We start from the raw sequence: 111,722 nt of genomic DNA on the forward strand, positions 1-111,722 counted from the left end.
CCTACGAGCCGGGCAGCGCCTCGCGCGTCCTCGAGTACGCCGCCCGCCTGCAGCCCCTCGCCGACAAGGCGGGTGTCTCCCTCGGTGAGGCCATCCACGACGACGACTCGTTCGACGCCAAGATCGAGGTGGTTCTCGCCGAGCGGCCGGCCGTCGTGTCCTTCGCCTTCGCGTGGCCGCCCGCCGACGTCGTGGACCGGCTCCGGGCCGCCGGCATCGAGGTCTGGGCCACCCTCAACGACGCGAGCGAGACCGCGTGGGCCGACGAGCTCGGCGTCGACGCCGTCGTGGCCCAGGGGTGGGAGGCCGGCGGGCACCGCGGCGGACCCGTCGACACCGGACACCCCCAGGCGCCGACCCGCGCGCTGCTGCAGGGCATCCGGCGGCTCACCTCGCTGCCGGTCATCGCCGCCGGCGGTGTGGGCGACGGCGCGCACGTCGCCTCGCTGCTCGAGGCCGGCGCCCACGCCGTCGCTGTCGGCACGTCGTTCCTCCGGGCCGACGAGGCCGGCACCGCCGAGGTGCACCGTCACGAGCTCACCCACCGCACCGAGACCGTCGTGACCCGCGCCTTCACCGGCCGCAGCGCCCGGGCCCTCGTGACGTCGTGGACCGAGGTGTTCAGCGAGGTCGCCCCCGCGGCGTACCCCCAGGTGCACCACCTCACGGCGCCGTTGCGGCGTCACGGCAGGGCAACCGGTCAGCCCGACCTCGTGCACCTCTGGGCCGGCACCGGCCACCGCAGCGCCCGCTCGGCGCCGGCCGCCGACATCGTCACCGACCTGCTGTCGCGCACCTGAGCCGAGGCCGACCGGCTCGCCGCTGGCCGGGTGCTGCTCGCGGAGGGGTTCAGGCCTCGGCGGTGCCCTGGTGGAACAGCTGCTGCCAGTGGCCCTTGTCGCGCACCCACAGCGAGGAGCGCAGGGTCGAGCCGGTGTCGGTCACCGAGCGCCAGGTGAGCAGCAGGGCGTCCTGGGTGGCCGGGATGCACGCGATGACGTCGAGCCCGACCTCCTCGGGGAGCGGGCCGATCTCGTCGAGCATCTCCTCGCGCGACCACAGCCGACCGGACCGGCCCACCTCGGACCACTGCGGGTGGAGCAGGGCGGCGACGGCGGCGGGGTCGCTGCGCACCTCGTCGGTGAGCAGCGAGCGCTCGAGGGCGATGACCGTCTCGGCGTCCGAGGCGGGGGAGTCCTCGGCGAGCTCCGAGAAGAGGTCGGGCTCGGGTGACGTCGTGACCGGGGCCGCTGGTGCGGGCAGGCCGGGGGCGTCGCTGCCGCGGCCCTCCCACCCGGGACCCGGGTCGGGTGCACCGCCCTTCTGGTATGCCGTGGCCGCACCGTTCGCGAGCCGGTCCGCCTCCTCGTTGAGCGCGTGTCCGGAGTGGCCCTTGACCCACTCGAAGCGGACGCGTCGGCCGGTCATCGCGGCATCGAGCGCCTTCATGATCTCGACGTTGAGGACCGGCTTGCCGTCACCCTTCCTCCACCCCTTGCGCTTCCAGCCGGGCATCCACTGGGTCACGGAGTTGATGACGTACTTGCTGTCGCAGTAGACGACGAGGTCGTCGTCGGTGCCCGCCGTCTGCTGGAGGAGGTCGAGGACCGCGGTGAGCTCGCCCTGGTTGTTGGTGCCGTGGGGCCAGCCGCCGGCCGCCCAGTGGTCCGCGTCGACGTACCAGGCCCACCCAGCGGGTCCGGGGTTGCCGAGGGCCGAGCCGTCCGCTGCCGCAATGATCGTCACGGCGCAGGAGTCTGCCAGTTCCCTAGAGTGGCTCCGTGGACCAGCCGGACGACGACCTTCGCGCCCAGCGCTTCGCCGATCTCGATCCCCTTGTCGCATACCGGTTGTGGGCCCTGCGCTCGCGGGTGTTCGTCATCGAGCAGAAGGCGCTCTACCTCGACCTCGACGGCCGCGACACCGAGCCGGGGACGTGGCACCTGTGGTGCGCCGACGGCGACGGCGCTCCCGTCGCGACGCTGCGCGTCCTCGACGACGGGGCCGTGTGGCGCGTCGGTCGGGTCGCCACGGATGCCGCCCACCGAGGCCGTGGGCTCGCCGGTCGCCTCATGCGTGGGGTGCTGGAACGGTGGGGGAGCGGGCCGGTCGTCCTCGACGCCCAGGTCTACCTGCGGGACTGGTATGCCGGGTTCGGCTTCGTCGAGTCCGGTCCGGTCTTCGAGGACGAGGACGGCATCCCGCACGTCCCGATGCGACGCGAGGGCGCTGCCCGCTGAGTCGTCGCGGCGACACGCGGCGTGTCGCCCTTGCGGTCCCGGCGTCGAACACGTGTTCGTCTACTGTTGTCCACAGGTCGCCGGACCCGCAGCACCTGTCCACAGCCTCCACGGCAGCTGCAGACGGCTGTCGGTGCGGCGACCTAGCGTCTGACCCGAGATCGCGACGAGACCGACCGCGGACACGGGTCGCCGGCGGGCGCGCACATCGAACGACACAGGAAGAGCAGGTGCGACATGGCTGCAGCAGCCGTCACCAACGACCGCACGAAGTCCCTGGGGCTGGTCCTCGGGCAGATCGAGAAGCAGCACGGCAAGGGCGCGATCATGCGTCTGGGCGACGACGTGCGTCCCCCCATCGAGGTCATCCCCACGGGGTCGATCGCCCTCGACATCGCGCTCGGCATCGGAGGCCTGCCCCGCGGTCGTGTCGTCGAGATCTACGGCCCCGAGAGCTCGGGCAAGACGACGGTCGCCCTGCACGCCGTCGCCAGTGCGCAGCGGGCCGGTGGCATCGCCGCGTTCATCGACGCGGAGCACGCCCTCGACCCGGAGTACGCCGCCAAGCTCGGCGTCGACACCGACAACCTCCTCGTGTCCCAGCCCGACACCGGTGAGCAGGCGCTCGAGATCGCCGACATGCTCATCCGCTCCGGTGCGCTCGACATCATCGTCATCGACTCCGTCGCCGCCCTCGTGCCGCGCGCCGAGATCGAGGGCGAGATGGGTGACAGCCACGTCGGCCTCCAGGCCCGCCTCATGAGCCAGGCGCTCCGCAAGATCACCGGTGCCCTCAACAACACCGGGACGACCGCGATCTTCATCAACCAGCTCCGCGAGAAGATCGGCGTCATGTTCGGCTCGCCCGAGACCACCACCGGTGGCAAGGCACTGAAGTTCTACGCCTCGGTCCGCCTCGACGTGCGCCGCATCGAGACGCTCAAGGACGGCACCGACCCGGTCGGCAACCGCACCCGCGTCAAGGTCGTCAAGAACAAGGTCTCCCCGCCGTTCAAGCAGGCCGAGTTCGACATCCTCTACGGCCAGGGCATCTCCCGCGAGGGCGGCCTCATCGACATGGGTGTCGAGCAGGGCTTCGTCCGCAAGGCCGGTGCCTGGTACACGTACGAAGGCGACCAGCTCGGTCAGGGCAAGGAGAACGCCCGCAACTTCCTCAAGGACAACCCGGACCTCGCCGACGAGATCGAGCGCAAGATCAAGCAGAAGCTCAACATCGGTCCGCAGGCCGACAAGCCTCTCGAGGTCGTGCCCGAGGTCCCGGTCGACTTCTGAGCAGGCGGCGACCTCGATGCCGTTTGCCGACTCGGACGCACCTCCGCCCTCGTGGGTGGAGGTGCGTCCTCCGTCCAGCCCGCCGCCGCCCGACGCCGCCGTCGAGGGCGTCGAGCCCGACGCCCATGACGTCGCGCGCCAGATCGTCCTGCGTCAGCTGACCAACGCCCCCAAGTCGCGCGCGCAGCTCGAGCAGGCGCTGGCCCGCAAGGGGTGCGATCCCGACGTCGCCGCGACCGTCCTCGACCGCATGGAGGAGGTCGGCCTCGTCGACGACGAGGCCTATGCCGGGATGCTCGTCCGGTCGCAGCAGGCCGGCCGTGGACTCGCCCGACGCGCCCTGGCGCAGACGCTGCGCCAGAAGGGCGTGAGCGACGAGGTCGCCGAATCCGTGCTCGACGAGGTCGACCCGGCCGACGAGGAGGAGCGGGCCCGCGAGCTCGTCGCCAAGAGGATGCGCCGGCTCCACGGTCTCGACGCCACGGTCCAGACCCGCCGGCTCGCGGGGCTGCTCGCGCGCAAGGGATACCCGTCCGAGGTGTCGATGCGGCTCATCCGCGAGGCGATCGCCGAGGCCGACGAGCACCGCCGCGACTGAACCGTCCCGACGAGCGAGGGGCCGGTGTCGCCGGAGCGGCGCCGCCCATGGTGGGCGAGGGCATGACGAAGGGCGAGGACCGCGTGGTCCTCGCCCCTCGGGTGTCCGGGAATGGTCAGGCGACAGCCGGGACCTGGGCGATCGCGGAGATGTCGAACTCGAGCTTGACCTTCTCGCTCACGAGGACGCCACCGGTCTCGAGGGCGGCGTTGAAGCTGAGGCCCCAGTCGCCACGGTCGATCGTCGTCGCACCCTCGAAGCCGATGCGGGTGTTGCCGTAGGGGTCCTTGGCCGAGCCGGTCTCCTCGAAGTCGATGGTGACGGGCTTGGTGACACCGTTGATGGTGAGGTCGCCGGTGATGGCCCAGTCGGCGACCTGACGCGCGACGGAGGTCGACGTGAAGGTGATCGTCGGGTAGTTCTCGATGTCGAAGAAGTCGGGGGTCTTGAGGTGACCGTCGCGCTGCTCGTTGCCGGTGGTGACCGAGGCGGCCGAGATCGTGACGTCGACCTTGGAGGCGGCCGGGTTGGCGGTGTCGACGTGGGCGGTGCCCTCGAACTCCTCGAAGCTGCCGCGGACCTTGGTGACCATCGCGTGGCGGGCCGAGAAGCCGAGACGCGAGTGGCTCGGGTCGAGGACGTAGTCGCCGGTGATGTCGGAGACGAAGCTGCTGGCCGGCTCGGTGGCGACGGGGGCCGCCTGGGCGGCGGGGGTGGAGGTCTTGGTGGAGCGGTTGAACAGGCCCATGAGGAGTTCCTTCGGTGTGGAGTAGTTGTACCTTCAACCAAGAGCATGTCGCACATTGGTTGTCTTGTCAAGTATTGGTCGATCCCGGTTCGACGGGCCCTTGGGTCTGCCCATGCGAGCCATCACGGAGGGGGACTCCGCCACCCCGGAGCACCACTGCCGCTGACGTCACCGGGGTCTGGTGGCCGGTGTGCACCGCGGGCACTCTTGACCCCGACGGCGCAGCGGCGGTGTGGACGGACGGGAGACCCCAGGGCCGATGAACGATGGCGATGCGGTGACTCCTGCCACGTGGGAGCCCGGAGCCGGTCCTCGGTGGGTCACCGACGGGGGTCTCGAGACGGACGTGATCTTCAACCACGGGGTCGTCTTGCCCCACTTCGCGGCGTACCCGCTGCTCGACAGCCTCGAGGGGCGGGCGCTGCTCACCGACTACTACGCCGGGTACGCCGCCGTGGCGAACCAAGCGGGCGCGAGCCTGCTGCTCGAGACCCCGACGTGGCGCGCGAGCCCGGACTGGGTCGCGACCGTCGGCGGCCCGGCGACCGACGTGCACCGGGTCGCCCTCGAGAGCGTCGTCTTCCTCGCCGCCCTGGGTGAGTCGCTCCTCGCCTCCGGTGCGCTCCCCGCCGGTCGGCACGACTACGGCAGCTTCCGGGTGAGCGGGACGATCGGCCCGCGCGGCGACGGCTACGTGGCGGGGGAGCCGGCGCCGTCGGACGAGTTCGCGGCCTACCACTCGCACCAGGTGGCGGCGTTCGCCGAGAGCGGGGCCGGCAGGGTCGCGGCATACACGCTCACGACCGTCTCGGAGGCGGTCGGGGTGGTCCGGGCGGCGCGGGGCCACCGGCTCGACGTCGCCGTGTCCTTCACGGTCGAGACCGACGGGCGCCTGCCCGACGGCACCACGCTGGCCGAGGCGGTGGACAACCTCTGGGGGCAGGCGGCGCCCGACGAGCTGCTCGTCAACTGCGCGCACCCCAGCCATGTCGCCATGGCCCTCGCCGACGACGACACCTGGGCGTCGCGCGTCACGGGCCTGCGGGTCAACGCCTCGCGACAGTCGCACGCCGAGCTCGACGCCGCCGAGGTGCTCGACGCCGGCGACATCGACGACCTCGTGCGCGAGCACGACTCCCTCGCGGCGCGTCTGCCGAACCTCGACGTCGTCGGCGGCTGCTGCGGCACCGACGTCCGCCACGTCGCCGCCCTGTGGGGCGTGGACGCCTGATCGAGCACGTACCCTTGACGGTGCCATGAATGACCTCAAGACGTACGACGTGCGCACGCACGGCTGCCAGATGAACGTCCACGACTCGGAGCGCCTCGCGGGGCTCCTCGAGACGGCGGGCTACGTCGACCTCGCCAGCGTGCCCGCTCAGGAGCGACCGGCCACCGCCGACGTCGTCGTGTTCAACACGTGCGCCGTGCGCGAGAACGCCGACAACAAGCTCTACGGCAACCTCGGGCAGCTGCGTCCCGCCAAGACGGCCAACCCCGACATGCAGATCGCCGTCGGCGGCTGCATGGCCCAGAAGGACCGCGCCAGCATCGTCCAGCGCGCGCCGTGGGTCGACGTCGTCTTCGGCACCCACAACATCGGCAGCCTCCCCGCTCTGCTCGACCGGGCCCGCCACAACAAGCGCGCCGAGGTCGAGATCCTCGAGTCGCTCGAGACCTTCCCGTCGACCCTCCCGACCCGACGTGACTCCGCGTACGCCGCGTGGGTCTCGATCTCGGTCGGCTGCAACAACACCTGCACGTTCTGCATCGTGCCGAGCCTGCGCGGCAAGGAGACCGACCGCCGGCCGGGCGAGATCCTCGCCGAGATCCAGGCGCTCGTCGACCAGGGCGTCGTCGAGATCACCCTGCTTGGCCAGAACGTCAACACCTACGGCGTCGAGTTCGGCGACCGCCTCGCGTTCGGCAAGCTGCTGCGGGCCTGTGGCGAGATCGAGGGCCTCGAGCGCGTGCGCTTCACCAGCCCCCACCCGGCTGCGTTCACCGACGACGTCATCACCGCGATGGCGGAGACGCCCAACGTCATGCCCAGCCTGCACATGCCGCTCCAGTCCGGCTCCGACAAGGTCCTCAAGGACATGCGGCGGTCCTACCGGAGCGCGAAGTTCCTCGGCATCATCGACCGCGTCCGCGAGCAGATCCCCGACGCCGCGATCACCACCGACATCATCGTGGGCTTCCCCGGCGAGACCGAGGAGGACTTCGCCGAGACGCTGCGCGTCGTCGAGCAGTCGCGCTTCTCCAGCGCCTTCACCTTCCAGTACTCCATCCGCCCCGGGACCCCGGCCGCGACGATGGAGGACCAGGTCCCCAAGGCCGTCGTCCAGGAGCGCTTCGAGCGTCTCGTCGCCCTCCAGGACGAGCTGTCGTGGGCCGAGAACCGCGCGATCGAGGGCCGCACCGTCGAGGTGCTCGTCGCGCCGTTCGAGGGCCGCAAGGACACCGAGACCTCCCGGATGAGCGGTCGCGCCAAGGACAACCGCCTCGTGCACTTCTCGGTCCCCGAGGATGGGGACCGGCCGCGCCCGGGCGACGTGGTGAGCGTCGACGTCACCTATGGCGCGCCGCACCACCTCGTCGCCGACGGTGCTCTGCACGGCGGGACGTATGCCGTGCGTCGCACCTCCGGTGGTGACGCGTGGGAGTCGCTCCAGGACGCGCCCGTCCCCGGCAAGCCCTCGGTGAGCCTCGGGATGCCCTCGATCGGCAAGCCCGCAGCCGCGCCGGTGAGCGCCCCCGCCTGCGACATCTGACCGGGATACCGGATCCAGGGGGCACCGCCGACCGCTCCTGACACGCGAAGGCCCCACCACGCTCACGTGGTGGGGCCGTTGCGCTGCGGGTCAGGCCGGGGGAGGCGGCGTCGCGTCGCCCCGCTCGCCGATCCTGTCGTCGAGGGCGTCGCGTCCCTGCTCCACCCGGTCGGCGTCGACGCCCCTGCTCTCGGCGAAGTCGCCCGCCCGGTCGAGACCCTGGTCGCTGTACTCCTCGACCTTGTCGGCGTGCTCCTCCGCCAGCTCACCGACCTTGTCGCTGTGATCGGCGATGAAGTCCTTCGCCTTGTCGAACATGCTCATGGTCGCTCCTCACCTCGTCGGACACGGACGGTTCCACTGTGCCGCACCCGTCGCGTCCCGTGGACCCGGAGGCGCGGGCCATCTCCGGTGATCTGAGAGAATCGGAGCATGACGATCCGCCCCATCACCATCACCGGCGAGCCGGTGCTCCACCGACGTGCCGAGCCGGTCGAGGTCATCGACGACGGCATCCGCGAGCTCGTGGCCGACATGTACGAGACGATGGACGCCGCCCGCGGTGTCGGTCTCGCGGCGCCGCAGGTCGGGGTGGGGCTGCGGATCTTCACGTGGCAGATGGACAACCACGATGGCATCCCGGCGCGGGGCGTCGTCATCAACCCGTTCGTCTCCGCGAGCAAGCCGGCCGTGGGTGACCCCGACCCGCACGAGGAGTCCGAGGGTTGCCTGTCGGTGCCGGGTGAGTCCTTCCCGCTGCGGCGTGGCGAGAGCGCGACGCTCACCGGTCTGGACCTCGACGGCAACGAGATCTCCTACACCGCGACCGGGTGGTTCGCCCGCATGTTCCAGCACGAGTACGACCACCTCAACGGCTTCCTCTACGTCGACCGCCTCCAGGGCAAGTGGGCCCGCAAGGCCAAGAAGGCCGTGAAGTCCCACGAGTGGGGCAAGCCGGGCCTCACGTGGATGCCGGGCCAGGACCGCGACCCGTTCGGCCACGACGACGTCGACGAGGACGAGTTCGAGGCAGAGGGCGGGCACGCCGAGGACCACACCCGGTCCGAGGACGAGCTTGCCCGCTGACGCCCCGGGCGGGAGCCCGCTCGTCGTCGCGGTCGTCGGGCCCACTGCGAGCGGCAAGTCCGAGCTCGCCCTGCGGGTCGCGGAGAGGGTCGGTGGCGAGGTCGTCAGCGCCGACGCCATGCAGCTCTACCGCGGCATGGACATCGGCACCGCGAAGCTCCCGGTCGCCGAGCGCAGGGGAGTGCCGCACCACCTCATCGACGTCCTCGACGTCACCGACGAGGCGACGATCGCCCGCTACCAGGTCGACGCCCGCGCCTGCATCGACGACATCCGTGCCCGCGGTCTGCACCCCGTCGTCGCGGGCGGGTCCGGTCTCTATGTCCGGGCCGCACTCGACCACCTCGACATCCCGCCCACGGACCCCGACGTGCGCGCGCGCCTCGAGGCGGCCGCGCAGGAGCGTGGTGGTGACGCCATGTATGCCGTCCTCACCGAGCGCGATCCCGTTGCGGCACAGGCGATCGAGCCCCGCAACGTCCGTCGTGTCATCCGTGCCCTCGAGGTCGTCGAGATCACCGGACGGCCGTTCAGTGCCTCCATGCCCGAGCGGCGCCACCTGCACCCGACGGTCACCGTGGGGCTGCGCCCGCCGCGCGACGTCCTCGACGAGCGCATCGACCGCCGCGTCGAGCAGATGTGGCGCGACGGTCTCGTGGACGAGGTCCGCGCACTCGTGCCCCACGGCATACGGGAGGGGCGGACGGCCTCGCGCGCGCTCGGCTACGCGCAGGCGCTGGCCGAGATCGACGGCACGATGGGCGCTGCCGAGGCGCAGGCCGAGACGGCGCAGCTGACCCGTCGCTACGCGCGCCGGCAGGAGTCCTGGTTCCGCCCGGACCCGCGCACGTGGTGGGTCGACCCCACGGCCGAGGGTGCCCTCGACGAGGCGCTCACCCATGTCGAGAACGCCATCGCGGACAATGGCTGACATGTCAGAGCTGCGGTTCACCAAGGGGCACGGCACCGAGAACGACTTCGTCGTCGTGCCCGACGTCGACGCGCGCCTCGACCTCGACGCCGACCTCACGCGACGTCTTGCCGACCGGCACGCCGGGGTGGGTGGCGACGGGGTCATCCGCGTCGTGCCCACCGCCGCGGCCATCGACGAGTCCGTGCGTGCGATGGCCGACCGGGCGCCGTGGTTCATGGACTACCGCAACGCCGACGGCTCGGTCGCCGAGATGTGCGGCAACGGCACCCGGGTCTTCGCGGCCTACCTGCGTCGCGAGGGTCTCGAGACGGCAGACGAGTTCGAGATCGCGACGCGCGCGGGCATCAAGGGCATCCGGTTCGAGGGCGACGTCGTCGCGACCAACATGGGCCGGTGGCACCTGCCCGAGGAGGAGAGGGCGCGGGCCGACGGCTTCGACGCCCTCGTCCACGTCGTCGGGCACGGCGACCCGTGGTCGGCGCTCTCGGTCGACATGGGCAACCCCCACACCGTCGTCGCGCTGCCCGAGGGCGTCGACCTCGACGGGCTCGACCTCCTGCACGTCCCCGAGGTCCGACCAGTGCCGCCGCACGGCACCAACGTCGAGTTCGTCCGGATCGTCGGGCCGGCCCACATCGCGATGCGCGTGCACGAGCGCGGCGTGGGCGAGACGCGGTCGTGCGGCACGGGTGTCTGCGCCGCCGCGCTGGCGACGAGCTTCTGGGCCGGTGAGGCCGAGCCGACCCAGGACTGGACCGTCGACGTCCCGGGTGGTCGACTGCGCGTCCGTGCCCTGCCGCACCACGAGGTCGAGCTCGCCGGGCCGGCCGCGCTCGTGGCCGACGGCATGATCGACCTGTCGAGCCTCTGACCCGACGGCGCACGGCCCACGCCCGCCGGCGTCAGGCGGGACGGACCTCGAGGACGCGGAAGCCCTTGCTCGACGCGAGCCGGGCACACGGCATACGCAGCTCTGCCTCGATCCACCGCTGGAGGCTGTCGGAGCCGAGGTTCTTCTGCACGACGAGGTAGGCCCTTCCGCCCGGTGCCAGCCGAGGCAGCCAGAGCCGGAGCAGATCGTGCAGCGCGGCCTTGCCGATGCGGATCGGGGGGTTGGACCAGATGAGGTCGTATGCCGTCCCGTCCGCGACCGCCTCCGGCGTCACCGCGCGGACGTGGCTCAGACCCAGGGCCTCGGCGTTGCGGTTGGTGAGGTCCACGCTGCGCTCGTTGACGTCGACCGCGACGACGTCGGCGTGGGTCGACAGCATCCCGAGCGTGAGCGCGATCGGGCCCCATCCGCAGCCGAGGTCGAGGAACCGTCCCGAGGGTGGGGGAGCGGGGACCTCCTCGAAGAGGACCGCCGTGCCCTTGTCGAGTCCTCCGGGGCTGAAGATGCCCGGGGCGACCTCGACGGTCACGCGCCGGCCGGCCAGGGTGACGTCGAGTGGGCGGCGCTCGTCCGGGGTGGCCGGGTTGGCGGTGAAGTAGTGCTCGCGCGAATCCGTTCGCCCCGAGTCGGTCATAGGTGAGACCCTAGACGGAACATGACTGCACGACACGACTACCTTTCCGGCCAGGCCGAGGCCCTCTCCGACGACGCCTTCGACGACGACGGCTTCCTGACCGAGGCCGACGGCGACGAGGCGAAGCCCTCCGCCCTCTACGACGGTGACCAGCTCGAACGCGAGGAGCGCGCTGCGCTGCGCCGTGTCGCCGGTCTCTCCACCGAGCTCGAGGACGTCACCGAGGTCGAGTACCGCCAGCTCCGTCTCGAGCGGGTCGTCCTCGCGAGCGTGTGGTCCGAGGGGACCCTCGTCGACGCCGAGAACTCGCTGCGCGAGCTCGCCGCGCTCGCCGAGACCGCTGGCGCCGAGGTCCTCGAGGGCCTCATCCAGCGCCGCCAGAAGCCCGACACCGCGACCTACCTCGGCAAGGGCAAGGCGCAGGAGCTGCGCGACATCGTCGTGAGCGAGGGCGCCGACACCGTCATCTGCGACACCGAGCTCGCACCCTCCCAGCGGCGTGCGCTCGAGGACGTCGTCAAGGTCAAGGTCATCGACCGCACCGCCCTCATCCTCGACATCTTCGCCCAGCACGCCAAGAGCCGTGAGGGCAAGGCGCAGGTCGAGCTGGCCCAGCTCCAGTACCTCCTGCCGCGCCTGCGCGGCTGGGGTGAGTCGATGTCGCGCCAGGCCGGTGGCCAGGCGGCCGGCGGCCAGGGCATGGGCTCGCGCGGTCCGGGTGAGACCAAGATCGAGCTCGACCGCCGACGGATCAACACCCGTGTCGCCAAGCTCAAGCGCGACATCGCGGGGATGAAGACGCACCGCGACACCAAGCGTGGCAGCCGTCGCGCCAACGGCATCCCGAGCGTCGCGATCGCGGGCTACACCAACGCCGGCAAGTCCTCGATCCTCAACCGGCTCACCGGTGCCGGCGTCCTCGTGCAGAACCAGCTCTTCGCCACGCTCGACCCCACGGTGCGGCGCAGCGAGACCCCGGACGGGCGCGAGTTCACCTTCGCCGACACCGTCGGGTTCGTCCGCCAGCTGCCCCACCAGCTCGTCGAGGCGTTCCGCTCGACCCTCGAGGAGGTGGCCGACTCCGACCTCCTGCTCCACGTCGTCGACGGCGCCCACCCCGACCCCGAGGGCCAGATCTCGGCCGTGCGCTCGGTGCTCGCCGACGTCGACGCGACCGACGTCAAGGAGATCATCGTCGTCAACAAGGCCGACATTGCCGACCCTGAGGTCGTCGACCGGCTGCTGCGCCACGAGAAGCACGCGGTGGCCGTCTCGGCGCGCACCGGTGCCGGTCTCGACGAGCTCCGGGCGCTCATCGCCGACGAGCTCCCGAGCCCCGACATCGACATCGAGGTGCTCCTGCCCTACGGCCGTGGCGACCTCGTGAGCCGGATCCACGACGAGGGCGAGATCCTCGCGAGCGAGCACGTCGGCGAGGGCACGCGCGTCACCGCGCGGGTCAACGCCGACCTCGCCGCCGAGCTCACGGCATACCGTTCCTGAGTGATGGCCGACGTCGGGGTGGAAAAGATGTCCCTGCGCGCCCCGACGCTGCTCACCCGTCGGCTGCGCCTGCGTCCCGTCGTCGCGGGTGACGCCGACGCGCTCTTCGACCTGCTGAGTGACGCCCACGTCCTGCGCTACTGGGACGAGCCGCCGTGGACCGACCGCGCGTCGGCGTCACGGTTCGTCGAACGCAGTGACGCGCTGGCCCGGTCGGGCAGCGGTGTCCGCCTCGTCGTCGAGCGGCTCCAGGACGGGGAGTTCCTCGGGTGGCTCAGCCTGACGGGGTGGAACCCCGACTTCCGCAGCGCCTCCCTGGGCTTCGCCTACACCGAGGCGAGCTGGGGTCACGGGCACGCGACCGAGGCTGCGAAGGCGCTGCTGGAGTGGGGCTTCGCGACGTGGGACCTCAACCGGGTGCAGGCCGAGGCCGACACCCGCAATGTCCCGTGCGGGAGGGTCCTCGAGAAGCTCGGCTTCGTGCGGGAGGGGACGCTGCGCGAGGACTGCATCGTCGACGGGGTCGTCTCCGACTCGTGGGTCTACGGGCTGCTGCGTCGCGACGTGGAGGCCGCCCTCAGTCTTGCGAAAGGTTCGCAATAAGGTGTCCGTATGCCGTCCCCGAACGTCGTCGAGACCACCCGCCTGATCCTCCGGCCACCGACCGAGGCGGACCGCGACGCCTGGGTGCAGCTGCACCGCGACCCCCGGACCTACTGGCACGCCCCGCACGCGATGTCGCAGACCGACGACGACGCGGCGGCCTTCCTCGAGCGGACGCTGGCGCACTGGGACGAGCACGGCTTCGGTCTCTGGCTGGCGCTGGACAAGGTCACCCGCGAGGTCGTCGGCGTGTGCGGGCTCAAGGACGTCGAGGGTGCCTTCCTCAACCTCTACTACCGGCTCGTCTTCGTGGGGCTCGGGCACGGTCTGGGGCGCGAGATGTCGCGCGCCTCGGCCGCACACGCGCTCGAGTTCCTGCCCGCCCTCCCGGTGCGCGCGCTCGTCAAGGAGGTCAACATCCCGTCGGTGCGGACCGCTCTCGGCACCGGCTTCGAGCGGGTCGGCACCAGGGTGCTGCACGACGACCTGCCGGACGAGCCGCCGTCGACCGTGTTCGAGTCGCCCCGGGTCGAGGCGGTGACGACGTTCGACGCCGCCGCCCGCGAGCAGGTCCTCGACCTCTGGGTGCGTACCAATGACGCCGGCGGCTCGGTCGGCTTCCTCCCCGGCGCACCCCGCGACTCTGTCGACGCGGCGCTGCGGGCGCACGAGGACTCGATGGCGGCAGGCTCGACCGTCGCCGTCCTGCTCCGCTCCGCCGTCGACGCCCGGGTCCTCGGGACGTCCTTCCTCGAGCGGGGGTCGAACCCGCTGCTCGACCACACCCGCACCGTCTACCGGGTCATGACCGATCCCGACCGGCGCGGCCAGAACCTCGGCCGGCTCCTCATGGCCGCCACCCACCGCGTCGCCCGCGAAGCCGGAGTCGAGATCCTCAGCCTGGGGGTGCGCAGCGGCAGCGGGCTGTCGAGGTTCTACGGCTCGTGCGGCTACGTGGAGGCGGGGCGTGTGCTCGGTGCCATCCGCGTCGCGCCCGGTGAGGAGCGCGACGACATCACGCTGACCCGCCGGCTCGACGACCGCACCCTCATCCCCGACCTGCGCGGCTGAGGGCGCCTCCGTCGCTTTTCGTCGCGATGGGGTGCAAGGGGTCGGAATCGAGTCAGGATCAGCTGGGTGGCGGCCGCTCGGCGTCGTCCGTCAGGTTGGCGATGCCGGTTGCGGTCACCAGGCACAGCCGCTGGACGTCGATGCTCGTGACGTAGTCCTCGACACGGTCGAGGAAGTATCGGGTCGTGGGCTGCGACTCGTGCTCGGCGAGGGCGTCTTCGCTGCTGTAGAGCTCGTAGAAGATGCGGACGTCGGGCTCGCCGTCGAGCGTGTGCACCGCGTAGGCCAACGTGCGGGGCTCGTTGTCGGCGATACCCGCCACGGTGTCGCGCATCAGTGCGTCGAAGGCCTCGGCCCGGCCGGGCCTGAGCGCGAACCGGACCACCAAGCCGAACTGGGACATGCGCACCTCCTCGGTAAAAGCTGACTCTCCCACGCCGTGGCACTGCGAACATGCTGAAGAGGGAGACCGCCAAGCCGGGAGCAGAGATCAGCGCTACGAGCACCCGCGCGATCCGCGGCATGAGCAGTCCTTAGCTGAAGAGGCGCCTCAGACGAGTATCTGTGTGTGCCACGAGCTCAGGGGTCACTGTGCCTACTCCGCCCGACGCCAACCAGTCAGCCCAAACCTCGTCCAAGGCTTCTTGAGCGGTCGCGTACGTTGGCGGTGGACGAAGCAGCCAGATTCGGCCAGCAGGGCGCGGAGGGAGACCCACATCGTGCAGTAGAGCGTTGATGTCGGCTTCCAGCTCGGCGTACTCAGCCGTGGTCCACGGCAGACGCTCGGTGCGCCCGTCGCTCCAGGCCCTCGTCATGTGTCTGACCCGAACATCGCGGACCCAACTTCGCTCCCGCGCGGGCCAGATCGCTGGGATGAAGCACCACAACGGCGCCTCATGCGCCGGCCGGAAGCCCGAGGAACGTGCGGCTTGGACCTCCAGAACGTCCTCAACCGAATCCGAATAGACAGGCTCCCACGGCAGGCCGCTCGACCCGAAGGACCCCTCAGGATCGTCCACGCCCCAGTCAGGTTCCACCATGGCGAGATCTTTCCACGCGCAGAGGTTGCGACAGGCCCATGGGAAGGATGCTGACGCTTCGTTGCACCGGAATGCGGCAGAAGCGGATGTTCGGGCTGCTCACAGCGGATGTCGCTTGCGGCCCAGCGCCGCACAAGTCATGGATGATGCACACGTGAGTTCGGGATATGTGGTCACTGAGGACGTCGCCGGTCGAGTCGACTTCGACGTCCGAGCCGAATGGTCCCCCGTCTTGCGAGATGCCTTCATGGGAAGCGGTGCAGACGGGCTGATCGCCAACTACGCTCGCGGCTTCTCCGGAAGAGATATCAACTTCGTCCGCGATCTGCCCCTCCGCCGACTCAACATCTTGGATCGCGGGATCTCCGATCTGACGCCCATTCACGACCTCGGCGGCAGCCTTGAAGAGTTACGCGTTCAGTCAGCACCCGGCTCCCACATCGATCTCGCACTGCTCCCTGGTTTGAAGGTCCTGTCCTGCGCGTGGGCGCAAGTATCGAGTTCGATCGACCGGGCTGAACATCTCGAGGAGCTTTTCCTCAGCCCCTACGCCGAAGCGGACCTCTTACCCCTCAAGCATCTGACCTCATTGCGAACGCTTGGGATGAAGCAAAGACCACGTGTGCGCTCGCTGGACGGCGTCGAGGCCATGCCGTGGCTAGCCCGTCTCGGAATCTATGGCGCACCTCTAGAAGACATCTCAGCCCTGCGCCGCCTAAGTTCACCCGTCCTCAGCCGACTCGACCTTGCCTCGTGCCCTCGCTTAGCCTCACTAACGGACCTCAGCGCACTCATAGGCCTGCGAGAGCTTGACGTGAGCGAGAGCGGCAGTCTCGACAGCCTCCTCCCGATTGGCGGGCTGGCACGCCTCGAGCGGCTCTACCTGTACGGCTCGACCACCATCGCCGATGGAGATCTAACGCCTCTTCTGTCCATGACTCACATGCGTGACCTACGCATGATGAACCGCCGCCACTACCGCCCGACGGTCGACGGCGTACGCATGCGACTTGGTCTGAGCGAATAGCAACACCTCCTCCTCGACGGCAGTGCAACGCCCCCAAAGGCAGTTCAGGCCATCCGAGACACCGCCGATGCATTTACCGGAACTCGGCAGATCCGGACGTTCGCTGCCAGATGGCGCCTCTCCAGCGGCTGGCGTAGCGGACCATGCGCTGCTTTACGGCGTGGGGCGCTCGGAGCCACATATGGACCCGAGCACCCGCACCTTCGCGCAGAGGTCTCCGTGCATCCGGGTTGGTCAGAGCCGCCGAACAGCAGTGGCGGCGATGACGAGCTCGCCCGAGGCGTCGCTGGCGTCGAGGTCGACGACGGCCTCGATGCCCCAGTCGCGGTCGTCCGCCGGGTCGGCGAGGACCTGGCGGACGCGCCAGATGCGGTGCTCGCTCTCGTCGTCGAGGCCCGGGACGACGTCGGTGGCGGGCTCCACCTGGAGCAGCTCAGGACCGCGGGCGTCGGCATCGGTGCCGATGGTGCCGTGCTCGTCCCAGTAGGCGCCGAGTGCGACGTCCCAGGCGTCGAGGTCCATGACGCGGGTGCGACCGTCCTCGGGGACGGCGGCCGAGTCGGCCTCGAGCCGGGCGAGCGCCTCGATGTCGTCACGCTCGGCGAGCTCGACCCGTCGCCACATGGCCTGGCGCACCATCGCGCGAAAAGCCCTGTCGTTGGCCGTGATCGGGCGCGGCGGGGGTGGGGCATCGCCGTGGGCAGCGGCCGCGTTGCGCACCGACTCGGGATCGGTGAGGGCGGCCCACTCGTCGATGAGGGAGGAGTCGGTCTGGCGGATCGTCTCGCCCAGCCACTCGATGATGGTGTCGAGCTCCTCGCCGCGGTGCACCTCGGGCACGGTCTGGCGCAGCGTCCGGTAGGCGTCGGAGAGGTAGCGCAGCACGACACCCTCGGAGCGGGTGAGCCCGTAGCGGCGGATGAGGTCGCCGAAGCTCATCGCCTGCTCCCACATCTCGCGCACGATGCTCTTGGGGTCCAGGGCCTCGTCCGGCAGCCACGGGTGCGTCTGCCGGTAGGTCTCGTAGGCCGGCTCGAGCATGTCGAGGAGCGGCCGGGGCCAGGTGATCTCTTCGACGATGGCGGTGCGCTCGTCGTACTCAACACCCTCGGCCTTGAGCTCGGCGATCCGCTCGCCCCGTGCCGCCCACTGCTGGGCCCGCAGCACCGGGCGCGGCGAGTCGAGGACGGCCTCGACCACGGAGACGACGTCGAGGGCGTGGGTGGGGGAGTCGGGGTCGAGGAGGTCGAGCGCCGCGAGGGCGAAGTGTGCCAGCGGCTGGTTGAGCGCGAAGTCGGCCGGCAGGTCCACCGTGAGCTCGACGGTGCGCCCGTCGGCGGCAGGCTCGGGCAGGCGCACGACCACCCCGGAGTCGAGAAGCGACCGCCCCAGCCGGATCGCCCGTCGGGCCAGCTTGGCCTGACCGACCAGGGACTCGTGGTTGTCGCGGACGAGGCGGCTCACGGCGGCCACGGGGTCACCGGGTCGGGCGATGAGGTTGAGGATCATCGCGTTGTCGATGCGCATCTTCGACGTCAGCGGCTCGGGCTCACTCGCGACGAGCTTGTCGAAGGTCTGCTCGGTCCAGACGATCGACCCCTCGGGCGGCTTGCGGCGCTGGACCTTGCGGAGCTTCTTGGGGTCGTCGCCGGCCTTGGCGATGTTGCGCTCGTTCTCGATGACGTGCGGCGGCGCCTGGACGATGACCGAGCCACTCGTGTCGAACCCCGCGCGGCCGGCGCGGCCGGCGATCTGGTGGAACTCGCGCGACCGGAACACCCGGTCCCGCTGCCCGTCGAACTTCGCGAGCCCGGTGAACAGCACCGTCCGGATGGGGACGTTGATGCCCACGCCGAGGGTGTCCGTGCCGGCGATGACCTTGAGCAGTCCGGCCTGCGCGAGCTGCTCGACGATCCGCCGGTAGCGGGGGAGCAGCCCGGCGTGGTGCACGCCGATGCCCCGGCGCAGCAGCCCGGACAGCGTCTTGCCGAAGCCGGCGGCGAACCGCACCGGAGCCAGCCGTTCGGCGATTGCGGACTTCTCCTCCGGCGTGAGCAGCTTGAGGGTGATGAGCGAGGCGGCGTGCTCGGCAGCGAGCTGCTGGGTGGGGTGCACGACGTAGACCGGCGCCTGGTGGGTCGTGACGATCTCCTCGACCATCTCGGCGAGCGGCGTGAGCGACCACGTGAACGACAGCGGCACGGGGCGCTCGGCGGTGGTCACGAGGGCGACGTCGCGGCCCGTGCGGCGCTCGAGGTCCTCGCTGATCGTGCTCATGTCGCCGAGCGTGGCCGACATGAGCAGGAACTGTGCCTGCGGCAGCTCGAGCAGCGGCACCTGCCAGGCCCAGCCGCGCTGGCCGTCGGCGTAGTAGTGGAACTCGTCCATGACGACGAGCCCGACGTCGGCCGACGAGCCCTCCCGCAGGGCGATGTTTGCGAGCACCTCGGCGGTGCAGCAGATGATGGGGGCGTCGGCGTTGACGGCGGCGTCGCCCGTGAGGAGGCCGACGTTCTCGGCGCCGAAGACGTCGCAGAGCGCGAAGAACTTCTCGTTGACGAGGGCCTTGATCGGCGCGGTGTAGAAGCTGACGCGGTCACCGGCGAGGGCGGCGAAGTGGGCGGCGACCCCGACGAGCGACTTGCCGGACCCGGTCGGGGTGGCCAGCACGACGTTGCGTCCCGACACCACCTCGATGACGGCCTCGTCCTGGTGGGGGTACAACGCGATCCCGGACTCCTCCGCCCAGGCCGCGAAGACGGCATACAGGGTGTCGGGATCGGTCGTGACGGACGTCAGGGCGCGCTCGGCCAGCGGGTGCGAGGTCATTGCCGTGCATCCTCCCACCTCCTCGGACCGGACCTGCGTGCCACAGTGTGGGCATGACGTCGGTCGAGCCCGAGCAACGACCACAGACCGAGGAGCACCGGCGGCTCGAGCACTCACCGGACGACGGGGACCCGTGGCGCGCCTGGGGTCCGTACGTCTCGGGCCGGCAGTGGGGGACCGTGCGCGAGGACTACTCGGCCGACGGTGACGCGTGGTCGTTCTTCCCGTTCGACCACGCCCACGCCCGCGCCTACCGCTGGGGCGAGGACGGCATCGCCGGCCTCTGCGACCGCTACGGCTTCCTCAACCTCGCGGTCGCGATGTGGAACGGCCGCGACGACCGGCTCAAGGAGCGCTGCTTCGGGCTCACCAACGGCGAGGGCAACCACGGCGAGGACGCCAAGGAGTACTGGTGGCACCTCGACGCCACCCCCACGCACAGCTGGGCCCAGCACCTCTACCGCTACCCGCAGGCAGCCTTCCCGTATGCCGTGCTCCGGGAGACGAACGCGGCCCGCGGTCACGAGGATCCCGAGTTCCAGCTCGTCGACACCGGGGCCCTGGCCGAGGACCGGTTCTTCGACGTCGTCACGACCCACGCCAAGGCGGCACCCGGTGACGTCCTCGTCACGGTCGAGGCCACGAACCACGGACCCGACCCGGCGCCGCTCGACCTCGTGCCGCAGCTGTGGTTCCGCAACACCTGGGCCTGGGGCCGGGACGACCGCACACCGGTCATCGAGGTCGTCGAGGGCACGCCTCCCGGCGGTGTCGTGCTGCGGGCGACCCACGCCCACCTCGGGGTCGTCGAGCTCCACGCCGAGGGAGCGCCCGAGGTCCTCGTCTGCGACAACGAGACGAATGTCGAGGCGGTGTTCGGGGAGGGCGAGAGCCGCAGCCCGCACCCCAAGGACGCCGTCGACCGCGCGGTCGTCCACGGTGACCGGAGCCTGCTCGCCACCGACGGACGCGGCACCAAGGTGGCCCTGCGCTACTCCTTCGCCGAGGTCGCGCCGGGGGAGACCGTCCGGGTCCGGCTGCGGCTGCTCGACGACGCCTGGGCCGACGGCGCCCGCCCGGAGGCGCCGGCGCCCGGGCCCCCAGCGGGCGGTGGTGTGTTCGGTGGCGGCTTCGACGACGTGCTCGCGACGCGTCGACGTGAGGCCGACGCGTTCTATGCCACGGTCATCCCCGACGGCGTCGGGGATCAGGAGCGGCTCGTGGCCCGACGCGCCTTCGCCGGGCTCAACTGGGGCAAGCAGCTCTACCGCTACGACGTGCGCGAGTGGCTCGCGGGCGACCCGGCCGGACCGCCACCACCGGACTCCCGCCGGGCCCGAGAGCCGCAGGGCCGCAACACCTCGTGGACCCACCTCGCCCTCGCCGACGTCATCTCGATGCCCGACGAGTGGGAGTACCCGTGGTTCGCCGCGTGGGACCTCGCCTTCCACACCGTCGCCATCGCCCACATGGACCCGCAGTTCGCCAAGAACCAGCTGCTGCTCATGTGCCGCGAGTGGAGCCAGAACCCCAACGGCCAGCTCCCGGCATACGAATGGCAGTTCAGCGACGTCAACCCGCCGGTCCACGCCTGGGCGGCCTGGCACGTCTACGTGCTCGACGGCGCGCGGGACCACGGCTTCCTCGTGCGGGTCTTCACCAAGCTGCTCTTCAACTTCTCGTGGTGGCTCAACCGCAAGGACTCCGACGGGTCCAACCTCTTCGAGGGCGGCTTCCTCGGGATGGACAACATCAGCGTCTTCGACCGGTCGCGCGAGGTGCCGCAGGGGTGGCGGCTCGAGCAGTCCGACGCGACGAGCTGGATGGCGTTCACCTGCCTTCAGATGCTCCGGATCGCGCTCGAGCTGAGCCGGGTCGACCGGTCGTGGGACGGGCTGGCGACGACCTTCCTCGAGCACTTCTTCTCGATCGCCGAGGCGATGGAGACCTTCGGCACCGAGGGCGTCTCGCTCTGGGACGACGAGGACGAGTTCTTCTACGACGTGCTCGTCGACGCCGACGACCAGGGGTCACCGGTGCGGGTGCGCTCGCTCGTCGGCCTGCTGCCCCTCATCGCCGTCGCCAACGTCCCGGCGTGGGCGTTCGACGAGCTCGGCGACTTCACGTCGCGCCTGCAGTGGCTCCAGGACCGCCGGCCCGACCTCACCGACTCGCTGCTCCACAGCCAGGACGGTGAGGTCGTCCACAACAGCCTCACCCCGGTCGTGCGCCCCCGGCTCGAGGCGATCCTGCGACGCCTCTTCGACGAGGGGGAGTTCCTCTCACCCCACGGGATCCGGTCGCTCTCGGCGGCCTACCGCGGCGGGGCCGACATCGACGCCGGTGGCACCGCCGTGCACATCGAGTACGACCCCGGCGAGTCGACCACCGGCATGTTCGGCGGCAACTCGAACTGGCGCGGACCCGTGTGGTTCCCGACCAACGTGCTCATCCTCGACGCGCTGCTCGTCATCGCCGAGGGCGCCGACAGCGACGTCCGCGTCGAGTTCCCCACCGGGTCCGGGCGCGAGGTCGCGCTCGAGGAGGCGGCCATCGGTCTGCGCGACCGCCTCATCGCCCTCTTCCTGCCGGGCGAGGACGGCAGGCGCCCCGGCACCCCACGCGAGTATCCCGGCGGCGACCTGTGGGACGTCCACCCGACGTTCAGCGAGCACTTCAACGGCGACAACGGCGTCGGCCTCGGGGCCTCGCACCAGACCGGCTGGACCGCCCTGGTCGCCCACCTCATCTGCACCCCACCCGACGCCCTGCGCGAGGAGATCGACACATGAGCACCGCCGTCCCACACCACCGCCCGCTCGAGGGCAAGGTCGTCATCGTCACCGGCGGCAACAGCGGTATCGGGGAGGGCATCGTCCGCGAGGCCGCGGCCCAGGGCGCCAAGGTCGTCATCGACTACGTGTCCGAGCCCGAGGCGGCGCAGGCGATCGTCGACGACATCGTCGGAGCCGGGGGAGCGGCCGTGGGCTGCGAGGCCGACGTCTCGAAGGTCGCCGACCTCCAGCGGCTCGTCGACACCGCCGTGAGCGAGTTCGGCCGGCTCGACGTCATGGTCAACAACGCCGGTGTCGAGCTCGGTGAGACGCTCGCGACCCTCACCGAGGAGAAGTACGACCTCCTCATGGGCGTCAACCTCAAGGGCGCGGTCTTCGGGTCGAAGCTCGCCGCCGAGCAGATGCGTCGGCAGGGTGACGGTGGCGTCATCGTCAACATCACCTCGACCCACGAGGACTGGCCGATGCCGAGCGACCTCGCCTACTGCGTCTCCAAGGGCGGCATGCGGATGCTCACCCGCACGTCGGGGGTGGAGCTGGGCCCGGACCGCATCCGCGTCGTCGGGGTCGGGCCGGGGGCCATCGACACGCCCATCAACGACGACGACACCCCCGCGGAGACCAAGGCGCTCGAGGCCGCCGTGCCGCTGGGTTACATCGGTACGCCGCAGGAGATGGGACGCGTCGTGTGCTGGGCGGCGAGCGACGCCGCGTCGTACGTCACGGCCACGACGGTCATGGCCGACGGCGGTCTCATGCAGAAGCCCGGCGCCGTCTGAGCGGCGGCCCGACCTACCGGGGTGGTTCGTCACGGCCCTGTGGAGGGCCGCACCGTGGCGTCGGCGGGACGGCATAGGCTGCTGCGGTGCCGACCCTCGACGACCTCCTTGCAGCCGCTGTCAGCGGGGTCAAGGGCAGCGAGCGGCCCGGCCAGGTGTCGATGGCCAAGGCGGTCGCGCACGCGATCGACAACGACGAGCACCTCCTCGTCCAGGCCGGCACCGGCACCGGCAAGTCCCTCGCCTACCTCGTCCCCGCGGTCCAGCACGCCATCGACGCGGGCAAGCCCGCCGTCGTCGCCACCGCGACCCTGGCCCTCCAGGCGCAGATCGTCGACCGTGACATGCCCCGCGTCGCCGACGCGCTGACGCCCCTGCTCGGCCGCCGCCCGACCTACGCGATCGTCAAGGGGCGGCGCAACTACCTGTGCGCCCACAAGCTCGAAGGTGGTTTCCCCGACGACGAGGAGGGCCTGTTCGGCGTCGGCGACGTCGACAAGCAGGCCGGACGCCTCGGCCAGGAGGTCGTCCGACTGCGCGAGTGGGCCGACGAGACCGAGTCGGGCGACCGCGACGAGCTCGTCCCCGGTGTCTCCGAGCGCGCCTGGCGCCAGGTCTCGGTGAGCGCCCACGAGTGCCTCGGCAGCAAGTGCCCGATGGTCGCCGAGTGCTTCGTCGAGCGCTCGCGCGAGGCCGCCAAGAGCGTCGACGTCATCGTCACCAACCACTCGTTCATGGCCATCGACGCCTTCGAGGGCAGGCAGATGCTGCCCGAGCACGACGTGCTCGTCGTCGACGAGGCCCACGAGCTCGTCGACCGCGTCACCGCGACGATCACCGACGAGGTGACGCCCGGCATGGCGCGGCTCGCGGCCAAGCGCGCCGGCCGGCAGGCCGACTCGAGCGAGACCGTCGACGACGCCGGCACCTTCCTCGAGTCCGTCCTCGACGAGATCCCCGAGGGCCGGCTCACCGGCATCCCCGACAACCTCGCGCTCGCCCTCGCCCGGCTGCGCGACACGACCCGCCAGGTGCAGACCGAGCTCAAGCCCGCACAGGGCCAGGAGGTCGACGGCTCGCGCCAGGTGGCGCGCGCGGCCATCGACGAGCTCCACGAGAACGCCTCCCGCGTCCTCGAGGAGCGCGAGCTCGACGTCGTCTGGGTGAGCAAGGACCCGCGGCGGGGCAGCGTCCTGCGGGTCGCCCCGATGAGCGTCGCGATGCTCGTGCGCGACAAGATCTTCGAGGAGCGCACCGTCGTCCTCACCTCGGCCACGCTCGAGCTCGGCGGCACCTTCGACGCCGTCGCCGGCACGATCGGTCTGCGCGGCGAGGGTGCGCCGAAATGGACCGGCCTCGACGTCGGCAGCCCGTTCGACTACCCCCAGCAGGGCATCGCCTACGTCGCCAAGCACCTCCCGCCGCCGGGCCGCGACGGTGCCTCGCCCGAGACCATGGACGAGATCGAGACGCTGGTCCGCGCCGCCGGGGGGCGCACGCTCGGGCTTTTCTCGTCGATGCGTGCCGCCCGCGCCGCCACCGACGAGATGCGCGATCGCCTCAAGGACCTCGACGGCGAGGTCGCCGTGCTCTGCCAGGGCGAGGACCAGATCTCGACCCTCGTGCGGCAGTTCGCGCGCGACCCGCGCACCTGTCTCTTCGGCACCCTCAGCCTCTGGCAGGGCGTCGACGTCCCGGGCTCGAGCTGCCAGCTCGTCATCATCGACCGCATCCCGTTCCCCCGGCCCGACGACCCGCTGGCGTCCGCGCGCTCGCAGGCCATCGCCCGCATGGGTGGCAACGGCTTCATGGCCGTGTCCGCGACCCACGCGGCGCTGCGCCTCGCGCAGGGCGCCGGCCGCCTCATCCGCCGCGGTGACGACCGTGGCGTGGTCGCCTTCCTCGACTCCCGCATGATGAGTGCCCGGTATGCCGGGTTCCTCCAGCGCTCGCTCCCGCCCTTCTGGCCGACGTCGGACCGCACCCTCGTCCTCAACGCCCTCAAGCGGCTCGACGCCACCGCGCCCCCGCCGCTCGAGGTCGCCGACCCGGCCCTGCGCGGACTCACCGGCGCCGTCAAGGGCACGTCGATGGGCGACGCCGGGGTCAAGGGCCAGGTCGACGCGACCGACACCCGACCCGTGGCGACCGCACCACCCGTGGCCCCGTCCGCCCGCACGGCGGTGACCCAGGGACATGCGTGGACCGACGAGGAGGACGAGGAGCTGCGGGACGGGGTCGACCTCGGTCTCGACGTCGAGGAGCTGAGCGAGTCCCTCGAGCTGCCGGCCGACGTCATCGCGGCCCGGCTCGACGGCCTGGGTCTCGAGGCCGGCGCGGGCTCCACCCTGAGCTTCGACTGAGACCGAGGCTCTCGCAACGTCTGTGGGGAGGGCTCTGCCAGCGACCTTCGACGCTGACGTCGCGGGTGACGGGGCAGGGCGACGTCGGAGCCGCGTGGCAGAGTGACCGCCGTGAGTGATCTCGTCGAGGTGCAGCGCCGGGTGCCCCCGCTCGTCCTCATCGCCGGGCCCGAGCAGGTCCTCGCCGAGCGCGGTCTGGGCGAGGTCCTCGAGTCGGTGCGCGAGCGGACCCCGGACGTGGAGGTGATCCGGCTCCACGCCGCCACCTACGAGCCCGGCGAGCTCACCGTGCACGCCAGCCCGTCGCTCTTCGGCGGCGACAAGGCGGTCGTCGTCCACGACCTCGACGAGGCGACCGACGAGCTCCAGCAGGACCTCCTCGCCTACCTCGCTGCGCCGCCGGACGACGTCACGCTCGTCGTCGTGCACAAGGGCGGCAACCGCGGCAAGAAGGTCCTCGACACGCTCAAGAAGGCCCGGGCACGGGTCATCGACGCCCCCGCGATCAAGACCGACCGCGACAAGGCCGACTTCGCGATGAACGAGTTCCGGCGCGCCAAGCGCCGGGCGACGGGCGAGGCCGTCCAGGCACTCGTCGACGCCATCGGCAAGGACCTGCGCGAGCTCGCCTCGGCGTGCCAGCAGCTCATCGCCGACACGACCGGCGTCATCGACGAGCAGGTCGTCCTCACCTACCACGGTGGCAAGGTCGAGGCCACGGGCTTCAAGGTCGCCGACGCCGCCGTCGCCGGTGACGCGGGGGAGGCCCTGCGGCTGCTGCGCCACGCCATCGCGGTCGGTGTCGACCCGGTCCCGATCGTCGCCGTCCTCGCCCAGCAGATCCGCCAGCTCATCAAGGTGGGCTCGGCCGGACGCGGACGCTCCGCCGACCTCGCCCGCGACCTCGGCATGGCGCCGTGGCAGGTCGACAAGGCCCGCCGCTCGCTCCAGGGGTGGACCGCGGAGGCGCTCGCCCGGTCGCTGCGCGCCGTCGCCGCCGCCGACTTCGAGGTCAAGGGCGGTGGGCGCGACCCCGTCTACGCCGTCGAGCGCGCGGTGCTCACGATCACCCGCGAGAAGGCCGAGGGCGACCGCTGAGCGGTGGGGGAGCACACGGCATACGCACGCGTTCGGGCGTTTTGCCAGTGCCAGCGTCCCGCTGGTAGATTTGCCCCTTGCGTGCGCGCTCAGGTCGTGCGCGTACGTAGTTCCATCCAGAGTGGTTCAGCAAGGGTGTCCCCACTCCCGGTCCCGAGCCGCATCTGCCGCCCTCTAACGGCAACCACCGACCTCTCAGAAAGTTCTCTTCGTGGCAAACATCAAGTCCCAGCTCAAGCGCATCAAGACCAACAAGGTCGCGACCGAGCGCAACAAGGCCGTCAAGTCCGACGTCCGCACCGCGGTCCGCAAGTTCCGCGAGGCCGCCGACGCGGGCAAGGTCGACGAGGCCAAGGACGCCCTCAAGGTGGCGTCGGCCAAGCTCGACAAGGCCGTCAGCAAGGGTGTTCTGCACCAGAACAACGCGGCCAACAAGAAGTCGGCCATGGCCAAGAAGGCCGCCGGCCTCTGAGCCAGCGACACCGCGGTCAGTGACCGCACGCACGAGGGCCCGTCACCATCGCGGTGACGGGCCCTCGTGCGTCTGCCGGCGGCGTCATCCCAGGGCGAGCGCCTTGAGCCGGGTGAGGTCGCCGTTGAAGGCGTTCTTGTCGAGCGGGCTGCTCGTGTACTGCCAGAAGGTGTAGTAGCTCCAGCCCGCGGGCAGCACGCCCGGAGAGGTGTTGTAGCGCGCGATCCACAGCGGGTTCGTCTGCGAGAACTGGCTCGTGTTGCCGGTGCACTGCGTCCACCAGTCCAGGGTCGTGTAGATCACGGCGTCGCGCCCGGTGCGGGCCTTGTAGCGCGAGGTGAAGGCGGAGATCCAGCTGCGCATCCCCGCTTGCGACAGTCCGTAGCAGGTGGCGCCGTAGGGGTTGTACTCGATGTCGAGCACGCCGGGCAGGGTCTTGCCGTCGCGCGACCACCCGCCGCCGTTGTTGACGAACCAGTCGGCCTGGGCCGTCCCGGTCGAGCTCGCCGGAAGGGCGAAGTGGTAGGCGCCGCGGATCATGCCGACGTTGTAGGAGCCGTTGTACTGCTGGGCGAAGTAGGGGTTCTTGTAGGTCGTCCCCTCGGTCGCCTTGACGTAGGCGAACTTCATGCCCTGCCCCCACCAGTAGGCCCAGTCGACGTTGCCCTGGTGGGACGAGACGTCCATGCCCGCGGTCGTCGCCACGGCCGCGGTGGCCGCCGTGGTGCGTTGCTGCACCGGCGTCGTCTTGGCGGTGGCGGTCTGGCCCGCCAGCGGGACGAGGGCGAGGGAGGAGGCGGCGGCCACCCCGGCGAATCTGCGGATCCTGGACATGAGCACTCCTGGTGTTCGCGCTCGGGACCCCCCCGGGCGGACTTTCAGCCAAGGGCCCCCCGGGATCCGCCGCAACCGGAGGGGAGGTTTTTTGCGAAGTCTTTACCTCCTGCGGAACATGTTCACGAGCCGGTCGAGGGGCGATCGCCGCCTGCCCCCCGCACGGTCGGACTGGGGGTGCGGGTGGGCGGCGTGCGCGGCGACGACCTCGTCCCACCTCGCCCGGTCGAGCACCGCGCCTTCGCGTCGGATCGTCGCCGGGTCGATCCGCACGACCCGGTTGACCCGCACCTCGGAGGGGCGCCCCTGGCCGTCCCAGCCGCCGGAGCCGACGTCGACCCAGAACCGCCCGGCGCGTGCCTCCTGCTGCGCGTCGCGGTCGTGGTCCTTGCTCGTGAGCTGCATGCCGAGCACCCAGCGACCGTCCCGACCCACGACGAGCACGGGTCGGTCCTTGCCCCGGTTCGGGTAGTCCTCGTAGGCCACGAACGCCCACACGACCTCGCCCGGATCCGGCTCGCCGTCGACCTCCGGCGCGTACTCGGGGTCGAGGGGGCCGTCGTAGTCGCCGGGATAGCTCGCCATGGCGCCCACGCTACCCAGCGGGCGCGAGACGACAGAGGTATGCCGTGGCGCACCACGGCATACCGGCTCGGCTCGTGCGGTGACCGGCGGAGGAGGTGCGCGGTTCGGTGCGGCAGCCTCGCCGTGGGAGACTGTCCCGACTCCCGATCCGCTCTTCCCGAGGACTTGACGCCTGTGTCTCCCCGCGCCCGCACCGTGCTGCAGCCGCACGCCACGCCGCCGGAGGCGATCCGCAACTTCTGCATCATCGCCCACATCGACCACGGCAAGTCGACCCTCGCCGACCGGATGCTCCAGATCACCGGTGTCGTCGACGACCGGGCGATGCGCGCGCAGTACCTCGACCGCATGGACATCGAGCGTGAGCGCGGCATCACGATCAAGAGCCAGGCCGTGCGCATGCCGTGGGAGACCGTCGATGCCGAGGGCCGCACCGGCGACTTCATCCTCAACATGATCGACACCCCGGGGCACGTCGACTTCACCTACGAGGTGTCGCGCTCGCTGGCCGCCTCCGAGGGTGCGGTCCTGCTCGTCGACGCGGCGCAGGGCATCGAGGCGCAGACCCTGGCCAACCTCTACCTCGCGATGGAGAACGACCTCACCATCGTCCCGGTGCTCAACAAGATCGACCTCCCGGCCGCCCAGCCCGAGAAGTACGCCGAGGAGCTCGCCGGTCTCATCGGCTGCGAGCCCGAGGACTGCCTCATGGTGTCGGGCAAGACCGGCGTCGGTGTCGAGCCGCTGCTCGACGAGATCGTCCGCCAGATCCCGCACCCGGTCGGCGACCCGAACGCACCCGCCCGCGCGATGATCTTCGACTCCGTCTACGACACCTACCGCGGCGTCGTGACCTACGTCCGCGTGGTCGACGGCAACCTCAACCCGCGCGAGAAGATCATCATGATGTCGACTCGGGCGACGCACGAGCTCCTCGAGATCGGCGTCATCAGCCCGGAGCCGGTGCCCGGCAAGGGCCTGGGCGTCGGCGAGGTCGGCTACCTCATCACGGGGGTCAAGGACGTGCGGCAGTCCCGCGTCGGCGACACCGTCACCAACGAGCGCACGCCGGCCGCCGAGGGCCTGGGTGGCTACCGCGACCCCAAGCCGATGGTCTTCTCGGGGCTCTTCCCCATCGACGGCTCCGACTACCCGCTGCTTCGCGACGCCCTCGACAAGCTCAAGCTCAACGACGCGGCGCTCGTCTACGAGCCCGAGACGTCGGTCGCCCTGGGCTTCGGCTTCCGCTGCGGCTTCCTGGGCCTGCTCCACCTCGAGATCGTGCGCGAGCGGCTCGAGCGCGAGTTCGACCTCGACCTCATCTCGACCCAGCCCAACGTCGTCTACGACGTGACGATGGACGACGGCTCGGTCATCGTCGTGACCAACCCGAGCGAGTTCCCCTACGGCAAGGTCGCCGAGGTGCGCGAGCCCGTCGTCAAGTCGACGATCCTCGCGCCGAGCGAGTTCATCGGCGCGATCATGGAGCTCTGCCAGGGCAAGCGCGGCCAGCTCCTCGGCATGGACTACCTCTCCGAGGACCGCGTCGAGCTGCGCTACTCGCTGCCGCTCGCCGAGGTCGTCTTCGACTTCTTCGACCAGCTCAAGTCGCGCACCCGCGGCTACGCCTCGCTGGACTACCAGGAGGCCGGCGACCAGGTGGCCGACCTCGTCAAGGTCGACATCCTGCTCCAGGGCGAGAACGTCGACGCGTTCAGCTCCGTGGTCCACAAGGACAAGGCCTACGCCTACGGCAACATGATGGCCGGCAAGCTCAAGGAGCTCATCCCGCGCCAGCAGTTCGAGGTGCCGATCCAGGCCGCCATCGGCGCCCGGGTCATCGCCCGCGAGAACATCCGCGCCATCCGCAAGGACGTGCTCGCCAAGTGCTACGGCGGTGACATCAGCCGCAAGCGCAAGCTGCTCGAGAAGCAGAAGGCCGGCAAGAAGCGGATGAAGAACATCGGCACCGTCGAGGTCCCGCCGGAGGCCTTCATCGCCGCGCTGTCCTCCGACGACGGCGGCGACACCAAGAAGAAGTAGGCGCCGCCAGCCGCCTCGCGGCTGGTTGCGTCCGCAGAGGTGGTCGGGTTCGCGACCAGGGTTGCGGACGCACGAGGGCGAGCGGCGGGTGAGGGGCGCCACGCGGCGTGGGCGGACGGCATACCGAGAAGTAACATCGCCGTATGCCGGAGACCTTCGCCCTGTACCGCACGCTCACCTCCCTGCCGCTGGGCCGGAAGGCGTTCTCGTTCCTGTTCGCGCAGAAGGCGCCGTACTTCTGGACGGTCCGCCCGCAGGTGCGCGAGGTCCGCGAGCACCACGCCGAGCTCGTCATCAGGAAGCGGCGCGCGGTGCAGAACCACATCGGCACCGTCCACGCGATCGCCGTGTGCAACGGTCTCGAGGCGGCGATGGGGCTGCTCGCCGAGGCGACGACGCCGCCCGGGCGCCGCTGGATCCCCAAGGGCATGGAGGTCGCCTACACCGCGAAGTCGACGACCGACCTGCTCTGCACCGCCGACACCGACCCGGCGGACTGGGCCGAGCCCGGTGACGTGCCGGTGCGCGTCAAGGCGATCCGCGAGGACGGCACCGTCGTCGTCGAGGGCGTCATCACGATCTATGTGAGCGATCGGAAGAAGTAGCCCCATCCATGGTGTTGTGGGTGTCATGACGATCACCGGAACGTACGTCCCGAGCCCGAGCGCCTGGGTCCGCAAGCAGGTCGAGACCATCGAGGAGACCGGGACCACCGGGTCCGTCGACATCCAGGGCAGGCCGGTCGTGCTGCTCACGATGAACGGCGTCACGGGGTCGGTGCGCAAGGTGCCGCTCATGCGAGTAGAGCACGACGGCGTGTATGCCGCCGTCGCGAGCAAGGGCGGGGCACCCGACCACCCGAAGTGGTACGCGAACCTGCTCAAGAACCCCGTCCTCGAGCTCCAGGACGGCGAGCGCTCGTGGGTCGCGCGAGCGCGCGAGATCGAGGGCGCCGAGCGCGACGAGTGGTGGGAGCGGTGCGTCGCGGCGTTCCCGAACTACGCGGAGTACCAGCGCAACACCGAGCGGCTCATCCCCGTGTTCGTGCTCGAGCCGGTCGACGCCGACTGACCTCAGGCGGGCGCGACCGTCGACTCGTCGACGTCGCCGAGCGCCAGTGGTGCGCCGGCGACGGCGGTGTCCTCAGCCGTCACGCGGTCCCGGATCGCGAGCAGGTCGCGCGGCCAGATCTCCTCGGTGGTGGCGGCCAGCTCGTCGCGGGTCCACCAGTGGTGGGCCGTCATCGTGGCGAGCTCGACCTCGGTGTGGCCGGCGGTCGACACCTCGAAGCGCTCGCACCGGACGAACCAGAACTGTTCGTCCTGGGTCGTCACCACGTCGCTGTAGCCGTGGACGACGACCCGCTCGGCGAGCGGCCCGACGAGGGCGGACTCGCTGATGGCCAGGCCTGTCTCCTCGGCGACCTCGCGCACGGCGGCCTCGAGGTCGCTCTCGCCGGGGTCCACGCCACCACCGGCCGTGATCCAGAAGACGGGGACGGGGGTGAGGCCGGGGTCGCTGTCGCGGAAGAGCAGGATGCGGTCGTCCTCGTCGACGAGCAGCACGCGCATGGCCCGGCGGCGGTTGCGCGGCCGGGTGTCCGGGTCGGGTGCGCCGAGGACCGGGAGCGCGCTCGTCACGTGGTGAGCCGCTCGCGCAGGCGGTCGATGTCGGCGGTGGACCACCCCTGCTGCGTGAGCCAGCCGGTGGCGCCGCCGAACTCGCTCTGCACCGTGTCGAGGATGGTCTGCATCGTCTCGGGACGGGGCCGCTGGTCGTCGACGCTCTGCTCGCGCAGCGCCTTGCCGTAGAGGTCGCGAGGCATGAGGCGGGCGATGATCTGCTCGATCCGCTCACCGGTGAGGGCGTAGTCCTCGACGATGACGTCGTGCGGGACGCCGGCCGCGTCGAGGGCCAGTGCCACGACGGTGCCCGTGCGGTCCTTGCCGGCGGCGCAGTGGACGACCGTGGCGCCCGAGCTGCGCGACACGACGTCGAGCGCCGCCGAGATCGAGTCGGGGCGGGTGGAGAGGTAGCCGAGGTAGTGCTCGGACCAGAACGTCGCGTCGCGCACGGGGCGGGTCGAGTGCTCGGGGACGGCGAGAGCCTGCTCGGCCGTGACGGCGCGCCCGTCGCCGAAGAGCGAGTGGTGGTGGTGGGTCAGCGACTCGACGTGCCACAGCGGCCCGGGCCCCTCGGTGCTCACCTCGGTGTCGCTTCGCAGGTCGACGATGTCGCTCACACCCAGCACGTCGACGACGTGGCGGACATCGGCCGGGCTGAGGTCCTGGAGGTTGTCGGAGCGGAGCAGGCGGCGCGGCTGGACCGAACCGCCGTCACGGGTCGGCAGCCCGCCGGAGTCGCGCATGTTGACGACCCCCTCGAGCTCGACCCAGCGCTCGGTGGCGGACACGTCGGACCTGCGGTCATCGCTCACGCCGCCATCGTAGGTCCCTCAGATGTCGACGACCTGCCCGGTCCGCGTCCCCTCGGCCCGGGCGGCGACGGCGCTCGCGACGACGAGGTCGCAGATGCCGGTGCCGAGGTTCGAGACGACGAGCCGGCCCTCGGGACGCGGGGCGTGGAGCAGGTGGCCGGTCCACGCGGTCGCCGCGGGGTAGCCGTCGAGCTTGCCCCTCACCGCCCGGACGGCGGCGAACTGCACCGGGTCGTCCGAGGCGAGGACGGCGGTGTCGGCCAGCGTCGCGTCCACCGAGCTCGCGTAGTCGATGGGCAGGAGGAGGGCGTCCTCGCGCGGCCACGTCGACGGGATCGCCATGTCGGTGAGGCCGATGGAGAGGCCTGTGATGACGACGTCGGCGTTTCGCACGGCCGCCTCCCGCGACGGAGAGACGAGGACACGTATGCCGGGTGCGGCCTTCTCGGTCTCGCGCACCAGCGCGTCGATCGCCTCGCGCCGACGGGCCCAGACCGTGACCTCGGTGTGGCCGAGCGCCTCGAGGACGCGCAGGTGCGAGGCGGCCTGGACGCCCGCCCCGAGGAACGAGACCGAGGCGTCCGGGGGAGCGAGCGCCCGCACGCAGGCGCCGGTGACGGCCGCGGTCCGGACGGCGGTGAGCTCGGCAGCGGGAAGGAGGGCGGACGGCACACCGGTCGTGCCGTCGTTGACGACCATGACGCCGGTCGCGGTCGGCAGGCCGCGCACCGGATTGTCGGGCACGACGCTGATCCACTTGCAGCCCAGCAGGTTCCGCTCCGGGTAGGCCGCCGGCATGGCGTTGGCGAACATCCCGGGGGAGGTGCGCACGGTGGGTTTGGGCGGGACGTCCGCGCGGCCCTCCGCCAGGGCGGTGAGGGCGTCGGCGACGAGGCCGACCACCTCGACGAGCGGTGGGAGGCAGGCCCGGACATCGGCGTCGGTGAGGATGCGCACGGTCGCCAACCTAGCCGGGGGAGGCACGGGGGTAAGGGGAGCGCGGGGCACATAGGTGAGGGCCTCGGAAAGTATGAGTTTCCGAGGCCCTCGACAGATCAAGAACCGAAGTTCTTTCTCTGACGCTCTCACCGAGGTGAGTGCGTAAGGCATTTCTAGTCGGGCGGGTGGGGGCGCGCAAGGGTTCGGTCGGAATTGGTCGAACTTTCTCGGCCCGCGCGGCGTGTCACGCTGGACACGCCGCGCACGAAGCGCTGGTGGTGGTGCGCCGCGGTCCTCCGAGCCGCTGGACGGGGCCCGGTCGCGGGGGTGGGAGGATCTGCGTCATGCCCCGACTGCCCGACGGCGACCCCGCGCCCGCCTCCGGAGAGCTCCCGTCGCAGTCGATCGCGGCCCTGGGCAGCCGGCCGTTCGGCATCTACCTGCACGTGCCGTTCTGCCGGGTGCGGTGCGGCTACTGCGACTTCAACACCTACACGCTCACCGAGCTCGGTCCCGGTGCGAGCACGTCGACCTTCGCCGACACGGCGCTGGCCGAGCTCGACCTGGCACGGTCGGTGCTGGGTGACGCCGTGCCTCGCGTCGACACGGTGTTCGTCGGTGGCGGGACGCCCACGATGCTGCCGGCGGCCGACCTCGTGAGGGTCGTGGACGGCATACGGGAGCGGTTCGGGCTGGCCGACGACGTCGAGGTGACGACCGAGGCCAACCCCGACTCGGTGACCCCCGAGTCCCTGCGCGAGCTGGCCGACGGCGGGTTCACGCGCATCTCGCTCGGCATGCAGTCGGCGGCGCCGCACGTGCTCGCGACCCTGGACCGGACTCACGAGCCTGCCGGGGTGGGGCGGGCGGTCGCGGCCGCTCGCGACGCCGGGCTGGTCACGAGCGTCGACCTCATCTACGGCACGCCGGGGGAGTCGCTCGACGACTGGCGGCGTTCGCTCGACGCGGCGGTCTCGCTTGCGCCGGAGCACATCTCGGCCTACGCGCTGGTCGTCGAGGAGGGGACGAAGCTCGCCGCGCAGGTCCGTCGTGGCGAGGTCGAGCGGCCCGACGACGACGACGAGGCGACGAAGTACGAGCTCGCCGAGGAGGTGCTGTCCGCCGCCGGGTTCGGGTGGTACGAGGTGAGCAACTGGACCCGCACCCCGGCCGGGCGGTGCCGCCACAACGACGGCTACTGGACCGGCGCCGACTGGTGGGGCGTCGGACCCGGCGCACACAGCCACGTCGGCGGGGTGCGCTGGTGGAACGTCAAGCACCCCAGGGCGTACGCCGACAGCCTCGCCTCGGGTGCGTCTCCGGCGGCGGGGCGAGAGACCCTCACGGTCGAGCAGAGGCGCGACGAGCAGGTGCTGCTCGGCGTGCGGGTCCGCGACGGGCTGGCGGTCGACGACCTCGACGACGTCGGTCGGCGTGCCGTGGCAGGACTCGTCGCCGACGGGCTCGTCGACGGGGTGGCCGCCGTGCGCGACCGCCGGGTGATCCTCACGCTGAGGGGCCGCCTGCTCGCCGACGCCGTCGTCCGCCGCCTCCTCGGCGTCGACACCTGACCAGGACCGTTCGCGAACCGCTTCGTGGCTCGCAAGCCTGATCGAACAGGCCCGGGAGCAACCCAGCGGATCGCGAACCGGAGTTGGCCGCCCGCCCCTGCTGACCGGTCGCGCCTAGGGTGGCGCGCATGACTGCTGCGACGCACACCCGACGGCTCGAGGGCCGCACCGCCATCGTCACCGGAGCGAGCCGAGGGATCGGTCTGGGCATCGCCGAACGTCTCGTCGCGGAGGGCGCCCGGGTCTGCATCACGGCCCGCAAGCAGGATGCCCTCGACACCGCCGTCGAGTCGCTCGGTGGGGCGGACGTCGCGATGGCGGTCGCGGGTCGCGCCGACGACCCGGCCCATCAGGACGAGGTGCTGGCCGCGGTGGCCGAGACTTTCGGCCCCGTCGACCTGCTCGTCAACAACACAGGGATCAACCCGGCATACGGACGGCTCGTGGACCTCGACCTCGACGCCGCCCGCAAGATCGTCGAGGTCAACTGCATCGCGGCGCTGTCGTGGATCCAGAAGGCCGTGGCGGGCGGGCTCGAGGAGCGGGGAGGCGCCATCGTCAACGTCTCGTCCGTGGCCGGTGTCCGGCCGGCGCCGGGCATCGGCTTCTACGGCGCGAGCAAGGCGATGCTCACCCACCTCACCGAGGAGCTCGCGGTCGAGCTCGGCCCGACCGTGCGGGTCAACGCCGTCGCGCCGGCCGTGGTCAAGACGCAGTTCGCGACCGCGCTCTACGAGGGGCGCGAGGAGAAGGTCGCGGCCGGCTACCCGCTGGGGCGGCTCGGTGTGCCCGAGGACATCGCCGGGGTCGTGGCGTTCCTCCTCTCCGACGACGCGGCCTGGATGACCGGCCAGCTCGTCGTCGTCGACGGAGGGCTCCTCCTCAAGGGCGGCGTCTGACCCGCACCCCCCACAACTGATTGCCCCACGGCGCGCGCCGTGGGGCAATCAGTTGAGGTGGCCGGAAGGTCAGGTGGGCTGCGCTCAGCTGACGAACCGCGGGGTCAGCGGCGGTGACCACTGCTGGCCCTCGTTGGCGCGCAGCGCGCCGATGATGTGCAGGACGAACGCGATCGCGAGCGCGATGAAGTACGTCGCGAAGCCGACGAGCAGGAGCATGAGCGGGAAGCTGATGAGCAGCACGATGCCTGTCATGATCTGGATGTTGAGCGAGTTCGCGGCGTGCTGCCGGACGAAGTCTCCGCGGTCCTTGTACATCACGTAGATGACGAGCGACCCGACGAAGCCCAGCAGGCCGGCGCTCAGCACCATCGCGATGAGCGGTATGACGTGGGCGAGCATGCCCCACTGGCGCTGCTGCGCGGGCTCGAGGACCTGCTGCCCGTATGCCGTGGCCTGGGCCGGGTAGCCCTGTCCCGGCTGGGGGTAGGCCGGCTGCTGGTGGCCCGGCTGCGCGTAGCCCTGGCGCGGCTGCGCGTAGGACTCGGCCGGCGGCGTGTGGACATGACCCGGCCCCGGGTTCGCGGGCTGCGACTGCGCGGGCGGGGGCGGCGGGGGAGTCGAGCCCTGCGCCGACGACGGCGCCGGGGTCGGCGGCGGGGTGGACGGGTCGGCCGTCGGGTCCTGCGGCTGTCCCTCGAGCTCCGGGTTCGGAGTGGTGGTCATCGTGTCCTCCTTCAGGGGACGGGGTGCTGTCACCCAGTCAAACCCATCGGCGCCGCGTTTGATCCCCACTTCGGGGTGCGGTCAGGGTGCGCTCAGGGGCGACCCTGCCGCGGGAGGCGGGCACACGGCATACACCGAGGTTCACGCCCCGAAGCGTCCGCAAGGTTGGTCGCAGAGCCGACCACCTCTGCGGACGCAGAACGCGCGAGCGAGCCCGGTCAGGGGGCGGTGACGAAGTCGATGAGCTCCTCGACCCGGCCGAGCAGCGAGGGCTCGAGGTCGGCGTAGGTGCGCACGGTGCCGAGGATCTGCTTCCACGCGCGGGCGATGTCGGCCTGCTCGTCGTGGGCCCAGCCGAGGTGCGCGCAGATGCCGTGCTTCCACGACGTGCCACGCGGGATGACCGGCCACTGCGCCATCCCGAGACGCTCGGGACGTACCGACTGCCACACGTCGACATAGGGGTGGCCGACGATGAGGACGTGTGGCGCGTAGGGCTGCAGGCGCGACGCGGCCTCGACGACCCGCGTCTCCTTGGTGCCCGGCACGAGGTGGTCGACGAGCACGCCCATGCGCTTGCCGGGTCCCGGTCGGAAGTCGCGGACGGCGGCCTCGAGGTCGTCGACCCCGTCGAGCATCTCGACGACGACACCCTCGACGCGCAGGTCGTGGCCCCAGACCTTCTCGACGAGCTCGGCGTCGTGTCGACCCTCGACGAAGATCCGCGAGGCGCTCGCGACCTTGGCGGGCGCGTTCGCCACGGCACGCGACCCGCTCGCGGTGCGCGAGGCCGCCTGGCGGGCGACCGCGAGCTGCGCCGAGCTGGCTGCCGTCGGCCGGGTGAGCGTCACCGGGCGCCCGTCGACGTGGAAGCCCGGGCCCAGGGGGAACGCCTTGGTGCGACCACGCCGGTCCTCGAGGTGGACGACCTGGATGCCGCCGGCCTTCTCGACGCGGACCACGGCGCCGACCCAGCCGGTCTCGACGTCCTCGACGACGACGCCCACCTCGGCGGCGAGGGGGGTGGAACGGCCGCCGCGCGGCGCCTTCCAGTCCCCGGAGAGCACGTCCTGGCCGTAGCGATCAGTCACCTGCGCGAGGGTAGACGTAGAATTGGCACTCACCAAGCATGAGTGCCAGCAACGGGAGGAGGTGTCGCAGATGAGTGAGGACCGTCGGCTCGCGGTCCTGCGGGCGATCGTCCAGGACTACGTCGAGACGTCCGAACCGGTGGGCTCCAAGGCCCTCCTGGAGCGTCACTCCCTCGGCGTCTCCGCGGCGACGGTGCGCAACGACATGGCCGTCCTCGAGGAGGAGGGGCTCATCGCGGCCCCACACACGAGCGCGGGCCGCATCCCCACGGACGCCGGCTACCGGCTCTTCGTCGACCGGCTCAGCACGCTCAAGCCGCTCAGCGGTGCCGAGCGGCGGGCCATCAGCGCCCTGCTCGACGGGGCCATGGACCTCGACGACGTCGTCGACCGCACGGTGCGACTGCTCGCGTCGCTGACCCGTCAGGTCGCCGTCGTGCAGTACCCCTCGCTCACTCGTTCGTCGGTCCGCCACATCGAGCTCGTCCCGCTCGGTGCCTCACGGCTGCTCGTCGTGCTCATCACGACGACCGGCCGCGTCGAGCAGCGCGTCCTCGAGACCGGCATGGACCTCGCCGACCCGGCCACCGAGCGGATGCTGTCCTCGCTGCGCTCCGACGTCAACGGCGCGACCGTCGGCAAGACCCTGGCCGACGCGGCCGGTGGGCTCGGCGAGCTGCCGACGCAGGTCGACCCGGGCGCCCGCGGGCTGCTCGCAGCCATCGCCGCTGAGCTCACCGAGGTGCTCGTCGAGCAGCGCGAGGAGCGGGTCGTCATGGCCGGCACCTCCAACCTCGTGCGCGCCGGCGAGGACTTCCCCAGTTCGATCGGCCCGGTCCTCGAGGCGCTCGAGGAGCATGTGGTCCTGCTCAAGCTCCTCGGTACGGTGACGGAGCAGGGTTCGGCCGTCGCCGTCCGGATCGGTGCCGAGAACCCGTATGCCGGGTTGCACTCGACGTCGCTCGTCACCTCGGGCTACGGCACCGGATCCGACCTCGTGGCCGGCCTCGGTGTCGTCGGCCCGACCCGCATGGACTACCCGACGACGATGGCCGCGGTGCGCGCCGTCGCGACCTACGTCAGCCGGATCCTCGCGGAATGACCGGGTGACTCCCGGCCTTTGCACTTCCAGCCCCACTCCCAGCCCCACCCCTGAACCGAACAGCCCCCAGCGAAGGACGTCCTCCGAAGTGAACGACTACTACGCCGACCTCGGCGTGGCCCGTGACGCGAGCGCCGACGAGATCAAGAAGGCCTACCGCCGCGCGGCCCGCAAGCTCCACCCCGACGTGAACTCCGGCCCCGAGGCCGAGGAGCAGTTCAAGAAGGTCTCCCAGGCCTACGACGTGCTCTCCGACGCCGAGAAGAAGCGCAGCTACGACATGGGCGCCGACCCCTACTCCGGCGCCGGGGCGGCCGGCTTCGGGCAGGGCTTCTCGTTCAGCGACGTGATGGACGCCTTCTTCGGCGCCGGTGCCGGGCAGGCCCAGGGGCGCGGCCCGCGCTCGCGTCAGGCCCGTGGCCAGGACGCGCTCGTCCGGCTCGACCTCGACCTCGTCGACGCCGTCTTCGGCGCCGAGAAGGAGCTCACCATCGACACTGCCGAGGGCTGTGGCACGTGCCACGGCGCCGGCACCCAGCCCGGCACGGGCACCCGCACCTGTGACGTCTGCCAGGGGCAGGGTCAGGTCCAGCAGGTGCAGCGCAGCTTCCTCGGCCAGGTCATGACCTCGCGTCCCTGCGTCAACTGCCAGGCGACCGGCCAGGTCATCGAGGCGCCCTGCTACGAGTGCTCGGGTGACGGTCGCGTGCGCACGCGTCGCACGCTGACCATCCGCGTCCCCGCGGGCGTCGACACCGGCACGCGCATCCAGCTCGCGGGTGAGGGCGAGGTCGGCCCCGGCGCCGGGCCGTCCGGTGACCTCTACGTCGAGGTGGCGGTCCGTCGCGACCAGCGCTTCCAGCGTCAGGGCGACGACCTGCACGCCACGGTCGAGCTGCCGATGACGGCCGCCGCGCTCGGGGCGTCGGTGCCGTTCGAGACCTTCGACGGCGAGCAGGAGCTCGACATCCGCGCGGGGACCCAGTCCGGTGAGCAGATCCTGCTGCGCGGCCTCGGCGTGACCCACCTGCGCGGCTCGGGTCGCGGCGACATCATCGTGCACGCGATGGTGGCGACCCCGACCAGGCTCAACCAGGAGCAGGAGGACCTCCTGCGCCGCCTCGCGACGCTGCGTGACGAGGAGAAGCCCACCGGGCGCATCGCCAACCCGACGGACGGCTCGATCTTCGGCAAGCTGCGCGACGCCTTCAAGGCCCGCTGACCACCATGCCCACCCGTACGACTCATTGCCCGATCGGGACGTTCGCTGGCGCGGTGGCGCCCGATGCCGCGTCCCGACGGGGCAAGAAGTCGGGTGCCGTGGCCTCGGGTGCCGGGGCCTCGGGTGCCGGGGTCTCCGCTGCGGGGCGGACCGGGCGATGAGCCTCGCGCTCTACCTCGTCACCGCCGGGAGCCTCGACGCGACCCGTGCCGGTGACCTCGTCGTCCTCGACGGACCCGAGGGGCGCCATGCCGTGACCGTGAGGCGGACCCAGCGCGGTGAGCGCCTGCGTCTGGCCGACGGCGCCGGACGCGTCGTCACCGGCGAGGTGGAGTCGGTCGACCGGGCCGAGCTGTCGCTGCGGGTCGACGCGGTCGAGACGGCCCCCGAGCCGTCTCCGCGCTTCGTCCTCGTCCAGGCCCTCGCCAAGGGAGACCGCGACGACCAGGCCATCGAGGCGGCGACCGAGCTCGGCGTCGACGAGGTCGTGCCGTGGCAGGCCGGACGGAGCATCGTCCAGTGGCGTGGCGAGCGCGGTGACAAGGCGTGGCGCAAGTGGGACGCCGTCCTCGTCGCCGCCACCAAGCAGTCCCGCCGCTCGCGCCGTCCGCTCCTCGCCCCCGTCGTCACGACCGCGGGTCTGGCGGCACGGATCGCGGCTGGTGGCACGGCATACGTCCTGCACGAGGACGCCGACGTGCGCCTGGCCGCGCAGGACCTGCCGGACGACGGAGAGGTCCTGCTCGTCGTCGGGCCCGAGGGCGGGATCTCGCCTGAGGAGCTCGAGGCGTTCACGGCGGCGGGCGCCCACACGGTGCGCCTCGGCGACACCGTGCTGCGCTCGTCCAGCGCCGGCCCCGCGGCGCTCGCGGTCCTCAGCGCCGCCACGCGCTGGCGCTGATCACCGCACCACGAACCCCACGACCCGCTCGGCGAGCGGCGACCCGTCCTTGGCCGACGAGGTGAGCGCCCGGAACGTCCACGACCCCGCGTCGAGCCGACCGAGGTCCACAGTGAACGTCCCACGGCCCGGCGCGCCGATGGATGCCGTCGTGAACCCCTTGCGCACGACCCGGTCGCCCGAGCGCAGCTCCCACTCGACGTTCGCCTCGAAGGCCACCGCCTGGCCGCGCACGACCACCGCCCGGGCGACGTCGACCGAGGCCCCGGGCGTGGGGCTGTCGAGCCAGATGTCACAGAGTGCATCGGCGGGAGTGCCGGCCCTGGTGAAGGTGCGCGACGGGTCGACGAACCCGAGGAGGAGGCCGGGTGATCCGGACTGCACGGTGACGGGCAGGTCGCCGCGGCCGACGGCGGCCTGCGCGGTCCACACGAGCGACGAGATCGCGAGCTCGGCCGTGCGGGCGTCAGATGCTGCCCGTCCCGGCCCGGTCAGCACGATCGTGATCCGGTTGCGGTCCACCTCGAGCCGGTCGAGCGCAGTGCCCGCCCACAGCGCCGGCTGCTCCGAGGTCCGGATCGACTCGACGACCGCGAGGCCGGCCCGGTCGGACTCGGGTGCGTCGCCACCGAGGGGAGCCGTCCAGAACACCCGGACCAGCCCCGGCCGGTTGGCCGTGCCACCGTTGGTGCCGACCGTGTAGATGCCCAGGGACGTCGTGCCCCCGGCCACCGGACCGGTCGGGCCCGTGGCCGACGGTGTCGGGTCGGGCGACGTGGAGGTGCTCGCCGACGGGGTGGACGCCGAGGTGGGGGACGGGGACGGCGAGGCGGCTTCCGACGGGGTCGAGCTCGTCGACGGCGGCCCGCCCGGCAGGGTCGCGGGGGAGTCGGGGCGCGACGCCCAGACCGTGCCGGCGACGACCGCCGCCGCCGCCGCGACGGCGAGGCCGACGAGCCACCGGCTGCGACGGGCGACGGGCGGCGGGGCGGACGCCTCGCGCAGGATCGCGTCGAGCCGTGGTGACGGACGCACCTCGCGGGCGCGCTCGGAGAGGGCGGCACGCAGCTCGCGCTCGATCCGTGACTGCTCGTCGTAGGTCGTCATGGCCGCGCCTCCATCTCGGTTCGCAGCGCGGCCAGACCGCGGTGCGCGTGGGCCTTGACCGACCCGGGCGCGATCCCGAGGGCGTCGGCGATCTGGGCCTCGCTCAGGTCGAGGTAGTAGCGGAGCACGAGCACCTCGCGTTGTCGGGTGGGCAGCCCCTGCAGCCGCTCGAACATGTCGGCGGAGGCGACCGCGGCGACCGCCTCGTCCTCGGCGCTCGCGACGGCGAGCCGGCGTGGCCCGGGCCGGATCGAGTCGAGGTAGCGCTGCTCCACCTTGTGGTGCCGCAGCGCGGACCGCGCACCGTTGACGACGCACTGCCGCAGGTATGCCGCACCGCTGGCTCCCGTGACCTCGTGCCACTTGCGGTGGAGCGAGACGAAGGCCTCCTGGGCGATCTCCTCGGCGAGGAGGTCGTCGTGGACGAAGAGCCACGCGAGGCGGACCATGGGAGCCCAGTGGACGGCATACAGGCTCGACACGCCGTCATCCGCGGCGGCGCGCGCGGCAGCGTCACGTCCGAAGCCCACGGAAGTCATTGTCACGCCCGGAAGACGCCCGAGCAGGCCGATCGGTTTACTGTCGGTGGCATGAGCGCTGCCGCGACCGACCCCGACTGCCTGTTCTGCCGGATCGTCGCCGGCGAGATCCCGGCCGAGGTGGTGGCCGAGACCGACACCAGCCTCGCCTTCCGCGACGTGAGCCCGCAGGCGCCCACCCACGTCCTCGTCGTGCCGCGCCGGCACGTGGCCGACGCCGGCGAGCTGGCCGACGTCTCGCCCACCGAGCTCGCCGAAGTCACGCTCCTCGCGCGCACCGTGGCTCAGCAGGAGGGGCTGGACGGCGACTACCGGCTCGTGTTCAACACCGGACCCGGCGCCGGCCAGAGCGTCTTCCACGCGCACCTGCACCTGCTGGGTGGGCGGGCAATGAAATGGCCTCCGGGCTGAGCCGAACCGTAGACTCGGGGTGACATGACAGACGCACCGCATACGCCCACGTCCGACCAGCCACCGGCGCACACCCCGGTCCACACCGTCACGATCCCCGGGGACGTGTCGATGGTGGCCCTGCTGGGGCCGCGCGACGAGCTGCTCCGCACCATGGAGCGCCAGTTCCCCCTCACCGTGATCCACGTGCGCGGCAACGAGTTCCACATCTCGGGCCCCAGCGCCGAGGTCGCCCTGGTCGAGCGGGTCATCGACGAGCTGCTCGCCGTGATCGACGGCGGGCAGGCGCTCAACCGCGACTCGGTGGAGCGCTCCATCGGTATGCTGCGCGCCCAGACGACCGAGCGCCCCGCCGACGTCCTCACGATGAACATTGTCTCGTCGCGGGGCCGCACGATCCGCCCCAAGACGCTGGGCCAGAAGCGCTACGTCGACGCGATCGACGAGCACACCATCACGTTCGGCATCGGTCCCGCGGGCACGGGCAAGACCTACCTCGCGATGGCCAAGGCCGTCGCCGCCCTCCAGGCCAAGCAGGTCAACCGGATCATCCTCACGCGCCCCGCCGTCGAGGCGGGGGAGCGGCTCGGCTTCCTGCCGGGCACCCTCAACGACAAGATCGACCCCTACCTGCGGCCGCTCTACGACGCGCTGCACGACATGGTCGACCCCGACTCGATCCCGCGCCTCATGGCCGCCGGGACGATCGAGGTGGCCCCGCTGGCGTTCATGCGCGGCCGCTCGATCAACGACTCCTTCGTCATCCTCGACGAGGCCCAGAACACCACGCCCGAGCAGATGAAGATGTTCCTCACGCGTCTCGGCTTCGGCTCCCGGATGGTCGTCACCGGTGACGTCACGCAGGTCGACCTGCCCGGCGGCACGCAGAGCGGCCTGCGGGTCGTGCGCGAGATCCTCGAGAGCCTCGAGGACGTCCACTTCGCCGAGCTCACCGCCCAGGACGTCGTGCGCCACCGCCTCGTCGGCGAGATCGTCGACGCCTACGGCCGCTGGGACGCCCGACACCAGTCGCACGCGGCGGGGTCCACCCGTCCCGCGCGCCCGTCCCGTCGCCCGGCGAAGGCCAGCCACGACGCCGGCGACATCCCGCCCGAGGCGACCGGCGCGACCGGGTCCACGGGGGGAGAGGCATGAGCATCGACGTCCTCAACGAGACCGAGTTCGCGCTCGACGAGCTCGAGCTCGTCGCGTGCGCGCGCTACGTCATGGGTGAGATGAAGGTCCACCCGCAGGCCGACCTCTGCCTGCGCCTCGTCGACGAGGCCGCGATGGAGACCCTGCACGTGCAGTGGATGGACCTCCCCGGCCCGACCGACGTCATGAGCTTCCCGATGGACGAGCTGCGCCCGGGCCGCGACGGCGACGAGCCCGAGGAGGGCGTTCTCGGCGACATCGTGCTCTGCCCGAGCGTCGCCGAGAAGCAGGCCGCGACCGCGGGGCACGCCACCGAGGAGGAGCTGCTGCTCCTCACCACCCACGGCATCCTCCACCTCCTCGGCTACGACCACGCCGAGCCCGAGGAGGAGAAGGAGATGTTCGAGCTGCAGCGCCAGCTCCTCCTCACCTTCCTCGCGACGAGGGGCCGGAACGGTGCCTGACCCAGCCAGTCCCGACGCCCGCGCGGTGTCGGGGACCGGGGCGGTGCGGTCATGACCCGGCTCGTCGTCCTCACCGTCGTCGGCGTCATCCTGTCCTTCCTCCTCTCGGCCGCCGAGGCTGCCCTGCACCGCATCTCGCGGGTGCGTGCTCAGGAACTGCTCGACGACGGGCGCGCCGGGTCGCAGTCGCTCGCCACGGTCGTCGGTGACAGCGCGGCATACCTGTCGGTCCTGTCGTTCGTCCGCGTCATCGCCGAGATGACCACGGCGGTCCTCGTGACGACCGCGGTCTACCGCGTCGTCGACGGGACGTGGAAGCCGCTCCTCGTCGCCATCGCGATCCTCGCGTTCGTCTCCTTCGCGCTCGTGGGCGTCTCGCCGCGCACGCTCGGCGGCCAGCACGCGTCCCGGGTGTCGCTCGTCGCGGCGCCGGTCGCCATCTGGCTGCGACGCGTGCTCGGACCCCTCGCGCGCCTCCTCGTGCTGCTCGCCAATGCGGTGACCCCCGGGCGTGGCTACCGCGACGGCCCCTTCGACAGCGAGTCCGAGCTCCGCGACCTCGTCGACCTGGCGGGGGAGTCGGCCCTCATCGAGGCCGGCGAGCGGCAGATGATCCACTCCGTCTTCGAGCTCGGCGACACCCTCGCCCGCGAGGTCATGGTGCCGCGCACCGACATGGTCACCATCGACAGCGACCGCGTGGCCCGCCAGGCGATGAACCTGTTCCTGCGCAGCGGCTACTCACGCATCCCGGTGACCGGCGAGGACTCCGACGACGTGCTCGGCCTCCTCTACTTCAAGGACGTCGTCCGGCGGGTCACTGCCGACCCGGCGAGCGCCACCACCCCCGTCGCGGACTTCATGCGGCCGATGCCGTTCATCCCCGAGTCAAAGCCGGTCGACGCGCTGCTGCGCGAGATGCAGCGCGACCAGACGCACTTCGCGCTCGTCGTCGACGAGTGGGGCGGCACCGCCGGGCTCGTGACGATCGAGGACATCATCGAGGAGATCGTCGGTGAGATCGCCGACGAGTACGACCGCGAGACGCCCGACCTCGAGGACCTCGGCGACGGACGCTGGCGGGTCGACGCGACGATGGACATCGACGACCTCGCCGACGAGCTCGGCGTCACCATCGACGAGGACGAGGTGGACACCGTCGGTGGCCTCATCGGCAAGACGATCGGCCGCGTGCCGATCCTCGGGTCGTCCTGCGAGGTCGCGGGGCTGCGGCTTACCGCCGAGCGCATGGCCGGCCGCCGACACCGCATCGCCACCGTGATCGTCGAACGCGTCGCCACGACCCCGCACGACCTGATGGAACCAGCCGAGACCGGGAGCACCCATGACTGACGACGCCGCCGCCGACACCGGCGCGAGCACCGCCCAGCCGTATGCCGCAGGTTTCGCCTGCCTCATCGGACGCCCCAACGCCGGCAAGTCGACGTTGACCAACGCCCTCGTCGGCGAGAAGGTCGCCATCACGTCGAGCAAGCCGCAGACCACCCGTCACACCATCAGGGGCATCGTCACGTCTCCGACGAGCCAGATCGTCCTCGTCGACACCCCGGGCCTGCACAAGCCCCGGACCCTGCTCGGCGAGCGGCTCAACGACCTCGTGCGCGAGACCCTGCTCGACGTCGACGTGGTGGGCTTCTGCCTGCCGTCCGACCAGCGGATCGGGCCCGGTGACCAGTTCATCGCCCGCGAGCTCGTCGAGCTCCGGCAGGCCAAGCGCACGCCGATCATCGCCCTCGCGACGAAGTCCGACAAGGTCGACCGCCAGCGGCTGGCCGAGCACCTCATCGCCATCGACCAGCTCGGCGACTGGGCCGAGATCGTGCCGTGCTCGGCGACGAGGGGCGACCAGGTCGACACCGTGGCCTCCGTCCTCGCGAAATACCTCCCAGCCTCGCCGGGGCCGCTCTATCCCGACGACGTGCTCACCGACGAGCCCGAGGCCATCATGATCGCCGAGCTCGTGCGCGAGGCGGCGCTCGAGGGCGTGCGCGACGAGCTCCCGCACTCGCTCGCCGTGGTCGTCGAGGAGATGGTGCAGCGGCCCGACCGGCCGGAGGGCAAGCCCCTCATGGACGTGCGGGTCAACGTCTTCGTCGAGCGCTCGTCGCAGAAGGCGATCATCATCGGCCGCGGCGGCTCCCGGCTGCGCGACGTCGGCGCGACCGCGCGCCAGGGCATCGAGAAGCTCCTCGGCCAGCGCGTCCACCTCGACCTCCACGTCAAGATCGCCAAGGACTGGCAGCGCGACCCCAAGCAGCTCCAGCGTCTGGGGTTCTGACCCTCCTCGTCCCGTCACATCGTTGTGGCTCCGTGACCGAAGTTGCCCCTCGCGGGGGAACTCCGGCATGGTGGTGCGGTTGCCCCGAAGGGGTGTACGCGACCTGAAGCAGACGGCATACGCGCCGCAGACGAGACTGACGAGAACACGAAGGAGCGGCGTTCGCGCCGGATCACCTGTGACAACGAAACTCATGAAGACTGGCCCGACCGCGCCGGGGGACGCCGCTGGAGAGCGGACCATCCTCGACGGCCCGCTGCACGAGGAGCCCCCGCACCCGGCGCTCGACCACGAGGTCGAGGAGCATGCAGCCGAGGAACCCCAGAAGCTCGACAAGGTCGTGTTCGGCGTCACCGCCGCCATCGCCATCGGCTTCGTCGTGTGGGGCTTCGTCAGCACCGAGACCCTCGGCTCCGCCTCCGCCTCCGGGCTCGGCTGGGTCGTCCACAACATGGGCTGGCTGTTCGCGCTCGTCGCGTCCGGCTTCGTCGTGTTCGTCATCTGGCTGGCCGCCAGCAAGTTCGGCCGCATCCCGCTGGGGCGTGACGACGAGCAGCCCGAGTTCCGCACCGTGTCGTGGATCGCGATGATGTTCTCCGCCGGCATGGGCATCGGCCTGATGTTCTACGGCGTCTCGGAGCCGGTGTCGCACTTCGTCACCCCGCCCCCGGGCACCGGTGCCGCGGGCAACCCGCAGGCCGTGCAGACCGCCATGGCGACGACGCTCTTCCACTGGACGCTGCACCCGTGGGCCATCTACGCCGTCGTCGGCCTCGCCGTGGCCTACGGCGTGTTCCGCCGCGGTCGCTCGCTGCTCATCAGCTCGGCGTTCGCGCCGCTGCTCGGTGAGCGTCGCGCCTCCGGACCGGCCGGTCGCATCATCGACATCCTCGCGATCTTCGCCACGCTCTTCGGCTCGGCCGCCTCGCTCGGCCTCGGCGCCCTGCAGATCGGCTCCGGCCTCGAGATCGTCGCCGGTCTCGACAGCACCGGCAACGGCATCCTCGTCGCGATCATCACGGTCCTCACGCTCTGCTTCATCCTGTCCGCGGTCTCGGGTGTCTCCAAGGGCATCCAGTGGCTGTCCAACACCAACATGGTGCTGGCCGTCGTGCTCGCCGTCTTCGTCTTCGTCGTCGGCCCGACCGTGTTCATCCTCAACCTCGTCCCGACCGCCGTCGGCAGCTACTTCCAGGACCTCGCGATGATGTCCGCGCGCACCGACGCCGCTGGCGGCGACGCGATGCAGACCTGGCTGTCGGGCTGGACGATCTTCTACTGGGCCTGGTGGGTCTCGTGGACGCCGTTCGTCGGCATGTTCATCGCCCGCATCTCGCGTGGTCGCACCATCCGCCAGTTCGTCACCGGTGTCCTGCTCGTGCCGAGCCTGGTCTCGCTCGTGTGGTTCGCGATCTTCGGTGGCGCAGGCATCTTCACCCAGCGCTCCGGCACCGACCTGGCCGGCGCCGAGACGCCCGAGGCCACGCTCTTCGGCATGCTCGACACGATGCCGTGGGCGACGGTGACCTCGATCCTCGTCATGCTGCTCGTCGCGATCTTCTTCGTCTCCGGCGCCGACGCCGCCTCGATCGTCATGGGCACCCTGTCCGAGCGCGGCACCCTCGTGCCGAGCCGCCCGACGGTGATCTTCTGGGGCGCCGCCACCGGAGCCGTCGCGGCCGTCATGCTCGTGGTCGGTGGTGCCGACGCGTTGTCGGGGCTGCAGAACATCACGATCGTCGCGGCGCTGCCCTTCCTCCTCGTCATGGTGGGACTGGCGTTCTCGCTCGTGAAGGACCTGTCGAACGACCCGCTCGTCGTCCGCCGCGCGTATGCCGTGGCCGCGGTCGAGCAGGCCGTCGTCGCCGGTGTGACCGAGCACGGCGACGACTTCACGCTCGCGTTCGAGGAGTCCGCTCCCGGTGAGGGTGTCGGCGAGCTCGTCACCCTGCCCGGCTCGTCCTCGAACGGGTCCAACGGCTCGAACGGGTCGAGCGACAAGGCAGCCGACGACACCGACGAGGAGTCCGCCCAGCCGGCGCCCACGTCCTGATCGTCTGACGCACCCGACTCGCATGGCTCCTACACTTGGCGCCATGCGAGTCGGTGTTTTCGGAGCGACCGGTCAGGTCGGCAATGTCATGCGCGCTCTCCTCGAGGAGCGCGGCTTCCCGGTCGAGGAGATGCGCTACTTCGCCTCGGCGCGGTCCGCCGGCAGCACGCTGCCGTGGAAGGACACGCAGGTCACCGTCGAGGACACCGCCACCGCGGACTTCGGCGGGCTCGACATCGCGCTGTTCTCCAACGGCGGCTCGACCTCCAAGGAGTGGGCCCCCCGGGTGGCGGCCGCCGGTGCCACGGTCATCGACAACTCCTCGGCCTGGCGCAAGGACCCCGACGTCCCGCTCGTCGTCGCCGAGGTCAACCCCGAGGACCTCGACACCATCCCCAAGGGGATCGTCGCCAACCCCAACTGCACGACGATGGCCGCGATGCCGGTGCTCAAGCCGCTCCACGACGTCGCCGGGCTGGTCCGCCTCACGGTCGCGTCCTACCAGGCCGTGTCCGGCTCCGGCGGCAAGGGGGTCCAGGAGCTCGACGGCCAGCTCAGGGGCGCGTATGCCGCGGGCTCACCTGCCGATCTCGCGCTCGACGGCCGTGCCGTCGAGGTTCCCGCGCCGAACGTGTATGCCGTGCCCGTCGGCTTCAACGTCATCCCGCTCGCTGGCTCGGTCGTCGACGACGGCTCGCACGAGACCGACGAGGAGCAGAAGCTCCGCAACGAGTCGCGCAAGATCCTGCACGTGCCAGACCTGCGCGTGTCGGGCACTTGCGTGCGCGTCCCCGTCTTCACCGGGCACTCGCTCGCTATCCACGCCGAGTTCGCCGACGACATCTCGCCCGAGCGCGCCCTCGAGCTGCTCGCCAAGGCGCCTGGCGTCGTCGTGACCGATGTGCCCAACCCGCTCGACGCCGCCGGTCGTGACGAGGTCTTCGTCGGTCGGGTGCGTGCCGACCAGTCCGCGCCCGAGGGCAAGGGCCTCGTCCTCTTCGTCGTCGGCGACAACCTGCGCAAGGGCGCTGCGCTCAACGCGGTGCAGGTCGCCGAGGAGCTCCTCAAGCGCCGATGAGCGCCATCGACGAGGGCCGGGCCACGCGCCCGGCCCGGCGACGACGTGGCGCTGCCGTCACCGTCGCCGGCGCTGCGGCCACGGTCGCCGCGCTGCTCGCAGGCTGCTCCTCCGGTGGTGACGGGGGAGCGGACGCTGCCTCGTCGACGGCACCGGCGACGACGAGTCCCAAGGGCGGGGCAGCGGGACTCGAGGGGACGGCATACCGGGTTCCGCAGTCCTGTGGTCGGCTCAAGGCGCAGCCGGGAGGCGCCATCGCGGGCCCGGCGCTGGCCGCCTGCTGGGGCGACGCGCTCGAAGCGCACGGATCGGTGCGTGCCTGGACCAACGGCCCGCCCGACATGGAGGCCGAGGTCGTCCTGGGGGCGTCGCAGCGGCTGCGCACGCAGGCCTCGGACGGTCGGGTCGTGGTCGTCGTCGACGGTGCCTCGTGGTCGCGCAGCGGCGATCGCTGGGTGGCCGGGGTGCTCAACTCGCAGGACGAGGACGAGGCGCTCGGCGCCGCGACGGGCGAGTTCGCCTGGGCGACACTGTCGTTGGAGGGGATGACCCGAGGAGTCGGGGAGTGCGCGACGTGGAAGGTCGCCGCCGACCGGGCTCCGGTGACGCTGCACGACGGCGCCTCGTCGTCGGGCCTCGTCCGCCTGGACTGCATGACGCCGTTCGAGGTCATGGGCGCGACGACCACGGCCGCCTCGCTGTGGGTCCGTGCCGACTGGACCCCCGTCCGGCACGCCTCGACGCTCACCCTCTCGGGTGTCGCGGTCGAGTCCCTCGTCGAGCTCACCGGCCACGGCACGCGGTTCGACATCCCGGTCCCGGCCTGACGCGGGAGGGCTCTCAGAGGTCGGTCATCCAGTGCCGCCACGTCTGCGTCACGTGCATCCCGACGTGCTCGTAGAGGCCGAGCGCCCCGGTGCGTGAGTCGGTCGACAGCTCGCTGACGCTCGCCCCGTGCTCGCGAGCGCGGGCGAAGGCGTCGGCGAGCAGCGCGCGGGCCAGGCCCAACCCGCGCTGGTCGGCGCGCACGGCGATGGCGTCGACGTAGCCGGTCGCCCCGGCGAGGATCGTGTAGCAGACCCCGACGTCGGTGCCGTCGGCGTCCGTGACGAACCGGATCTGCCACGGCTCGAACCCCGGTCGCAGCGGCCCCCGGGGAGCCCAGTCGTCGTAGCTCGACGGCTCGCGGTCGGGCCACTCGTTGAAGGCGTCCTCGATGAGGTGGAAGGCCGTCCGGCCGTCCTCGCCGCCACGGAACTGGCGCAGCGCGTAGCCGTGGGGGAGGGGCTGGAGCTCGATCGTGGCGTCGGGCGGGAGCTGGAGCACCCAGGACGTCCAGCCCTCGCGGTAGCCGCGGTCCCGGAAGAACTCCTCGGCGCCGCTCCCGCCCGGGACGGTCTGGCCGACGAGCCGCGAGCCGGTCGAGCGGGCACAGTCCTCGACCCACCCGGCGAGCCACGTGCCGATGCCGCGCCCACGGTGCTCCGGGTGGACCCCTGCGTCGGCCCGGCGTCCCTTGAACACCTCACCGGCCGCGACGAGGCGGCTGCCGTCCCAGAGCCCGATGCTCTGCGTCGCGAGGTCGAAGCTGCTGCGCGCCCAGTCGCCCTGGATGTCCTCGAGCTCGATGGCCGCCTCGCCGGCGTCGACGAGCTCGGTCGCGGCGACGAGGTCGCACACGGCCTGCGCGTCGTCGAGGGTGTGCGGTCGCGCGGTGAGTCCGTCGGGGAGGGCCATGGGGTGAGAGTGCCCGACCGTGGGTCGGGCTGTCACCGGAATTGTGGGGTGGTCGCCGGCGCACGACTGTGAGAGGGTTATTTCGAGAGAGTCCTCTCACATCTGAACGGAGACCCATGGCCAACCCCTACGGCGACATCGAGCTCACCCCGCGGAGCATCCGCGCGCTGGCACACCCGGTGCGGCTGGCCATCCTCAGCCGGCTCCAGGGGCACGGGCCGAGCACGGCGACCGCTCTCGCGCCCCACGTCGGGGCGACGCCCTCGGTGACGAGCTGGCACCTGCGCCACCTCGCCGAGCACGGCCTCGTTCGGGATGCCGCGGTCGATGCCGACGGACGGCAGCGGTGGTGGGAGGCGGCCGCCACGGGGTTTCGGTTCACCCCGGCGGACGACGCGGCCGGGCAGGACGCGGCGAGCCTGCTGTCGCGCGTGATGTTCGACCAGGCGGCAGGGCTGCCCGAGGCCTGGGCCCGCGACACCGAGCCCCTCCTCGAGAGGCAGTGGCGCCGCTCAGCCGGACTGTCCAACACGTCCATCGTCGCGACGGCCGACGAGCTGGCCGGCATCGAGGCCGCGGTCGAGGCGCTGCTCGCGCCGTACGTCCTGCGCAAGGGGGCCGACGAGCCGACGCCGGGGGCTCGCCGGGTCCGGCTGCTCCGCTACGTCCTGCCCTCGGCCGAGGTCGAGCAGGGGGACGAGGACGCGGACGAGCGGGTCGGCGAGGCCGGTGCAGGGGGTGGGAGGGAGTGAGCGACACCGCCGTGCGGACTCCGCTGTGGCGGGAGCGCCGCTTCGCGACCTACTGGGCCGGGCAGGGCATCTCGCAGTTCGGTGACCGGATCACCGGCCTCGCGCTGCCCTTCATCGCCGTCACCACGCTCCACGCCAGCGCCCCCACGGTCGGCCTGCTCACCGCCGCGGTGTGGGCGCCGAACATCCTGTCGCTGTTCGTCGGGTCGTGGGTGGACCACCAGCCCCGCAAGAGGAGCCTGCTCATCGTCGCCGACGTCCTGCGCGCCGTCGTCCTCCTCAGCCTGCCGGTCGCGCACTGGCTCGGCGTGGTGACGATGACCCAGCTCGTCGTCGTCGCGCTGCTCGCGGGACTCGGGCAGGTGCTCTACCAGACGGCATACCCGAGCTTCTTCGTCTCGCTGGTGCGTCGTGACCAGTTCGTCGAGGCCAACGGGCTGCTGAGCTCGACGAGGTCGCTGTCGTTCGTCGCCGGGCCCGCCGTGGCCGGTGGCCTCATCCAGGTGCTCACCGCACCCGTCGCCCTCGTGGTCGACGCGGTGTCGTTCCTCCTCTCGGCGCTGCTCCTGCGGCGCGTCCGCGTGGAGGACCGACCCGTCGAACCGCCGGACACGAGCCTGCTCGCCCGCTCGCGCGACGGCCTGCTGCTCGTGGTCCACCACCCGTACCTGCGGGCGTCGCTGGCCTGCGTCACCACGATCAACTTCTTCAACTTCGTCGCGGCCGCCCTGCTCATCCTCTTCGCCAGCCGCGAGCTCGGGCTGGGGGCCGGCAGCATCGGCCTCGCGCTGGGTGTCGGCGCGACGGGTGGCCTCCTCGGCGCGGTCCTCGCCGGCCGGGTCACGCGCCGGCTGGGGGTCGGCGTGACCATCGCGGTCGGCGCGGTGCTGTTCTCGGCCCCGTTCGCGGCCCTGCCGCTCGCCGACGGGCCGGTCGAGGTGCGGATGGCCGTCCTCGGACTCGTCGAGTTCGTCTCCGCCTTCGGCGTCATGCTGCTCGACGTCCCGCTCAACGCGCTGCAGACCGCCGTGACCCCGGACGCCGTGCGCAGCCGGGTGGTCGGCGCGTTCAGCACCATCAACTACGGCATCCGTCCGGTGGGCGCGGTCCTCGGCGGCTTCCTCGGGGAGTGGATCGGGGTCGGCACGACCATGGTGGTGTCTGCGGTCGGCGGAAGCCTGGCCGTCCTGTTCCTGCTCGGGTCACCGATCCTTCGGACCCGGACCATCGAGGAGCTCGACGACAGCACCACCGAGATCGCCGGACGGCCTGCCTGAGTCGGTCGCCGGCGGGCGGGGATGGGCGCATAGGGTCGGACCCGTGACTCGTCGAACCGCCCTCGTCCGTCGTCCCGGTCCCCGTCTCGCCGACGGACTGGTCACCCATCTCGAGAAGACCCCGATCGACCTCGACCTCGCCATGCAGCAGTGGGATGCGTATGCCGCGTGCCTGCGGTCCGCGGGCTGGGAGACCGTCGAGGTCCCCGCGGCCGACGACTGCCCCGACGCCGTCTTCATCGAGGACGCCGTCGTCGTGGCCGGCGACGTCGCCGTGCTCACCAATCCCGGTGCGGCGCAGCGCAAGCCGGAGGTCGCCGCGGTCGAGGGTGTCGTGCGCGACCTCGGCTACCGTGTCGTGCGGATCGAGGAGCCCGGGACGCTCGACGGGGGAGACGTCCTCAAGGTCGGGGACACGGCATACGTCGGTCTGGGCGGGCGGACCAACGGCGCCGGCATCCAGCAGCTGGCGACCCACCTCGGGTCCGTCGGGATGCGCACCCAGGCCGTCACGGTCGAGCGCGCCCTCCACCTCAAGTCGGCGGTCACGGCTCTGCCCGACGGCACGGTCATCGGCTGGGACCCGGTCGTCGACTGGCCCGGCGCCTTCCCGGCCTACGAGGGCATGCCCGAGGAGGGCGGCGCGCACGTCGTGCTGCTCGACGACGCGACCCTGCTCATGGCGGCCAGCGCGCCCCGCACGGCCGAGCTGCTGCGCGGGCGCGGGCACGAGGTCGTCACCGTCGACATCAGCGAGTTCGAGAAGCTCGAGGGCTGCGTCACCTGCCTGTCCGTGCGCTGCCGCGGCTGACCACCTTCACCCCACCGTTGCCCCCCGTTGCCCCCGTTGCGTCTGCGGAAACGGCGGCTAGAGCAACCGTTGCCGCAGACGCAACGAGCGCGACGTGCCCACAGTGCGGACCGGAGGGCGACGCGCAGGTGGGCGGACGGCATACTCGATGCCGTGCGGTACTCGCGGCTCCTCCTTCTCTGCCGCGGCGAGGCCTGAATCGGCCCTCCTCGTCGCGGAGCTCGCTGTGCCCCGGCTGAGCACATGACGAGAAGTGAGTAGAGGAAGCACCATGAAGCACCCCCAGCAGACCAGTGGGATGCCAGCGACGAAGTACCTGCCCTTCCAGGAGCAGATCGACGTCCGGCTGCCCGACCGCACGTGGCCCGACCAGGTCATGTCCAAGGCGCCGCGGTGGTGCGCCGTCGACCTGCGTGACGGCAACCAGGCGCTCATCGACCCCATGGACTCCGAGCGCAAGATGCGGATGTTCAAGCTCCTCGTGAAGATGGGCTACAAGGAGATCGAGGTCGGCTTCCCGAGCGCGAGCCAGACCGACTTCGACTTCTGCCGTGAGCTCATCGACGGTGGGCACATCCCCGACGACGTGACGATCCAGGTGCTCACCCAGTGCCGCGACCACCTCGTCGAGCGGACCTTCGACGCGATCCGCGGCAGCAAGCAGGCGATCGTCCACTTCTACAACTCCACCTCGGTGCTCCAGCGGCGTGTGGTCTTCGACCTGCCGAAGGAGGGCATCATCGACATCGCGCTCCAGGGGGCGCGGCTGTGCAAGAAGCTCGAGGAGACGATCCCCGAGACGACGGTCTACTACGAGTACTCGCCGGAGTCCTACACCGGCACCGAGCTCGAGTTCGCCGTCCGGGTCTGCAACGAGGTCATCGCCGTCATCGACCCGACGCCGGACCACAAGATGATCATCAACCTGCCGGCGACCGTCGAGATGGCCACGCCCAACGTCTACGCCGACTCGATCGAGTGGATGATCCGCCACCTCGACCGGCGCGAGTCGGTCGTCGTCAGCCTGCACCCGCACAACGACCGCGGTGAGGGTGTCGCGGCCGCCGAGCTCGGCTACCTCGCCGGCGCCGACCGGATCGAGGGCTGCCTCTTCGGCAACGGCGAGCGCACCGGCAACGTCTGCCTCGTCACCCTCGGCATGAACCTCTACAGCCAGGGCATCGACCCGCAGGTCGACTTCTCCGACATGGCCGAGATCCGGCGCACCGTCGAGTACTGCAACCAGCTGCCGGTGCACGAGCGCCACCCGTGGGGCGGCGACCTCGTCTACACGGCGTTCTCCGGGTCGCACCAGGACGCGATCAAGAAGGGCCTCGACGACATGGAGCGTCGGAGCCGGGCCGCGGGCAAGACCGTCGACGACCTCGACTGGGGCGTGCCCTACCTGCCGATCGACCCGCACGACATCGGCCGGTCCTACGAGGCGGTCGTCCGCGTCAACAGCCAGTCCGGCAAGGGCGGCTCGGCCTACCTGCTCAAGACCGAGCACGGCCTGGACCTCCCGCGTCGCCTCCAGGTGGAGTTCAGCCAGGTCGTCCAGCGGCGCGCCGACTCGCAGGGTGGTGAGATCACGGCCAAGGAGCTGTGGTCGATCTTCCGCGACGAGTACCTGCCGGCCAAGCCGGGCAAGCGCAACGACTGGGGCCGGTTCACACCCGTGAGCCACACCCTCGTCAGTGCCGGCGACGGGCGCGACCACATCACCGCGGTCATGCTCGACGGCGGCCAGGAGATCACCGTCGACGGGTTCGGCAACGGCCCGATCGCGGCGTTCATCGACGCGCTGTCGACCGTCGGGGTCGACGTGCGGGTGCTCGACTACTCCGAGCACGCGCTGTCGTCCGGTGGCGACGCCAAGGCCGCGGCCTATGTCGAGTGCGCCGTCGGCGACCGGGTCCTCTGGGGCATCGGCATGCACTCGTCGATCGTGGGCGCCTCGCTCACGGCGGTGCTCTCGGCGGTCAACCGCGCCGTGCGCGACGACGCCGCCGCCTGACCCGCCCCGAAGGGGCGCCGCGCGCCTCACGACCGGACGGAACCTTCGGGGTCCGGAGGGGAACCTTCCCTCCGGACCCCGAACCTTCCCTCATGGGGAGCAAAAGCTGAGGTATGCCGTCCCGCTCAGCCGACGGTGACCGTCGCGGTGCGGCTCACGCCGTTGACGACGACGGTGAGTGTGCCGGTCCCGGCGCGCAGCCCGGTGAGCCGGCCGGTCGCGGGGTCGTATGCCGCCACGGCACTTCCCGGGGCCCTGCCCGATCCGACGTGGACGCCGTTCCCGGACCAGGCGGCGCTCACCGGGTAGGCGAGTGGGAACGACCTGGTGCCCTGGATGACCGTCGTCGCCACCGGTGCCGACTCGCCCACGGCCACGCTCGGTGCCGACACCGTGAGCTCGTCGACGTGCGGCCGGATCTGGACCCGGGCCCACGAGTGCGGTCCGGGGGCGGCGGGGTCTGCGCGGAAGAGCCTGGCGCCGGGGGTGCGTGGCGCCTCGGGGTCGATGCGCACCGTCGTCCATCCCGAGAACCCGCCCTCGTCCGGTGAGGTCGACGGTGCCTTGCCCGAGTTGCCGTTGACGACGTAGGGGACGGCGTCGACCCGGCCGGCTGAGAACGCGCCGACGTGGCCGCCGACGAAGAGTGCGCCCTTGCCGCTGCGGAGCCGGAAGTCGGACAGCCAGCCCTCGACGGTCTCGGCCTCGACCCGGTCGGTCATCTGCGAGCCCTTGACCGGGCTGGGGTCGCGCGGTGGGTGGTGCCACCCGACCACGACACCGTGGACGGCGTCGTTGCGCTCGGCGTCGTCGAGGGCGGAGCGCAGCATCTGCCACTGGTCGAACCCACCTCCACGCAAGGTGCCGGTGGAGGAGTCGAGCAGGACGAACCGCGTGCCCTTGTGGACGAAGCTGTGGTGGGTCTCGCCGAAGACGGCGCTGAAGTTGCTCGTCGAGCCGGGGCCGTAGATCTCGTGGTTGCCGGGCAGGTAGTACCACCGCAGTCCCTTGGCGGTGAGCTCCTCGTCGATGACCTTCTTGGCCAGCGCGAAGTCGGCCGGGTAGCCGGTGTCGACGAGGTCGCCGGTGATGACGACGAAGTCCGGTCGGCTGGCGACGATCTCGCGCATGGTGCGCCGCACTGCGGGGACGAGCGACTGGTTGTCGGCCGTGAACTGCCCGTCGGACATCACGGCATACGTGAACTGCTCACCCGTCGTGCTGAGCGCCGTGTGCTGCTGGACCACCGGGTCCTGGGCCACCGGCGTGGCCGGCGCGCTCACGGGCGGCGCAGTCTTGACGGTGAGGTCGTCGAGGACGACGGCGCCGGTGTAGGAGCGCGCGGCGCCGGTCTCGATGGTGGCGACGAAGTTGAGGGTGACCGGGCCCGGGAGGGTCTGGGGCACGGGGACCTCCATGTACTTCCAGCCGGTCCACGTGACGTACGGGCCGTAGAGCGAGGCCGCCTTGCCCTGGCCGTCGCTGATGCCGAAGGACGTCCACGCACCCTTGCCGTCGCCGTGCACCCACACGCCGAGGGCGAGCGGCTGCCCCTGCGTGATCGTGATCGGTGTCGGGGGCCGCGCGTAGCCGACCCGGGTCGCCGTGGACTGGGTGAAGTCGTAGGTCATCTTCAGTCCGGTGCCGCCCTCACGCCCGGGGGCCGGCTCGACCGACCCGGCGGCGCGCGCCTGGGTGAAGCGCCACGAGGCGGCCTCGTCGAACGTGCTCAGGGTGGTGCTCACGGACCCGATGGCGACCGGGACGTGCGTCACGACGCCTCGGGCGGTCGCCCTGACGACGAGGGCGCCGGTGGTGACCCCCGGCTTGGCCCGGACGGTGAAGTCGACGCCGTCGCCGGTGACGCTCACGAGCGAGTCGTCGGCGTCGAGGGTGACGTCGCCGGCCTCGAGCGGGGTCTCGAACCCGTTGGCGTCCGAGCCGACGATGCGGAACGTCGCCGGCTGCGTGGGGTCGAGGATCGAGACCTTGTCGACGCTCGGTCGCAGCCGCTGCAGCGCTCCGAGGACGGTGAGGTCGAGGGACTCCTTGACCGCGCCGATCTGGGCGGTGACCGTCGTGGTCCCGGGTGCGCTGGGCTTGACGAGACCCGTCGGCGAGACGGTCGCGGCGTTCGTCGCCCGGTATGCCGGCGTCGTGGCGACCGGGGCGTACGTCTCGTCGTGCCCGAGGCCGGTGAGCTGCCGCGTGAGCCCAGGGAAGGCCCGGAGCAGGTCGGGGTTCTCCTCGTCGGAGGCCGTGACGAGCCGGAGGCCGCGCACCTGGCCGGACCCGGCGTCGGCGAACAGGCCGATGCCGTCGGGCACAGGGCGCAGGCCACCGTCGGAGGGCTGGTTCTCGACGTCGAGGTCGTCCTCCCCGGCCTCACGGGCGAGCATCGTCGAGGAGCCGCCGCCGTCGAGGTTGATGGCGTCGTCGGCGCCGACCTCCTTGAGGAAGGCACCGGTCTCGGCGTAGGTCATGCCGCGCGAGTCGGCCATCCGCCCGTCGACGGTGAGCAGGAACATCGTCGAGCCGTCGGCGTCGAAGCCGACCGCGGTGCGCGGGTGGATCGCCGTGTCGCCCTGCGGGACCACGGCGCCGTCCTCGAGCAGCATCGTGTTGCCCGAGATGGCCATGGCGAGGTTGTCGCCGTCGTTGCGCAGCGAGTAGTCGAGCGCAACCTTGTCGCCGACGGCCAGGCCGGCGAGGCGGTCGGCTCCGGTGCCACGCCCCACGAGGGCGACCTGCGACGGGGCCAGCTGGCCCTCGCCCGCAGTGGTGGCGACGGACTCGACGGCGCCGTCGCGCACGATCACCTCGCGCACCTTGGTGGCGCCGCCGGTCACGCGCGAGCGGGTGTAGGCACCCCAGGCCGGGGTGAACGCGGTGACGCCGTTCGCCGGGATGGCCGACTGGTTGAGTCCGTCGAGGGTCGTGCTGGTACCGCTCCACGACACCGTGCCCTGCAGGAACATCGAGCTGATCCGACCCAGACCGTCGGCGCCGACGCCGAGGGCGCGGTTGTGACCGGGGTTGGGTCCCTTGACGATGGTGCCGTCGAGCTTCTTGGCGCCGCCCTGCGGTGCGTTGGAGTTGTTGATGTCGAAGTAGTCGCCGTTGACGGCTGCAACCGTGCGCCGCGGGTCGGCGAGCTCGGTGAGCGGGCTCGCCGAGGCGACCTTGGCGGCGTTGATGTAGTCGGGCCTGACCGACCCTGCGGCGAGGTCGACCTTGAGGAGGTCACCGCGCATGAAGCCACCCGCGTCCAGCCACTCGAACGACCTCAGGGACACCGCCGGGGCCACGGGGCGGGTCACATCGCTGAGCCACAGCCGGTTCGCGGTCTGGACCGCGGTCGGCGCGAGGACCCTCGGCTCGGCGAGGTCGGAGCTGGCGGCCGGGACCCGGCCGGTCGACGGGTCGGCGCCACTGGTGACCGGGGCCGTGCCGGTGGCGTCCGGACCCCCCGGCGCGGCGTACGCGGTCGGGGCGGCGACGACGAGTGGGAGCGCGGCGAAGGCGACGACGGCGGTGCGCCGCAGGCGTGACGAGAGCGAGGGCGGTGTCATGCTCCCGATCCCACCCGACCCCGATGACATAGGAACAATGTTGCGGCCAACGTCAGGCAAACGTGACTTGTTCACATGACGAGGATGGCACGCACCCGCCTGCCGCGCTCGTCGAAGCGGAGTCAGCGGATCCCGCGTGGTCGGAACTGGATCGAGATCCTCGGGCCGACCGGCTTGCTCGTCTTGGGGATGGCGTGGTCCCAGGTGCGCTGGCACGACCCACCCATGACGACGAGGTCGCCGTGTCCGAGCGAGAAGCCGATGGATGCCCCGCCACCGCGGGGTCGCAGCATGAGCGAGCGCGCCGAGCCGACCGAGAGGATGGCGACCATCGTGTCCATGTCACGGGCGCGGCCGATGCGGTCGCCGTGCCACGCGACTGAGTCGCGGCCGTCGCGGTAGAGGCACATCCCGGCGGAGACGAAGGGCTCGCCCAGCTCACCGGCATACGTGCGGGACAACGCTTCTCGCGCCTCGGTGAGGGTCGGGTGGGGGAGCGCCTCGCCCTCCTCGTAGAACTTGAGCAGGCGGGGGACGTCGACGACGCGTTCGTACATCTCGCGCCGCTCCGCCTTCCACGGGACCTCGTGGTGCAATGCGTCGAAAAGGAGGTCGGCGCCGGCCAGCCACGCCGGTTGGTAGTCGACCCATGCGCCGCGCGACAGGTGGGTGCGCGTGGGCGCCAGGTGTCCGAGCTCGATGGCGTCACCGGTGTCGAAGAGCGAGTGCTGCAGGACCGCGTCCATGGGACGACCCTATCGCAGGTCGAACACCTGTTCTAGTCCTTTCCAGTGCGTGTCGAGCGCTGCGACCCGGCCGACGGGACGGTCCGCCGGTCAAGCCCGTCCGTCTCGCGGATCGTCGCCCTGCACCTCGGGAGAACCCGAGTACACCGAGCCGCCGATGGTCGACCACCCAAACCACCCGCCCTCCGGGTAGTCCGCGTCGGGCACGTGCCACAGCACCCGTGCGCGGGTGCTCGCCTCCCGCACGGCCACCAGGTCGAGCGGCACGAATGTCTCGGGGACCTCGAGCGCCTCCCACTCGACGACCAGCTCCGCGTCTCGGTCGGGGACGGGGTGCAGCCACCACGACTGGGTCGTCCTGAGCTCGCCCCCGCCACCGCCGTTCATGACGAGGCTGGGACGCTCGGGGGACCCGGGCTCGTCGGGGGCGACGTCAGGGGAGTGCCCGGGCTCGCCCGAGCCGAGCTTCGTGCCGTCGCCGAGCAGGATCCCGAGCCGCGGCTCCTCGGGGAGGCCGTGCACGCCCGCCGCTCTCACCGCAGCCTCCGGGTGGACCCACGCCTCGAGGCGCAGCAGCATGCCCCGGTCGAACACCTGGATCTCGGGCACCCGCACGACGACGGAGTCGCTCACGAAGACGTCTGCGTCGACCGGCACCGAGACCGGTACGACGTTCATCGGCGGCGTCCACGGGAGGTTGACGAACCCGCCCGGCTCCTCCATGTCGTCCGCAGGCGGGAGGGGCGGTTCGAAGAACGGGGCGCGAGAGCTCATGGCGACACCGTAGGGCTTCGGGCGGCACGGCATACCGGCATTGTCGGAGGCTCGGGAGACAATGGGGCGTGCCGCTCTACCGTGACCAGGGGATCGTGCTGCGCACCCACAAGCTGGGCGAGGCAGACCGCATCATCACCGTGCTCACGCGCAGCCTGGGCAAGGTCCGCACCGTCGGCAAGGGCGTGCGCCGCACGAAGTCGCGCTTCGGCGCACGGCTCGAGCCGGGGATGCTCGTCGACCTCCAGTGCTACGAGGGACGCAACCTCGACACCGTGACCCAGGCCGAGACGCTCGAGTCGTGGGGCGACGTGTGCGCGCGCGACTACGACGCGTGGACCGCGGCCAACGCCGTCCTCGAGACCTGCGACCGGCTCACCGAGGAGCGAGAGCCGGCGCTCCAGCAGTACCTCCTCGTCACCGGCGCGATGCGCTCGCTCGCGGGCAAGGAGCACGACCCCAACCTCGTCCTCGACGCCTACCTCCTGCGCGCGCTCGCGGTCGCCGGCTGGGCGCCGAGCTTCCACGACTGCGCCAAGTGCGGCGCCGAGGGTCCTCACCGCGCGTTCCACATCGTGTCCGGTGGCGCCGTCTGCTCCGTATGCCGTCCGCCCGGCTCCTCCGCCCCCGCACCGGAGACGTTGCGCCTGCTTGCCGCGCTGCTCGCCGGTGACTGGATGATTGCCGACTCGTCCGACGTGCGGCACCGCCGTGAGGGCAGCGGCCTGACCACGGCGTTCTTGCAGTGGCACCTCGAACGCGGGGTGCGCTCGCTCCGTATGGTGGAGCGGTGACGAGCCGCCCCTTCCCGCACCCCAGTGGAGCCCAGCCTCCGGCCGTTCCGGCGCAGCAGGTCCCCGGCCACGTGGCGATCGTCATGGACGGCAACGGGCGCTGGGCCAACCAGCGTGGACTGCCGCGCACCAAGGGCCACGAGGCCGGCGAGGGCGCGCTGCTCGACGTCGTCGCCGGTGCGATCGAGGCCGGCGTGACCCACCTGTCCGCCTACGCGTTCTCCACCGAGAACTGGCGCCGCTCGCCCGACGAGGTTCGCTTCCTCATGGGGTTCAACCGCGACGTCATCCGGCGCCGGCGCGACCAGCTCCACGACTGGGGCGTGCGGATGCGGTGGGTCGGCCGCCGGCCGCGGCTGTGGAGCTCGGTCATCAAGGAGCTCGAGATCGCCCAGGAGCTCACCCAGCACAACACCGGGCTCACCCTCTACTTCTGCGTCAACTACGGCGGCCGGGCCGAGCTGGGCGACGCCGCGCGGGCGATGGCCGAGGACGTGGCGCGGGGTCGGCTCAAGCCGCGCAACGTCGACGAGAAGGCGCTCGCGCGCTACCTCCCCGAGCCCGACATGCCCGACGTCGACCTCTTCGTCCGCAGCTCGGGGGAGCAGCGCACGAGCAACTTCCTGCTGTGGCAGAGCGCCTACGCCGAGATGGTCTTCCTCGACACGCTGTGGCCCGACTTCGACCGTCGCGACCTGTGGCGGGCGATCGAGATCTATGCCGACCGCGACCGTCGCTACGGCGGCGCCGTCGACGCTGCGGCCGAGACCGCCACCGACGCCTGACGAGTCGAGTTCAACGACGACTGATTGCCCCGCTGGGACACGTCGTGGAGGCCTTCGGCCGAGCGGACGTGTCCCAGCGGGGCAATCAGTCGCTGCTTTTCAGTGTGAGGTGCAGGTGCCGAACAGCTCGATGGTGTGGGTGACGTCGCTGAACCCGTTCTGCCGTGCCACCTCTGCGGCCCAGGTCTCGACCGCCGGTCCCTCGACCTCGACGGTGCGACCGCACTCGCGGCAGACGAGGTGGTGGTGGTGGGCCTCGGTGCCGCACGAGCGGTAGACGCACTCGCCGTCGTCGGTGCGCAGGACGTCGACGTCGCCGTCCGCGGCCATGGCCTGGAGGTTGCGGTAGACCGTCGCCAGACCGACCGAGTCGCCACGTTCCTGGAGCTTGGCGTGCAGGTCCTGCGCCGAGAGGAACTCCGAGGTCGTCGACATCAGCTCGGCGAGGGCCGCCCGCTGACGCGTCGGTCGCCGAGCCGCGCCAGCCGTGGCCTGGTCGGTGGGGTGGATGGTCATCGGGCGACCTCCTCGGTCTGCTGGCCTCCGGGCCCGTCGGCCCCGCTCTCGTGCGTGTGGCCGTCGTGCTCGTCGTAGTGGTCCCGGTGCGGCGCGTGCCGGTGCCCGTCGTGGAGGTAGTCCACGTGCCCGTCGTGCTCGATCGCCGGGTGCCCGCAGGCGGGTCCGTGCTCGTGGTCGTGCCGCTCGGCGCGCTCGTGCGCTGCGCGTCGCGCCCGCGCCACCACGCCGGTGAGCACGCTCGTGACGAGGAAGGTCGCGATGGCCAGCAGCACGATCGTGCCGCCGGACGGCGTCTCGGCGTAGAACGACAGCACGACCCCGCCGACGCTCGACAGGATGCCGATGACCGAGGCGGCCAGCAGGCTGCTCCGGAAGCTGCGCGAGACGAGCTGTGCCGTCGCGTTGGGGATGATCATGAGCGCGGTGATGAGCAGCAGTCCGACGACCCGCATCGACACGACGACCGTCACGGCGGTGAGCACCGACAGCGCGATGTTGTAGCCCATGACCGGCATGCCCGCGGCTCGCGCGAACTCCTCGTCGTTGGCGACGGCGAAGAAGCGGTGGCGCAGCGCCCACGTCACGGCGACGACGACCACGGCGAGGGCGGCGAACACGGCGATGTCGGTGCGGCTCGTCGTGAGGATCGCGCCGAAGAGGTAGCCGGTGAGGTTGCCGGGTGAGGTGGCGCTCGACTTCGAGATGAGGACGACGCCGAGCGCGATGCCGCCGTAGAACATCACGGCGAGGGCGATGTCGCCGCTCGTGCGGCCCGCGGCGCGGATGAGCTCGACACCGACCGCTGCGGCGACCGCGGCCACCAGCGCCGTGAACACCGGCATCGAGCCGGTGAGGATCCCGATGGCGACACCGGCGAGGGCGACGTGGCCGATGCCGTCGCCGATGAGCGACATGCGCCGCTGCACGAGGAACGCGCCGACCAGGGGTGCGGCGAGGCCGACGAGAACGGCCGCGACGAGCGCTTGGCGCATGAAGTCGAGGGAGAGCAGGTCGCTCATGGCCGCACCTCCCTCGTCGGGAGGGTGTCGGTGACGATGCCGGCGAGACCGGGTGAGTGGCCCGCCTCGGTGGGGGACGGGTGGTGGTGGGCGTCGCCGGCCTCGTGGCCGCGGTGGCCGCTGGCCCACGCCGTGGGCGCCCCGTCGAAGTCGACGTGGCCCGCGTCCATGCAGACGATCCGGGTCACGACGTCGCGCAGTGCCGCCAGCTCGTGCGTGACGATGAGCATCGACGTGCCCCGCGCGGCGAGCCCGGACAGCACCTCGGCGAGCACGGCCTGGTTGGCGGCGTCCACGCCGGCCGTCGGCTCGTCCATGACGAGGAGGTCGGGGCCGGCCGCGAGGGCCCGGGCGATGAGGACGCGTCGCTGCTGCCCGCCGCTCAGGGTGGCGACGTCCTCGCGCTCGCGGTCGCGCAGGCCGACGGCGTCGAGGGCCTCATCGACGGCTCGCGCGTCCTCGCTGCCCGACGGGCGCCAGAACGGACGCAGCGGCAGGCGGCCGACCTCGACCACCTCGCGGACGGTCGCGCGCACGGACGACGACAGCGAGTGGCGCTGGGGGACGTAGCCGATGCGCGGCTTCTCCCTGAAGCGCGCCAGCGGCGTCCCGAAGAGGACGACCTCGCCACCGAGGTGGTCCGACAGCCCGAGCAGCCCCTTGACGAGCGTGGACTTGCCCGAGCCGTTGGGGCCGAGCAGCGCGATCACCTCGCCGGGCCCCTGCGTGAGGGTGACGCCCTCGACGACCGTCCTGTCGGCATACCCGAAGGTCGCCGAGCGGAGCGAGATGAGCGGGGTGTCGGTCATGAGCAGCCCAGACCCTTCCGGAGCGCGGTGAGGTTGCTCCGCATGATCTCGAAGTAGTCGCTCCCGGCGGAAGCCTTGCTCAGCCCCTCGATCGGGTCGAGGACGGCCACCGTCGCACCGGACTCCTTGGCGATGGTCTCGGTGAGGTCCCGGCTCACGAGCGGCTCGGCATAGATCGTCGTCACCTTGTGCTCCCGCACGTGCTCGACGATGTCCTTCATCGTCGCGGCGTTGGGCTCGGCGTCGGGGGACAGGCCGGAGACGCCCGACTGGTGCAGGTCGTAGCGGTCCGCGAGGTAGGCGAACGCCACGTGCCCGGTGACGAGGTCGCGGTTCGTGCAGGTCTTGAGCCCGGTCGCGAACTCGGTGTCGAGCGTGGTCAGCTCCGCGACCATGGTCTCGGCATTGGCGCGGTATGCCGTCGCGCCGGCCGGGTCGACCGCTGCCAGCTTCTTGGCGATCGCCTTCACTGCCGAGGCGTAGCGGGTCGGGTCGAGCCAGAAGTGTGGGTCCACGGCGCCCTCGTCCCCGTGCTCCTCGCCGCCGCCGTGGTCGTGCCCGTCGTCGGTGGCGGCGACCGTGAGGTCGACCTCGGTCGCGACATCGAGAGCCTTGGAGGCGTCGACCTGCGAGCCGATGGCGTCGTCCACGGCGGGCTGGAAGCCCTTCTCGTAGACGACGAGCGAGGAACGGCCGAGGTCGGCGACGTCGCGTGGGGTGAGCTCGACGTCGTGCGGCTCGGCGCCGGGCTTGGTGAGCGAGGTGACGTCCACCCGTTCCCCACCGACCCGCTCGAGCGCGTAGCCGAGCGGGTAGAACGCCGCGACGACCGGCAGCGCACCCGGCTTCGCCGAGCCCGACGACTCCGCCTCCGAGCTGCCGCCACATCCGGCGACGACGAGTGCTCCGACGAGCGGGGCGGTGACGAGGAGGGTGCGCTTCATGACAACCATTCTCAACTCACATGAGAATGGTTGTCAACAAGGAGCTCATCTGATTGCCCATGGACGAGGCGTCGCTGCGCTCCGCCCCCGTCCAGGGGCAATCAGATGGGCGGCGACGCCGCGCGGTGGGGCAATCAGATGAGCCGGGACGCCGCGCGGTGGGGCCATCAGGTGTGGAGCGTCAGCGGGGGACGGCCTGGGTGACGGTGATGGCGAGCGCGATCGCCACGACGGCGATCCGCATGAGGCGCTCGGGCGTGGTGAGCCGCGGCCAGCCGAGGACGAGCAGCCAGGTGAGGAAGAGCGTCACGACGGCGAGCAGCACCCAGCCCCATCCGGGGATGAAGGCTCCCGCGACCATGAGGGCCAGGACCGCGAGGAACGGCACGGCGCGGGGGAGCGAGGCGATCGTCCGCAGGGCCGGCGCGCTCGCGTTCTCGAGGGATTCGCGAAGGGGTGACACGAGCGTGCAGCCTACGGGAGCGGACGGCATACCCGATCGGCCCCTCGTCAGCGGCAGCGCAACCGCCGGGGTCGGTCAAACCGGTGCAAGGAGGTGTCCGTGCGGCCAGTAACCTTGCGCGCATGGCCAAGGAGACCTCCACCGTCGATACCGTCGTCAACCTCTGCAAGCGGAGGGGTTTCGTCTTCCCCAGCGGCGAGATCTACGGCGGCACCCGCTCGGCCTGGGACTACGGGCCCCTCGGCGTCGAGCTCAAGGAGAACATCCGCCGCCAGTGGTGGAAGTCCATGGTCATCGGCCGTGACGACGTCGTCGGCCTCGACTCCTCGATCATCCTGCCGCGCGAGACCTGGGTCGCCTCCGGCCACGTCGGCACCTTCACCGACCCGCTCACCGAGTGCCTCAGCTGCCACAAGCGCTTCCGCGTCGACCACATGCAGGAGGCGATCGCGGACAAGCAGAACAAGCGCGCGGCCGCCGACGCGCAGGTCGACCCCGACTCGATCCCGCTCACCGAGATCGCCTGCCCCAACTGCGGCACCCGCGGCCAGTGGACCGAGGCCCGCGAGTTCAACATGATGCTCAAGACGCACCTCGGTGTCATCGAGGACGAGGGCGGCCTGCACTACCTGCGCCCCGAGACCGCGCAGGGCATCTTCGTCAACTTCCTCAACGTCATGCAGACCTCGCGCAAGAAGCCGCCGTTCGGCATCGCCCAGACGGGCAAGAGCTTCCGCAACGAGATCACCCCCGGCAACTTCATCTTCCGCACCCGCGAGTTCGAGCAGATGGAGATGGAGTTCTTCGTCAAGCCCGGCGACGACGACGAGTGGTTCCAGTACTGGATCGACGAGCGCACCCGCTGGTACGTCGACCTCGGCATCAACCCCGACAACCTGCGCCACTACGAGCACCCGGCCGACAAGCTGTCGCACTACTCCAAGCGCACCGTCGACATCGAGTACCGCTTCAACTTCGCCGGCAGCGAGTGGGGCGAGCTCGAGGGCATCGCCAACCGCACCGACTTCGACCTGTCGACCCACAGCACGCACTCGGGCACCGACCTCGTCTACTTCGACCAGACGAGCGGCGAGCGCTACACGCCCTACGTCATCGAGCCGGCGGCCGGCCTCTCGCGCAGCCTCATGACGTTCCTCGTCGACGCCTACGCCGAGGACGAGGCGCCCAACACCAAGGGTGGGGTCGACAAGCGCGTCGTGCTCAAGCTCGACCGTCGCCTCGCGCCGGTCAAGGCGGCCGTGCTCCCGCTGTCGCGCAACGCCGACCTCTCGCCCAAGGCCCGCGACCTCGCGGCGGCCCTGCGCAAGAACTGGAACGTCGACTTCGACGACGCCGGTGCCATCGGCAAGCGCTACCGCCGCCAGGACGAGATCGGCACGCCGTTCTGCATCACCGTCGACTTCGAGACGCTCGAGGACCAGGCGGTGACGATCCGCGAGCGCGACACGATGGCGCAGGAGCGGGTGGCGCTCGACCAGGTCGAGGGCTACCTCGCCCAGCGCCTCCTCGGCTGCTGATGCGCACCCCGCGCCGGGCGCGCACGAGCTCGTGACCGGCGCGGCGCGCACGGACGTCACGCGGGAGTCCGCGCCGGGCGGCCACTCGCGACGCCACGCGGGGCTGCTCCTCACGCTCGTCCTCGCCGGCATGGCGATGCTCGGCCCGTTCTCGATCGACACGCCGTTCCCCGCCTTTGCGCAGATGCGCGGCGAGTTCGGGGTCGGCGTCGACGAGATGCAGCTCGTCGTGAGCGCCTACATGCTCGCGTTCGCGGTGATGACGCCCTTCCACGGGCCGCTGTCCGACGCCGTCGGCCGCAAGCCGGTCGTCATCGGTGCGCTCGCGGCCTACACGCTCGCGAGCATCGGGTGCGCCCTGTCGCCCAGCCTGCCGGTGCTGCTCGTCTTCCGTGTCCTGCAGGGCATCTCGGCCGGCGGCTCGACGATCATCGGGCGCACGATCATCCGCGACCTCTTCGACGGGGCAGAGGCGCAGCGGGTCATGAGCCGCGTCATGATGATCTTCGGGTTGGCGCCCGCGGTGGCACCGATCATCGGTGGGCTGCTGCTCGGTCTCGGGCCGTGGCCGACGATCTTCTGGTTCGTCGGGGCGTTCGCCCTCGTCCTCGCCGTCGTCGTGCTGCTGGTCGTCCCCGAGACCCACCCGCGCGAGCGCCGTCGCCCGCTGCGGCTCGGCCCGATGCTGCGCGACCTCGCGCACGTCGCGCGTGACGGCCGGTTCGAGCGCATGGGCTGGGCGATCACCCTCGTCTTCGCGGGGCAGTTCATCTACATCGGCGGTGCGGCGATCTTCGTCGTCGACCTGCTCGGCAAGGGCGAGGGCGACTTCTGGCAGTTCTTCGTGCCGATGATCAGCGGGGTCGTCGTCGGGTCCTGGGTGAGCGGACGTGCGGCGGGCCGGGTGGACCCGCGACGGCTCATCACCTGGGCCTTCGCCGTGTCGGCCGTCGCAGCCGTGGTCAACGTCGCGCTCGCCGCGATCTTCGGGCCCTCCCTGCCGTGGGCCGTCGTCGGGCCGAGCCTCATCGCGATCGGCACGGGCACGGCGTTCCCCACGATCCAGGTCGCGCTGCTCGACCTCTTCCCCGCCGTCCGGGGAGCGGCGGCGTCGGTCGCCGGGGTCATGCCGCTGGCGACCAACGCGCTCGTCGCGGCCGCCCTCACCCCGCTCGTCACCGGGTCGGTGACGACCCTCGCCGTGGCGAGCCTCGTCCTCGTGCTCCTCGGTGTCCTCATGTGGGTCTGGCACCTCGTCGTCGACCCGGCCCACGGTCGCGCGGAGCAGCCGGACCCCACGCCCGTCGCGACCTGACTCGGAGACGCCCCACCAGGCCGTTATCGTCGGCGTCATGGGCGAGAGCACGCAGGACGGTGCCGACGGCGCCGTCGCCGACGCCGCCGGTCGTCTGTATGCCGTCCCGCTCGCGGACTTCGTCGCGTCGCGCAAGGCGCTCGCGGCCGAGGTCAGGGCAGCGGCGGGCGCGCCCGCCGCCAAGGCCGTCCTCGCCCTGCGCAAGCCGACGCTCACGGCGTGGGCGATGAACCTCGTCCCCCGAGGTGACGCGAGCGCGCTCGCCGAGCTCGTCGGCCTGGGCGCCCGGATGCGGGCCGCCCAGTCGCGGCTCGACGCCGCCCTGCTCACGTCGGTGAGGGGCGAGCGTGACGCGGCGCTCACGGCATACGTCGCCTCGGTCGTGACCGCCGCGGAAGGTGAGGGAGGGGCGCTGTCGGTGGCCGCGCGCGACGAGGTGAGGGCCTCGGCGATCGCCGCGCTCGCCGACGAGACCGCGGCGCAGGCGCTCGCGTCCGGTCAGCTGACCCGGGCACTGAGCTACAGCGGGTTCGGCGAGGTCGACCTCTCCGGCGCCGTGGGGGTGACGAGCTCGGGATCGATCATGTCGGTGCTCCGGGGTGGCGGGCAGGGTGTGGTGGACGGGGGAGACGAGGGAGACGAGGTCGCGGCCGGCTCCGCCGAGTCGCAGGACGACGACGGCTCCGACGACGACGAGCTCACCCCCGAGGAGCTGGCCCGCGCCGTCGCGGAGGCCAAGGCGGCCAAGGCGCAGGCGAAGGCCCTGGCGCGGGAGCGTCGCAGGGCCGAGGACGAGCTCGAGTCGGCACAGGCGGAGATGGCGCAGGCCCAGTCGGCCCTCGACGCCGCCGAGCAGGAGGCGCGCACGGCTCGACGGGCTGTCGTCGACGCCCAGTCACGCCTCGACGCGGCCCGTTCCGCGGTCGCCGCGCTGCCGGTGCAGGGCAGCTGAGACTCACAGGTTCCGTCCAGCGATCTCCGTAGGATGTGGCGCATGGATCGCCCCCGAAGTCCCATCCGGAACCTGTCTGAGCGCCCCGCCAGGAGGTTCCGGTGAACCAGGACACCGCACTCGCCTTCGGGCTCGTGCTCGTCTTCGTCCTCGTCGGTGGCATCTTCGCCGCGACCGAGCTCGCGCTGGTCTCGTTGCGGGACACCCAGCTCGGGGCGATGGAGCGCAGCAGTGGCCGCGGGGCGAAGGTCGCCCGGCTCGCGCGCGACCCCAACACCTTCCTCGCCGCCGTCCAGATCGGTGTCACCGTCGCGGGCTTCCTCTCCGCGGCCTACGGCGCGACGACGATCGCGCCCGACGTGGCCCCGCTCCTCGAGCGGCTGGGAGTGCCCGAGGGGGCGGCAGGGACGCTGGCCCTCATCCTCATGACCCTCGTCATCGCCTACCTGTCGCTCGTCTTCGGCGAGCTCGTGCCCAAGCGGCTCGCCCTCCAGCGGGCGGCGCCGATCGCGCTCGCCGTGGCGCCGCCGCTGTCGCGCTTCGCGACGCTCATGAAGCCGGTCATCTGGCTCCTGTCGCGCTCGACCAACGCGGTCGTGCGGCTGCTCGGTGCCAACCCCGAGGCCGCCGGCGACGAGATGAGCGAGGAGGAGCTGCGTCACCTCGTCGGCCACCACAAGGACCTTGAGGCCGACGAGCGGCAGATCCTCAAGGACGTCTTCGCCGCCACCGACCGCAACCTCAAGGAGGTCATGCGCCCCCGCGGCGAGGTCGACTTCCTCGACTCCTCCTCGACCCTGGCCGAGGCCCGTGAGGTCATCAGCAGGACGCCGCACTCGCGCTTCCCGGTGACCCGCCGCCACTCGGTCGACGACGTCGTGGGGTTCGTCCACGTGCGCGACATCCTCTCGGCCGACGCCGGTGCCGGCGCGGGCGGTGACGGCACGGGTGCGGCCGCCACGATCGAGCCGCTGGTCCGCGAGATCACCGTGATGCCGAGCAGCGGCCGCGTGCTCTCGGCCCTGACCCGGATGCGCGAGGGCGTGCACATGGCGCTCGTCGTCGACGAGTACGGCGGCACCGACGGCATCGTCACGCTCGAGGACATCGTCGAGGAGCTCGTCGGTGACATCCGCGACGAGTACGACCCCGCCGAGGAGGCGTCGACGGGTGAGGAGCCCGGCGAGGGCGAGCTGCCGCTGGACGCCACCACCGAGATCGACGGCGGCACCCACCTCTCCGACTACGCCGAGCTCACCGGCACCGAGGTCGCCGTCGAGCGCTACTCCACCGTCGCCGGGCTCGTGCTCGAGCACCTCCAGGACATCCCGGTGGTCGGGGACAGCGTGGTCGTCGACGGTCGCCGGCTCACGGTCCTCGAGATGGATGGGCGCCGGGTGGCGCGGGTGCGGGTCAGCGGCGCGGCCGACACGGTCCCTCGCGACGCCTGACGCACTCCTCGGGCGGGGGAATGTGCGCGAGCCTGCCGTCGTTCAGGTAGGTGAATCGTCAACTAGTTAGCAGAAGGAGTGGGCCAGATGGAGTTCGGCATCTTCACCGTCGGGGACGTCACCATGGACCCGACCACCGGCGAGGCGCCCTCGGAGAACGAGCGCATCAAGGCCACCATCGCCATCGCGAGGAAGGCGGAGGAGGTCGGGCTCGACGTCTTCGCCACCGGTGAGCACCACAACCCTCCGTTCGCTGCTCCGGCCAACCCGCCGGTGCTGCTCGCGGCCATCGCCGCGCAGACCGAGCGCCTCGTCCTGTCGACGTCGACGACGCTCATCACGACGAACGACCCGGTGCGCATCGCCGAGGACTACGCCTACCTGCAGCACCTCTCGGACGGCCGCATGGACCTCATGATGGGCCGAGGCAACACCGGCCCGGTCTACCCGTGGTTCGGCAAGGACATCCGCGACGGGCTCGACCTCGCCGTCGAGAACTACGCCCTCCTGCACCGCCTGTGGCGCGAGGAGGCCGTGAGCTGGCAGGGCAAGTTCCGGACCCCGCTCCAGGGCTTCACGTCCACGCCCCGCCCGCTCGACGGCATACCGCCGTTCGTCTGGCACGGCTCGATCCGCAGCCCCGAGATCGCCGAGCAGGCCGCGTTCTACGGCGACGGGTTCTTCCACAACAACATCTTCTGGCCGCTCTCGCACACCAAGCAGATGGTCAACCTCTACCGTCGCCGCTACCAGCACCACGGCCACGGCAAGCACGACCAGGCCATCGTCGGCCTGGGTGGCCAGGTCTTCATGCGCAGGAACAGCCAGGACGCCGTGCGTGAGTTCCGTCCCTACTTCGACAACGCCCCCGTCTACGGTCACGGCCCGTCGATGGAGGACTTCACCCTCGAGACACCGCTCACCGTCGGTTCGCCGCAGCAGGTCATCGAGCGCTACGGCGCCATGGCCGACCACGTCGGCGACTACCAGCGCCAGCTGTTCCTCATGGACCACGCCGGCCTGCCGCTCAAGACCGTCCTCGAGCAGCTCGACATCCTCGGTGGCGAGGTCGTGCCCGAGCTGCGCAGGATCGCTGACGCCCGTCGTCCCGCCCACGTGCCCGCCACGGCACCCCGTCACGCCGAGCGCCTCGCCGCGCTCGACGGCACCCCGGTGGAGGTCTGACATGACCCGTCGCATCGTCGCGGTCACCGCAGGCCTGTCCGAGCCCAGCTCGACCCGTCTGCTCACCGACCGCCTCACCGAGGCCGTCGACCGGCACGTCACCGCCCACGGTGAGGACGCGGCCATCGAGGTCGTCGAGCTGCGCCCGCTAGCGAAGCTCATCGCCGAGCAGATGCTCACGCGCTTCCCCAGCGGCGAGCTCACCGCGGCGATCGAGAAGGTCCTGTCCGCCGACGCGCTCGTCGTGGTGACGCCGGTCTTCTCGGGGTCCTACAGCGGGCTGTTCAAGTCCTTCTTCGACAACCTGGACGTGGGCGCCCTGGACGGCAAGCCGGTCCTGATCGCCGCCACGGGCGGGTCCTCCCGGCACTCGCTCATGCTCGACCACGCGATGCGTCCGCTGTTCTCCTACCTCCATGCCTCGGTCGTCCCGACCGGTGTCATGGCGGCGACCGACGACTTCGGCACGACCGGGCTGGACCGCAGGGTCGACCGGGCCGCCGCCGAGCTCGTCGCGGCGCTGCTCGGCGCCGCCGCGGGAGCCTCCGCGGGGCGGTCGGGGTTCCTGCCCGCCGAGGGTGAGCAGCGCGAGGCCGGATTCACCGACCGCTTCGACGACGTGCCGGACTTCACCGAGCTGCTCCGCCGCGCCTCGTCCTGAGGTCCGGACACGCCAGCAACCACCCTCTCGATGGGTGGTCAGCGGGTGAAGGCTGCTACCGTTGCCACGTTGCCTTTCAGACCACGTCCTGCGTGGCCGACATGACCGACTCGCCCTGCGAACAGTTCGCGGTGTGACCGGGTCGGGAATCGGCGGCAATGAGGACTCCACACGGGAGTTCTCGCAACACACAGAAGAGGCAACACCAGTGGCAACCGGCACCGTGAAGTGGTTCAACAGCGAAAAGGGCTTCGGCTTCATCGAGCAGGACGGCGGCGGCGCCGACGTCTTCGTTCACTACTCGGCGATCGAGAGCAGCGGCTACCGCGAGCTCACCGAAGGCCAGAAGGTCGAGTTCGACGTCACGCAGGGCCCCAAGGGCCCGCAGGCCGAGAAGGTCAAGGGTCTCTGACCTTCGATCACCTTCGAGACTCCGTTCTCAGCGAAACCCCCCGACCGCGAGGTCGGGGGGTTTTCGTATGCCGTGGTGCCCGGACCGCTTCCCTGACCGGGTCCGTGGCGGGACAGTGGGGAGGTGACCAGCCCGCGACGCGAGGTCGACGCCGACTTCGCCGAGTACGTGCGCGCGAGGCAGCAACAGCTGTTGCACGCGGCATACCTCGTCTGTGGTGACGCGGAGCTGGCTGAGGACGTCACCGAGTCCACGTTCGCCGCGCTGCTGCTGCGGTGGGGACGGCTGCGGGACGACGACCCCGACACGTTCACCCGCAGGGTCCTGCACCGCGCCGCACTCACGCGCCATGTCCGCCGCCACGGCCGGGGCGCGGCTGCCGCACCGTCAGGTTCGGACCGGTCCAGAGGCCCCCGGCTCCCGCCGGAGCTCGCCGGCCTGACCCGCCGGCAGCGCGCCGTCGCCGTCCTACGGCGCTTCGAGGGCCGCTCCGAGGTCGAGACGGCGGAGGCCCTCGCGATGTCCGTCGCCGCGGTGCGCCGCCAGCTCCCGTCCACCACGGGGGACGAGCTGTCGGATGCCGCGGCCCCGGTGGGGGAACTCGACTTCGTCGACCGGGCCCGGACCCGGGCCCGGTCCCTGCGGCGGCGCACGCGCCGCACCCGGCTCGTGTCGCTCGTCGGGGTCGCGGCGGTCGTGGCCGCCGTCGCCGTCGTCCCGCGGGGCGAGGGTGGGTCGGTGACGCCGGCGCCGGCACCCATCCCGTCACCGTCGCAGGACCGACCCGAGTCCTCGACGGTCTGGGACCGCGCGCCCTTCGAGCTGCTCGGCACCCTGGCGCAGGTGGGGCCCGCGCCGGGGCAGGTTGCCGAGCTGCCGCGGATCGACGACCTCACCCGCGGCCAGCTTGCCCTGCCCGACGTGCTCTCGTTCGGCCCGCGCACCGTGATGCGTGACCTCAGCGACCTCGGGGGCAGCAGCGCACCGGTACGTGCCGTCCTGCTGCGGCACACGTCCGACGGGTTGCGTGCGGTCCTCGTGCGACCGACCCTGAGCGACCCCTTCGTGCTCCTCGACACGGTGCCGCTCGTGCCCAACGTCGACGAGGCGGGCAACGAGACGGCACCGCTCGAGGTCAAGGCCATCGCGGACGACCGGCGGCGGGTGCTCTTCGTCCAGCCCGGCAGGGTCGTCGTGCTCGACGCCTTCACCGCGCAGGCGACGACGTTCGCCGTCCCCGACCGCTACCTCACCGCCGGGGGCTGGGCACCCGACGGCCGGTCGGTGCTCGTGTGGTCGCGGACGCGGCGATGGCGGGTCACCCCCGAGACCGGCACCGTCCGCGACGTCCACCGCGCCGCGCTCTCCGTGCACCCCGGCGCCTACGAGGTGCAGGTCCAGCCGCCCGACGAGATGCGGGTGCTCGGCTTCGACGGGCAGGGCTCCGGCTCGTCCACGCGGACCGGGCCGGCCGCGCTCTCGGGGGTGTGGGGCTCCACCTTCGCCTCGGGGGAGCGGTTCGCCACCGGTGGCTTCCTCGGGCAGGAGGCGGCGCTCGCGGCGAACCGGCGCCGTCCGGCGGGGTTGTTCCAGGGTGTCTACGCCGCCGCGGCCGACGACTCGGTGACCCCGCGGCTGCTCATCTCGCCGGAGAGCGAGGGGGTGACGCTCGGCTGCTGCGAGGTGCTCGGCTGGGTCTACCGGGACCAGGTCCTCGTGCGCTGGCACACAACCGACCTGCTCTCGTGGAACACGACCACCGGAGCACTGCTCCGGGTGGCGACCCTCCCGGGCGCTGAGGAGCGACCGGTGCCGGGCAGCCCGGCCGAGTCGGTCGCGATCGCTCCCTGACCGAGGCACCGAGTCATTTCGTGACCTGCCCAACCTGACAGGGCAGTGGAAGCGTTGGGAGGGTGTGACCATGCACCGGGGACCCGGCGAGGTCGACGAGGAGTTCGCCGACTACGTCCGCTCGCGCCAGCAGCGGCTGCTGCGTGCCGCCTACCTCGTCTGCGGCGACGAGCACCTCGCCCATGACCTCCTGCAGGGCGCACTCATCAAGCTGGCCCTGCACTGGCCCAAGGTGCGCGACGAGCACCCGGACGCCTACGTCCGCCGCATCCTCTACCGCGACGCCGTCTCGGCATGGCGCCGACGGCGACGCGAGGTCGTCTCGCCCGGCGATGCGCTGGCTGCCGTGCCCGCTCCGGAACGACTCGAGGACCGGGTCGACCGGGTCGACCTCATGCGGGCCCTCGCCCAGCTCGCGCCGAGGCAGCGCGCGGTCATCGTGCTGCGCTACTTCGAGGACCGCAGCGAGCGCGAGATCGCGGAGATCCTCGGGGTGAGCCCCGGCACCGTCAAGAGCCAGGCGCACGACGCGCTGCGCCGCCTGCGAGAGATCGTTCCCGACCTCACCCTCGAGGCACCCGGAGGTGTGCGATGACCCACCGGCTCAAGGACCTCCTGGAGGCTTCCGCCGAGCACGTCTCGGGTCCCGACCTCGCCGCGGGGGCGTGGGGCGCGGCGCAGACCGTTCGACGGCGACGGCGTCTGCTCGGTGCTGCCGCAACCGCCGTGGCCGCGGCCGTGGTCGTCGCCGCGATGGTGCTCCCGGACGACAGAGGCGGTTCCGACACCCTGCCCGCCTCCACGCCGACCTCGACGCGTCCCACGCCCTCGGCGACCGGTCCCCAGCCGTGGAGGTCCGCGCAGCCGGTCGACGTCATGGGGGTGAACACGACCTTCGGCCCGACGGTGGAGCAGGTGGCGTCGCTGCCGCGCGTGGACGACCGGACTGCCAAGGTCGTGGGCCTCCCGCAGAGCCTCAACCCGTCGGCGAGGGAGGTGCGTCCCCTCACGCTCGAACAGCCGGCGCTGGCCGCCTCGGGTGACGCCGGTGCGCCGGTCACGGCGGTGCTGCTCCGCCACGGTTCAGACGGCGCCCTGTTCCCCCTGCTGCACCGCCCCGCGCTGTCCCGGCCGTGGCAGGAGGTGGACGCGCTCGCGCTGCGTCCCGTGACCGACTCCGGTGGCAACGAGTCCGACCCCATCGGGGACCGGGCGGTCTCGCCCGATGGCCGCCGGGTCGCCTTCCCCCAGCCGGGCAAGGTGGTCGTCCTCGACGTTGTGACCGCGCAGGTGCGCACCGTCCCGGTCGACGACCCCTACCTCGAGGACGTCGGCTGGCTCGGGGACGGGTCGGCCCTCGTCGCCCGTTCCTCGGGGCGGCAGTGGCGGGTCGACCCGGCTACCGGCGGCGTCACGGCATACGGCGACCACGCCTATGCGGGGCGTTACGAGATCTCCGTCCTGGGAGATGACGTCACCCTGGGGACCCAGGGCGACCAAGGCCTGACGACCCAGCAGCGAAAGCTGCCCGGTGTGCTGTTCGAGGCGGGGGACACCGTGAGCGGACGGGCCGACCGCGCCGCCGTCGGGGCCTTCCTCAGCCCGGCGGCGCAGGAGTCCTCGCCCACCCACGAGGGTTATGCGCCGTACCAGGGCATTCTCACCGTCGACGCGCGAACACCAAGCCAGGTCGCGCTGCTCCTCGTCCCGGACTCCATGGACGGCGGGTTCTCCAAGGGCTGCTGTCGCCCCCTCCGGTGGCTCGGCGACGATCGGCTCCTCGTCCAGTGGAGCGCCGACCTCCTCGTCTGGGACCTCGCCGGCCAGGAGTTCGCTCGGGTGTCGGTGGCCCCCCGGACGGAGGGGTCGACGAGCGAGACGCTCCCGCCGGGCACGCTGTCCTCCTCGTACGCGGTGGCTCCCTAGCGTGCGGGACCGGTCTCGACCGGGCGGTCGGGGTCGGTGATCCAGTGGCTCCAGGACCCGATGTAGGGCGTGGCGTCGATGCCCGCCAGGTGCAGGGCGAGCGCGGTGTGCGCGGCGGTCACACCTGACCCGCACGACGTCCCGACCTCGCCGGCGCCCGTCACACCGAGCCCGGCGAAGTAGGCCCGGAGCTCGTCGGCCGACCGGAACCGGCCGTCGGCCTCGAGCTGCTCGGCCATCGGAGCGTTGCGCGCACCGGGGATGTGGCCGGCCACCGCGTCGATCGGCTCGGTCTCGCCCCGGAAGCGCTCTCCCGCACGGGAGTCGAGGAGTATGCCGTCCAGCGCCACTCGCGCTGCACCGTCGGCGTCGAGGACGGCGACCGAGCCGGGTCGCACCGTGACGGTGCCCGGTTCCACCGCGGGCACGTCCGTCGTCACCGCGCCGCCGGCGGTCTGCCAGGCGGCCAGCCCGCCGTCGAGCACGCGGACGTCCGTGAGGCCCGCCCAGCGCAGCACCCACCACGCCCGCGCCGAGGCCAGCGAGGTCTGCTGGTCGTAGACGACGACGGTGTCGCCGTCGTCCACCCCGACGGCGCGCAGCCCGGCCTCGAGCACCGACGGGTCCGGCAGCGGGTGCCGCCCACCGGCGCCGGGCGGACCGGCGAGCACGCCGTCGAGGTCGAGGTGAGGTGCGCCCGGGAGGTGCGCCACGGCATACAGCGCAGGTCCGTCGCCGGCGAGGGAGTACTGGACGTCGAGGACGCGGACGGCGCCGGCCTCGATGGCGGAGGCGAGCACGCCCGGGGTGATGAGCGTGGACATGGAGCCAGTCAACCAGTGGGACAATCGTGCGGTCATGACTGCCGCACCCACGACCTCCAGCACCCCCGTCCTGCCGCCCCTGCAGATCGGGCGCCACACGATCGAGTCCCCGGTCGTGCTCGCGCCGATGGCCGGCATCACCAACCGGGCGTTCCGCCGGCTGTGCCGTGAGTACGGCTCGGCCGGGTCCGCCGCCGGTGGCGCCACCGGGGCGACGAGCCTCTACGTCAACGAGATGGTGACCTCGCGCGCGCTCGTCGAGCGGACCCCCGAGACGATGCGGCTCATCAGCCACGGCCCCGAGGAGAACCCGCGCTCGGTGCAGCTGTACTCCGTCGACCCGGCCACCGCCGGCCTGGCCGCACGGATGCTCGTCACCGAGGACCTCGCCGACCACATCGACCTCAACTTCGGCTGCCCCGTCCCCAAGGTGACCCGCAAGGGTGGGGGAGCGGCGCTGCCGTGGAAGACCGAGCTGTTCCGCGGGATCGTCAGCAACGTCGTGCGTGAGGCCAGCCCCTACGGCGTGCCCGTCACGGTGAAGATGCGGATCGGCATCGATGCCGACCACATCACCTACCTCGACGCCGGACGGATCGCCGAGGGTGAGGGCGCTGCCGCCGTCGCCCTGCACGGAAGGACTGCGGCACAGGCCTACTCGGGTCAGGCCGACTGGTCCGCGATCGCCCGGCTCAAGGAGGCCGTGACGTCGGTGCCGGTGCTCGGCAACGGCGACATCTGGTCGGCCGAGGACGCCCTCGAGATGGTGCGGCAGACCGGGTGCGACGGTGTCGTCGTCGGTCGGGGCTGCCTCGGGCGGCCCTGGCTCTTCACGGACCTCGCGGCCGCGTTCGCCGGCAGCACGGCCCGGGTCCAGCCGGGCCTGCGCGAGGTGACCGACACGCTCCGTCGGCACGCGGCATACCTCGTCGACTTCTACGACGGCGACGAGCTGCGCGGCTGCCGCGACATCCGCAAGCACATCGCGTGGTACCTCAAGGGCTTCCCGGCGGGCTCGACCTTGCGCAACCAGCTCGCGCTCGTCGACAGCCTCCAGGCGCTCGACGACCTCATCGGCACGATGGACCTCGACGCCCCGTGGCCGGGCGAGCCGGCCGAGGGCCAGCGAGGCCGCGCCGGCTCCCCGCGGGTCGTCGCGCTCCCCGAGAACTGGCTGCGCTCGCGCGACCTCGACGAGTCGCAGCGGGCCCAGATCGCGCACGCGGAGCTCTCTGTCTCAGGCGGCTGACAGACTTCGGTCCATGGGACAGATCGGTATGCCGGGTGGTTCCGCAGAGCGCCCCGCGGTCTTCTTCCGCGACGCGGCCGAGTTCCGGGCCTGGCTCGAGGCCAACCACGAGAGCGCCACCGAGCTGTGGATGGGGCTGCACAAGAAGCACGTGCCCGACCGCGGCCTCACGTGGGAGGACGCCGTGCCCGAGGCCCTGTGCTTCGGCTGGATCGACAGCGTCTCGCAGACCATCGACGAGGACTCGCGCCGCCAGCGGTGGACGCCGCGCAAGTCGTCGAGCGTCTGGAGCGCGGTCAACATCGCGCACGTCGAGCGGCTCACCGCGGCGGGTCTCATGCGTCCTGCCGGTCTCGCAGTGTTCGAGCGGCGCAAGCCCGAGCTGAGCGGCTACTCCTACGAGACCCGTCAGCGGCTCGGTGACGACCAGCGCGCCCGGCTGCTCGCCGACCCCGCGGCCGCGGCGTTCTGGGAGGTCGCGACGCCGTCCTACCGCAACGTCGCGGAGAACTGGGTCGCCACGGCCAAGCGCGAGGAGACGCGCGAGTCCCGGCTGGTGCAGCTCATCGACGACAGCGCACACGGGCGCCTCATCCCCAGCCAGCGCTACGGCACGACGCCCAAGTGGGTCGAGCGGGCTGCAGCGGCAGCCGCAGCGGCGTCGACAGGAGGGACGGCGTCCACGCAGGACGCCGGCGCCTAGCCCTTCCCGACGAGGTTGGGCGGCGGCGCGATCGCCTCGACCGCCGAGCCCCACCCGGTGAAGACCGACGTCGTGACCTCGTCGCCGGCGGTGACGACGAGCTCGAGGGGGCGCCGGTCGCCGTCGACGCAGATGCGTGCCGACTGCGGCGGCGGACCGTCACCGGCGTCGGCGTCCGGGTCGGGCCCGAGCGCGAGGGTGTGGCAGGTGGCGGCCTGCGCGGCCACCGTGGCCTTCTCGGTCTTCGTGACCTTGGTGGCGTTGTCGAGGTGGCCGAGCAGACCGTCGAGCGTGACGTCCTCGAGCCGCTCGGTGGTCTCGGCGGCGGACAGCCTGGTCCAGCGGTTGTTCGACTTCCGGGCGGTCTGGTCCTTGAGGTAGCCGACACCGTCGACGACGTCGAGCGTCCAGATCTCCTCGCCGACGTGGAGCACCCGGCCCGAGGGCGGCTCGGTGAGCTCGACCTCGATCTCCTCGTGGGTCGTGTCGTCCGCGTCGCTGCCCGAGGTCGTCGTGCGCGTGACGACGACCGAGCCGGCGGCCAGGGCCGCGTCCTTGATGGGTGCGGTCGTGTCCGAGGGCTTGGCCCGGCGCGGCGTGCTCGTCGACGACGTCGCACCGTCACCGGAGCCGTCGTCGCCGCTGCCGTCGTCCGAGCAGGCGGACACCACGAAGGTGAGGGCGACCGCGCCAGCGGCCACCCGTGCCAGACGTGTGCGCACCGCCACCTCACTCCCTGGGTCGTCGTCGGCGCCCGGCTCCTTGCCCCGCGCAGGAGCAACCCTAAGCGGGCGGGGCCGCACCCTCTAGTGTCGTGCGCGTGACGTACACCGCCCGCGACCGGGAGCGCTGGGTCGCCGAGGACCCGGCGCACAAGCGTGCCGACCGTGACGACTTCGCCCGCGACCGGGCCCGGCTGGTCCACTCGGCCTCGCTGCGACGACTGTCCGCCAAGACCCAGGTGCTCCAGCCGGGCAGCGACGACTTCATCCGCAACCGCCTCACGCACAGCCTCGAGGTGGCCCAGATCGGCCGGGAGTTCGGCGCCGCGCTCGGCTGCGACGCCGACGTCGTCGACACCGCCTGCCTCGCGCACGACCTCGGCCACCCGCCGTTCGGTCACAACGGCGAGACGGCGCTCAACGAGGTCGCGGCCGACATCGGCGGGTTCGAGGGCAACGCGCAGACGCTGCGGATCCTCACCCGCCTCGAGCCCAAGCGGTTCCAGGCCGACGGTCGCCCGGCCGGCCTCAACCTCACCCGGGCCTCGCTCGACGCCACGACGAAGTACCCGTGGCCGCGTGGCGAGCTCGCTGGCTCCGCGAAGTTCGGGGTTTATGCCGACGACCTCCCGGTCTTCGCGTGGTTCCGGGAGGGTGCCACCCCCGGACGCCGGGCGTTCGAGGCCGAGGTCATGGACTGGTCCGACGACGTCGCCTACTCGGTGCACGACGTCGAGGACGCCATCGCGTCGGGCCGTCTGGACCCCCGCCGGCTGCGCGACACTTCCGACGTCGACGCCGTCCTCGACGTGGCGACGGCGACCTACGCCTCGGACCTCAGCCGCGACGCCCTCGGCGCCGCGCTGGAACGCATCCTTGCCACGGGGACCGTGCCCACGGCATACGCGGGCACGCGCAGCGACCTCGCCCTCCTCAAGGACATGACGTCACGGGTCATCGGCCGGTTCGTGCACTCGGTCGAGGCGGCGACCCGTGACCGACACGGCGCCGGTGCGCTGGTGCGCCACGAGGCCGACCTCGTCGTCCCGGTCGCGACCCGCGCCGAGGTCGCCGTGCTCAAGGCGGTCGCGGCGCACTTCGTCATGAACGCCGCCGAGCGCGTCGAGCTCATGGCGGGTGAGCGCGAGGTCATCGCGGACCTCGTCGGCGCCTACCGGAAGGACCCGACGCGCCTCGACGCCGACCTGCTCGCCGACCACGAGGCCGCCCCGGACGACGGCGCGGCCCTGCGGGTGGTCGTCGACCAAGTGGCCTCGCTCACCGACGTCCGTGCCCTGGACCTGCACCGACGGTGGTGCTGAGGCAGCCTCTGGGGACATGCCGCCACCGCCCTCCGGAGCACGCGGCATACTGAAGCCCTCACTGGTGCACACGAGGACGGGAGGCGCGCGTGGCGGGGCGGATCAACGCTGACGACGTGCAGTCCGTCAAGGAGCGGTCCTCGATCGAGGACGTCGTGCGCGACCACGTGACGCTGCGTCCTGGCGGTGTCGGCTCGCTCAAGGGGCTGTGCCCGTTCCACGACGAGAAGACCCCGTCGTTCACGGTGCGCCCGGCCGTCGGCGCCTACCACTGCTTCGGCTGCGGCGAGGGCGGCGACGTCATCTCGTTCGTGCAGAAGGTCGAGCACCTGACGTTCGCCGAGTCGGTCGAGCGACTCGCGGCCAAGATCGGCATGGAGCTGCGCTACGAGGAGGGCGGCGGTCCCCGCACCGAGGGTGGCATCGGCCGGCGCTCGCGGCTCATCGAGGCGCACCGCGTGGCCGAGGAGTTCTATGCCTCGATCCTCGTCGACCGGCCCGACGCGAGGCCCGGGCGCGACTTCATGCGCGACCGCGGGTTCGACCGCAAGGTCGCCGAGAAGTTCGGCATGGGCTTCGCGCCCCGTGGTGGTGAGGAGCTCACGCGGCACCTGCGCGAGAAGGGCTTCACCGAGGACGAGATGGTCACCGCCGGTCTGAGCGGGCGGGGGAGCCGCGGCCTCTACGACCGCTTCCGCGGCCGGCTCGTCTGGCCGATCCGCGACGTCACGGGCGACACCGTCGGGTTCGGTGCGCGACGCCTCCTCGACGACGACCGGATCGCTGCGAAGTACCTCAACACCTCCGAGACCCCCATCTACAAGAAGTCGATGGTCCTCTACGGCCTCGACGCGGCGAAGAAGTCGATCGCCAGCGAGCGCCAGGCCGTCATCGTCGAGGGCTACACCGACGTCATGGCCGCCCAGCTGTCCGGTGTCGAGGGCGCCGTGGCGACCTGCGGCACGGCGTTCGGGCTGGACCACATCAAGATCCTGCGACGCATCATGCGCGACGAGGCCGACGGTGCGCCGGCCAAGGTGATCTTCACCTTCGACGGCGACGCCGCCGGCCAGAAGGCCGCGATGAAGGCGTTCGGCGAGGACCAGCGGTGGGCCTCGCAGTCGTTCGTCGCCGTCGCGCCCGACGGCATGGACCCGTGCGACCTGCGACTGGCCAAGGGCGACGAGGCGGTCAAGGCGCTCGTCGAGGACGCCGTCCCGATGTTCGAGTTCGCGGTCCGGACGACGATCAAGCGCTTCGACCTCGAGACCGCCGAGGGGCGGGTCCAGGCGATGCAGGCGGTGGCGCCGATCATCAACTCGATCCGCGACTCCTCCCTGCGCCCCGAGTACATCCGCACCGTCGCCGGCATGCTCGGGGTCGAGGTCGAGCAGGTGCGCAGCGAGGTGCAGCGCGCCGGACGGGTCAAGGCGCGCGAGGCGACCGAGGGCCCCTCGGGGCGGCCGGGTGACCGCACGCCCGCGTCCACCGACGACGTGCCCGAGCCCAACGCCCAGGAGGGGATGGCGGCCATGCCCGCGCCCAACCTGCGCGACCCCGTCGTCATGACCGAGCGCCAGCTGCTCCAGGCGCTGCTCCAGTACCCCACCCGCTTCAGCACCGAGACCATCGACGCGCTGCCGTCGGTCGCCTTCACGGCGCCGGCCCACGCGGCGATCTTCGACGGCATCCGCACGGTCGCCGCGCGCGCCTCGCAGCTCTCGACGGCGGGGTGGACCTCGGCCGTCGCCGAGGCTGGGCCGCTGGCCGTGCGTGGGCTGCTCGCCGAGCTCTCCGTCGCGCCGCTGCCGACCCGGGTCGACCCAACGACCGGGCTCCCGCCGCAGCGCTACCTCGACTCGCTCGTCATCGGCGTCCACGACGCCGGGCTGAGCCGCCAGATCGCCGACGAGACGGCCGCCATCCGCCGGCTCCAGAACTCACCCGAACCCGCACCGGAGGCCATCCGTGAACGCTCCCGCCAGCTCATCGAGCTCGAGATGAGCCGGGCCCGTCTGCGCGACCGGCTCACCTCATGAGGCTCTTCGGCCGGCTGGGCCGACGCGGCCCGGACGTGCCCGACGAGGTGTCGTCGGTCCTGGGTGACCGCGCACGTGTCGTGCTGAGCGTCGCGCGCGACGAGCGTTCCGGCGCGGACCTCGTCGCGACGACGACCCACGTGTATGCCGTCCGCTCCGGTGACGTGGTCCTCGAGCGTCCGTGGCACATGGTCGACACGGGCTCCTGGGACGACCAGACCCGTCAGCTCACCGTCCAGTGGGTCGACAAGGCGCCGGCGTCGGTGTGGGAGGTCGAGCTGCCCTCGACGTTCCCCCAGGTGCTGCGCGAGCGGGTCCAGGCGACCGTCGTGCTCTCCGACGAGGTGGACCTCGGGTCGAAGCGGCGGGCGCGCGTCGTCGTCCGCAAGGACCTCGCGACGCAGGCGCTGCTCGGTCAGACGATCCTCGGCAGGGGAGTGCGGTCCACCGATCCCGGGGTGCGTGACGAGACCCGCGCGGCGCTCGACCGGCTCCGCGAGCAGGTCGGTCTCGACTGACCTGCAGGCCCCGGCCGGGGCCGCGGGAGCCGTTTTCGTGACTGGCCCCACCCTTTGCTATCGTTGCGCAGCGCGCCGCCCGCGGCACGCCACGTGCGTCAGTCATCACTGACCGACCTGCGTTCCCCTGTAGCTCAATTGGCAGAGCAGCCGACTGTTAATCGGCAGGTTGTTGGTTCGAGTCCAACCGGGGGAGCAACCGGATGTCGTCCGACGTCCGCGACAGCCGGAGCCACGACCTGTGGGTCCGGCTCTCGCGTTTTCGAGCCCCCACCTGCGGCGATGCCCCAGCACCTCGTCCTGCGCGTCGTGGCCCTCGAGGGCGTGCAGTGGCCTGCGGCTGACCTATGCTGCCGGAGTGTTTGATGAGATGTACTCGGGAAGGTTGGAGCGCTTGCTCGATGCGGCGGAGGCGGCTTCCCCGGTGGAGGCACTCGAGACGGTGACGCGCGAGCTCGGCCGGGCGTTCGGTGCGACGGAGGTGTCCTTCCTCATCGCCGACCTGTCCGGGCGCGCCCTGGTCCGCCTCACGCACGTGCCCCTCGCGGACTCGGTGTTGGCCCGCGTGACCGCATCCGGCGAGCGCGGCGAGGCCCGGGAGCGCGCCACGGTCCTGCCCTTCGACGGCGGGCCGACCGAGCAGGCCGTCCGGACGCAGACCGTCCAGGTCGTCCCGCCCGAGGGCGCTGGAGGTGAGACGGCGGGAGCCTGGACCCTCCTCGCGCCCATCACCGAACGCGGCGAGGTCATCGGCGTGCTCGAGATGCTGCTGCGCGAGGAGCCGGGCGCTGACACGAAGGAGCGCATCGCCCAGATGGCGCACTTCCTCGCGTTCGTCGTCATCGCCAACCGGCGGCACACCGACCTCTTCGAGTGGGGGCAGCGCAGCCGTCCGTCCAGCCTGTCCGCCGAGATCCAGCAGCGGCTGCTCCCCGCGTCCCGCACGTGCGAGGCCGGTGCGTTCACGCTCTCGGCGTGGCTCGAGCCGGCCAGCGACATCGCCGGCGACACCTTCGACTACAGCCTGGCCCGCGACCACCTCCACCTCTCGGTGACCGACGCGATGGGTCACGGTGTCGCGGCCGCGCTCACCGCGACCCTCTGTGTGGGCGGGCTCCGTGGTGCGCGGCGTCGTGGCGCCTCGCTCCTCGAGCAGGCCGCCTCGACCAACGCCTCGCTGGTCGCGCACGCCATCGACAAGACGCTCGACGACTACGTCACCGGCATCGTCGGACGCCTCGACCTCAACACCGGCGTCCTCGAGCTCGTCAACGCCGGCCACGTCCCGCCCTATCTCGCCCGCGGTGACGAGGTGCGGTCGCTCGACCTGCCCGCGGACCTGCCCTTCGGGCTGTTCACCGAGACGTCCTACCGCGCCACGAGCCTCACGCTCGAGCCGGGTGACCGCCTGGTCTTCGTCACCGACGGCATGCTCGAGCGCAGCGCGGCCGGGCTCGACCTGGCCGGCGTCATCGCACGCACTCGCGACCTGCACCCCCGTGAGGCCGCGCGCTACCTCGCCGACAGCATCCTCGACGAGACCGGTGAGGACCTGCGCGACGACGCGACCATCCTGCTCGTGGACTGGTACGGCGAGCACGGGCAGGTTCGCACGACCGTCTCCGGAGCGGATCCCGCCCGAGCCAGCGCCCGACTGGTCTAGGTATACGAGACAACGACGAAGGGCCCGGATCCGTGACGGATCCGGGCCCTTCGTCGTCGCTGCTCGGCGGACTGTCGCCGCTCTGCGTCGGCGGCGTCAGTCGGCGGCGGCCGCGCCGGGCAGGGGAGCAGGGGTGGCGTGCGCCCCGCCTGCCGTCTTGCCACGGCGGTTGAGCCGCTTCTCGACCGTGACAGCCAGCCGGGAGAGCAGGTAGTTCATCGTGATGAACAGGATGGCGGCGACGATGTAGGCCGGCACCGTGTTGGTGAAAGCCGACCCGAGCGTCTTGGACCACGTGAGCAGCTCGGTGTAGGTGATGGCCGTCCCCAGTGCCGAGTCCTTGAGGATCGTCACGAACTGGCCGATGAGCGCCGGCAGCATGGCCGTGAGGGCCTGCGGGAGCTGGATCGAGCGCAGCACCTGTCCAGTCGTGAGGCCGACGGAGAGCCCGGCCTCGCCCTGTCCCTTGGGCAGGGAGTAGACACCCGAGCGGACGAGCTCGGCGATGACCGCACCGTTGTAGAGGGTGAGGGCCGTGACCACGGCGGCGAGGGGGTTGATGTCGTTGGCGAAGACGCCGTTGCGGGTGTAGACGCCGAACGCGAAGATCATCATGATCAGCACGGGGACGGCGCGGAAGAACTCGACGACGACGCCGCAGATCCACCTCACCGGACGGATCGTCGAGAGCCGGCCCACACCGAACAGCAACCCGAACACGCCCGCGAAGACGATCGAGATGAGCGCGGCCTTGATGGTGCCCCAGAGGCCCTTGAGGAGGTAGTCGCGCCAGACCGACCGGTCGGTGAGGAACGGCTCCCACATGTAGCCCTGGAGCTGGTTGGCCTCCTGCATCTTGCGGACGACGAAGTACAGCGCCACGAGGGCGATGACTGCACCCACGGCCGCGAGGATCGCGTGCCGACGGCGCGCCCTGGGTCCCGGTGCGTCGAAGAGGACGGACTGCGCGCTCATCGCTTCACCGCCAGTCGACGGGACATGCTCGTGAAGAGCAGCCCGAGGGGCAGGGTGAGGATGACGAAGCCGATGGCGAAGATGAGGAACACGCTGAACCGGCTTCCCTCGTTCTCGATGATCGTCGACATGAGGTTGGCGGCCTCCCCGGCGCCGATGACCTGCGCCACGGTGCTGTTCTTGATGAGCGCGATGATCGTGGACCCGATGGGGGCGACCGAGCCGCGGAAGGCCTGCGGCAGCAGGACATGCTGCATGCTCTGCCCGAAGGTCAGGCCGATCGCGCGCGCCGCCTCGGCCTGGCCCGCCGGCACGGTGTTGACGCCGGAGCGCAGCGCCTCGCAGATGAAGGCGCCGTGGTAGACCGACAGCATCACGACGGCCCAGCGGAAGACGTTGCTGCTGACGTCGGTGGTGTTCAGCTGGATCCCGAGGATGAAGCTCAGCCCGAGGATGCTGAAGACCATGAGCAGCGTGAGCGGGGTGTTGCGGAACGTGTTGACGTACCAGGTGCCGATCCACTGGAAGACCCGCACCGGGGAGAGTCGCAGGATCGCGACGATGGTGCCGAGGAGCATGGCGCCGACCGTCCCGAGGATCGACAGCTGGATGGTGCCCCAGAAGGCAGCCAGCACGTCGTAGTTGCTCAGGATCTCACCCATGCAGGGGACCTTTCCTTGCTGTCGTCGTCGTTCGCGGGCTCAGGTATGCCGTCCGCCCGGGTGAGCGGACGGCATACCCGAGACGCCGTGGAGCCGGTCAGATGCCGGTCAGGTGCCGGTCAGGAGCAGGCGTCGGGCTTCGGCGGGTTGACCGCCGTGTCGACCTTGAACCCGGCCGGGCCGAGGTTCGCGTCGACGGCCTTCTGCCAGTCGCCCGAGCTGACCATCTTGGTGAGGGCGGTGTTGATCTTCTCGCAGAGGGCGGTGTCGCCCTTCTTGATGCCGACGCCGTAGCGCTCCTCGGAGAAGGTCTTGCCGACGACCTTGAGCTTGCCCTTGTACTGGTCCTGCGAGGCGTAGCCGGCGAGGATCGTGTTGTCCGTCGTCAGGGCGTCGACGCCCTTGGAGACGAGGGCCGCGACGCACTCGGAGTATGTGCCGAACTCCTGGAGCTGGACGCCGGGGTACTTGTCCTTGACCTTCTGGGCCGAGGTGGAGCCGGTCACCGAGCAGAGCTTCTTGCCCGTGAGCGTCTCGGGGCCGGTGATCGAGCTGTCGTCACCGCGGACGAGGAGGTCCTGGCCGGCGACGAAGTACGGGCCGGCGAAGGAGACGGTCTCCTTGCGCTTGTCGGTGATCGAGTAGGTCGCGAAGATCATGTCGACCTGGCCGGTCGAGATCAGGGTCTCGCGCTGCGCGGAGGGGGCCTGGACCCACGTGATGTCGCCCTCGCCGCTACCGAGCTCCTTGGCGACGTACTTGGCGACGTCGACGTCGAGACCGGCGTAGTCGTTGCCCTTCTTGAGGCCGAGACCGGGCTGGTCGAACTTGATGCCGATCTTCACGGCCTTGCCGGTGCTGCCGCCGCTGGCGTCGCCACCGGAGCCGGAGCCGCTGTCGTTGGCGCTGTCACCGCAGCCGGCGAGGCCGAGGGTGAGTGCCGAGGCGGCGAGAACCACGCAGAGCTGACGAACCTTCATGTGTTTTCCTCCTGCTTGGGTGCTGACATCAGTGGGTGAGGATCTTGCCGAGGAAGTCCTTGGCCCGGTCGCTCTTGGGGTGGGTGAAGAACTCCTCGGGGGTGTTCTCCTCGACGATCTGTCCGTCGGCCATGAAGACGACGCGGTTGGCGGCCTTGCGGGCGAAGCCCATCTCGTGGGTGACGACGATCATCGTCATCCCCTCCTTGGCGAGACCGACCATGACGTCGAGAACCTCGTTGATCATCTCGGGGTCGAGCGCCGAGGTCGGCTCGTCGAAGAGCATGACCTTGGGGTCCATCGCCAGGGAGCGGGCGATCGCGACGCGCTGCTGCTGGCCACCGGAGAGCTGGGCGGGGAACTTCTGCGCCTGCTGGGCGACACCGACCCGCTCGAGCAGCTCCATGCCGCGCTTCTCGGCATCGGCCTTCTTCTGCTTACGGACCTTGATCGGGCCCAGCGTGACGTTGTCGAGGATCGTCTTGTGCGCGAAGAGGTTGAACGACTGGAAGACCATGCCGACGTCGGCGCGCAGCTGCGCGAGGGCCTTGCCCTCCTCGGGCAGCGCCTTGCCGTCGATGGTGATGGTGCCGGACTCGACCGTCTCGAGACGGTTGATCGCACGGCACAGGGTCGACTTGCCGGAGCCGGACGGGCCGATGACGACGACGACCTCTCCCTTGCCGATCTCCAGGTTGATGTCGCGCAGGACGTGGAGGTCGCCGAAGTGCTTCTGGACGTCCTTGAGGACGACGAGGGGCTCAGTCATGTGCGGCAACCTACCGCCATGTGCCGGTCACGACGGTGCACTGGCCCGATGCGACACCGATTCGCAACGTCCTCCGGCGCACCACGACGCGGTATGCCGGGTGCCCACCACCCGCAGGTAGGCTCGGCTCCGCTTCAGGGGCGGTAGCTCAGTCGGTCAGAGCAGCGGACTCATAATCCGTCGGTCCTCGGTTCAAGCCCGAGTCGCCCCACTGACCCGAGACCGCCGAGGTCGAGGTAGCACGACATGCCGCGCGACTGCCCCCGCCACGGCGTGTCGTGCTCTCTTGACTTGGGGGAGAAGTGACCGGGGTGTCCCCGTGGTGTTCGTGGTGCTTGTGCGGCATGATGTGGCACACGGTTCACGAGTTCGCTCGTGAGGCGACAAACAGCGGCGCGGAGTGCGCCCTCAGAGCCAGCTGGCCGGCATACATCATCTGCCGCCTCCGAAGACTGCGTGCGACGGCGTTGGGGAAGACGTCCCTTGCACACCAAGGAGGCCAGGATGTCTGTCGCAACGCGACGTGTGTCGACCCGGGGAGTGGTGTTCATCCACTCGGCCCCGGCAGCGCTGTGCCCGCACATCACCTGGGCGCTCGAGTCCGCGACGGGCTTGCGCGTCACCATCGACTGGACCCCGCAGCCTGCCGCGCCCGGTCTCAAGCGCGGTGAGTTCTCGTGGATCGGTGAGCAGGGCACCGGTGCGCGCATCGCCTCGACGCTGCGCGGCTGGCAGGGCGTGCGCTACGAGGTGACCGAGGACCCGAGCGCCGGCTGTGACGGCTCGCGCTGGTCGCACACCCCGAGCCTGGGCATCCACCACACGACGACCTCCGCGAGCGGCGACGCCGTCATCAACGAGGAGCGCCTCAAGGAGATCCTCCTGCTCGCGCAGGGCTCGCCCGACGCGATCGAGGAGATGATCGAGGAGGTCCTCGGCACCGAGTGGGACGCCGAGCTCGAGCCGTTCCGCTACGCCGGCGAGGGCGCACCCGTCCGCTGGCTGCACCAGGTCGGCTGAGGCGCCGCACCACCTGCACGACCCACACACGTCGCGAGGCCCGCTCCGGTACAGGGGGAGCGGGCCTCGTGCTGCTTCGGGGTGGCTGGTGCATGCGGAGGAGACCTTGAGGGTCCGGAGGGACATGTTCCCTCCGGACCCGCAAGGTTCCCGCACGGGGAGCAAAAGCTTGGGCGCGCGGCTCTCGCTACAGCGGGATGTTGCCGTGGTCCCCGCGTCGCTGCGGCGCCTCGGCGATGGCGGTGGCCAGAGCCGAGCGGGTGGCGGTGGGCTCGACGATCTCGTCGACCACGCCGATCTCGACGGCGCGGGCCAGACCGCCCGACATGAGGTCGTGCTCGTCGGCGAGCTGCTGCTCGACGGCCGCGCGCTCGGCGTCGTCGACCTCGGCGAGGCGGCGACGGTGCAGGATCCGGATGGCCGCGACCGAGCCCATCACCGCGACGTGCGCCGTCGGCCAGGCGAAGACCTTGGTGGCGCCGAGCGAGCGCGAGTTCATCGCGATGTAGGCGCCGCCGTAGGTCTTGCGTGTCACGAGCGTCACGCGGGGCACGGTGGCCTCGGCGAACGCGTGCAGCAGCTTGGCGCCGCGGCGCACGACGCCGTCCCACTCCTGGCCCACGCCGGGCAGGTAGCCCGGGACGTCGACGAGGACGATGAGCGGCACGCCGAACGCGTCGCACATGCGCACGAACCGGGCGGCCTTCTCGGCGCTGGGGGAGTCGAGGCAGCCGCCGAGGCGCATCGGGTTGTTGGCGATGACGCCGACGGTGCGACCACCGAAGCGACCGAGCTGGGTGACGATGTTGGGGGCCCACCGGGGGTGCAGCTCGACCGAGTCGGCGTCCTTGTCGAGGACGTTGTCGACGACGGGGTGCACGTCGTAGGCGCGCTTGGCCGACTCGGGGAAGGTCTCCTCGAGGTCGAGGTCCTCGATGCCGGAGACGTCGAGCGTGCCCTGGTCGGCGAGCAGCGAGCACAGCTGACGGCCGCGCTCGTAGGCCTGCTCGGTCGACTCGGTGACGACGTGGACGACACCGCTGCGACGGCCGTGCGGCTCGGGGCCACCGAGCCGGAGCGCGTCGACCGCCTCACCGGTGACCGAGCGGACGACGTCGGGTCCGGTGACGAAGATGCGACCGTCGGGCGCGAGGATGACGATGTCGGTGAGGGCCGGGCCGTAGGCCGCGCCACCGGCGGCGGCGCCGATGACGACCGAGATCTGCGGGATCTTGCCCGACGCGCGGGTCATGATCGCGAAGACCTCACCGACGGCGTGCAGGCTCACGACGCCCTCGGGCAGGCGTGCGCCCCCCGAGTGCCAGATGCCGACGACCGGTATGCCGTCCGCCAGCGCCCGCTCGTAGGCCGCGAGGACGACCTTGCAGCCGGCGACGCCCATGGCGCCACCCATGATCGTGGCGTCGGAGCAGAAGGCGGCCACGGGCGTGCCCTGGCAGGTGCCGACGGCGGCGAGCATGCCGGAGTCGTCCTCGGGCGTGATGAGCTCGAGCGAGCCCTCGTCGAAGAACTCGGCCAGCCGCAGCCGCGGGTTGCGCGGGTCGGTGGCGCGGTCGGGCTTGGGCTTGGTGGCGGCGGACGCGGTGGCGGACGCCTCGTTCGGCTGGTGTGCCATCAGATGCTCTTCACGGCGAGGGCGACGTTGTGTCCGCCGAACCCGAACGAGTTGTTGAGGGCAGCGATGTCGCCCTGGGGGAGCTTGCGGTGCTCACCGCGCACGACGTCGAGCGAGATCTCGGGGTCGAGGTTCTCGATGTTGATCGTGGCCGGGGCGATCCGGTGGTGCACGGAGAGAATCGTGAAGAGCGCCTCGAGGGCGCCGGCGGCGCCGAGCAGGTGGCCGGTCATCGACTTGGTGCCGCTGACGCACATGCCGTCGGTGGCGTCGCCGAACGCGCGCCGGATTGCGTTGGCCTCGGCGACATCGCCCACGGGGGTCGACGTGGCGTGGGCGTTGATGTGCACGATGTCCGCGGGGGTGAGGCCGGCGCGCTGCACGGCCTCGCGCATGGCACGGGAGGCCCCGGCGCCCTCGGGCTCGGGGGCGGTGATGTGGTGGGCGTCCGACGACATGCCCGCGGGTGCCAGCTCGGCGTAGATCCGCGCTCCGCGGGCCCGGGCGTGCTCCTCGGACTCGAGGACGATGACCGCCGCGCCCTCACCCATGACGAAGCCGTCGCGGGCGGTGTCGTAGGGCCGGGAGGCGTGGGCCGGGTCGTCGTTGCGCGTCGAGAGGGCCTGCATCTGGGCGAAGCCGGCGAAGGGCAGTGGATGGATCGCTGCCTCGGTGCCACCGGCGATGACGATGTCGGCGCGGCCCGAGAGGATCTGGTCGACGGCCAGGCCCATGGACTCGGCGCCGGAGGCACAGGCCGACACCGCGGTGTGCGCCCCTGCCCGCGCGCCGAGGGCGAGCGAGACGTTGCCGCTGCTCGTGTTGGGCATGAGCATCGGGACGGCGAGCGGGAAGACTCGGCGCACGCCCTTCTCACGCAGGTTGTCCCACTGGGTCAGGAGCGTGTGGACGCCGCCGATGCCGGTGCCGATCGCGACCATGAAGCGTTCGGGGTCGACCTCGGGGCTGCCGGCGTCGGCCCAGGCCTCGCGCGACGCGACCATGGCGTACTGCGCGCTGGGGTCCATCCGGCGGCACTCGACCTTGGTGAGGACCTCTTCGGGCGAGGTGTGGATCGTGGCGGCGAAGGTGACGGGGAGCTCGTACTTCTCGACCCAGTCCTCGGTCATGGGACGGGCGCCGGGGGTGCCGGCGAGGATCGCGTCCCAGGTGTCGGTGATCGTCCCACCGAGCGGGGTGGTGGCTCCGAGTCCGGTGACGACGACGCGACGTTCGGTGCTCATGTTCGGTGACTCCTTGGCGTGGGACGGTCCCGGTGCCGCCCCAGGACATGGGGCGGCACCGACGGATCAGCTCTGGTTGGACTGGATGAACGAGACGGCGTCGCCGACGGTGCGGAGGTTCTTGACCTCGTCGTCGGGGATGCGCACGCCGAACTTCTCCTCGGCGTTGACGACGATCGTCATCATCGACAGCGAGTCGATGTCGAGGTCGTCGGTGAACGCCTTGTCGCTCTGGACGGTCTCGGGGTCGAGGCCGGTCTCTTCGTTGACGATCTCTGCGAGACCCGCGAGGATCTCCTGCTCGCTCTGAGCCATGTCGTGCTCCTTCATGGTTCGGGTCCGCCGGATGCGGACGCCCTGGGGTGGGGTGGTGCTGTCGTGCATGGTCCGTGGTGACCCGTGGACCGCGGGAGTTCTAGGGCAGGGTGATGACCTGCGCGGCATACGACAGGCCGGCACCGAAGCCGATCTGGAGGGCGAGGCCGCCGCGCGGGGCAGCGCCCTCGCGCAGCATGCGCTCGGTCGCGAGCGGCACCGAGGCGGCCGAGGTGTTGGCGGAGTCGACGATGTCGCGCGCGACGGCGACGTGGTCGGGCATCTTGAGCTGCTTGCACATGGCGTCGATGATGCGGACGTTGGCCTGGTGCGGGATGAAGGCGTCGAGCTGGTCGACGGTCACCCCGGCGACCTCGAGGGCGCGCTGGGCGACGGGTGCCATGCTCCAGACGGCCCAGCGGAAGACCCGCTGGCCCTGCATGCCGATCGTGGGCCAGTCGAGCTTCTGCTCGTGGACGTCGATCCAGCTCTCGTTCTGGGCGATGACGTCCCACTTGTCGCCCTCGGACCCCCACACGGTCGGGCCGATGCCCGCGGTGTCGGAAGCGGTGACGATCGCGGCGCCCGCGCCGTCACCGAAGATGAAGGCGGTGCCGCGGTCGGTCCGGCTCGTGAAGTCCGACAGGCGCTCGACCCCGACGACCGCGACGTTGCGGGCGCTGCCGCCACGCACCATGTCGCTGGCGAGCGAGATGCCGTGGCAGTAGCCGGCGCACGCGGCCGAGATGTCGAAGGCGGCGGGCTTGCCCATGCCCATCCGGTCCGCGAGGGCCGGGGCGGCGGCGGGCGTCTGGTAGGGGTGGGTCACCGTGGCGAGGATGACCGCGTCGACCTCGCCGGCCTCGATGCCGGCCATCGCCAGGGCGTCCCGGGTCGCGAACTCGGACATGTCGATGACGCTCTCGCCGTCACCGGCGAAGTGCCGGGTCTTGATGCCGGAGCGCTCTTGGATCCACTCGTCGGAGGAGTCGATCGCCTCGACGAGCTCGGAGTTGGGGACGACACGGCGCGGGCGGTAGGCGCCGATGCCGGAGATGCGCGCGTGGGCGGCGCCGCTCGGCGGGGTGATGAGTCCGGTCATCCGACTCAGCCTTCCTGGGGGTGCAGACGGAGGACGGGCTGGCCGGGGGAGACCGGGTCGCCGTCCTCGACGAGCCACTCGACGACCCGCCCGCCGTGTGGCGCGACGACCTCGTAGGTGTCGCGCAGGGTGCCGACCGTGGCCACGACGCTGCCGGCCTCGACCGCGGTGCCGACCTCGCTGTGGGTGAACGAGACCATGCCCTTGGCGGGGCTGATGACGAGGCGCCACGTCGGGTCCTGGGCGGCCCCGGTGGACTTGCCGTGCTCCTTGACCATCCGGTGGGCCTGCTCGAGGTCGTCGGGGGACTTGAGCGCAAGGATCTCGACGTCCTTGAGGACGCGCTTGGCGAGTCCGGACAGCGTCCCGGCCGGCGGGACCTCGATGATCCCCGTGACGCCGAGCTCCTTGAAGGTCTGCATGGTGAGGTCCCAGCGGACCGGGTTGCTCACCTGGCTCACGAGGCGGCCGAGCACCTCGCGACCGCTGTGCACCACGGCACCGTCGCGGTTGGACACGAGGGGCACGCGCGCGTCGTGCGTCGACATCGCCTTGGCGTAGCCGGACAGGACGTCGACCGCGGGTGCCATGTGCTCGGTGTGGAACGCTCCCGCGACCTTGAGCGGGATGACGCGCGCCTTGGCCGGCGGCTCGGCGGTGAGGGCCGCGAGCTGCTCCAGGGTGCCGGCGGCGACGACCTGGCCGGCGCCGTTGATGTTGGCGGGGGTGAGGCCGTGGCGGGTCAGCGTCGCGGTGACGTCGTCGGGGTCGCCGCCCATGACGGCGCTCATCCCGGTCGGCTGGACGGCACTGGCCTGCGCCATGGCCCGGCCGCGCTCGCGGACGAAGACCATGGCCTGCTCGGCGGAGATCACGCCACCGGCAGCGGCGGCGGTGATCTCACCGACGGAGTGACCGGCGCCGGCGCCGACGAGGCGGAAGCCGTCGGCCGGGTGCTCGAACAGCGCGAGCATCGAGACGAGGCCGGAGGCGACGATGAGGGGCTGCGCGACGGCGGTGTCCTTGATCGTCTCCTCGTCGGACTCGGTCCCGTGCTTGACGAGGTCCATGCCCGCGACGGCGGAGAGCCAGCCGAGACGTTCGCGCACGCCGGGGATGGCGAGCCAGGGGGTGAGGAAGCCGGGGGTCTGGGAGCCCTGTCCAGGGCAGACGATCACGAGCACCCCTTCAGCGTGTCGGTCGGGCCCCCATCCCGGCGCAGCCGGCGGCGACGATTCTCGGCGCCGAGTTCTGTAGGGTTCCTACAACTCGCGGCGGGCTGGTCGCGCGGTCCGCTGGGAGGGCCCGGGGGCTACCCGTCCGTAGGCCAGGGCCAGCCTCACGGTCTGCGCGTCGTGCGGGTCGGTGAGGTCGTAGCCGATGGTGTCGGCGATCTTGCCCAGGCGGTAGCGCACCGTGTTGGTGTGGACGAAGAGCTCACGGGCCGTGCCCTCGAGCCCGAGCCCGCCGTCGAGGTAGGCCGCCGCGGTCTCGAGCAGGTTGCCGCCGCCGCTGGCAGACAGGGGCGCATAGACGCGCGACACGAGCGAGGCCCGCGCGGGCAGGTCGCCGAGCAGCGCGCGCTCGGCGAGGAGGTCGTCGCTGCTCACCGGTCGCGGGGCCTTGGGCCAGGCGTGGGCGGCCGTGTGGCCCGACAGGGCGGCACGCGCGCTGCGCCCTGCGGCATACAGGTGCGGGACGACGGGACCGACGACGATCGGGCCGTCCCCGAAATGGTCGCCGAGGTGCGACGCGGTGACGAGCGGGTCCGAGACCTGCCCCACGATGCAGACGACGCGGCGACCGTGGATCGCGACGAGGACCTCGACGCCGAACCGCTTCGCGGAGCGGTGGAGCTGGTCCACCACCTGTGCTGCGCCCGTGCTCGGGGTCGACCCGACGATGACGCACACGTCGCTCGTCGTGCCCCAGCCGAGCGCGGAGGCGCGCGACTGCATCGAGTCGTCGGCCTCGCCACGGATCACGGCGTCGACGACGAGGGCCTCGAGACGGGCGTCCCACGCGCCTCGCGCCTCGGCGGCGTGCGCGTAGACCTCGGCGGCGGAGAACGCGATCTCGCGGCTGTAGAGGAGCACGGCCTCACGGACCTTGACCTCGTCGCCGCGCGCGGCCAGTCCCATCGACTCGCGCTCGACGACGTCGACGACGGTCCTCACGAGGTCGAGCGTCTGGCCGAGGCTGATCGAGCGGGTCAGCTCACGCGGCGCGGTCCCGAACACGTCGGCCGTCACGTGCGCCTGGTCCTGGCTGCCGGTGAACCACTCGATGAACGAGCGGATGCCTGCCTGGGCGACGAGCCCCACCCACGAGCGCTCCTTCGGCGGCAGGGCGCGGTACCACCCGTGGGAGCCCTCCATCTGCTGCACCGCCGCGGCGCCGAGCTCGCCGGCAGCGCGCTCGACGCGGCGTCGCGTGGCCGCGGACGGGCGGCTTCTCGAGGTGGGCACCTCCGGAGTCTATTTGTATGCCGTGCACAATCCGCATCCCGTGTCCACCGGTGTCGCGCATCGTGAGACGCGGGTCCGGGTCAGGCCTGCCAGCCGAGGAGGGACTCGCCGAGCGTCATCGCCAGCCACCACACCGCGGCGGCGACGAACGGCATCGCGAGGATCGGCCACGGCCACCGGGTGAACCAGCGGATCGCCGTGGTGAGGAGGGCCAGCCAGAACGCGAGCAGCAGCACGACCGCCCACAGTGGCGCCGCCAGCCCGGCGGCGACGTAGAAGGGGAGCACGGCGAAGAGGCCGAGCACGCCGAGGGTCGCGACCACCCTGTCGAGGATCCGCCGTCCGTCCACCGTTGCTCCCGTCACCACGACCGATTGCCCTTCCGGGACATCCTCGCTGGCGCTCGGTGTCCCGGAAGGGCAATCGGTCGAATGCGTCAGTCGGTGCCGAACTCCATGGCCGCCCGGTCGAGGGCGTCGTCGACGGGGCCGTCGGAGCCGGGGTTGTCGGTGATCCGGTCGTACCCGCCGGCGGGCAGGTCGCCGAAGAGCGTGCCGTTCTCGACGAGCAGCTGGCCCTGGTCGACGGGCTGCTCGGCGTAGAGCTCGAGCTTGGCGCGGCTGTCGGCGATGTCGAGGTTGCGCATCGTCAGCTGGCCGATCCGGTCGAGCGGGCCGAAGGCGGCGTTCTCGACGCGCTCCATCGACAGCTTGTCGGGGTGGTAGCTGAAGTTCTCGCCCCGGGTGTCGACGATCGAGTAGTCGTCGCCGCGCCGCAGCCGTAGGGTGACCTCGCCGGTGACGACGGAGGCGATCCACCGCTGGATGGCCTCGCGCAGCATGAGCGACTGCGGGTCGAGCCACCGGCCCTCGTAGAGGAGGCGGCCGAGCCGGCGGCCCTCGTTGTGGTAGTTCGCGACGGTGTCCTCGTTGTGGACGGCGTTGATGAGCCGCTCGTAGGCGATGTGCAGCAGCGCCATGCCCGGCGCCTCGTAGATGCCGCGCGACTTCGCCTCGATGATCCGGTTCTCGATCTGGTCGGACATGCCCAGGCCGTGACGCCCACCGATGGTGTTGGCGAGGTCGACGAGCGCGACGGGGGAGAGCTCCTCGCCGTTGATCGCGACCGGCCGGCCCTGGACGAACCGGACGGTGACGTCCTCCTGCTCGATGACCACCGACTGGTCCCAGTGCTTGACGCCCATGATCGGCTCGACGATCTCCATCGACTCGTCGAGGTGCTCGAGGGTCTTGGCCTCGTGGGTGGCGCCCCAGATGTTCGCGTCGGTCGAGTACGCCTTCTCGGCGCTCGAGCGGTAGGGGAGATCGCGCTCGGTGAGCCACTCGCTCATCTCGTGCCGACCGCCGAGCTCACCGACGAACGCCGGGTCGAGCCACGGCTTGTAGATGCGCAGGCTCGGGTTGGCGAGCAGCCCGTAGCGGTAGAACCGCTCGATGTCGTTGCCCTTGAAGGTCGAGCCATCGCCCCAGATCGAGACGTCGTCGGCCTGCATGGCGCGCACGAGCAGGGTGCCGGTGACAGCGCGGCCCAGGGGAGTGGTGTTGAAGTACGTCCTGCCACCGCTGCGGATGTGGAAGGCGCCGCACGCCAGCGCGGACAGCCCCTCCTCGACGAGGGCGCTGCGGCAGTCGACGAGGCGCGCGATCTCGGCGCCGTACTGGCCGGCGCGGTCGGGGACCGTGTCGATCTCGGGCTCGTCGTACTGGCCGAGGTCGGCGGTGTAGGTGCAGGGCACCGCCCCTCGCTCGCGCATCCAGGCGACGGCGACGGAGGTGTCGAGACCTCCGGAGAAGGCGATGCCGACGCGCTCGCCGACGGGCAGGGAAGTGAGTACCTTGGACACGTTGCAAGACTATACAGTCGAACGCATAACCACAAATGCGGCCGTATGCCGGTCCCTCCCCGCCGCGTGCCCGTCACCTGGCGTCCACGTCCTCGACAGGCGAGACGCCCGGCGCCGCCCTACGTTGGTCGGCATGAGACGACCTCTTCTCTCCGCCCTGCTCGCCGCCGGTGTGGCCCTGACGACCGTGGCCGCCACCGCTCCTGCGGGGGCCGACGCGCCACCGAGCTCGCAGGGACGCGCCCAGTTCACCGAGCCGCTCGTGCACGCCCACCGCGGCGCCTCCGGCTATCGGCCCGAGCACACCCTCGCGGCCTACCGGCTGGCCGTCCAGCAGGGCGCCGACTACATCGAGCCCGACCTCGTCATGACGAGGGACGGTGTCCTCGTCGACCGGCACGAGCCGGAGATCGGCGGCACGACCGATGTCGCGGCCCACCCCGAGTTCGCCGGCCGCAGGGTCACCAAGACGCTCGACGGCAAGGCCACGACCGGCTGGTGGGTCGAGGACTTCACCCTCGCCGAGCTCAAGACGCTGCGGGCCAAGGAGCGCATCCCGGCGACCCGCCCCGAGAGCGCCAGCTTCGACGGCCAGTTCGAGGTGCCGACGCTCGAGGAGGTGCTCGCCCTGCGCGAGGAGCTGAGCGCCCGCACCGGCCGGACGGTCGGCGTCATCCCGGAGATCAAGCACTCGACCTACCTCCACGACGCGGGCCTCGACCCCGAGGTCGCGCTCATGGCGGCCCTGACGAAGCACGGGCTCAACCGGCCCAACGCCGCCCTGTGGGTGCAGAGCTTCGAGCTCACGCCGCTCGTCCGACTCGACAACGAGCTCGGCTACAAGGCCAACCTCGTCTTCCTCGTGAGCGCGAGCGGTCGGCCCTACGATCTCGAGGCGCAGGGCGACTCGCGCACCTACACCGACCTGCTCACCCCGACGAGCCTCAAGGCGCTGAGCAAGGACCTCGACGGTCTCGGTGTCGACAAGAGCCGGGTCATCCCGCGCCGCAGCGACGGCACCCTCGGGACGCCGACCACGCTCGTCGCCGACGCCCACCGGGCCAAGCTCGACGTCACGCCGTGGACCTTCCGCGCCGAGAACCAGTTCCTCCCCGTCGACTACCGCATCGGCACGAACCCGGCGGCGCACGGGCGGATGGCCGACGAGGTGACCCGTTTCTTCGAGGCCGGCGTCGACGGTGTGTTCTGCGACCAGCCCGACATCTGCGTCGCCGCGCGGGCGGAGTTCCTCGCCGCCCCCTGACAGATGTCATGGCGAGGTCGTGTCTCCCGGCACTGTCGGGCAGACGGGTGTCGCGACGAACCTTGAGGCATGACCAGAGCTGACACGCCCGCCGTCGAGATCACGGCACTCACGAAGTCCTTCCCGAGCCGCGCCGGGACCGTCCAGGCGGTGCGCGGCATCGACCTCACCGTCGCCCGCGGTGAGGTCGTCGCCGTCCTCGGCCCGAACGGCGCCGGCAAGACCACCACCCTCGACGTCGTCCTCGGGCTGACCGCACCGACCTCCGGCGAGGTCCGCGTGCTCGGGAGGTCGCCGCGCGAGGCTGTCCGTACCGGCCGCGTCTCGGCGGTCCTGCAGACGGGCGGGCTCCTGCGCGACCTCACCGTCCGCGAGACGGTCGAGCTCATCGCGAGCACGTATGCCGTCCACGCACCGGTCGAGGACGTCGTGCGTCGCGCGAACCTCACCGGGGTGTCGTCGCGCAAGGTCTCGAAGTGCTCCGGCGGCGAGCAGCAGCGGCTCCGGTTCGCCCTCGCGCTCCTGCCCGACCCCGAGCTGCTCATCCTCGACGAACCCACGGCCGGGATGGACGTCTCGGCGCGACGGGCCTTCTGGGACGCGATGCACGCAGAGGCCGCGGCCGGCCGCACCGTCCTCTTCGCGACGCACTACCTCGAGGAGGCCGACAGCTTCGCGAGCCGCATCGTGCTCGTCGCCGACGGCCGGGTCGCCGCCGACGGACCCACCGACGTCATCCGGGGCCAGGCCCTGGGTCGCACCGTCGCGGCCCGCCTCGACCTCGACGCGGTCGACACGGCCGCCACCGCGCTGCGCTCCCTGGTGTCCGTGCGCGAGGTCCGGGTCGACCACGACCGCCTCACCGTGACGACGTCGGACTCCGACGCCGTGGCGCGTGTCCTGCTCACCGAGCTCGGCGCCCGCGACCTCGAGGTGACGACTGGTTCGCTGGAAGCCGCCTTCGTCGCCCTCACCTCCGCCCCCGAAGGAGCAGCAGCATGACCACCACCACGAGCACCTCACCCGACCGCGTCGGCGACGACGACCCCACCTCCACCCCGGACCTCGGCACCACGGGCGGCGAGCCGCGCACGCGAGGGGAGCGGACGGCATACGTGCGTCTCGAGCTGCGCCGCACGCTGCGCGACCTCGTGACGATGTTCTTCGTCGTGGGGCTGCCGGCGTTCATGTACGTCCTCTTCGGGGCGAGCGCCGGCTACTCGCAGGAGAGCGCGGGCAACGGCAACGTCGCGCTCTACGTCATGATCTCGATGGCGGCCTACGGCGCCGTCACCGCGACCGTCGGCATCGGCGGCATGGCCGCCGTCGAGCGGATGCAGGGCTGGGGACGCCAGCTCGGGCTCACCCCGCTGGGGGACGGGACCTACGTCGCGACCAAGGCCGTCGTCGCGCTCGTCGTCGCGACCCTGCCGATCCTCGTCGTCTACGTCCTGGGGGTCCTCACGGGGGCCGAGGGCACGGCGGTGGCCTGGCTGGGCAGCGCGGCGGTCCTCGTCGTGGGCGCGGTGATGTTCGCGCTCTACGGCCTGATCTTCGGGCTCGCGTTCCGGTCGGAGGCGGCCGTGACGGCGGCGTCGGGCTCGCTCGTCGTCCTCGGCTTCCTCGGCAACATCTTCTTCCCGCTCAGCGGCTTCCTGCTCGACGTCGCGCGGTTCACGCCGCTCTACGGCTACGTGTCGCTGGCGCGCTACCCGCTGACCGAGGGCTACGTCATCGACACCGAGGGCGGGCTGGTCCGCGAGGCGCTGTGGATGTCGGTGGCTAACGTTGCCGTGTGGACGACGATCTTCGCAGTGCTCGCGACGTGGCTGGTGCGACGAAGCCGCGGCCGGCAGTAGCCGTGCCCGCCCCGGCGGAGGCGTCGCTGCAGACCCACCCCTGGCAGCGCTGGGGGTGGGTCATGGGCGGGGTGTGGCTCGTCTTCCTCGCCTTCCCGGTCGCCGGGGTCGTCGACAGCGGCGAGAGCCGGCCCCGCGTCGTCGCGGGGGTCGCCCTCTTCGTCTTGTTCGCCGCGGTCTACATCCACGGGTTCCGGACGATGGCGCGGTCCGCCTCGGACGCCGAGGTGGTGCGCAGCGGCGTGACGCACCTCGTGGCACTGGTCCTCATCTGCGTCGTCATCCACCTGCTCGTCGGACCCGCGTCGGTCGGCGGGGGTCCCTACCTCGTCGCGCTCGCGATGTTCGTCCTGCCGATGTGGGCCGCCGTCTCCCTCACCGCGGCCGTGGTGCTCACGACCGTGGTGGTCACGGCGTTCTCGGACGCCCTCACCGACACGTGGTACCTCCCGGGCATCGTGCTGCTCGTCGCCGTGGTCACGGGCGTCGTGCGGGCCATCGAGCGGCGCAGCATCCTGCACGACGAGCTCGCCGCCGAGCTCACCGTCTCGGCCGAGCGCGACCGGCTGGCCCGTGACGTCCACGACGTCATCGGCCACACCCTGACCGCGATGAGCCTCAAGGCCGACGTCGCGGAGCGCCTCGTCGTCACGGACCCGGAGCGCGCACGCCGTGAGATCGCCGAGGTCGGCGTGCTCAGCAGGCAGGCGCTCGCCGAGGTGCGCGCCGCGGTCGGTGGGATCCGCTCGGCGCGGCTCGACGACGAGATCGCCTCTGCCGAAAGGGTGCTCGCCTCCGCAGGTATCGCCGCCGACATGCCGACCGACCTCACGGTCGTCGACCCTCGCCACCGGGTCGTCCTCGCCTGGGTGCTCCGGGAGGCGGTCACCAACGTCGTCCGCCACAGCGAGGCCTCCGTATGCCGTGTCGCCCTCGGCCCGTCGTCCCTCACCGTCGAGGACGACGGGCGCGGTCCGTCGGGGCTGCGCGAGGGCAACGGGCTGCGCGGGGTGCGTGAGCGGGTGGATGCCGCCGGGGGAGTGCTCCGCGTGCTCGACGCCTCGCCCGGGACCCGGCTCGTGGTGACGCTGTGATCCGCGTGCTCGTCGCCGACGACCAGGCCCTCGTGCGGGGAGCCATCGTCACCCTGCTCGGCCTCGAGCCCGACCTCGACGTCGTCGCCGAGGCGGGGCGTGGTGACGAGGTGCTCGACCTGCTCACCGCGCACGACGTCGACGTCGCGCTCGTCGACGTCGAGATGCCCGGGCTCGACGGGATCGAGGTCTGCCGGGCGATGACCGCGGCCGGACTGCCGACCCGGGCGCTCGTCGTGACGACGTTCGGGCGACCCGGGTTCGTGCGCCGGGCACTCGAGGCCGGCGCCGCGGGGTTCGTCGTCAAGGACACCCCGGCCTCGGAGCTCGCGGACGCGGTGCGCCGGGTCCACGCCGGTGAACGCGTCGTCGACGGCGCCCTGGCCGCGGAGTCCCTCATCGAAGGCGCCAACCCGCTCACCGCCCGTGAGCAGGACGTCCTGCGGGCGGCGCTCAGCGGGGCCCCGATCGCGGTCGTGGCGAGGTCGGTGCACCTGTCCGAGGGCACCGTGCGCAACCACCTGTCGTCGGCGATGGCCAAGACGCACACCTCGACCCGGGCGGAGGCCGCGAACCATGCCCGTGACCGCGGCTGGCTCTGACCCGGCGCCGACGGCTCCGGTCAGCAGCGCATCCCCGACACGGCGAGCCAGGTGCCGTCCTCGAGGTGCGCCAGCTCCAGCGAGGTCGCGCCGGCACGCGCGGTGACCGACTCCCTCGACCCCGGCGCCGGTGTCGAGAGGGTCCACTGCTCCGCCGGGGTGGGCGAGTAGTCGCGGTTCGCATGCAGGTACGCCGCGACCGCCCCCGTGGGGGTGCCGGCCCCGGAGGCATCCGGCGTGAGCGAGATGGCCCACCCGGCGCAGGCCGCTCCCGGGCCTCCGTTGGGCGCCGGGCTGTCGAGAGCAGGAGTGCCGAGGGGCGAGGGCGGGGTGCGGGCGCCAGAGGGCGAAGGGGCCATGGAAGAGGGGGTCGGAGGAGCCGCGGTCGTCGGCGTGCCCGTCCCCGTGCCTGCACCGGGTGCGGCCTCGGGTGCCCGGGTCGTCCCGCACCCGCCGAGCACGGCCACCACCAGACCGAGGACGGCCGCGGTCGTCGCGGGTCGCAGGCTCCAGCGCGTCTCCATGCCCTTTCGACGCACGGGTCCCTCACCCGGTTCCCTGCCCCCACGGTCCGGGACGGGCGCGCGGAGGCGGAGGCACGGCATACACGGCACTGCGCCCGCCACCCCGGGAGGGTGACGGGCGCAGGAGGGACCTCAGGTCAGCTGTCGCCGCCCTCGTTGCCGCTCGTGCCCGCGCGGACGTCGAGGAGGTCGTACTTCTCGGCGGCCTTGCCCGGCACGTCCGCGGGCACCTCGCCGCGAGCGGCGAGCACCTGGAGCGTGCGGACCGCGAGCGACGGGCCGTCGACGTGGAAGAAGCGTCGCGCCGCGGGACGGGTGTCGGCGAAGCCGAAGCCGTCGGTGCCGAGCGAGTGGAACTCGCCGGGGACCCACTGCGCGATCTGGTCCGGGACCGCCCGCATGTAGTCGGAGGTCGCGAGCACCGGGCCCTCGGCGTCCTTGAGCTTCTGCGCGACGTAGGGGACGCGCTTGTCGTTCTCCGGGTGGAGGAACGCCTCCTCGTCGCAGGAGAGACCGTCGCGGCGCAGCTCGCCCCACGACGTCACGGACCACACGTCCGCGGCCACGCCCCAGTGGTCGGCGAGGAGCCGCTGGGCCTCGAGGGCCCACGGCACACCGACACCGGACGCGAGCAGCTGCGCGCGGGCCGCGGTGTGCGTCCAGCCCGACGTGTCGGCCTTCTCGATGAGGTGCATGCCGCGCAGAATGCCCTCGGCGTCGACGTCCTCGGGCTCGGCCGGCTGGACGTTGGGCTCGTTGTAGACCGTGAGGTAGTAGATGAGGTCCTCGGGCGAGTCGCCGTACATCCGCTGCAGACCCTCGCGCATGATGTGCCCGATCTCGTAGCCGAACGCCGGGTCGTAGGTCACGACCGCAGGGTTGGTCGAGGCGAGCAACGGCGAGTGGCCGTCGGCGTGCTGGGTGCCCTCACCGGTGAGCGTCGTGCGCCCGGCGGTGGCTCCGATGAGGAAGCCCCGCGCCATCTGGTCGGCGGCCGCCCAGATGGAGTCGCCGGTGCGCTGGAACCCGAACATCGAGTAGAAGATGTAGATCGGGATCATCGGCTCGCCGTGCGTCGAGTAGCTCGTCGCCGCCGCGGTGAAGGCCGCGACGGAGCCCGCCTCGTTGATGCCGAGGTGCAGGATCTGGCCCTGCTCGGACTCGCGGTAGCTCAGCATGAGGTCGTGGTCGACCGGCGTGTAGTTCTGCCCGTGCGGGTTGTAGATCTTGAGCGTCGGGAAGAAGCTGTCCATGCCGAAGGTGCGCGCCTCGTCGGGGATGATCGGCACGATGCGCTTGCCGAACTCCTTGTCGCGCATGAGGTCCTTGAGCAGGCGGACGAAGGCCATCGTCGTGGCGATCGTCTGCTTGCCGGAGCCCTTCTTGACCTGCTTGTAGGCGTCGTCACCGGGCAGCGAGAGCTGGGTGTACTTGCTGCGTCGCTCGGGGATCTGCCCACCGAGGGCACGACGGCGCTCGAGCATGTACTGGAGCGTCGGGTCGTTCTCGCCGGGGTGGAAGTACGGCGGCTGGTAGGGGTTCTCCTCGATCTGCGCGTCCGTGATCGGCAGGCGCAGGACGTCGCGGTAGCCCTTGAGGTCGTCGACCGTCATCTTCTTCATCTGGTGCGTCGCGTTGCGACCCGCGAAGCCCTTGCCCAGCGAGTAGCCCTTGATGGTGTGGGCGAGGATGACCGTCGGCTGGCCGGTGTGGTTGACCGCGGCCTGGTAGCCGGCGAACACCTTGCGGTAGTCGTGGCCACCGCGCTGGAGGTCGTGCCAGATCTGGTCGTCGGTGAGCCCCTCGACCATCTTGCGGGTGCGGGGGTCGCGACCGAAGAAGTGCTCGCGGACGTAGGCGCCGTCGTTGGCGCGGAACGTCTGGTAGTCACCGTCGGTCGTGGTGTTCATGATGTGCCGCAGGGCGTGGTCGCGGTCGGCCGCGAGCAGCGGGTCCCACCCGCGGCCCCAGATGACCTTGACGACGTTCCAGCCGGCGCCGCGGAAGAACGCCTCGAGCTCCTGGATGATCTTGCCGTTGCCGCGCACCGGGCCGTCGAGCCGCTGCAGGTTGCAGTTGACGACGAAGGTGAGGTTGTCGAGCTCCTCGGTGGCCGCCAGCTGGAGCAGACCGCGCGACTCCGGCTCGTCCATCTCGCCGTCGCCGAGGAAGGCCCACACGCGCTGGTCGGTCGTGTCCTTGATGCCGCGGTTGTGGAGGTACTTGTTGAACTGCGCCTGGTAGATCGCGTTCATCGGGCCGATGCCCATCGACACCGTCGGGAACTGCCAGTAGTCCGGCATCATCCGCGGGTGGGGGTAGGACGACAGCGCCCGGATCTTGCCGTCGACGAGGTGGCTCTTCTCCTGGCGGAACCCGTCGAGGTCGGTCTCGCCGAGGTGACCCTCGAGGAAGCTGCGGGCGTACATGCCGGGGGAGGCGTGGCCCTGGAAGAAGATCTGGTCACCACCGCCGGGGTGGTCCTGACCGCGCCAGAAGTGGTTGAAGCCGACCTCGTAGAGGGTGGCGGCCGAGGCGTAGGTGGAGATGTGGCCGCCGACGCCGACGCCCGGACGCTGGGCCCGGTGCACCATGACCGCGGCGTTCCAGCGGATCCAGCGGCGGTACTGGCGCTCGACCTCCTCGTCGCCGGGGAACCAGGGCTCCTGCTCCTGGTCGATGCTGTTGACGTAGTCGGTCGCCGTGAGCGACGGGACGCCGATGGCGTTCTCACGTGCCCGCTCGAGCAACCGCAGCATGAGGTAGCGGGCGCGCTGCCGGCCCCCCTCGTCGATCACCTGGTCGAGCGAGTCCAACCACTCCGAGGTCTCCTCGGGGTCGATGTCGGTGAGGCTGCTCGGGAGGCCATTGAGGATCGGTCCGGCTTCCTCGCGAAACGTCACGACGGTGTCCCTTCTTCTTGCGGATTCGACCAAGAGGTGGTCGCGACCATCCTGTCACTGGGGAGTGGCAGCCGTCACACTCGGGTCTGCTGGCAGGCTGTGGCCATGACAACCGAGCTCGACCCGGGCGCCGTCACCCTCCGCGGTGGCGAGCTGCCGTGGCGCCCCGTGAGCCCCGCCCTGCGCACCGTCCGCCTCATCACGCTGTTCGCGTGGCTCGTGCCGTTCGTCGTGGCCTTCGCCGTGCCCGCCGTGCTCGTCTCCGCGTGGTTCTGGATCGGCTCCGTCGTCCTCGTCGCGGTGCTCGGGTGGGGAGTCTGGCTCATCGGCCGCCAGGTCTCGGCGATCACGTGGATCGAGCTGCCCGACGAGATCGTCATCCGCAAGGGTCGCCTCTTCCGGTCGCTGGTGAGCATCCCCTACGGCCGGCTCCAGTACATCGACGTCGAGTCGGGTCCGCTCATGCGGTCGCGGGGGATCGCGTCGTGTGAGTTCCACACCGCCTCACCGGAGAGCGGCGGAACGCTTCCCGGACTGCCGCTGGACGAGGCCGAGGCCCTGCGGGGCCGCCTGGCCGCCCGTGGCGAAGCCCAGCGAGCGGGCCTGTGACAGAGCCGGATCCGTCCATCTCCAGCGTCGAGGGACGCGCGGCGCACGACCTCGGGCTGCACGAGTGGCAGCACCTCCACCCGTTGTCCCCCATCGTGCGCGGCGGTGTCGTCGGCATCGCGGTGATCGGGTATGCCGGGTCGCAGCTCGTCGACGACGTCTTCCGTGGGATCGGTGGGGGAGACGGCGGCGACGACCCGTCGGAGGGCGGCCTGCGTGACGGGCTGGGGTTCCTCTTCGACCACTCGCTCGTCACGAGCGCCGTCGTCCTGCTCGCGCTCCTCGTCGTCGGTCTCGTCGGCTGGCTCTCGTGGCGCTTCTCGAAGTTCCGCGTGACGGGCGGGCAGATCGAGCTGCGCAAGGGCTGGCTCTTCCGTGAGCACCGCCAGGTCCCGCTCGAGCGCGTCCAGGCCATCGAGATCAGCCGCCCGCTCATCGCCCAGCTCACCGGCCTTTCGCAGGTCATCGTCCAGTCCGCCGGCGGTGGCGACTCGCACCTCAAGCTCGCCTTCCTCAGCGCCCGACGGGCCGACGAGGTGCGGCGCGAGCTGCTCGCCCTTGCCGGTCGGCGTGACGAGGCGCGACCCGGTCGCGTCGCGGTCCCGGGCGTGGATCTCGAAACCGGCGTCACGCCAGACGGCCGGCCCACGGGCGTCGGCGTCGGGGCGACCGGTGGCACCACGGCGCTCCTCGACCCCGACGAGGGTCGCGAGGTGCTGCGGGTCCCCAACTCGCGCCTCTTCGTCGCGACGATCCTCCACGGCGGCACGATCTTCCTCGGCGCGGTGGCGCTCGTGGCCGGGAGCCTCGCGCTCGCGGCATACGGCTCGTCGCTCGAGGTCCTGACGGGAGTCGCGATCGCGCTCCCGGCCCTCGGACCGCTCGCGTTCGGCATCGCCGTCAACCGTGTCGGCGAGCTGCTCAAGCACGGCAACTTCCGCCTCGCCGACACCGGCTCGTCCGCGCGGATCCAGCACGGTCTCACCGACAAGCGGACGACGACCGTCCCGCTGCACCGCATCCAGGCGTTCGGCATGGTCCAGCCGCTGTGGTGGCGTCCGCTCGGGTGGTGGCGGGTCAGCGTCAACGTGGCCGGCATCGGCCACGACCCGACGGGCGACGACGGTGACAACGACACGACCGTCCTGCCCGTCGGCACGCTCGACCAGGCGCTCGACGTCCTCGCCCTGCTCGACCCCGCGATCTCCGAGGACGACCTGCGCCGGGCGGCGCTGGGCGAGGGGCGCGAGGGTGGGTGGACGCTCGTGTCGGAGCGGGCCAGGTCGCTCGACCGGCTGAGCTGGCGGCGCAGCGGCTTCGCCGTGTCCCCGCACTCGCTCATGGTGCGCAGCGGACGCCTGTGGCGGCGCGTCTCGGTCATGCCCCACGCCCGGGTCCAGTCGCTCACCCTGTCGCAGGGCCCGCTCGAGCGCCAGCTCGACCTCGCGACCGTCACCCTCGTCTCCACCCCCGGCCCGGTCTCGGTGTCGATCCAGCACCTCGGGACCGACACCGCGCAGGACCTCCTGCGCGACGAGACCTCACGGTCCCGGGAGGCACGCCAGCCCGTGGGAGCAGCGGCCGCCCGCGGCACCGACGACACCCAGCACACTCAGCACACCCGGGAAATCTCCGGAACCGCTTGCATGAGCGAGGACCTTCCTAGTCAACTAGAGCTCCCACCGCCGTCCGAGGAGAGGTAGCCCACCGTGAACACCCCTGCAGCACCTGCCGCCGGAACCGGGTCAGCAGACCCGGCGTCCGCCGACCCCGGGTCCCTCGACTCGGGCACCGTCGGGCGCCTCGGCTTCGTCGCGGAGCAGATCGTGCAGGAGTTCGGGTGGGACGCCGACGTCGACGACGACTTCCGGTTCGCCGTCGAGGACGTCATCGGCTCCGACCTCGAGGACGAGGACTACACCGGCGAGACCGACGCGGCGCTGCTCTGGTGGCGCTCCGGCGACGGTGACCTCACCGACGCGCTCGTGGACCTCGTCGGCGTGCTGCAGGAGGGCGGGTTCGCGGTCGTCCTCACCCCCAAGGACCGTGATGGGGGAGCCGTCGACCCCGCCGAGATCGACGAGGCCGCGGGCACGGCCGGGCTCCACACCGCCGGGGCCTTCCACGCCTCGCCGCGCTGGCGCGCCTCCAAGCTCGTCGCACCCAAGGGACGGCGCTGACCCGCACTGCGGCAGACTGGAGGGCATGACGAACGACGTCCTGACCGGTCTCTCCGTGGGGGAGCGA

General features: G+C 71.4%; 107 protein-coding genes and 2 tRNA genes (2 of these 109 cut by a window edge). 68 read left to right on the forward strand and 41 right to left on the reverse strand.

Annotation, left to right across the window (positions count from 1 at the left end):
• Positions 1-800: the 3' portion of an NAD(P)H-dependent flavin oxidoreductase gene (locus KLO01_RS14470; protein ID WP_147066384.1), read on the forward strand. Its footprint begins 208 nt before the window's first position; the window shows 800 of its 1,008 coding nt (coding positions 209-1,008); its start codon lies off the left edge, out of view; its stop codon occupies positions 798-800.
• Positions 801-849: 49 nt separating this feature from the next.
• Here KLO01_RS14470 and KLO01_RS14475 read toward each other — a convergent pair whose 3' ends face one another.
• On the reverse strand, positions 850-1,746 hold the full coding sequence (locus tag KLO01_RS14475) for a ribonuclease HI family protein (RefSeq protein ID WP_147066386.1): 897 nt from the start codon (positions 1,744-1,746) through the stop codon (positions 850-852).
• A gap of 35 nt (positions 1,747-1,781) precedes the next feature.
• Here KLO01_RS14475 and KLO01_RS14480 point away from each other — a divergent pair, with 35 nt between their 5' ends.
• From KLO01_RS14480 to KLO01_RS14490, 3 genes are all read left to right on the forward strand, one after another.
• On the forward strand, positions 1,782-2,240 hold the full coding sequence (locus KLO01_RS14480; protein WP_147066388.1) for a GNAT family N-acetyltransferase: 459 nt from the start codon (positions 1,782-1,784) through the stop codon (positions 2,238-2,240).
• A gap of 237 nt (positions 2,241-2,477) precedes the next feature.
• On the forward strand, positions 2,478-3,533 hold the full coding sequence (gene recA, locus KLO01_RS14485) for a recombinase RecA (protein WP_147066390.1): 1,056 nt from the start codon (positions 2,478-2,480) through the stop codon (positions 3,531-3,533).
• A gap of 16 nt (positions 3,534-3,549) precedes the next feature.
• The gene (locus KLO01_RS14490) at positions 3,550-4,131 is read left to right on the forward strand and encodes a regulatory protein RecX (protein ID WP_186828076.1); all 582 of its coding nucleotides are present in this window, start codon (positions 3,550-3,552) and stop codon (positions 4,129-4,131) included.
• Between the two features lie 115 nt (positions 4,132-4,246).
• On the opposite strand, the gene KLO01_RS14495 is transcribed toward KLO01_RS14490, so the two are convergent.
• On the reverse strand, positions 4,247-4,879 hold the full coding sequence (locus tag KLO01_RS14495; protein WP_147066392.1) for a YceI family protein: 633 nt from the start codon (positions 4,877-4,879) through the stop codon (positions 4,247-4,249).
• 277 nt (positions 4,880-5,156) lie between these two features.
• Between KLO01_RS14495 and KLO01_RS14500 the strand changes: the two genes are divergently transcribed.
• The gene (locus KLO01_RS14500; protein ID WP_246136239.1) at positions 5,157-6,110 is read left to right on the forward strand and encodes a homocysteine S-methyltransferase family protein; all 954 of its coding nucleotides are present in this window, start codon (positions 5,157-5,159) and stop codon (positions 6,108-6,110) included.
• A gap of 25 nt (positions 6,111-6,135) precedes the next feature.
• On the forward strand, positions 6,136-7,653 hold the full coding sequence (miaB, locus tag KLO01_RS14505) for a tRNA (N6-isopentenyl adenosine(37)-C2)-methylthiotransferase MiaB (RefSeq protein WP_147066396.1): 1,518 nt from the start codon (positions 6,136-6,138) through the stop codon (positions 7,651-7,653).
• A gap of 90 nt (positions 7,654-7,743) precedes the next feature.
• Here the strand turns inward: miaB and KLO01_RS14510 are convergent, their stop codons facing one another.
• Positions 7,744-7,977 (reverse strand): antitoxin, encoded by a 234-nt coding sequence (locus KLO01_RS14510; protein ID WP_147066398.1) that lies wholly within the window; start codon positions 7,975-7,977, stop codon positions 7,744-7,746.
• Between the two features lie 108 nt (positions 7,978-8,085).
• On the opposite strand from KLO01_RS14510, the gene def reads away from it, so the two are divergent.
• The 3 genes from def to dapF are packed head-to-tail and all read left to right on the forward strand — an operon-like array spanning position 8,086 to position 10,544.
• Positions 8,086-8,739, forward strand: coding sequence for a peptide deformylase (gene def, locus KLO01_RS14515; protein WP_147066400.1), 654 nt, complete (start codon positions 8,086-8,088; stop codon positions 8,737-8,739).
• The gene (gene miaA / locus KLO01_RS14520; RefSeq protein WP_147066402.1) at positions 8,729-9,670 is read left to right on the forward strand and encodes a tRNA (adenosine(37)-N6)-dimethylallyltransferase MiaA; all 942 of its coding nucleotides are present in this window, start codon (positions 8,729-8,731) and stop codon (positions 9,668-9,670) included. The genes def and miaA overlap by 11 nt, the downstream gene beginning before the upstream one ends.
• Positions 9,663-10,544, forward strand: coding sequence for a diaminopimelate epimerase (gene dapF, locus KLO01_RS14525; protein WP_147066404.1), 882 nt, complete (start codon positions 9,663-9,665; stop codon positions 10,542-10,544). Before miaA ends, dapF begins: the two co-directional genes overlap by 8 nt.
• Before the next feature lie 31 nt (positions 10,545-10,575).
• Here dapF and KLO01_RS14530 read toward each other — a convergent pair whose 3' ends face one another.
• Positions 10,576-11,199, reverse strand: coding sequence for a class I SAM-dependent methyltransferase (locus KLO01_RS14530; RefSeq protein WP_147066406.1), 624 nt, complete (start codon positions 11,197-11,199; stop codon positions 10,576-10,578).
• 21 nt (positions 11,200-11,220) lie between these two features.
• On the opposite strand from KLO01_RS14530, the gene hflX reads away from it, so the two are divergent.
• From hflX to KLO01_RS14545, 3 genes are read left to right on the forward strand one after another with little or no spacing between them, the layout of a single operon-like run.
• Entirely contained in the window at positions 11,221-12,702 is a 1,482-nt protein-coding gene (gene hflX, locus KLO01_RS14535) for a GTPase HflX (protein ID WP_147066408.1), read from the forward strand.
• A gap of 3 nt (positions 12,703-12,705) precedes the next feature.
• On the forward strand, positions 12,706-13,305 hold the full coding sequence (locus KLO01_RS14540; RefSeq protein WP_246136248.1) for a GNAT family N-acetyltransferase: 600 nt from the start codon (positions 12,706-12,708) through the stop codon (positions 13,303-13,305).
• Between the two features lie 9 nt (positions 13,306-13,314).
• Positions 13,315-14,376 carry a GNAT family N-acetyltransferase gene (locus KLO01_RS14545; protein WP_147066410.1) on the forward strand — a complete coding sequence of 354 codons (1,062 nt, stop codon included), beginning with the start codon at positions 13,315-13,317 and terminating at the stop codon, positions 14,374-14,376.
• A 58-nt stretch (positions 14,377-14,434) separates the two neighbouring features.
• Here the strand turns inward: KLO01_RS14545 and KLO01_RS14550 are convergent, their stop codons facing one another.
• Positions 14,435-14,779: a putative quinol monooxygenase gene (locus KLO01_RS14550; RefSeq protein WP_147066412.1), complete on the reverse strand. Its 345-nt coding sequence runs from the start codon at positions 14,777-14,779 to the stop codon at positions 14,435-14,437.
• Positions 14,780-14,909: 130 nt separating this feature from the next.
• On the reverse strand, positions 14,910-15,416 hold the full coding sequence (locus tag KLO01_RS17590; RefSeq protein ID WP_222611988.1) for a DUF5956 family protein: 507 nt from the start codon (positions 15,414-15,416) through the stop codon (positions 14,910-14,912).
• A gap of 154 nt (positions 15,417-15,570) precedes the next feature.
• On the opposite strand from KLO01_RS17590, the gene KLO01_RS14555 reads away from it, so the two are divergent.
• Positions 15,571-16,443 carry a leucine-rich repeat domain-containing protein gene (locus KLO01_RS14555; protein WP_147066414.1) on the forward strand — a complete coding sequence of 291 codons (873 nt, stop codon included), beginning with the start codon at positions 15,571-15,573 and terminating at the stop codon, positions 16,441-16,443.
• Between the two features lie 234 nt (positions 16,444-16,677).
• Here KLO01_RS14555 and KLO01_RS14560 read toward each other — a convergent pair whose 3' ends face one another.
• Positions 16,678-19,272 carry a DEAD/DEAH box helicase gene (locus KLO01_RS14560; RefSeq protein WP_147066416.1) on the reverse strand — a complete coding sequence of 865 codons (2,595 nt, stop codon included), beginning with the start codon at positions 19,270-19,272 and terminating at the stop codon, positions 16,678-16,680.
• Positions 19,273-19,325: 53 nt separating this feature from the next.
• Here KLO01_RS14560 and KLO01_RS14565 point away from each other — a divergent pair, with 53 nt between their 5' ends.
• The 5 genes from KLO01_RS14565 to rpsT all read left to right on the forward strand — a co-directional run bounded on the left by KLO01_RS14565 (position 19,326) and on the right by rpsT (position 26,779).
• A complete protein-coding gene (locus KLO01_RS14565) occupies positions 19,326-22,064 on the forward strand; it encodes an MGH1-like glycoside hydrolase domain-containing protein (RefSeq protein ID WP_147066417.1) in 2,739 nt (912 codons plus the stop codon).
• Complete coding sequence (locus tag KLO01_RS14570) at positions 22,061-22,846, forward strand: glucose 1-dehydrogenase (RefSeq protein WP_147066419.1); 786 nt, start codon at positions 22,061-22,063, stop codon at positions 22,844-22,846. The genes KLO01_RS14565 and KLO01_RS14570 overlap by 4 nt, the downstream gene beginning before the upstream one ends.
• A gap of 86 nt (positions 22,847-22,932) precedes the next feature.
• Complete coding sequence (locus KLO01_RS14575) at positions 22,933-25,209, forward strand: ATP-dependent DNA helicase (RefSeq protein WP_147066421.1); 2,277 nt, start codon at positions 22,933-22,935, stop codon at positions 25,207-25,209.
• A 102-nt stretch (positions 25,210-25,311) separates the two neighbouring features.
• Positions 25,312-26,307, forward strand: coding sequence for a DNA polymerase III subunit delta (gene holA / locus KLO01_RS14580; protein ID WP_147066423.1), 996 nt, complete (start codon positions 25,312-25,314; stop codon positions 26,305-26,307).
• A gap of 211 nt (positions 26,308-26,518) precedes the next feature.
• Entirely contained in the window at positions 26,519-26,779 is a 261-nt protein-coding gene (rpsT, locus tag KLO01_RS14585) for a 30S ribosomal protein S20 (protein ID WP_147066424.1), read from the forward strand.
• A gap of 84 nt (positions 26,780-26,863) precedes the next feature.
• On the opposite strand, the gene KLO01_RS14590 is transcribed toward rpsT, so the two are convergent.
• Together KLO01_RS14590 and KLO01_RS14595 are read right to left on the reverse strand one after the other, a co-directional pair.
• Positions 26,864-27,613 (reverse strand): lysozyme, encoded by a 750-nt coding sequence (locus tag KLO01_RS14590; protein ID WP_147066426.1) that lies wholly within the window; start codon positions 27,611-27,613, stop codon positions 26,864-26,866.
• Between the two features lie 102 nt (positions 27,614-27,715).
• The gene (locus KLO01_RS14595; RefSeq protein WP_147066428.1) at positions 27,716-28,198 is read right to left on the reverse strand and encodes a type II toxin-antitoxin system PemK/MazF family toxin; all 483 of its coding nucleotides are present in this window, start codon (positions 28,196-28,198) and stop codon (positions 27,716-27,718) included.
• Positions 28,199-28,372: 174 nt separating this feature from the next.
• Between KLO01_RS14595 and lepA the strand changes: the two genes are divergently transcribed.
• The 3 genes from lepA (at position 28,373) to KLO01_RS14610 (ending at position 31,312) form a co-directional block, all read left to right on the forward strand.
• A complete protein-coding gene (lepA, locus tag KLO01_RS14600; RefSeq protein ID WP_147066430.1) occupies positions 28,373-30,241 on the forward strand; it encodes a translation elongation factor 4 in 1,869 nt (622 codons plus the stop codon).
• A 143-nt stretch (positions 30,242-30,384) separates the two neighbouring features.
• A complete protein-coding gene (locus KLO01_RS14605) occupies positions 30,385-30,846 on the forward strand; it encodes a hotdog fold domain-containing protein (RefSeq protein WP_147066433.1) in 462 nt (153 codons plus the stop codon).
• A gap of 25 nt (positions 30,847-30,871) precedes the next feature.
• Entirely contained in the window at positions 30,872-31,312 is a 441-nt protein-coding gene (locus KLO01_RS14610; RefSeq protein ID WP_147066435.1) for a nitroreductase family deazaflavin-dependent oxidoreductase, read from the forward strand.
• Positions 31,313-31,314: 2 nt separating this feature from the next.
• Here KLO01_RS14610 and KLO01_RS14615 read toward each other — a convergent pair whose 3' ends face one another.
• From KLO01_RS14615 to KLO01_RS14625, 3 genes are read right to left on the reverse strand one after another with little or no spacing between them, the layout of a single operon-like run.
• Positions 31,315-31,881 (reverse strand): NUDIX hydrolase, encoded by a 567-nt coding sequence (locus KLO01_RS14615; protein ID WP_246136240.1) that lies wholly within the window; start codon positions 31,879-31,881, stop codon positions 31,315-31,317.
• On the reverse strand, positions 31,878-32,678 hold the full coding sequence (locus KLO01_RS14620) for a tyrosine-protein phosphatase (RefSeq protein WP_246136241.1): 801 nt from the start codon (positions 32,676-32,678) through the stop codon (positions 31,878-31,880). The genes KLO01_RS14615 and KLO01_RS14620 overlap by 4 nt, the downstream gene beginning before the upstream one ends.
• Before the next feature lie 18 nt (positions 32,679-32,696).
• Positions 32,697-33,635 carry an ornithine cyclodeaminase family protein gene (locus tag KLO01_RS14625; protein WP_147066437.1) on the reverse strand — a complete coding sequence of 313 codons (939 nt, stop codon included), beginning with the start codon at positions 33,633-33,635 and terminating at the stop codon, positions 32,697-32,699.
• Between the two features lie 326 nt (positions 33,636-33,961).
• Here KLO01_RS14625 and hemW point away from each other — a divergent pair, with 326 nt between their 5' ends.
• Positions 33,962-35,188 (forward strand): radical SAM family heme chaperone HemW, encoded by a 1,227-nt coding sequence (gene hemW, locus KLO01_RS14630; RefSeq protein WP_147066438.1) that lies wholly within the window; start codon positions 33,962-33,964, stop codon positions 35,186-35,188.
• A gap of 128 nt (positions 35,189-35,316) precedes the next feature.
• Positions 35,317-36,087 carry an SDR family oxidoreductase gene (locus tag KLO01_RS14635; RefSeq protein ID WP_147066440.1) on the forward strand — a complete coding sequence of 257 codons (771 nt, stop codon included), beginning with the start codon at positions 35,317-35,319 and terminating at the stop codon, positions 36,085-36,087.
• Between the two features lie 84 nt (positions 36,088-36,171).
• Here KLO01_RS14635 and KLO01_RS17520 read toward each other — a convergent pair whose 3' ends face one another.
• Together KLO01_RS17520 and KLO01_RS14645 are read right to left on the reverse strand one after the other, a co-directional pair.
• Positions 36,172-36,813, reverse strand: a complete 642-nt coding sequence (locus KLO01_RS17520; protein ID WP_275938381.1) for a DUF4870 domain-containing protein — start codon at positions 36,811-36,813, stop codon at positions 36,172-36,174.
• 218 nt (positions 36,814-37,031) lie between these two features.
• Positions 37,032-37,904, reverse strand: coding sequence for a DUF3097 domain-containing protein (locus KLO01_RS14645; protein ID WP_147066442.1), 873 nt, complete (start codon positions 37,902-37,904; stop codon positions 37,032-37,034).
• 70 nt (positions 37,905-37,974) lie between these two features.
• On the opposite strand from KLO01_RS14645, the gene hrcA reads away from it, so the two are divergent.
• The 3 genes from hrcA (at position 37,975) to KLO01_RS14660 (ending at position 41,129) form a co-directional block, all read left to right on the forward strand.
• The gene (gene hrcA / locus KLO01_RS14650) at positions 37,975-39,006 is read left to right on the forward strand and encodes a heat-inducible transcriptional repressor HrcA (protein ID WP_147066444.1); all 1,032 of its coding nucleotides are present in this window, start codon (positions 37,975-37,977) and stop codon (positions 39,004-39,006) included.
• A gap of 88 nt (positions 39,007-39,094) precedes the next feature.
• Positions 39,095-40,228, forward strand: coding sequence for a molecular chaperone DnaJ (gene dnaJ, locus KLO01_RS14655; RefSeq protein WP_147066446.1), 1,134 nt, complete (start codon positions 39,095-39,097; stop codon positions 40,226-40,228).
• Positions 40,229-40,385: 157 nt separating this feature from the next.
• Positions 40,386-41,129 carry a 16S rRNA (uracil(1498)-N(3))-methyltransferase gene (locus KLO01_RS14660; RefSeq protein WP_147066448.1) on the forward strand — a complete coding sequence of 248 codons (744 nt, stop codon included), beginning with the start codon at positions 40,386-40,388 and terminating at the stop codon, positions 41,127-41,129.
• Here KLO01_RS14660 and KLO01_RS14665 read toward each other — a convergent pair whose 3' ends face one another.
• Both KLO01_RS14665 and KLO01_RS14670 read right to left on the reverse strand, forming a co-directional pair.
• Positions 41,130-42,236, reverse strand: coding sequence for a Gmad2 immunoglobulin-like domain-containing protein (locus KLO01_RS14665; RefSeq protein ID WP_147066450.1), 1,107 nt, complete (start codon positions 42,234-42,236; stop codon positions 41,130-41,132). It abuts the gene before it with no gap.
• Entirely contained in the window at positions 42,233-42,766 is a 534-nt protein-coding gene (locus KLO01_RS14670; RefSeq protein WP_222611989.1) for a SigE family RNA polymerase sigma factor, read from the reverse strand. Before KLO01_RS14670 ends, KLO01_RS14665 begins: the two co-directional genes overlap by 4 nt.
• Before the next feature lie 60 nt (positions 42,767-42,826).
• Here KLO01_RS14670 and KLO01_RS14675 point away from each other — a divergent pair, with 60 nt between their 5' ends.
• The 8 genes from KLO01_RS14675 (at position 42,827) to KLO01_RS14710 (ending at position 51,062) form a co-directional block, all read left to right on the forward strand.
• On the forward strand, positions 42,827-43,186 hold the full coding sequence (locus KLO01_RS14675) for a histidine triad nucleotide-binding protein (protein WP_147066451.1): 360 nt from the start codon (positions 42,827-42,829) through the stop codon (positions 43,184-43,186).
• A gap of 24 nt (positions 43,187-43,210) precedes the next feature.
• Complete coding sequence (locus tag KLO01_RS14680) at positions 43,211-44,341, forward strand: PhoH family protein (RefSeq protein ID WP_147066453.1); 1,131 nt, start codon at positions 43,211-43,213, stop codon at positions 44,339-44,341.
• Positions 44,338-44,805 (forward strand): rRNA maturation RNase YbeY, encoded by a 468-nt coding sequence (ybeY, locus tag KLO01_RS14685; RefSeq protein WP_147066455.1) that lies wholly within the window; start codon positions 44,338-44,340, stop codon positions 44,803-44,805. The genes KLO01_RS14680 and ybeY overlap by 4 nt, the downstream gene beginning before the upstream one ends.
• 51 nt (positions 44,806-44,856) lie before the next feature.
• Positions 44,857-46,158, forward strand: a complete 1,302-nt coding sequence (locus KLO01_RS14690) for a hemolysin family protein (RefSeq protein WP_147066458.1) — start codon at positions 44,857-44,859, stop codon at positions 46,156-46,158.
• Positions 46,151-47,104, forward strand: coding sequence for a GTPase Era (gene era / locus KLO01_RS14695; RefSeq protein WP_147066460.1), 954 nt, complete (start codon positions 46,151-46,153; stop codon positions 47,102-47,104). The genes KLO01_RS14690 and era overlap by 8 nt, the downstream gene beginning before the upstream one ends.
• Before the next feature lie 193 nt (positions 47,105-47,297).
• A complete protein-coding gene (locus KLO01_RS14700) occupies positions 47,298-49,157 on the forward strand; it encodes a BCCT family transporter (RefSeq protein WP_222611990.1) in 1,860 nt (619 codons plus the stop codon).
• A 43-nt stretch (positions 49,158-49,200) separates the two neighbouring features.
• On the forward strand, positions 49,201-50,235 hold the full coding sequence (locus KLO01_RS14705) for an aspartate-semialdehyde dehydrogenase (protein WP_147066461.1): 1,035 nt from the start codon (positions 49,201-49,203) through the stop codon (positions 50,233-50,235).
• A complete protein-coding gene (locus tag KLO01_RS14710) occupies positions 50,232-51,062 on the forward strand; it encodes a hypothetical protein (protein ID WP_147066463.1) in 831 nt (276 codons plus the stop codon). Before KLO01_RS14705 ends, KLO01_RS14710 begins: the two co-directional genes overlap by 4 nt.
• 13 nt (positions 51,063-51,075) lie before the next feature.
• Here the strand turns inward: KLO01_RS14710 and KLO01_RS14715 are convergent, their stop codons facing one another.
• A complete protein-coding gene (locus tag KLO01_RS14715) occupies positions 51,076-51,972 on the reverse strand; it encodes a GNAT family N-acetyltransferase (protein WP_147066464.1) in 897 nt (298 codons plus the stop codon).
• A gap of 116 nt (positions 51,973-52,088) precedes the next feature.
• On the opposite strand from KLO01_RS14715, the gene KLO01_RS14720 reads away from it, so the two are divergent.
• From KLO01_RS14720 to leuA, 4 genes are all read left to right on the forward strand, one after another.
• The gene (locus KLO01_RS14720) at positions 52,089-52,724 is read left to right on the forward strand and encodes an ArsR/SmtB family transcription factor (protein ID WP_147066466.1); all 636 of its coding nucleotides are present in this window, start codon (positions 52,089-52,091) and stop codon (positions 52,722-52,724) included.
• Positions 52,721-54,001, forward strand: a complete 1,281-nt coding sequence (locus KLO01_RS14725; RefSeq protein WP_147066468.1) for an MFS transporter — start codon at positions 52,721-52,723, stop codon at positions 53,999-54,001. Before KLO01_RS14720 ends, KLO01_RS14725 begins: the two co-directional genes overlap by 4 nt.
• A 43-nt stretch (positions 54,002-54,044) precedes the next feature.
• The gene (gene ddaH, locus KLO01_RS14730; protein ID WP_147066470.1) at positions 54,045-54,812 is read left to right on the forward strand and encodes a dimethylargininase; all 768 of its coding nucleotides are present in this window, start codon (positions 54,045-54,047) and stop codon (positions 54,810-54,812) included.
• A 271-nt stretch (positions 54,813-55,083) separates the two neighbouring features.
• Positions 55,084-56,829 carry a 2-isopropylmalate synthase gene (gene leuA / locus KLO01_RS14735; protein WP_147066472.1) on the forward strand — a complete coding sequence of 582 codons (1,746 nt, stop codon included), beginning with the start codon at positions 55,084-55,086 and terminating at the stop codon, positions 56,827-56,829.
• Between the two features lie 125 nt (positions 56,830-56,954).
• On the opposite strand, the gene KLO01_RS14740 is transcribed toward leuA, so the two are convergent.
• The 3 genes from KLO01_RS14740 to KLO01_RS14750 all read right to left on the reverse strand — a co-directional run bounded on the left by KLO01_RS14740 (position 56,955) and on the right by KLO01_RS14750 (position 61,921).
• On the reverse strand, positions 56,955-60,401 hold the full coding sequence (locus KLO01_RS14740) for a phosphodiester glycosidase family protein (RefSeq protein WP_147066474.1): 3,447 nt from the start codon (positions 60,399-60,401) through the stop codon (positions 56,955-56,957).
• A gap of 122 nt (positions 60,402-60,523) precedes the next feature.
• Positions 60,524-61,147, reverse strand: a complete 624-nt coding sequence (locus KLO01_RS14745) for an alpha-ketoglutarate-dependent dioxygenase AlkB (RefSeq protein ID WP_147066476.1) — start codon at positions 61,145-61,147, stop codon at positions 60,524-60,526.
• Between the two features lie 90 nt (positions 61,148-61,237).
• On the reverse strand, positions 61,238-61,921 hold the full coding sequence (locus KLO01_RS14750) for a hypothetical protein (RefSeq protein ID WP_147066477.1): 684 nt from the start codon (positions 61,919-61,921) through the stop codon (positions 61,238-61,240).
• A 68-nt stretch (positions 61,922-61,989) separates the two neighbouring features.
• Between KLO01_RS14750 and recO the strand changes: the two genes are divergently transcribed.
• Positions 61,990-62,715 carry a DNA repair protein RecO gene (recO, locus tag KLO01_RS14755; protein ID WP_147066479.1) on the forward strand — a complete coding sequence of 242 codons (726 nt, stop codon included), beginning with the start codon at positions 61,990-61,992 and terminating at the stop codon, positions 62,713-62,715.
• Positions 62,712-63,500, forward strand: coding sequence for an isoprenyl transferase (locus KLO01_RS14760; protein ID WP_147066481.1), 789 nt, complete (start codon positions 62,712-62,714; stop codon positions 63,498-63,500). Before recO ends, KLO01_RS14760 begins: the two co-directional genes overlap by 4 nt.
• Positions 63,501-63,599: 99 nt before the next feature.
• Here the strand turns inward: KLO01_RS14760 and KLO01_RS14765 are convergent, their stop codons facing one another.
• From KLO01_RS14765 to KLO01_RS14785, 5 genes are all read right to left on the reverse strand, one after another.
• Complete coding sequence (locus tag KLO01_RS14765; RefSeq protein WP_147066483.1) at positions 63,600-64,016, reverse strand: Fur family transcriptional regulator; 417 nt, start codon at positions 64,014-64,016, stop codon at positions 63,600-63,602.
• Entirely contained in the window at positions 64,013-65,038 is a 1,026-nt protein-coding gene (locus tag KLO01_RS14770) for a metal ABC transporter permease (RefSeq protein WP_147066485.1), read from the reverse strand. The genes KLO01_RS14765 and KLO01_RS14770 overlap by 4 nt, the downstream gene beginning before the upstream one ends.
• Complete coding sequence (locus KLO01_RS14775) at positions 65,035-65,847, reverse strand: metal ABC transporter ATP-binding protein (RefSeq protein ID WP_147066487.1); 813 nt, start codon at positions 65,845-65,847, stop codon at positions 65,035-65,037. The genes KLO01_RS14770 and KLO01_RS14775 overlap by 4 nt, the downstream gene beginning before the upstream one ends.
• The gene (locus KLO01_RS14780; RefSeq protein ID WP_147066488.1) at positions 65,844-66,791 is read right to left on the reverse strand and encodes a metal ABC transporter substrate-binding protein; all 948 of its coding nucleotides are present in this window, start codon (positions 66,789-66,791) and stop codon (positions 65,844-65,846) included. The genes KLO01_RS14775 and KLO01_RS14780 overlap by 4 nt, the downstream gene beginning before the upstream one ends.
• Positions 66,792-66,972: 181 nt before the next feature.
• Positions 66,973-67,254 (reverse strand): DUF6703 family protein, encoded by a 282-nt coding sequence (locus KLO01_RS14785; protein WP_147066490.1) that lies wholly within the window; start codon positions 67,252-67,254, stop codon positions 66,973-66,975.
• Positions 67,255-67,376: 122 nt separating this feature from the next.
• Here KLO01_RS14785 and KLO01_RS14790 point away from each other — a divergent pair, with 122 nt between their 5' ends.
• The 10 genes from KLO01_RS14790 (at position 67,377) to KLO01_RS14830 (ending at position 78,545) form a co-directional block, all read left to right on the forward strand.
• The gene (locus KLO01_RS14790) at positions 67,377-68,792 is read left to right on the forward strand and encodes a glycine--tRNA ligase (protein ID WP_147066492.1); all 1,416 of its coding nucleotides are present in this window, start codon (positions 67,377-67,379) and stop codon (positions 68,790-68,792) included.
• A gap of 31 nt (positions 68,793-68,823) precedes the next feature.
• Entirely contained in the window at positions 68,824-70,107 is a 1,284-nt protein-coding gene (locus KLO01_RS14795) for a multidrug effflux MFS transporter (protein WP_246136242.1), read from the forward strand.
• Between the two features lie 37 nt (positions 70,108-70,144).
• Entirely contained in the window at positions 70,145-71,059 is a 915-nt protein-coding gene (locus KLO01_RS17240) for a hypothetical protein (RefSeq protein WP_186828077.1), read from the forward strand.
• Positions 71,060-71,160: 101 nt separating this feature from the next.
• On the forward strand, positions 71,161-72,510 hold the full coding sequence (locus KLO01_RS14800; protein WP_147066494.1) for a hemolysin family protein: 1,350 nt from the start codon (positions 71,161-71,163) through the stop codon (positions 72,508-72,510).
• Between the two features lie 87 nt (positions 72,511-72,597).
• On the forward strand, positions 72,598-73,695 hold the full coding sequence (locus tag KLO01_RS14805; RefSeq protein WP_147066496.1) for an LLM class flavin-dependent oxidoreductase: 1,098 nt from the start codon (positions 72,598-72,600) through the stop codon (positions 73,693-73,695).
• Position 73,696: 1 nt separating this feature from the next.
• Complete coding sequence (locus KLO01_RS14810; RefSeq protein ID WP_147066498.1) at positions 73,697-74,356, forward strand: FMN reductase; 660 nt, start codon at positions 73,697-73,699, stop codon at positions 74,354-74,356.
• 208 nt (positions 74,357-74,564) lie between these two features.
• Complete coding sequence (locus tag KLO01_RS14815; RefSeq protein WP_035910714.1) at positions 74,565-74,768, forward strand: cold-shock protein; 204 nt, start codon at positions 74,565-74,567, stop codon at positions 74,766-74,768.
• A gap of 123 nt (positions 74,769-74,891) precedes the next feature.
• Complete coding sequence (locus KLO01_RS14820; RefSeq protein WP_147066500.1) at positions 74,892-76,619, forward strand: sigma factor; 1,728 nt, start codon at positions 74,892-74,894, stop codon at positions 76,617-76,619.
• 70 nt (positions 76,620-76,689) lie between these two features.
• Positions 76,690-77,214 carry a SigE family RNA polymerase sigma factor gene (locus KLO01_RS14825; RefSeq protein ID WP_147066502.1) on the forward strand — a complete coding sequence of 175 codons (525 nt, stop codon included), beginning with the start codon at positions 76,690-76,692 and terminating at the stop codon, positions 77,212-77,214.
• Positions 77,211-78,545: a TolB family protein gene (locus KLO01_RS14830; protein WP_147066504.1), complete on the forward strand. Its 1,335-nt coding sequence runs from the start codon at positions 77,211-77,213 to the stop codon at positions 78,543-78,545. Before KLO01_RS14825 ends, KLO01_RS14830 begins: the two co-directional genes overlap by 4 nt.
• On the opposite strand, the gene KLO01_RS14835 is transcribed toward KLO01_RS14830, so the two are convergent.
• Positions 78,542-79,369 carry a sulfurtransferase gene (locus tag KLO01_RS14835; RefSeq protein ID WP_147066506.1) on the reverse strand — a complete coding sequence of 276 codons (828 nt, stop codon included), beginning with the start codon at positions 79,367-79,369 and terminating at the stop codon, positions 78,542-78,544. The two genes, KLO01_RS14830 and KLO01_RS14835, sit on opposite strands and share 4 nt — an antisense overlap.
• A 34-nt stretch (positions 79,370-79,403) precedes the next feature.
• Between KLO01_RS14835 and dusB the strand changes: the two genes are divergently transcribed.
• Together dusB and KLO01_RS14845 are read left to right on the forward strand one after the other, a co-directional pair.
• Positions 79,404-80,618, forward strand: coding sequence for a tRNA dihydrouridine synthase DusB (dusB, locus tag KLO01_RS14840; RefSeq protein WP_147066508.1), 1,215 nt, complete (start codon positions 79,404-79,406; stop codon positions 80,616-80,618).
• A gap of 13 nt (positions 80,619-80,631) precedes the next feature.
• Positions 80,632-81,321, forward strand: coding sequence for a YdeI/OmpD-associated family protein (locus KLO01_RS14845; RefSeq protein ID WP_147066510.1), 690 nt, complete (start codon positions 80,632-80,634; stop codon positions 81,319-81,321).
• On the opposite strand, the gene KLO01_RS14850 is transcribed toward KLO01_RS14845, so the two are convergent.
• Positions 81,318-82,043, reverse strand: a complete 726-nt coding sequence (locus KLO01_RS14850) for a hypothetical protein (RefSeq protein WP_147066512.1) — start codon at positions 82,041-82,043, stop codon at positions 81,318-81,320. The two genes, KLO01_RS14845 and KLO01_RS14850, sit on opposite strands and share 4 nt — an antisense overlap.
• A 98-nt stretch (positions 82,044-82,141) precedes the next feature.
• Between KLO01_RS14850 and KLO01_RS14855 the strand changes: the two genes are divergently transcribed.
• The 5 genes from KLO01_RS14855 to KLO01_RS14875 all read left to right on the forward strand — a co-directional run bounded on the left by KLO01_RS14855 (position 82,142) and on the right by KLO01_RS14875 (position 87,585).
• Positions 82,142-83,365 carry a deoxyguanosinetriphosphate triphosphohydrolase gene (locus KLO01_RS14855; protein WP_147066514.1) on the forward strand — a complete coding sequence of 408 codons (1,224 nt, stop codon included), beginning with the start codon at positions 82,142-82,144 and terminating at the stop codon, positions 83,363-83,365.
• An 89-nt stretch (positions 83,366-83,454) separates the two neighbouring features.
• The gene (dnaG, locus tag KLO01_RS14860) at positions 83,455-85,404 is read left to right on the forward strand and encodes a DNA primase (protein ID WP_147066516.1); all 1,950 of its coding nucleotides are present in this window, start codon (positions 83,455-83,457) and stop codon (positions 85,402-85,404) included.
• On the forward strand, positions 85,401-85,922 hold the full coding sequence (locus tag KLO01_RS14865) for a hypothetical protein (RefSeq protein WP_147066518.1): 522 nt from the start codon (positions 85,401-85,403) through the stop codon (positions 85,920-85,922). The genes dnaG and KLO01_RS14865 overlap by 4 nt, the downstream gene beginning before the upstream one ends.
• Before the next feature lie 123 nt (positions 85,923-86,045).
• Positions 86,046-86,118: transfer RNA gene (locus tag KLO01_RS14870), tRNA-Asn, on the forward strand.
• A gap of 228 nt (positions 86,119-86,346) precedes the next feature.
• On the forward strand, positions 86,347-87,585 hold the full coding sequence (locus tag KLO01_RS14875) for a PP2C family protein-serine/threonine phosphatase (protein ID WP_222611991.1): 1,239 nt from the start codon (positions 86,347-86,349) through the stop codon (positions 87,583-87,585).
• A gap of 96 nt (positions 87,586-87,681) precedes the next feature.
• Here the strand turns inward: KLO01_RS14875 and KLO01_RS14880 are convergent, their stop codons facing one another.
• From KLO01_RS14880 to KLO01_RS14895, 4 genes are all read right to left on the reverse strand, one after another.
• Positions 87,682-88,560 carry an amino acid ABC transporter permease gene (locus tag KLO01_RS14880; protein WP_147066521.1) on the reverse strand — a complete coding sequence of 293 codons (879 nt, stop codon included), beginning with the start codon at positions 88,558-88,560 and terminating at the stop codon, positions 87,682-87,684.
• A complete protein-coding gene (locus KLO01_RS14885) occupies positions 88,557-89,222 on the reverse strand; it encodes an amino acid ABC transporter permease (protein ID WP_147066523.1) in 666 nt (221 codons plus the stop codon). Before KLO01_RS14885 ends, KLO01_RS14880 begins: the two co-directional genes overlap by 4 nt.
• A gap of 119 nt (positions 89,223-89,341) precedes the next feature.
• A complete protein-coding gene (locus KLO01_RS14890) occupies positions 89,342-90,202 on the reverse strand; it encodes a glutamate ABC transporter substrate-binding protein (RefSeq protein ID WP_147066525.1) in 861 nt (286 codons plus the stop codon).
• Positions 90,203-90,230: 28 nt separating this feature from the next.
• The gene (locus KLO01_RS14895; RefSeq protein WP_147066527.1) at positions 90,231-90,971 is read right to left on the reverse strand and encodes an amino acid ABC transporter ATP-binding protein; all 741 of its coding nucleotides are present in this window, start codon (positions 90,969-90,971) and stop codon (positions 90,231-90,233) included.
• Between the two features lie 137 nt (positions 90,972-91,108).
• Here KLO01_RS14895 and KLO01_RS14900 point away from each other — a divergent pair.
• Positions 91,109-91,182, forward strand: a tRNA-Ile gene (locus KLO01_RS14900).
• A 293-nt stretch (positions 91,183-91,475) separates the two neighbouring features.
• Positions 91,476-91,991 carry a DUF3145 domain-containing protein gene (locus KLO01_RS14905; protein ID WP_147066529.1) on the forward strand — a complete coding sequence of 172 codons (516 nt, stop codon included), beginning with the start codon at positions 91,476-91,478 and terminating at the stop codon, positions 91,989-91,991.
• Positions 91,992-92,178: 187 nt separating this feature from the next.
• On the opposite strand, the gene KLO01_RS14910 is transcribed toward KLO01_RS14905, so the two are convergent.
• The 8 genes from KLO01_RS14910 to argG form a co-directional block, all read right to left on the reverse strand.
• Complete coding sequence (locus KLO01_RS14910; RefSeq protein WP_147066531.1) at positions 92,179-93,627, reverse strand: acyl-CoA carboxylase subunit beta; 1,449 nt, start codon at positions 93,625-93,627, stop codon at positions 92,179-92,181.
• Positions 93,627-94,871 carry a beta-ketoacyl-ACP synthase II gene (gene fabF / locus KLO01_RS14915; RefSeq protein WP_147066546.1) on the reverse strand — a complete coding sequence of 415 codons (1,245 nt, stop codon included), beginning with the start codon at positions 94,869-94,871 and terminating at the stop codon, positions 93,627-93,629. The genes KLO01_RS14910 and fabF overlap by 1 nt, the downstream gene beginning before the upstream one ends.
• Before the next feature lie 66 nt (positions 94,872-94,937).
• Entirely contained in the window at positions 94,938-95,186 is a 249-nt protein-coding gene (locus tag KLO01_RS14920) for an acyl carrier protein (RefSeq protein ID WP_035901591.1), read from the reverse strand.
• Between the two features lie 100 nt (positions 95,187-95,286).
• Positions 95,287-96,288: a beta-ketoacyl-ACP synthase III gene (locus KLO01_RS14925; RefSeq protein WP_147066548.1), complete on the reverse strand. Its 1,002-nt coding sequence runs from the start codon at positions 96,286-96,288 to the stop codon at positions 95,287-95,289.
• 5 nt (positions 96,289-96,293) lie between these two features.
• Complete coding sequence (locus tag KLO01_RS14930; RefSeq protein WP_147066573.1) at positions 96,294-97,472, reverse strand: acyltransferase domain-containing protein; 1,179 nt, start codon at positions 97,470-97,472, stop codon at positions 96,294-96,296.
• Between the two features lie 78 nt (positions 97,473-97,550).
• Positions 97,551-98,756 carry a PucR family transcriptional regulator gene (locus KLO01_RS14935; protein ID WP_307725678.1) on the reverse strand — a complete coding sequence of 402 codons (1,206 nt, stop codon included), beginning with the start codon at positions 98,754-98,756 and terminating at the stop codon, positions 97,551-97,553.
• Positions 98,757-98,836: 80 nt separating this feature from the next.
• Positions 98,837-99,124 (reverse strand): hypothetical protein, encoded by a 288-nt coding sequence (locus tag KLO01_RS14940; RefSeq protein WP_246136243.1) that lies wholly within the window; start codon positions 99,122-99,124, stop codon positions 98,837-98,839.
• Between the two features lie 68 nt (positions 99,125-99,192).
• Positions 99,193-100,620 (reverse strand): argininosuccinate synthase, encoded by a 1,428-nt coding sequence (argG, locus tag KLO01_RS14945; RefSeq protein WP_147066576.1) that lies wholly within the window; start codon positions 100,618-100,620, stop codon positions 99,193-99,195.
• Between the two features lie 133 nt (positions 100,621-100,753).
• Between argG and KLO01_RS14950 the strand changes: the two genes are divergently transcribed.
• The 5 genes from KLO01_RS14950 to KLO01_RS14970 all read left to right on the forward strand — a co-directional run bounded on the left by KLO01_RS14950 (position 100,754) and on the right by KLO01_RS14970 (position 105,439).
• A complete protein-coding gene (locus tag KLO01_RS14950) occupies positions 100,754-101,884 on the forward strand; it encodes a glycerophosphodiester phosphodiesterase (protein WP_147066578.1) in 1,131 nt (376 codons plus the stop codon).
• A 69-nt stretch (positions 101,885-101,953) separates the two neighbouring features.
• Positions 101,954-102,886 carry an ABC transporter ATP-binding protein gene (locus tag KLO01_RS14955; protein WP_147066581.1) on the forward strand — a complete coding sequence of 311 codons (933 nt, stop codon included), beginning with the start codon at positions 101,954-101,956 and terminating at the stop codon, positions 102,884-102,886.
• On the forward strand, positions 102,883-103,743 hold the full coding sequence (locus KLO01_RS14960; protein WP_246136244.1) for an ABC transporter permease: 861 nt from the start codon (positions 102,883-102,885) through the stop codon (positions 103,741-103,743). The genes KLO01_RS14955 and KLO01_RS14960 overlap by 4 nt, the downstream gene beginning before the upstream one ends.
• A gap of 2 nt (positions 103,744-103,745) precedes the next feature.
• Positions 103,746-104,837 (forward strand): sensor histidine kinase, encoded by a 1,092-nt coding sequence (locus KLO01_RS14965; RefSeq protein ID WP_147066583.1) that lies wholly within the window; start codon positions 103,746-103,748, stop codon positions 104,835-104,837.
• Positions 104,834-105,439: a response regulator transcription factor gene (locus KLO01_RS14970; RefSeq protein WP_147066585.1), complete on the forward strand. Its 606-nt coding sequence runs from the start codon at positions 104,834-104,836 to the stop codon at positions 105,437-105,439. Before KLO01_RS14965 ends, KLO01_RS14970 begins: the two co-directional genes overlap by 4 nt.
• Before the next feature lie 20 nt (positions 105,440-105,459).
• On the opposite strand, the gene KLO01_RS14975 is transcribed toward KLO01_RS14970, so the two are convergent.
• Both KLO01_RS14975 and aceE read right to left on the reverse strand, forming a co-directional pair.
• A complete protein-coding gene (locus tag KLO01_RS14975) occupies positions 105,460-105,963 on the reverse strand; it encodes a hypothetical protein (RefSeq protein ID WP_147066587.1) in 504 nt (167 codons plus the stop codon).
• A 137-nt stretch (positions 105,964-106,100) separates the two neighbouring features.
• Complete coding sequence (gene aceE / locus KLO01_RS14980; RefSeq protein WP_147066589.1) at positions 106,101-108,866, reverse strand: pyruvate dehydrogenase (acetyl-transferring), homodimeric type; 2,766 nt, start codon at positions 108,864-108,866, stop codon at positions 106,101-106,103.
• A 105-nt stretch (positions 108,867-108,971) separates the two neighbouring features.
• Here aceE and KLO01_RS14985 point away from each other — a divergent pair, with 105 nt between their 5' ends.
• The 4 genes in view from KLO01_RS14985 to KLO01_RS15000 are tightly spaced (at most 25 nt apart) and all read left to right on the forward strand, a layout consistent with a single transcriptional unit that may run on beyond the window.
• Positions 108,972-109,475 (forward strand): PH domain-containing protein, encoded by a 504-nt coding sequence (locus KLO01_RS14985; protein ID WP_147066591.1) that lies wholly within the window; start codon positions 108,972-108,974, stop codon positions 109,473-109,475.
• Entirely contained in the window at positions 109,472-111,178 is a 1,707-nt protein-coding gene (locus KLO01_RS14990) for a PH domain-containing protein (RefSeq protein ID WP_147066594.1), read from the forward strand. The genes KLO01_RS14985 and KLO01_RS14990 overlap by 4 nt, the downstream gene beginning before the upstream one ends.
• A 6-nt stretch (positions 111,179-111,184) precedes the next feature.
• The gene (locus tag KLO01_RS14995) at positions 111,185-111,655 is read left to right on the forward strand and encodes a DUF3052 domain-containing protein (protein ID WP_147066596.1); all 471 of its coding nucleotides are present in this window, start codon (positions 111,185-111,187) and stop codon (positions 111,653-111,655) included.
• Positions 111,656-111,680: 25 nt separating this feature from the next.
• Positions 111,681-111,722, forward strand: the 5' portion of a protein-coding gene (locus KLO01_RS15000) for a peroxiredoxin (RefSeq protein WP_147066598.1). It continues 435 nt past the right edge of the window; only the first 42 of its 477 coding nucleotides appear in the window; it begins with the start codon at positions 111,681-111,683; its stop codon lies beyond the right edge, outside the window.

This window comes from Knoellia locipacati, assembly GCF_007992835.1.
In the GTDB taxonomy this organism is placed as follows: Bacteria; Actinomycetota; Actinomycetes; order Actinomycetales; family Dermatophilaceae; genus Knoellia; species Knoellia locipacati.

What these genes read in the sequence shown, in the direction of transcription:
- recA (WP_147066390.1), top strand. Translation starts at nt 2,478, where the DNA reads ATGGCTGCAGCAGCCGTCACCAACGACCGCACGAAGTCCCTGGGGCTG.
- KLO01_RS14490 (WP_186828076.1), top strand. Translation starts at nt 3,550, where the DNA reads ATGCCGTTTGCCGACTCGGACGCACCTCCGCCCTCGTGGGTGGAGGTG.
- KLO01_RS14495 (WP_147066392.1), bottom strand. Translation starts at nt 4,879, where the DNA reads ATGGGCCTGTTCAACCGCTCCACCAAGACCTCCACCCCCGCCGCCCAG.
- miaB (WP_147066396.1), top strand. Translation starts at nt 6,136, where the DNA reads ATGAATGACCTCAAGACGTACGACGTGCGCACGCACGGCTGCCAGATG.
- KLO01_RS14510 (WP_147066398.1), bottom strand. Translation starts at nt 7,977, where the DNA reads ATGAGCATGTTCGACAAGGCGAAGGACTTCATCGCCGATCACAGCGAC.
- def (WP_147066400.1), top strand. Translation starts at nt 8,086, where the DNA reads ATGACGATCCGCCCCATCACCATCACCGGCGAGCCGGTGCTCCACCGA.
- dapF (WP_147066404.1), top strand. Translation starts at nt 9,663, where the DNA reads ATGGCTGACATGTCAGAGCTGCGGTTCACCAAGGGGCACGGCACCGAG.
- KLO01_RS14530 (WP_147066406.1), bottom strand. Translation starts at nt 11,199, where the DNA reads ATGACCGACTCGGGGCGAACGGATTCGCGCGAGCACTACTTCACCGCC.
- hflX (WP_147066408.1), top strand. Translation starts at nt 11,221, where the DNA reads ATGACTGCACGACACGACTACCTTTCCGGCCAGGCCGAGGCCCTCTCC.
- KLO01_RS14540 (WP_246136248.1), top strand. Translation starts at nt 12,706, where the DNA reads ATGGCCGACGTCGGGGTGGAAAAGATGTCCCTGCGCGCCCCGACGCTG.
- KLO01_RS14545 (WP_147066410.1), top strand. Translation starts at nt 13,315, where the DNA reads ATGCCGTCCCCGAACGTCGTCGAGACCACCCGCCTGATCCTCCGGCCA.
- KLO01_RS14550 (WP_147066412.1), bottom strand. Translation starts at nt 14,779, where the DNA reads ATGTCCCAGTTCGGCTTGGTGGTCCGGTTCGCGCTCAGGCCCGGCCGG.
- KLO01_RS17590 (WP_222611988.1), bottom strand. Translation starts at nt 15,416, where the DNA reads ATGGTGGAACCTGACTGGGGCGTGGACGATCCTGAGGGGTCCTTCGGG.
- KLO01_RS14560 (WP_147066416.1), bottom strand. Translation starts at nt 19,272, where the DNA reads ATGACCTCGCACCCGCTGGCCGAGCGCGCCCTGACGTCCGTCACGACC.
- KLO01_RS14565 (WP_147066417.1), top strand. Translation starts at nt 19,326, where the DNA reads ATGACGTCGGTCGAGCCCGAGCAACGACCACAGACCGAGGAGCACCGG.
- KLO01_RS14570 (WP_147066419.1), top strand. Translation starts at nt 22,061, where the DNA reads ATGAGCACCGCCGTCCCACACCACCGCCCGCTCGAGGGCAAGGTCGTC.
- KLO01_RS14590 (WP_147066426.1), bottom strand. Translation starts at nt 27,613, where the DNA reads ATGTCCAGGATCCGCAGATTCGCCGGGGTGGCCGCCGCCTCCTCCCTC.
- KLO01_RS14595 (WP_147066428.1), bottom strand. Translation starts at nt 28,198, where the DNA reads ATGGCGAGCTATCCCGGCGACTACGACGGCCCCCTCGACCCCGAGTAC.
- KLO01_RS14605 (WP_147066433.1), top strand. Translation starts at nt 30,385, where the DNA reads ATGCCGGAGACCTTCGCCCTGTACCGCACGCTCACCTCCCTGCCGCTG.
- KLO01_RS14610 (WP_147066435.1), top strand. Translation starts at nt 30,872, where the DNA reads ATGACGATCACCGGAACGTACGTCCCGAGCCCGAGCGCCTGGGTCCGC.
- hemW (WP_147066438.1), top strand. Translation starts at nt 33,962, where the DNA reads ATGCCCCGACTGCCCGACGGCGACCCCGCGCCCGCCTCCGGAGAGCTC.
- KLO01_RS14635 (WP_147066440.1), top strand. Translation starts at nt 35,317, where the DNA reads ATGACTGCTGCGACGCACACCCGACGGCTCGAGGGCCGCACCGCCATC.
- KLO01_RS17520 (WP_275938381.1), bottom strand. Translation starts at nt 36,813, where the DNA reads ATGACCACCACTCCGAACCCGGAGCTCGAGGGACAGCCGCAGGACCCG.
- hrcA (WP_147066444.1), top strand. Translation starts at nt 37,975, where the DNA reads ATGAGTGAGGACCGTCGGCTCGCGGTCCTGCGGGCGATCGTCCAGGAC.
- KLO01_RS14660 (WP_147066448.1), top strand. Translation starts at nt 40,386, where the DNA reads ATGAGCCTCGCGCTCTACCTCGTCACCGCCGGGAGCCTCGACGCGACC.
- KLO01_RS14665 (WP_147066450.1), bottom strand. Translation starts at nt 42,236, where the DNA reads ATGACGACCTACGACGAGCAGTCACGGATCGAGCGCGAGCTGCGTGCC.
- KLO01_RS14675 (WP_147066451.1), top strand. Translation starts at nt 42,827, where the DNA reads ATGAGCGCTGCCGCGACCGACCCCGACTGCCTGTTCTGCCGGATCGTC.
- KLO01_RS14680 (WP_147066453.1), top strand. Translation starts at nt 43,211, where the DNA reads ATGACAGACGCACCGCATACGCCCACGTCCGACCAGCCACCGGCGCAC.
- ybeY (WP_147066455.1), top strand. Translation starts at nt 44,338, where the DNA reads ATGAGCATCGACGTCCTCAACGAGACCGAGTTCGCGCTCGACGAGCTC.
- KLO01_RS14690 (WP_147066458.1), top strand. Translation starts at nt 44,857, where the DNA reads ATGACCCGGCTCGTCGTCCTCACCGTCGTCGGCGTCATCCTGTCCTTC.
- era (WP_147066460.1), top strand. Translation starts at nt 46,151, where the DNA reads ATGACTGACGACGCCGCCGCCGACACCGGCGCGAGCACCGCCCAGCCG.
- KLO01_RS14700 (WP_222611990.1), top strand. Translation starts at nt 47,298, where the DNA reads ATGAAGACTGGCCCGACCGCGCCGGGGGACGCCGCTGGAGAGCGGACC.
- KLO01_RS14705 (WP_147066461.1), top strand. Translation starts at nt 49,201, where the DNA reads ATGCGAGTCGGTGTTTTCGGAGCGACCGGTCAGGTCGGCAATGTCATG.
- KLO01_RS14710 (WP_147066463.1), top strand. Translation starts at nt 50,232, where the DNA reads ATGAGCGCCATCGACGAGGGCCGGGCCACGCGCCCGGCCCGGCGACGA.
- KLO01_RS14715 (WP_147066464.1), bottom strand. Translation starts at nt 51,972, where the DNA reads ATGGCCCTCCCCGACGGACTCACCGCGCGACCGCACACCCTCGACGAC.
- KLO01_RS14720 (WP_147066466.1), top strand. Translation starts at nt 52,089, where the DNA reads ATGGCCAACCCCTACGGCGACATCGAGCTCACCCCGCGGAGCATCCGC.
- leuA (WP_147066472.1), top strand. Translation starts at nt 55,084, where the DNA reads ATGAAGCACCCCCAGCAGACCAGTGGGATGCCAGCGACGAAGTACCTG.
- KLO01_RS14740 (WP_147066474.1), bottom strand. Translation starts at nt 60,401, where the DNA reads ATGACACCGCCCTCGCTCTCGTCACGCCTGCGGCGCACCGCCGTCGTC.
- KLO01_RS14745 (WP_147066476.1), bottom strand. Translation starts at nt 61,147, where the DNA reads ATGGACGCGGTCCTGCAGCACTCGCTCTTCGACACCGGTGACGCCATC.
- KLO01_RS14750 (WP_147066477.1), bottom strand. Translation starts at nt 61,921, where the DNA reads ATGAGCTCTCGCGCCCCGTTCTTCGAACCGCCCCTCCCGCCTGCGGAC.
- KLO01_RS14765 (WP_147066483.1), bottom strand. Translation starts at nt 64,016, where the DNA reads ATGACCATCCACCCCACCGACCAGGCCACGGCTGGCGCGGCTCGGCGA.
- KLO01_RS14770 (WP_147066485.1), bottom strand. Translation starts at nt 65,038, where the DNA reads ATGAGCGACCTGCTCTCCCTCGACTTCATGCGCCAAGCGCTCGTCGCG.
- KLO01_RS14775 (WP_147066487.1), bottom strand. Translation starts at nt 65,847, where the DNA reads ATGACCGACACCCCGCTCATCTCGCTCCGCTCGGCGACCTTCGGGTAT.
- KLO01_RS14780 (WP_147066488.1), bottom strand. Translation starts at nt 66,791, where the DNA reads ATGAAGCGCACCCTCCTCGTCACCGCCCCGCTCGTCGGAGCACTCGTC.
- KLO01_RS14790 (WP_147066492.1), top strand. Translation starts at nt 67,377, where the DNA reads ATGGCCAAGGAGACCTCCACCGTCGATACCGTCGTCAACCTCTGCAAG.
- KLO01_RS17240 (WP_186828077.1), top strand. Translation starts at nt 70,145, where the DNA reads ATGGGCGAGAGCACGCAGGACGGTGCCGACGGCGCCGTCGCCGACGCC.
- KLO01_RS14805 (WP_147066496.1), top strand. Translation starts at nt 72,598, where the DNA reads ATGGAGTTCGGCATCTTCACCGTCGGGGACGTCACCATGGACCCGACC.
- KLO01_RS14810 (WP_147066498.1), top strand. Translation starts at nt 73,697, where the DNA reads ATGACCCGTCGCATCGTCGCGGTCACCGCAGGCCTGTCCGAGCCCAGC.
- KLO01_RS14825 (WP_147066502.1), top strand. Translation starts at nt 76,690, where the DNA reads ATGCACCGGGGACCCGGCGAGGTCGACGAGGAGTTCGCCGACTACGTC.
- KLO01_RS14830 (WP_147066504.1), top strand. Translation starts at nt 77,211, where the DNA reads ATGACCCACCGGCTCAAGGACCTCCTGGAGGCTTCCGCCGAGCACGTC.
- KLO01_RS14835 (WP_147066506.1), bottom strand. Translation starts at nt 79,369, where the DNA reads ATGTCCACGCTCATCACCCCGGGCGTGCTCGCCTCCGCCATCGAGGCC.
- dusB (WP_147066508.1), top strand. Translation starts at nt 79,404, where the DNA reads ATGACTGCCGCACCCACGACCTCCAGCACCCCCGTCCTGCCGCCCCTG.
- KLO01_RS14845 (WP_147066510.1), top strand. Translation starts at nt 80,632, where the DNA reads ATGGGACAGATCGGTATGCCGGGTGGTTCCGCAGAGCGCCCCGCGGTC.
- KLO01_RS14865 (WP_147066518.1), top strand. Translation starts at nt 85,401, where the DNA reads ATGAGGCTCTTCGGCCGGCTGGGCCGACGCGGCCCGGACGTGCCCGAC.
- KLO01_RS14880 (WP_147066521.1), bottom strand. Translation starts at nt 88,560, where the DNA reads ATGAGCGCGCAGTCCGTCCTCTTCGACGCACCGGGACCCAGGGCGCGC.
- KLO01_RS14885 (WP_147066523.1), bottom strand. Translation starts at nt 89,222, where the DNA reads ATGGGTGAGATCCTGAGCAACTACGACGTGCTGGCTGCCTTCTGGGGC.
- KLO01_RS14890 (WP_147066525.1), bottom strand. Translation starts at nt 90,202, where the DNA reads ATGAAGGTTCGTCAGCTCTGCGTGGTTCTCGCCGCCTCGGCACTCACC.
- KLO01_RS14895 (WP_147066527.1), bottom strand. Translation starts at nt 90,971, where the DNA reads ATGACTGAGCCCCTCGTCGTCCTCAAGGACGTCCAGAAGCACTTCGGC.
- KLO01_RS14905 (WP_147066529.1), top strand. Translation starts at nt 91,476, where the DNA reads ATGTCTGTCGCAACGCGACGTGTGTCGACCCGGGGAGTGGTGTTCATC.
- KLO01_RS14910 (WP_147066531.1), bottom strand. Translation starts at nt 93,627, where the DNA reads ATGGCACACCAGCCGAACGAGGCGTCCGCCACCGCGTCCGCCGCCACC.
- fabF (WP_147066546.1), bottom strand. Translation starts at nt 94,871, where the DNA reads ATGAGCACCGAACGTCGCGTCGTCGTCACCGGACTCGGAGCCACCACC.
- KLO01_RS14920 (WP_035901591.1), bottom strand. Translation starts at nt 95,186, where the DNA reads ATGGCTCAGAGCGAGCAGGAGATCCTCGCGGGTCTCGCAGAGATCGTC.
- KLO01_RS14925 (WP_147066548.1), bottom strand. Translation starts at nt 96,288, where the DNA reads ATGACCGGACTCATCACCCCGCCGAGCGGCGCCGCCCACGCGCGCATC.
- KLO01_RS14950 (WP_147066578.1), top strand. Translation starts at nt 100,754, where the DNA reads ATGAGACGACCTCTTCTCTCCGCCCTGCTCGCCGCCGGTGTGGCCCTG.
- KLO01_RS14955 (WP_147066581.1), top strand. Translation starts at nt 101,954, where the DNA reads ATGACCAGAGCTGACACGCCCGCCGTCGAGATCACGGCACTCACGAAG.
- KLO01_RS14960 (WP_246136244.1), top strand. Translation starts at nt 102,883, where the DNA reads ATGACCACCACCACGAGCACCTCACCCGACCGCGTCGGCGACGACGAC.
- KLO01_RS14975 (WP_147066587.1), bottom strand. Translation starts at nt 105,963, where the DNA reads ATGGAGACGCGCTGGAGCCTGCGACCCGCGACGACCGCGGCCGTCCTC.
- KLO01_RS14985 (WP_147066591.1), top strand. Translation starts at nt 108,972, where the DNA reads ATGACAACCGAGCTCGACCCGGGCGCCGTCACCCTCCGCGGTGGCGAG.